Raw genomic sequence first — 112,481 nt, 5'->3', positions numbered from 1 at the left:
AGCGACTGGTGGCCAGAGCATCTCGATATCGGCGTGCTCCATACCAAGGCGCCCGCCGCCGATCCGATGGGTGAAGCGTTCGACTATGCCAAGGAATTCGAGAGCCTCGATATCGACGCCGTGATCAAGGACCTGCGTGCCTTGATGACCGACTCGCAACAGTGGTGGCCGGCCGACTTCGGTCACTATGGCGGATTGTTCATCCGCTTGGCGTGGCACAGCGCCGGTACCTACCGCATCAGCGACGGTCGCGGCGGCGCCGGCGCCGGTCAGCAGCGCTTCGCGCCGCTCAACAGCTGGCCGGATAACGCGAACCTCGACAAGGCGCGCCGCCTGCTGTGGCCGATCAAGCAGAAATATGGCCGCAAGATTTCCTGGGCCGACCTCATGGTTCTCACCGGCAACGTCGCCCTCGAATCGATGGGCTTCAAGACGTTCGGCTTTGCCGGCGGCCGCGCCGATGTGTGGGAGCCTGAAGAGTTGTATTGGGGTCCCGAGAGCACGTGGCTGGGCGACGAACGCTACAGCGGCGAACGTCAGCTGGCGGAGCCGCTCGGCGCGGTGCAGATGGGCCTGATCTACGTCAATCCGGAAGGCCCGAACGGCAAGCCGGATCCGGTTGCCTCAGCAAAAGACATCCGCGAAACGTTCTTCCGCATGGCGATGAACGACGAAGAGACCGTGGCGCTGATCGCCGGCGGCCACACTTTCGGCAAGACCCACGGTGCCGGCGATCCATCGCTGATCGGCGCCGAGCCGGAAGGCGCGGCGATCGAGGATCAAGGCCTCGGCTGGAAGAGCACGTATGGCACCGGCTTGGGCGCCGACGCCATCACCGGTGGCCCGGAAGTGACCTGGTCGCAGACACCGACGAAATGGAGCAACCATTTCTTCGACAACCTGTTCAAGTACGAATGGGAGCTGACCAAGAGCCCGGCCGGCGCGCAGCAGTGGAAAGCGAAAGGCGCCGAGGCCACCGTCCCCGACGCATACGACAAGTCGAAGAAGCATGTTCCGACCATGCTGACCACGGACCTCGCGCTGCGCTTCGACCCGGCCTACGAGAAGATCTCGCGCCGCTTCTACGAGCATCCGGACCAGTTCGCGGACGCTTTTGCCCGCGCCTGGTTCAAGCTCACGCACCGCGACATGGGGCCGATCGTGCGCTATCGCGGCAAGCTCGTGCCGAAGGAAACGCTGATCTGGCAGGACCCGATCCCCGCCGTGGATCATCCGCTGATCGGGGAGACGGACATTGCGGCCCTGAAGGCTAAAATCCTCGCCTCCGGCCTGTCGGTTTCCCAGCTGGTCTCGACCGCCTGGGCGTCGGCCTCGACGTTCCGCGGCTCCGACAAGCGCGGCGGTGCCAACGGCGCGCGCATTCGCCTCGCGCCCCAGAAGGATTGGGACGCGAACAATCCGCCCGAACTGGCGAAGGTCCTGCAGAAGCTCGAAGCGATCCGGAAGGAGTTCGGCAAGAAAGTGTCGCTCGCCGACCTGATCGTGCTCGGCGGCGGCGCCGCCATCGAGAAGGCAGCGAAGGATGCCGGTCTGAGCGTGACGGTCCCGTTCGCGCCTGGCCGCATGGACGCATCACAGGAGCAGACCGACGTCGCCTCCTTCGCGCCGCTGGAGCCCCGCGCCGACGGCTTCCGCAACTATGTCAGCGGCAAGCGACAGTTCACGATGCCGGAGGAGGCTCTGGTGGATCGGGCGCAACTGCTGACGCTGACGGCACCCGAGATGACGGTGCTGGTCGGCGGCCTGCGCGTGCTCGGCGCCAATGCCGGCAACTCGAAGCACGGCGTCTTCACCAAGAAGCCGGAAACGCTGACCAACGACTTCTTCGTCAACCTCCTCGACATGAGCACGGAGTGGCAGCCGGCCGGCTCCGACGGCGCGTACGAAGGCCGCGACCGCAAGACCAAGGCGGTGAAGGGGACCGGCACCCGCGTCGACCTGATCTTCGGGTCGCATTCCCAGCTCCGCGCCATCGCGGAAGTCTATGGCAGCGCGGACGCCAAGGAGAAGTTTGCGAAGGACTTCGTCAAGGCGTGGACCAAGGTCATGAATGCGGATCGCTTCGATCTGGTCTGATCGCAGCAAGAAGGCCTTCGACCGCTCCTAGCGCAGCGGCGGAGTGAATTTCCGCTTTGGGTTGAAGTGGATGAAGCCCTCGCGATAATGTCGCGAGGGCTTTTTCTTTGTCCCGAGGGTTCCTCTTCATGCCGCCGCCCGCGATCCGTACCGCCCGAACAGACGAATATGACGAGATCGCCCGCGTCTGGATGAACAGCTGGGCTTCCACCGGGCTGGAGGATGCCAGCAACTTCCTGCTCGCCAAATTGCGCGCCCGCGTGCCGCTCGAGATGGAGAGGGGATGGACCCTCTACGTCGCCGATGACCGCGGCACGATCGCAGCGATGCTGGCGCTGCATCTGCCCAGGATGTATCTCGATCAGTTGTTCGTCGCCCCGGAATATCAGGGCCAAAACCTCGGGCGGAAGCTGCTCGCCTTCACCCGCGAGCTGCTGCCACGCGAAATCCACCTGCGCTGCGTGCGTGAAAATGAAAAGGCCTGGCGTTGGTACGAGCGCGAGGGTTTTGTCTTTGAACAGCAACAGGTCGAGCCGATGACCGGCTTTGTCATGAAATATTATCGGTGGAAGAAGGGGACGATGCCATGATGAAACTCTATTGGTCGCCGCGCTCGCGGTCGTTTTCCGCGCTTTGGCTGATGGAAGAGGCCGGGCAGCCGTATGAGCGCGTGCTGACCGACATCTCCAAGGGGGCGCAGAAGACGCCGGAATATCTCGCCATCAATCCAATGGGCAAGGTGCCGGCGCTAACGGACGGCGAGGCGGTCCTCGCCGAGTCCGCGGCGATCTGTGCCTATGTCGCCGAACGCTATCCGCAGGCGAAGCTGGCACCGCCGCTCGGCGATCCCTTGCGCGCGAAATATCTTTACTGGTTGTTCTTCGGACCCGGCTGCGTCGAGCCCGCGATGGTGCAGCTTGCCACCAAGATCGAAATGAATCCGGTGGCCGCGGGCTGGGGCGATGCCCAGCGCGTGTTCGACGTGCTCGACGCCGCGTTGACGAAAGGACCGTGGCTGCTCGGCGAAACGTTTTCCGCAGCCGACATCGTCATTGGCTCCGGGCTGAATTTCGCGGTCCGGCTTTTCAAGATGGTGCCGGCGCGCCCTTCATTCGACCGCTACATTGACGCTTGCGCGGCGCGGCCGGCATTCCAGCGCGCCACGGCGCTCGCGGCCGGCTAGATTTCTTTGTTTGAGCATGATCTTTTCGGAAAACCGGTTCCCACTTTTCCGGATCATGCTCTAGCCTCACTCCGCCATATCCTTCAGATTTTCCGGCCGCGGCATCGAAATGACATTGTAGCCGGAATCGACGAAATGGGTCTCGCCGGTGACGCCGCCCGACAGGTCGGACAGCAGGTACAGCGCCGAGCCGCCGAGTTCATCGAGCGTCACGCCCCGACCGAGCGGCGAGTGCTTCTGCTGGAAGGCGAACATCGCGCGCGCGTCGCCAATGCCGGAACCAGCGAGGGTGCGCACCGGACCGGCCGAAATCGCATTGACGCGAATGCCGCGCGGGCCGAAGTCGGCGGCGAGATAGCGCACCGAGGCTTCCAGCGCGGCCTTGGCAACGCCCATCACGTTGTAATTCGGCATGACCCGGGTCGAGCCGCCAAAGGTCAGCGTGATCATCGCGCCGCCGGACGCCGGCATCATTTCGGCTGCACGCTTCGCCAGTTCGGTGAACGAAAAGCAGGAGATCAACATGGTCCGCGAAAAATTCTCGCGGCTGGTGTCGGCGTAACGCCCCTTCAGCTCGCTCTTGTCGGAAAACGCGATGGCGTGGACCAGGAAATCGAGCTGCCCCCATTTGGCGCGCAGCGCCGCGAACACCGAATCGACGCTGGCGAGGTCCTCGACATCGCAGGGCAGCACCAGGGGAACGCCGAGCTGTTCGGCCAGCGGCCTGACCCGCTTGCCCAGCGCCTCGCCCTGATAGGTGAAGGCAAGCTCGGCGCCTTGCGCGGCGAGCGTTTTGGCAATGCCCCAGGCAATCGAGTGATCATTGGCGACGCCCATGATCAAACCGCGCTTGCCCTTCATCAGGTCGTTCATCGCTCCTCCACTGCACTCATCTTCCTGACGTCATCGCCCGGCTTGACCGGGCGATCCAGTAATACGAAGCGTTTGGGTAATTTACGAGAGCCGCGGCGTACTGGATGCCCCGCTTTCGCGGGGCATGACAAACCCTACGCATCCATCCGCTTGAACACCAGCGTGGCGTTGGTGCCGCCGAAGCCGAAGGAATTCGAAAGCACGGTTCCCAGTCTTGCGTTGTCGATGCGTTTGCGCACGATCGGCATGTCGGCGAAGATCGGATCGAGTTCACTGATATTGGCGCTTTCGCAGATGAAGCCGTTCTGCATCATCAGCAGCGAATAGATCGCCTCCTGCACGCCGGTGGCGCCGAGCGAATGGCCGGTCAGCGCCTTGGTCGCGGAAATCGGCGGGCACTTGTCACCGGTGCCGAACACCTTGCGGATCGCCTCGATTTCCGGCGGATCGCCGGCCGGGGTCGAGGTCGCGTGCGGATTGATGTAGTCGATCTTGGTATTCACCGTCGACATTGCCATTTTCATGCAGCGCTCGGCGCCCTCGCCCGAGGGGGCCACCATGTCATAGCCGTCGGAGGTGGCGCCGTAGCCGACGATTTCGCCGTAAATCTTCGCGCCGCGCGCCTTGGCATGCTCCAGCTCTTCCAGCACCACCACGCCGGCGCCGCCGGCAATGACAAATCCGTCGCGGCTGATGTCGTAGGGGCGGGAAGCGGTCGCGGGCGTATCGTTGTATTTCGACGACATCGCGCCCATGGCGTCGAACAGCACCGACAGCGTCCAGTCGAGTTCCTCGCAGCCGCCGGCGAAGATGATGTCCTGCTTGCCGATCTGGATGGTCTCGTAGGCGTTGCCGATGCAGTGATTCGAGGTGGCGCAGGCCGAGGAGATCGAATAGTTCACGCCCTTGATCTTGAACCAGGTGGCGAGCGTCGCCGAGGCCGTGGACGACATCGCCTTCGGCACCGCGAACGGCCCGACCCGCTTCGGCCCCTTGGTGCGGGTGATATCGGCGGCTTCCACGATGGTGCGCGCCGACGGTCCGCCGGAGCCCATGATGATGCCGGTGCGGATATTGGAAACTTCGGTTGGCTCGAGGCCGGAATCCTGGATCGCCTGCTCCATCGCGACATGATTCCAAGCCGCGCCTTCCCCGAGGAAGCGCATCGCGCGCCGATCGATGACGCCCGCCGGATCGAGGGTTGGCGCGCCCTGCACCTGGGAGCGGAAGCCGAGCTCGGCATATTTATCCGCGCGCGTGATTCCGGACTTCGCCTCGTGAAGGCTCGCCAGCACTTCCTGGGTGTTGTTTCCGATGGACGAGACGATGCCCATCCCCGTGATGACAACCCGCCTCATGATCGCCTCGCCCTGTCGTTGTATTCTTTTGTGATGCCCGTGATCAAACCGAAAGCCGCCACGCCGGCGGGAGCACGTATCTCATGTTCCCGGCTGCAATGCGGCACCCTGCTTGAACAGCCCGACCTTCAAATCCTTCGCGCGATAGATAATCTCGCCGTCCATGGAAAGCCAGCCGTCAGCGATGCCCAGTACCAGCTTTGATCGCATCACCCGCTTGATGTCGACATTGTACACAACCTTGCGGACGTTCGGCAGCACCTGCCCGGCCAGCTTCAACTCGCCAAGTCCAAGGGCCCGGCCGCGGCCTTCGCCCCCGGTCCAGCCCAGATAGAAGCCGACCATCTGCCACATCGCGTCGAGGCCGAGACAGCCGGGCATGACCGGGTCGTTCTTGAAATGGCAGCCGAAAAACCAGAGGTCCGGCTTCACGTCGAGCTCGGCCCGGACCACGCCTTTGCCGTATTCACCGCCGGTTTCGGAAATCTCGCTGATGCGGTCGAACATCAGCATCGGAGGCAGCGGCAATTGTGCGTTGCCAGGGCCGAACATCTCGCCGCGGCCGCAGGCCAGCAAATCCTCATATTCGTATCCGCCGCGCCGATCCAGCATGGTGCCAGCCTTTTCAAAATCCTGATGAAGCATTTTGCGAAACGGACCCGTTTTGGCCAGGAAGCGCGTCAATTATCGCAGATTGGGCGCTGATACCGCAGGTCAGGACCCCCTGCGGCAACTGACGCTCGCTTTTGCCAAACGCGCGTCAGACCAAGTCCGCGCGCTCTCTATCATAGGCTCTGCGGGCGGCAAAGCACCACGCCGGGGCAATTAGCCGCTTCCCCTTGCGGGGGCGCTTAACCCTGGGGGCACTCCAGTTGCGAAAAACTTGCATCTGAGAAGATTCCTTCTTATATTCCGATACCATAGTACTCAGATAGCGTGTGGTGCCGGACGTGGAATCGAGCGACAGCAGGCCATTTTTGAATGACGAAGCCGCCGGTTCGGGGCCCCGCGTTGCGGGACGCCAGCCGGCCCTGACCGGCTGTCCGTGGCACGACGTCAACGAGATGCTGCAGGCCGCGGGCCTGCGCCCGACCCGTCAGCGCATGGCGCTCGGCTGGCTTCTGTTCGGGAAGGGCGCCCGCCACCTCACCGCGGAAATGCTCTATGAGGAGGCGACGCTGGCGAAGGTCCCGGTGTCGCTCGCGACCGTATACAACACGCTCAACCAGCTCACGGATGCGGGCTTGCTGCGTCAGGTCAGCGTCGACGGCACCAAAACCTATTTCGACACCAACGTGACGGCGCATCACCACTTCTATCTCGAAAACAACCACGAACTGGTCGACATCCCGGACCCGCATCTGGTGTTGCAGAAGATGCCCGAGGTGCCCGAAGGCTATGAGATCGCCCGGGTCGACATGGTCGTGCGGCTGCGCAAGAAGCGCTGAGCTTTTCCACCACCTCCCAAAATAAGCCGTCATGCCCGCGCTGGTCGCGGGCATCCACGTGTTAGTTTCTGGGCGCCGAAGACGTAGATGGCCGGACATAGGCGAGCGGAAGCGAGGCCATCCTTCGGACGGCTATGCCCGGCCATAACGAAGTATGGAACATTCGTTGGGAAGAAGAACGACGAAAGTCAGTCCACCTTCTCGTCTGCGTAGACGCCCCACAGCCGCTGCTGTTCGATCCAGCCATCGAAACCGTTGCCCGAGACGCGGCACCAGCCGGCCGAGCAATGCTTGACCTGGGCCACGACGCCGGCCTGCAGGCGGGCGGCGACCGCGCTGGCAGGATCGGCGCGATCGTAGAGCGGCGCGAAATCGTCCTTGCTCTTCATGCTGATCACGGCGGTGCGCCGGCCCGACAGCAGCGAGTGATAGACCCACCCCTCCGCGCCTTCGGAATCGCGAACCCGGCGCCAGTTCTCGAACTCGGCGGTGATCTCAACCGGCAGGCCCGAGCGGGTGTAAACCCAGGCCACGTCGTTGTCCTTGGTCGGGCCGGCCCTGACGTTCACGTGATCGGATTTGAGACTGACGTAGCGCGGCACCGGCAGACCGCTGGTGGTGAGCGCCGAATCCTTTGCCGACAATGCCGTGCTGGCCGACGCGCCCAGCAAGCAACCTGCGAGCACCGCCACCGAACAAAAACGCCCCAACCCCATCAACTCGTCCCCTGCCGAGATACCAGCTCAAATCCTTCGAGCTGAAGCACGTGCAACCACCGGCCCCTGAAACCCCTGTACCCCCGCCCGATTGCCCTCGGCTTGTGAAACCCGGTTCCTCCCGGGGGTTCTTGTCTTGGCCCGGCCTTCTGCTAGAGAGGACGGAACACCAAGCCCCAAGACGAGCCCGAAAGTCCCCGCAGGAAATCCGACGGAGATATCGGGGGAACCCAAGAGAGCCCAGAGCAAACGCCCGGATCACGCGGCAGCGGCAGTGTCGAACAACCGGGTTAATGAGGTCTGAACAACCTCATGAGAGCAGGACATGTCCGTCAAGAAAAAGCCCCTCGTTGTCGTGACGCGCAAGCTGCCGGACTCGATCGAGACCCGGATGCGCGAATTGTTCGACGCGCGGCTCAATCTCGACGATACGCCGTTGACGCCCGAGCAAATCGCGGATGCCGTCCGCTCGGCCGACGTCCTGGTGCCGACCGTCACCGACGAGATCACCGAAGAGCTTCTCAAGCAGCCCGACTGTCGGCTGAAACTGATCGCCAATTTCGGCAATGGCGTCGACAATATCGATGTCATGTCAGCGCATGCGCGCGGCATCACCGTGACCAATACGCCGAAGGTTTTGACCGAAGATACCGCCGATATGACCATGGCGCTGATCCTCGCGGTGCCGCGCCGGCTGATCGAAGGCGCCTCGATCCTCACCGAGGGCAAGCACTGGCCGGGCTGGTCGCCGACCTGGATGCTCGGCCACCGCATCGGGGGAAAGCGGCTCGGCATCATCGGCATGGGCCGCATCGGCCAGGCGGTGGCGCGCCGCGCGCGCGCCTTCGGCCTGCAGATCCACTACCACAATCGCCGCCCGGTGGCGCCGCGCATCGCCGAGGAACTGGGTGCGACCTATTGGGAAAGCCTCGACCAGATGCTGGCGCGGATGGACATCATCTCGGTGAACTGTCCGCACACGCCGGCAACGTTCCATCTGTTGTCGGCGCGGCGGCTCAAGCTGATCCGCAAGGATGCCTATATCGTCAACACCGCGCGCGGCGAGGTGATCGACGAGGAGACCCTGACCAAGCTGATCGAAACCGGCGAGATCGCCGGCGCCGGCCTCGACGTGTTCGAGCATGAGCCGGCGGTCAGCCCGAAACTGGTCCGGCTGGCGAAGGCCGGCAAGGTGACGCTGCTGCCGCATATGGGCTCGGCCACCATCGAGGGCCGCGTCGAAATGGGCGAGAAGGTGATCATCAACATCCGGGCCTTCCTCGACAATCACAAGCCGCCGGACCGCGTATTGCCGAGCATGTTGTAAATGCCGTCATTCCGGGATGGTGCGCTAGCACCAGGCCCGGAATGACGCTTTCAGCGATGCCCGCTCAGATCGGTGATGACAAGCGCGTCGCCGTTGAGCGGATTCAAGGGATCGCGCTGATAGCGCAGGGTCTCGAACCGCATCGCGCGGGCGTCCACCATCAACAGCCGGCCGACCAGGCCTTCGCCAAATCCGACGATTTCGCGGATCGCCTCCAGCGCCATCATCGATCCCAGCACGCCGGCGAGTGCGCCCATCACGCCCGCCTCCGCGCAGGCCGGCACCGTTCCGGGTGGCGGCGGTTCGGGAAACAGGCACCGGTAGGTCGGGTTATACTCTCCGTCGGCGTTTTTCTCATGCGCGCGGATCGTGGTCAGCGAGCCGTCGAACATGCCCAGCGCGGCCGTGATCAGCGTTTTGCCGGCGAGAAAACACGCATCCGAAACCAGATAGCGGGTTTCGAAATTGTCGGAACCATCGAGCACCAGGTCGTAACTGCCGATCAGTTCCATCGCATTGTGGGCGTCGAGCCGCGTGGCATGGGCCGCAAACCTGACGTGCGGGTTCAGCGCGTAGATTTGCGTGGCGGCGCTGTCGACCTTGCGACGGCCGATATCCGGCGTGGCGTGAATGATCTGGCGCTGCAGATTGGACAGTGAAACGATATCGTCATCGACCACGCCGAGCGTGCCGACCCCGGCGGCGGCGAGATACATCAGCGCCGGCGCACCGAGGCCGCCCGCGCCGATCACCAGCACGGACGCTTCCTTCAATGCCGCCTGGCCCGGACCGCCGACCTCACGCAGCACGATATGGCGGGCGTAACGCTCGAGTTCGTCCGGACTCAGCATCTTGAAATCATGTCCCTGAATCCGGACACCGGATTGCCTGGCCGCTTCGCGTCCTTGCGCAAGCGCTTCGCGTTTGTCGCAGGCAATGACGGCTGTTTTGCCACCATTTGCTGAACCCTCCGCCTGTTGGTGCCGACCAACCAGATGTGCTTAATTGCGCTGGCGTCAATGGACCCGAGATTTGTCATGAGATCGATGCTGACGGCAACATTGATATTCGTGGCCACGGGCGCCACCGCCCAGGCCCAGCTGACGCCGCCGTCCACCGCGGGCACCAAGCCAAAGCAGGTCGCAACCGTCCCGATCCGCCCCGCGCTGCAAACTCCCGCCGACACCGCTAGCGCGATGGCGCAGGCCGAACGGCTGGCAATCCAGTCGGATCTCGCCTGGGTTGGCCAGTACAATGGCGCCATATCCGGCGAAGTCAGCGAGCGTATGGTGGAGGCGATCAAGGAATTTCAGAAAGCGGGGGGCGGCAAAGCGACCGGCGTGCTCAATCCGAAGGAGCGCAGCGTCCTGGCCGAGACCGCAAAGCGGCGCCAGGACAATGCCGGCTGGAAGATCGTGACCGACGCCGGTACCGGGGCGCGGCTTGGCATTCCCACCCGGCTGGTGCCGCAGCAAACCTCCGACGCCAACGGCGCGAAATGGAGTTCACCTACCGGCACGATCCAGATTCAACTCTCGCGGCGCAAGGAAGCCAGCCCGGCCGCGGCGAAGCTCGCCGAGCGGGAAAAGAAAGAACCGGCCGGGCGCACCGTCGATTACACCGTGGTGAAGCCGGATTTCTTCGTGCTGTCGGGGTTGCAGGGCCTGAAGAAGTTCTATGTGCGCGGCACCTTCAAGGGCGATGAAGTCCGCATCCTCACCATTCTCTACGATCAGGCCACTGAAAATACCGTTGAGCCGGTGGTGATCGCGATGTCGAGTGCGTTCAACCCGTTCCCGGCGAACGCCGGCCCGCCGCCGCGCAAGACCGTCGAATACGGCACCGGCGTGATCGTCAGCGACGACGGCGCGATCGTCGCCGACCGCCAGATCACCGACGGCTGCCTCGCGATCGCGATTGCGGGTTTCGGCAACGCCGATCGCGTCGCCGAGGACAAGGACCACGATCTGGCGCTGCTGCGTATTTATGGCGCGCGCGGATTGAAGCCGCTCGGCGTGAGCGAGGATACGGCCAGAACCAGTGTCGAACTGACCGGCATTTCCGATCCGCAAAACCAGGGCGGCGGTGCTGCCGTGAGCAGCGTCAAGGCGTCGGTCGCGCCAATCGGCGGCGGCGGCGACCTCGCGCTGTCACCGCCGCCGGCGCTCGGCTTTTCCGGTGCCGCGGCACTCGACGGCGACGGCAAGTTTGCCGGCGTGGCGCTGCTGAAGCCGGTCATTGTCGCAGGGCCGGCGGCTGCAACGCCCGCGGCGCAAGCCGTGCTGGTGCCGGCGGATTCGGTGCGCGAATTCCTGAAAGCCAATGGCGTCAATGCGGCCGGCGGATCGTCGGATGCGAGGGCATCCGTGGTTCGCGTGATCTGCGTGAGGAAGTGATCGAGACGCCGGCCACGTCCCGTATTCACCCGGAATAGCCATGCGCGCCACAACTTGTCACCGTGATGTGTTGCTGATTCGGATCGCCGCGATCCCCTGAGACCTGTGGATCGGGCCGGCACGTCCTGAGCGAGAATTGCTCGGCATCGTAGACGCGATGCACCTCAGTTGGCGTACCCGTAAACTCCCGCAAAAAGCAATCCAAAGGATTCACCATGCATACGATCGTATTGGCTACCCAGAAGGGCGGCAGCGGCAAAAGTACGCTTGCCGTCGGCCTCGCCCTTGCAGCCATCCAGGCCGGACACACTGTTCGCCTGATCGAGACCGACTCCCAGGGGACTCTCTCGAACTGGCAAAGCCGGCGCGTCTATGCCGAGCCCATCGTCGATCCGGTCTACGTCGCCGGCGAAATCGAACAGCGGCTGCAGTCCTTGAGCGCCAGCGGCGTGACGCTGGCGATCATCGATACCGCCGGCGACATCAGCGCCGTGACGACGGCGGCCATTCGCTGCGCCGATCTGTGCCTGATCCCGGCGCGACCGACCATTGCCGATATCGAAGCGACCGCATCGACGCTGCATTTGATCCGCTCCAACGACACGCCATTCGCCTTCGTCCTTAACCAGACGCCGATCCGTGGCCAGCGCATCAACAACGCGGCCTCGGCGCTTTGCGACGAGGGAACGCTCGATAGCGCCGGTGTTCTCGCCCAGCCTTTCATCGTGATGCGCAACGACCACCAGGATGCGCTGAGTGCGGGCCTCGCGGTGAGTGAATATGCGCCGGCGAGCAAATCGGCGGACGAGGTTCGCGGCCTCTGGCAATGGGTCGCGGCCAGACTGGACGCCGGCCTGACCGCCGATGAACAGCCGATCGTCGGCGATCTGCCGGCATCGCCGGATATTCTCTCAGCGATGTTCTTAAAGCCGCCTGCAGAAACGGCTGCGGCTGTTTCCTGAAGGGCGCCCATGTCCCGGACGTGGTGCAGCGCCTCTTCGCCGGTGCGCCGCAGAGCCGGGACCGTGCGAAACATCGTTGAGTAATAGGACCCCCGGATCAGCAGCGCACCGCTGGCGCGCTGCGCAGCATCCGGGGCACATCCGCCGCAGATAGCACCTCATTTCTGGCATTTCGGACACCAGAACGTGGAGCGCCCGTTCTGGGTGAACCGCCGCACGATCCCGCCGCATCCCGCGGTCTGGCATGGCTCGCCTTCGCGATCGTAGACCTGAAACGAATGCTGGAAATAGCCGAGCTCGCCCGAGGTCTGGCGATGATCCCGCAGCGACGAGCCGCCGGCCTTGATGGCTTGGTTAAGCACCGCGTGAATCGCCTCCACCAGCCGCCTGGCATGATCGGTCGGTTCGCCCTTTCTGGTGGCCAGAGTCGCGGCCAGTCTTCGCGGCGACAGATGCGCGCGAAATAGCGCCTCGCAGACATAGATATTGCCGAGGCCCGCGACCACGCGCTGGTCGAGCAGCGCCGCCTTCAGGCTGGTCTTTTTGTTGGCGCATGAGCGCGCCAGCATGTTGGCATCGAATTCATTGCCGAGCGGTTCAGGCCCGAGACCGCTGAGCAGCGGCTCGTCTTCGAGCCCCTTGCGGGCGATCACCTTCATGTAACCGAACCGGCGCGGATCGTTGAAGACGATGGCCGCGCCCGACGACATCCGGAACACGACATGGTCATGCGCGCGATCCTCGCCGCGCGGGCGGTGGAACTGGCCCGGCGCTTTCTGATCCCCATCCTTGAGGACGCGGAACGAACCGGACATCCCCAGATGCATCAGGAGCACGTCGCCGGAGCCAAGGTCCGCCATCAGGTATTTGGCGCGGCGGCCGAGGCCGGTCACGGTCTGGCCTTCGAGGCGCGCGACAAAGTCCTTCTGGAACGGAAACCGGAGGTCTTTGCGCCGGACTTCCGCCTGCACAATCCGCGCGCCCTCCATGGCCGGCTGCAGGCCGCGGCGGACAGTCTCGACTTCGGGCAATTCGGGCATGGGAGCATTCACACGGAGCGCGATCAGCAAAAGTGTATGCGGTTTTGCGTCCGATCGCGCTCCAATTGTTGTATTTTGCGCACAATCTCCTCGCCAAACCGCTTACACTTTGGCGGATTGTGCGCTGAGACCCTGACGTGATAGCGCCATTGCGGCGGGCACGCTATGGTCCGGCTGGCGCCCAATTTCCGAAGTTCGCAAGCCCTCGCTGCACCGTCGGACGAACTTCGGAAAGTGAAGGGCGCCATAAAATGTATGATTCTAGTGTCGCTCTTCGATTTGAAGTTCCTGATAGAACCTGCCGCTGGCTGTGCTGGAACTTCAAATCGGCGGCACTAGCGGAGACGACTTGATGGACCAACCGGACCAAACCACGCATTTCGGCTTCAGGGATGTGCCCCTGAGCGACAAGCAGACGCTGGTAAACGACGTGTTTCACAGCGTGGCGCAGCGCTATGACCTGATGAACGATTTGATGTCGGCGGGCCTGCATCGGGTCTGGAAAGACCTGATGATCAACGCGCTCAACCCGCCGCGCGGCGATACGCCATTTGCCCTGCTCGATGTCGCCGGCGGCACCGGCGACATCGCGTTCCGCGCCGCCGGGGCGGCTGGACCGGGCTTCAAAGCCACGGTCTGTGACATCAATTCCGATATGCTCGAGGTCGGCCGTCAGCGCGCGGCGGCGCGGCAGCTGGACGATCGCGTATCGTTCGTCGAAGGCAATGCCGAGGAGCTGGCTTTTCCCAACCGGGCGTTCGACGCCTACACCATCGCGTTCGGCATCCGCAACGTGCCGCGGATCGATCGCGCGTTAAGCGAGGCGTTTCGCGTGCTGAGGCCCGGCGGCCGGTTCCTGTGCCTGGAATTTTCCACCGTCGACGTGCCGGGGCTTGATCGGATTTACGATCTGTTTTCGTTCAAGGTGATTCCGCCGCTCGGCCGCGCGGTGACCGGCGATGCCGCGTCCTATCAATATCTAGTGGAGTCGATCCGCAAATTCCCGAAGCCCGGCGCTTTCGCCGAGATGATCGGCGCCGCCGGCTTTTCCCGCGTCGGCTGGCAAAGCTTCTCGGGCGGCATCGCGGCGTTGCATTCGGGCTGGCGTTTGTGATTTCCGCGATTACCCACATCGCGCGGCTTGCCCGCGCCGGTTTCGTGTTTGCGCGCGAGGGCGTGTTTGGCGTCGTCGATCCGAGCCTGGTGCCGCCACCCGGACAGCTCGCGCTGCGCCTCGCCCGAATCATCGAGCGCCCCGGCGCCAAGTCCGGTCCGCGGCTGTCGCGGGCGCTGACACGGCTAGGGCCGGCCTATCTCAAGCTCGGACAGTTTCTCGCGACCAGGCCCGACGTGGTCGGCGTCATGATGGCGCGCGATCTGGAAAGCCTGCAGGACCGGCTGCCGCCGTTCTCGCAAGCCGAAGCCGAAGCGGTCATCGCAGTCTCGCTGGAACGCCCCGTCGCAGAGGCGTTTGCGAGCCTGGGGCCGGCGGTGGCCGCCGCCTCGATCGCGCAGGTGCATCGCGGCGAAACCGAGCGGGATGGCGTGCGCTCGGCTGTGGCGGTGAAAGTGCTGCGGCCCAACGTGGCGGCGCGCTTCCGCCGCGACCTCGCCGATTTCTTCTTTGTCGCGCACCAGGCCGAGACCTATTCGGCGGAAGCGCGGCGGCTGCGGCTGATCGAGATCATCAACACCATGTCGCGCTCGGTCGCGATGGAGATGGACCTGCGGCTCGAGGCGGCCGCGCTGTCGGAAATGGCCGAGAACACCCGCGACGATCCGGACTTTCGCGTGCCCACGGTCGACTGGGATCGCACCTCGCACAATGTCCTGACCATGGAATGGATCGACGGCATTGCGCTCTCCGATCATGCGCGGCTCGAGCAATCGCAAGTCGATCTGCCCGAGCTCGGGCGCAAGGTGATCCAGAGTTTCCTGCGCCATGCGCTGCGCGACGGCTTCTTTCACGCCGATATGCACCCGGGCAACCTGTTCCTTGACGACGCCGGCCGGCTTGTCGCCGTCGATTTCGGCATCATGGGCCGGCTCGGCCTGAAGGAGCGGCGCTTTCTCGCCGAGATTCTGCTGGGCTTCATCACCCGCGACTATCGCCGCGTCGCCGAAGTGCATTTCGAGGCCGGTTATGTGCCGGCGCACCACTCGGTGGAGAATTTTGCGCAAGCCATCCGCGCCATCGGCGAGCCGATCCACAACCGCACCGCCGAAGAAATCTCGATGGCGAAGCTACTGACGCTGCTGCTGGAGGTCACCGGCCTGTTCGACATGCGGACCCGCCCCGAATTGATCCTGCTGCAGAAGACCATGGTGGTGGTCGAGGGCGTCGCGCGCGGCTTCGATCCCAAGCTCGACATCTGGAAGGTCGCCGATCCCGTGGTCCGCGAATGGATCGAGCGCAATCTCGGTCCGGTGGGACGCATCCAGGGGGCGATGGCCGGCGCCGGAGAACTCGGCCGCGTGTTCGCAGGCCTGCCGGACATCGCGGCGCGGGCAGTGGTCGTGCTCGAGCAGTTGGAGACCATGACGCGGGAAGGATTGACGCTCTCGCCGGAGACGGTCGCGGCGATGGGGCGGACCGAGGGCCGCAAGAGCCGCTGGCGCACGCTGGCGCTCTGGATCATCGCGGCGACCTTCATCGGAATCCTGTTCGCCATTCGGCAGCTATGATTGCAATGCAATCAATTTGGTGATAGCATTACAATCACCTTCCCCGCGGAATCGCCCATGGCCAGCCTGACGGTCCGAAAGCTTGACGACGCCATCCGCGACGCACTGCGGCTGCGTGCGGCCCGCAATGGCCGCTCGGTCGAGGACGAGGTCCGGGTGATCCTGCGCGACGCCTCGCAGAGCGGTCCCACATTCGCCGCCCCCGCTTCCCGGGCAACGGCTCAGGAAAGATCCGGGCCGCCACCGGCGCGCGCCGCAGCCCTTGGGCTTCCCCGCGTCACCCTGATCCTTGGCGGCGGCATTGCCGCCTACAAGGCGCTGGACCTGATCCGGCGGCTCAGGGATCGGCATATTCACGTCCGCTGCGTGCTGACCAGGGCCGCACAGCACTTCGTCACCCCGCTGACCGCCAGCGCGCTGTCGAACGAGCGCTGCTACACCGATCTGTTCGATCCCGAGAGCGAATTCGACGCCGGGCATATCCGGCTCGCCCGCGACTGCGACCTGATCGTGGTGGCGCCGGCGACCGCGGACCTGATGGCGAAGATGGCGCACGGCGCCGCCGACGATCTCGCGACCGCCATCCTGCTTGCGGCAAGCCGGCCGATCCTGCTGGCGCCGGCGATGAACCCGGTGATGTGGAACAATGCCGCGACGCGCCGCAATGTCGCGCTGCTCGAACGCGATGGCGTGGCCATGATCGGACCCAATGCCGGCGAGATGGCGGAGGCCGGCGAGGCCGGCATCGGCCGGATGGCGGAGCCCCTGGAAATAGCCGCCGCAGCCGAGCGCTTGCTGCGCCCGGCCCAACCGCGACCGCTGGCCGGCCAGCGCGTCCTGATTACCGCCGGGCCGACGCACGAGCCGATCGATCCAGTGCGCTACATCGCCAACCGTTCCTCGGGCAAACAGGGCTTTGCCATCGCCGCGGCGGCGCAGGCTGCCGGCGCCGAGGTCACCTTGATCTCGGGACCGGTCGAACTCGAGGATCCGCCCGGCGTCGCGGTGACGCATGTGGAATCGGCGCGCGACATGCTGCACCGGGTGGAAGCCGCCCTTCCCGTGGATATCGCGATCTTCGCCGCCGCTGTCGCCGACTGGCGCGTCGCCAATGAAGGCCAGCAGAAACTGAAAAAGACCCAGGCCGGCATGCCGCCGCTGCAGCTCGTGGAAAATCCGGATATTCTGGCCACGATCTCGAAACCAGGCGACAAGCGGCCGCCGCTGGTGATCGGCTTCGCCGCCGAGACCGAACATCTGATCGAGAACGCGAAGTCAAAACTCGCCCGCAAGGGCTGCGACTGGATCGTGGCCAATGATGTCTCGCCGGCGTCAGGGGTGATGGGCGGCGATCGCAACACCGTTCATCTCTTGACCCGGGACGGCCATGGAACCAATGCCGACATCAATGTCGATTCCTGGCCGGTGATGACCAAAGAGGAAGTCGCCGGTGCTCTGGTGTCGCGTATCGCCAAGGCCCTGGCGGAGAGGAACCGAACTTGAGCACCAGCATCAAAATCGACATCCAGCAATTGCCCCACGGCGAAGGCCTCGCTTTGCCCGCCTATCAGAGCGCTCATGCCGCCGGGCTCGACCTGCTCGCCGCGGTTCCCGAAGGGGCGCCGATCGTCCTTGCCCCCGGAAAACATGCGCTTGTTCCCACCGGGCTGACGATCGCACTGCCGCCGGGCTACGAGGCACAGGTCCGCCCGCGCTCCGGACTGGCGGCAAAGCATGGCGTCACCGTGCTGAACGCGCCCGGCACGGTGGACGCGGACTATCGCGGCGAGATCGGCGTGCTCTTGATCAATCACGGCGATGCCCCGTTTTCGATCCGGCGCGGCGAGCGCATCGCGCAGATGGTGATTGCATCCGTGGTCCGAGGGGAACTGGTTCCGGCGGCGTCGCTTTCCGCCACCGACCGCGGCGGCGGCGGGTTCGGTTCAACCGGGCGCTGATCCGGCGCAAATGAGCGGATTCATTTTCATAAAAATCGCCTGAAAAAATTTAATCCCGCATTTTCTTGCGCTGCGATTCACGTTCACGGTCTGGACTCTTACCGGCTGACTCCCGTTGGGGATATTGTCATTCGATTCGCGAACGGAAAGCGCGGCCAGCACAGGTCGCGCACCGGGCGTGGAGTTGTGCGGTTTGGGGCAAACCATGTCGGGCGTGATCGCGGCAATGCGTCGGAGCCTGCTGTCGTGCACATCACTGGCGCGCAACAGCCTGATTGCCTGTGGAACTTGCCTTGGCACCGCCGCGCTGGTCTCGGTCCGGCCGGCCCATGCCAGCGACCTGCCGCTGCTGCAGACCATCGCCACCTTCATCGATCTGAACCACCAGGAAATCGCAGCCCTGACCACGGCGCTGTCGCTGCTCGGCTTTTCGGTCGTGGCGGCGATCCTGCTCATGGGCACGCGGGTTCGCGCGGCAAGAAACGAGGCACGGCTGCGCGCCGATATCCAGAGCCTGCAGGCCGAGGCCGACCGCTTCCGCGCGCTGCTGTTCGCCGAGCCCCAAATCCTGATCTCCTGGGCCGCCGGCGACAATCGCCCGCAAATCAGCGGCGATACCGCGCTGCTGATGTCGCAGGACTCGCCGCAGCGCATCCTTGCGTTCGGAACCTGGCTGCCGCCGGAGCCGGCGCTGCAGATGGATCACGCGGTCGATGCCTTGCGCGAGGCCGGCGAGGGCTTCCTGCTCAATCTGACCACCTCGCATGGACACGCCGTCGAGGCCATGGGTCGCGCCATCGGCGGCCAGGCCATCGTGCGGATTCGCGAACTTTCCGGGTTGCGCCGGGAACTGGCCGAGACCAACCTCCGGCACAAGGCGCTGCTGGAAGAAAGCGAGATGCTGCGCGGTTTCGCGGCCGCGGCGCCATGGCCGATATGGACCAAACGCGCCAACGACGGCCTGCTCTATGCCAACGCCGCCTACGCGAGGGCGAGCGAAGCCGCCAGCGTCGCCGATGCGATCGATCGCAACCTCGAACTGCTCGACCGCGGCGACCGCGGCGACATGGACCGTGCCTTGCACGACAAGGCGGCGTTTACCGCCCGGCTGCCGATCGTGGTCGGCGGCGAGCGACGCTTCTACGACGTGCATGCGCTCAATGTCGGCGGCGGCAGCGTCGGCATCGCCATCGACGCCTCCGAGGCCACCGCCCTCAGCGCGGCGCTGGTGCGGATGGCGGAGGCACATCGCCGCACGCTCGATCAATTGTCGTCCGGCGTTGCCGTGTTCGACGGCCAGCGGCGGCTGGCGTTCTACAACGATTCCTATCGCCGCCTGTGGGACCTCGATCGTGCCTTTCTCGACAGCAACCCCGACGATTCGAGCGTGCTCGACCGGCTGCGCGCCGCCCGCAAGCTCCCCGAGCAGCCGGATTTCCGGGCCTGGAAGGCCAAGCTGCACGAGGCCTACCGCGCCGTCGAGCCGGAAAAGGATACCTGGTATCTGCCCGACGGCCGCGCCCTGAGCGTCGTCACCACGCCAAATCCGGAAGGCGGCGTTACCTATCTGTTCGACGATGTCACCGAAAGCCTGGAACTGGCGCGCAGGTTCGACGGCCTGATCCGGGTCCAGCGCGAGACGCTCGATAACTTGGCCGAAGCCGTCGCGGTGTTCGGCAGCAATGGCCGCGCGCAGCTGTTCAATCCGGCCTTCGCCAGAATGTGGAAGCTGTCGCCGGATGCGCTCCGCGAGCAACCGCATATCGAGACCGTGGAAGCCTGGTGCAGGCCGCTGTTCGACGAGGGAGCGACGTGGCGCACGCTTCGCGAAGCGATCACCCGAATCGACAACCGGGTCGAGGTGTCGCTGAAGCTGGAACGCAAGGACGGCAGCGTGCTGGACTGCATGACCATGCCGCTGCCCGACGGCGCCACCATGCTGACATTCCAGGACATCACCGATACCGAAAACGTCGAGCGTGCGCTGCGCGAGCGCAACGAGGCACTGGAGACGGCCGACCAGATGAAGGTCGATTTCGTCCACCACGTCTCCTATGAATTGCGCTCGCCGCTGACCACCATCATCGGCTTTGCGCATCTGCTGAACGATCCCACCACCGGTCCGCTGGTACCCAAGCAGGCGGAATATCTCAACTACATCACCACCTCGACCAACTCGCTGTTCGCCCTCATCAACAACATCCTGGATCTCGCCACCATCGACGCCGGCGCGATGACGCTTGAACTCGGCCCGGTAGATATTCGCAAGACCATCGACAATGCCGCGGAGGGAATCCAGGACCGGCTTGCCCGCGATCGCATCGAACTCAAGGTCGACGTCGATCCCAACATTGGGAGCTTCGTTGCCGACGGCAGCCGCGTGGTGCAGGTGCTGTATAATCTTCTGGCCAATGCCGTCGGATTTTCACCCCAGGATGCCACGATCACGCTGAGCGCCCACCGCACCGAGCACAACGTGGTGTTCGCGGTGACCGATCTCGGGCCCGGCATTCCGCCCGACGTCAAGGACAAGGTTTTCGACTGGTTCGAGAGTCATTCCAACGGATCGCGGCATCGCGGCGCCGGGCTTGGCCTGCCGCTGGTGAAATCATTCGTCGAACTGCATGGGGGCAGGGTGCGCGTCGATTCGATCGTCGGCAGGGGAACCACCGTCACCTGCGACTTTCCGATCGATCAGGCGGCGCATCGCAACGCCGCGGAATGACCGACCTCACGACATTCTCGCTGGCACTTGCGAACGAGACGGCGACCGCGAGCCTGATGGCCGATCTTGCCACGCTGATCGGCCCCGGCGACGTCATCACCCTGTCGGGCGATCTCGGCGCCGGCAAGACCGCCGCGGCGCGCGCCTTGATCCGTTATCTCGCCGGCGACGATTCGGTTGAGGTTCCAAGCCCGACCTTCACCCTCGCCCAAAGCTACGATCTGCCGGCGTTTCCGCTGGTTCACGCGGACCTTTACCGCATCAACGATGCCGCGGAACTCGAGGAGATCGGTCTGTCGCCATTGCCGGAGGGCACGGTCGCGCTGATCGAGTGGCCCGAGCGCGCGCCGTCAGCGATGCCGCAAGACCGAATCGAGATTGCGCTGAACCACCGCCCGGCGCTGGGATCAACAGCCCGCGCCGCTGAAATCACCGGCTACGGAAAAGCCGCCGCACAAGTCGCCCGGCTCAAGGCACTGCGGCAGTTTATCGCCGATGCCGGCTTCGCCGACGCCAAGCGCCAGCGCATGGCCGGCGATGCGTCGACGCGTTCGTATGCGCGGCTGATCCGCGACGATGGCGTCGTCATTCTGATGAACTCGCCGCGGCGGCCCGACGGGCCGGCGATCTATGACGGTAAATCCTACAGCGCGGCGGTGCATCTGGCCGAGGACGTCAAGCCGTTCGTCGCTATCGCCAATGCCTTGAGCGGGCGCGGCCTGTCGGCGCCGGCCATCCATCACGCCGACCTCGACGCCGGGTTCCTGATCACCGAGGATTTCGGCAGCGAAGGCTTCACCGAAGGCGATCCACCCCGCCCGATCGCGGAACGCTATGAAACCGCGGTCGACATGCTGGCGGCGTTGCACCGTGAAGCGCTGCCCGAGGTTTTGCCGCTGGCGCCGCAGATCACCTATGCCATTCCCACGTTCGACATCGACGCCATGCTGGTCGAGATCGGATTGATGCTCGAATGGTATCTGCCGGACCGCGGCGCCGAGCCGACCAACAATTTGCGCGCCGAATTCGTCATGATGTGGCGCGATTTGCTGGGCAAGGTAGCCGCTGTCGCCAAAACCTGGGACAAGACCTGGGTGTTGCGGGACTTCCATTCGCCCAACCTGATCTGGCTCGGCGAACGGTCGGGGATTTCCAAAGTCGGCATCATCGACTTTCAGGATGCCGTGCTGGGGCCGGCCGCCTATGACCTGGTCTCACTATTGCAGGATGCGCGGGTCGACGTGCCGGAGCAGCTCGAACTTGCCCTGCTGACGCGCTACATCAAGGCGAGGCACACGGCGGATAACACGTTCGATCCGGCGGGTTTCGCCGAGATTTATGCGATCATGTCGGCGCAGCGCAACACGCGGCTGCTCGGCACCTTCGCACGGCTCAACCGGCGCGACGGCAAGCCACAATATCTGCGCCATCAGCCACGAATCTGGACCTATCTGACGCGTTCGCTGGCGCACCCTGTCCTCTCCAGCCTTCGGGAGTGGTATTCCGCCAACGTCCCACCACCGGGCCCGTAGTTTACCGGATGTTAGCCACCTTCCCCCTAATCTGAGGGGGGACCGCCGCCATGAAGCGCGGGGGCGGTTGCTTGAGGGTGGAGCGAGAGATGGTGGCAGAACGGCGCAAGGGCGAGCGCGTCACATTCGAGCGCGGGATCGCCGCGCACATGATGGGCATCGACGGTACCTGGCGGCGCGATTGCACGATGGAGGATATTTCGGAGACCGGCGCCAAGCTGACCGTCGAGGGCTCCGTCGAGGGGTTGCATCTCAAGGAATTCTTCCTGCTGCTGTCGTCGACCGGCCTGGCCTACCGCCGCTGCGAGCTGTCCTGGGTCAATGGCGACCAGATCGGGGTCAACTTCCTTAAGACGGGTGAGAAGAAGAAGAAGGCGTCACGGCGCACAGCTGCCGAGACCTGAACCCGGTTCGGTTCCGCCGTCTTACCACCGTCACGTCCGACGACTATGGCGATCAACCAATGATGCGCCACCGGAATCGCCATGGTATGATTTGCGGTGGTTTTGACAATTCGTGCGTAATTTGATCGCAGAGCCAGCCGCCGCTGTTGTGGAATAGGCTGGGAACAACGGTTCGAGAAATTTCCGGAATGTCCGTCACCCCCACCAAAGCCATGGTCCTCGCCGCCGGTCTCGGCCTGCGCATGCGGCCCTTGACGGAGCGGATGCCAAAGCCGCTGGTGCCGGTGGCGGGCCGCGCGTTGCTCGATCATGTGCTCGACAAGCTCGGCGATGCCGGCGTCAACGAGGCAATCGTCAATGTCCACTATTTGCCCGACCAGATCATCGATCACGTCGCGGCGCGCGCGAAACCCCATGTGACCATCTCCGATGAGCGTAACCAGGTGCTGGGTACCGGCGGCGGCGTCGTCAAGGCGCTGCCGTTGCTCGGCCAGGCGCCGTTCTTCCTTGTCAATGCGGACACCATGTGGATCGATGGCGTGCGGCCCAATCTGGCGCGGTTGGCCGAAGCGTTCGATCCCGCGTGCATGGATATTCTGCTGCTGATGGCGCCGACGACCAGCAGCATCGGTTACGACGGCAGCGGCGATTATGCGATGCTGGCCGACGGCGCGCTGCGCAAGCGACGGGAACACCAGGTGGTCCCCTTCGTCTATGCCGGGGCGGCGATCATGTCGCCGGCGCTGTTCACGAAAGCCCCAAAGGGCGAATTCTCGCTGACCCGGATGTTCGATTCCGCCAACGAGCAGGAACGGCTGTTCGGCCTGCGGCTGGACGGCGTATGGATGCATGTCGGAACACCCGACGCGGTTCAGGCCGCCGAAGAGGCCTTTCTCGAGAGCGTGGCGTAGACGAAGGTTTCACCGTTCCGTCATCCCGGCCAAGCCAACGGGTCGCGCGAACGCGCGCCCGATGACAGGCTCCGCGCCAGCCGGGACCCATAACCACCGATGTCCCTTGTTGTGCCTGGCCGGGGCCACAATCCCATCCCTAGCTCATATTGATGGTTATGGGTCCCCGTTTTCGCCGGGACGACGAATCGTTTGTCAGATGCGCCTGCGACGGCAAACCTTGTCGCTGCCCGCGTTTGACCAATTAGAAATCGCACCCAAAATTCGCCCATGCCATGATGCAGCCTGATCCCGAATCAGGAAGCCCATGCGCGTTTTCAGCGTTCCAGCATCAGCGCCGTTCTTGCGCACCGTCATTGCCGCGCTGGTCGAGGGCAGGCTGGTTGATGGTTTCGAGGCCCGCGCGCATCCGGAAAGACTGGCGCAGGCAACCCTCTATCTCCCGACCCGGCGCTCGGGGCGCATGGTACGGGAAATCTTTCTCGACGAGCTCGGCACGCAAGCCGTGCTGCTGCCCCGTATCGTCGCGCTCGGCGACATCGACGAGGACGAACTGGCGTTTGCCGAGGACGGTGAGCCGTTCGACGGCACGGCGCCGCTCGATATCCCGCCGAGGCTCGGCGAGCTCGACCGCCGGCTGACGCTGGCCAATCTCGTCGCGGCGTGGGCGAAACGCCCGGTGTTGGCGCCGCAGGTGGTCGGCGGGCCGGCCTCGACGCTGGCGCTGGCGGGCGACCTCGCGCGCCTGATGGACGACATGGTCACCCGCGGCGTCGGCTGGGACGCGCTGAACGGGCTGGTGCCGGATCAACTCGACGAATATTGGCAGTACTCGCTGCAATTCCTGCAGATCGCGCGACAGGCGTGGCCCGCACATCTGCAGGAAATCCAGAAAATCGAACCGGCGGCGCGGCGCGATCTCCTGATCGATGCGGAAGCCAGGCGCCTGACCGCGAATCACGACGGCCCGGTGATCGCGGCCGGCTCGACCGGATCGATGCCGGCGACCGCGAAATTCCTACACGCCATAGCGGCGCTTCCGCAAGGCGCGGTCGTGCTGCCCGGACTGGATACCGATCTCGACGATGACGCCTGGCAGATCATCGGCGGCCTCCGGGACCCACACGGCAGATTCACGATGCCTCCGGCGTCGAACCATCCGCAATATGCGATGCACGCACTGCTGCATCGGTTTGGCATCAAACGCCGCGACGTGGAGATTTTGGGCAAACCAGCGCCGCAAGGGCGCGACGTCCTCGTCTCCGAGGCGATGCGGCCCTCCAACGCGACCGCGCAATGGCAGCGACGGCTGGCCGAGCCCGACATCGCCGAGAAGATTTCATGCGGCATGACAAATCTCGCCGTGATCGAGGCTGACAATTCCGAGATGGAAGCGCTTGCAATCGCGGTGGCAATGCGCGAGGCGCGGCATCTCGACAAGTCGGCGGCGCTGGTGACACCGGACCGCGCGCTGGCGCGGCGCGTGATCGCCGCACTTGGCCGCTGGAATCTCGCTTTCGACGATTCCGGTGGCGAAGCGCTGATGGAAACGCCGGCAGGAATCTTCGCGCGGCTTGCCGCCGAAGCAGCGGCCAAACAGCTTGAGCCGCCGACGCTGCTGGCGCTGCTGAAGCATCCGCTGTGCCGGTTGGGCGGCGCGCCATGCGTATTTCAGAACGCCACGCAAGTGCTTGAACTGGCGCTGTTGCGAGGCACGCGGCCACAAGCTGGAAGCGATGGGCTGGCGCAGGATCTCATCCGCTTCCGCGGCGAGCTCAAAAAATTGCGCAAGGGCGAGCCATCCTCGCTGCACGGTTCCGAGCCGCGCGCCCGGCTGACCGATGACGAACTCGATGGCGCGGATCGGCTGATCGTCCAGCTGCGGCGCGCGCTGGCGCCGCTCGAAAGCCTCAATCGCTCGAAGGCCCAAGATTTTGCCGAACTCGCGCAACGCCATCGCGACGTCCTGATCGAGCTGTCGCGCGATCAGCCTGGCGTCGCCGCGGTCTTCGAGGGTCGTCAGGGATCGGCGCTGGCCTCGGCGTTCGATGACCTGCTCGGCGAACGCCCGCAAAGCGGCCTGATGGTCGAGCTGGCAGACTATCCGGACGTGTTCCAGACCGCGTTCGCCGATCGCATGGTGCGGCGACCGGAAGGGAGCAATGTTCATCTCAAAATATACGGACCCCTGGAGGCGCGACTGACGCAATCCGACCGCGTCATTATTGGCGGTCTGGTCGAAGGGGTCTGGCCGCCGGCGCCCCGGATCGATCCGTGGCTGAGCCGGCCGATGCGGCACGAGCTGGGTCTCGATTTGCCGGAGCGGCGCATCGGCCTGTCCGCGCACGACTTCGCCCAATTGCTCGGCACCGAGGAGGTCATCCTCAGTCATGCCGCAAAGGTCGGCGGCGCGCCCGCCGTGGCGTCGCGCTTCCTGCACCGGCTGGAAGCGGTCGCGGGTGAGCAGCGCTGGAACGCCGCGAAGTCGGCAGGGCAGAGATATGTCCGCTTCGCCGGCCAACTCGACAGTCCCGAGAAAGTCGAACCGATTGCGCAGCCCGCGCCGAAACCGCCGCGCGCGGTGCGACCGCTGAAATTGTCGGTGACCGCGATCGAGGACTGGCTGCGCGATCCCTACACGATCTACGCCAAATACATTCTGAAGCTGGCGCCGCTCGATCCGGTCGACATGCCGCTGTCGGCCGCCGACCGCGGTTCGGCGATCCACGATGCGCTCGGCGAATTTACCCAAACCTTCGCCACCACGCTTCCCGAAGATCCCGTGGCCGCCTTGCGTGGCATCGGCAACAAGTACTTCGCACCGCTGATGGAACGCCCGGAGGCCCGCGCGCTGTGGTGGCCGCGCTTCCTGCGCATCGCCACTTGGTTTTCCGATTGGGAAATTGCGCGGCGCGGCAATGTCAGCGCCATCGAGGCCGAGATCAAAGGCGAAATTCCGATTCCGCTCGACGACGGGCGCACGTTCGTGTTGTCGGCGCGCGCCGACCGGATCGAGCGGCGCCGCGACGGCACGTTTGCGATCCTCGACTACAAGACCGGGCAGCCCCCGACCGCCAAACAGGTGCGGATGGGGCTGTCGCCGCAGCTTACGCTGGAAGCCGCGATCCTGCGGGAGGGCGGCTTTGCCGACATTGCAGCGGGCGCCTCGGTCAGCGATCTGATCTATGTTCGCCTGAGCGGCAACAATCCGCCCGGCGAGCAAAATTCGCTGGAGCTGAAGATCAACAGGGGCGACACGCCACAATCGCCCGATGCCGCCGCCGCCGAGGCGCGAGCCAAGCTGGAGGCGTTGATCCGCGCCTTCGAGAACGAAAGCCAGGCCTACACCTCCCTCAATCTCCCGATGTGGACCAATCGCTACGGTAGCTACGACGATCTCGCCCGCATCAAGGAATGGTCGGCGGCCGGCGGACTGGGGCTGGAAGAATGGTAACCGCGCCGCGCCCGATTCCTCCCGCGGTCCGCGCCACCCAGGCGCGCGCCTCGGATCCTGCTTCGTCGGCGTTTGTCTCGGCCAATGCCGGCTCGGGCAAGACCCATGTGCTGGTGCAGCGGGTGATTCGCCTGCTGCTCGAAGATGTGCCGCCGGAAAAAATCCTCTGCGTCACCTTCACCAAGGCGGCCGCGGCCAACATGGCGGAGCGGGTGTTTTCCACCCTCGGCCATTGGGTCACGCTCGATGACGCGGCTCTCGACGACGCCATCGCTGAAACGGGCATAGCCCACCCAAGTGCCAGGCTGCGAACGACCGCCCGCAAGCTGTTTGCCTGCGCGCTGGAGACACCGGGCGGCCTGAAGGTGCAGACCATCCACGCGCTGTGCACCAGGCTGCTGCAGCAATTCCCGTTCGAGGCCAATGTGCCGGCACGCTTTGCCGTGCTCGACGAGCGCGACCAGAACGAGATGATGGAGCGCGCCAATCTCAAGGTGCTGCTCGATGCCTCGCGCGATCCGGATAGCGCCACGGGCCGCGCGCTCAACATGGCGATGGCCAGCGCCGCCGATGTCACCTTCAAGGAAGTGGTGCGCGAGGCCTGTCTCAGCCGCGATCACTTCATGGCGTGGACCGACGCTGCCGGCGGCGCCGACGCCGCGACGGCGCAGATGTCGGCTGCACTTGGCGTTGCCGCAGGCGACCGCATCGAAGACGTCGAACGCGATATTGTCGATGGGCCGTATGTTCCGCGATCGCGGTGGGAGGAGATCGCTCTTGTCCTCGATACCGGCAACAAATCCGATTCTGACCAGGCCGGCCGGCTTCGCGAGGCGCTTGTTTTTGCCGGCGCCGCGCAAGTGGACGAATATCTCGGCGTGTTCCTTACCGATGACCGCACACCGCGCAAAACCGTGCTGACGAAGAAATTCTGCGACAACAACCGGGCGATCGCGCACCTGTTCGAACAGGAGGGCCTGCGTCTCGGCCCCCTGATCGAGCGGCGCCGCGCGGTGACGGTCCGGGATCGCACCCAGGCACTGCTGCACATCGCTACCTCAGCGGCCGCCAATTACCGGCGCGAGAAGCGGGAGCGCGGCCTGCTCGACTACGACGATCTGATCGACAAGACCCTGGAAATGCTGGACCGCGTATCTTCCGGCTGGGTGCATTACAAGCTCGACCGCGGCGTCGACCATGTGCTGATCGACGAGGCCCAGGACACCAGCCCGCGGCAATGGGACATCATCGCGCACATCATTTCCGAATTCACCTCGGGCGAAGGCGCGCGTGACGGCGTGATGCGCACGGTGTTTGCGGTCGGCGACGAGAAACAGTCGATCTTTTCGTTCCAGGGCGCGGCCCCGCGCGAGTTCGACGCCCGCCGCCGGGGGCTGGAACGGAAGTTCCTCGATGCGGGGCTGAAATTCGATCCGGTATCCTTCACCTACTCGTTCCGATCGGGACCAGCGATTCTGCAATCGGTCGACTTCGTGTTTCGCGACGAGGCGATCTACCGCAGCATCCACGCCGAAAATGCCTATCCGGTTCACGAGACATTGGCTGACGCCGGGCCGAGCCTGATCGACCTCTGGGAATTGCAGCTGCCGGACAGGAAAGACGACATCGAAGGCTGGCGTGCGCCGTTCGACGGCGTGACGGTGACAAGCCCGGAAGTGAAACTCGCCAAACGCATTCAGGCCGAGATCAAGCGGCTGGTCGAAGGCGGCGCCATGACCGGTCACGCCGGCGATCGCCGCCGGCTTCGTTACGGTGACGTGCTGGTGCTGGTGCGGCGGCGCGGCAATGCCTTCGACGCCGTGATCCAGGCGCTGAAGCATGCCGACATTCCCGTCGCCGGCGCCGACCGGCTGAAATTGACCGAGCATATCGCGATCATCGACCTGATGAACCTCGCCGACGCGCTGCTGTTGCCGCAGGACGATCTGGCGCTGGCGGTGGCGTTGAAGAGCCCCCTGTTCGGCCTTGACGACGACGACCTGTTCAAACTGGCGTGGCAGCGCCGGGGGTCGCTGCGCGACGCCTTGCGCCTGCACGCCGCCGGCGACGAAAAAATCAGAACCGCGCTGCAGCGGCTGGAAGCCTGCGCGCGCCAGGCTGTCAGTGAAACGCCGTTCGCCTTCTATGCCTGGCTGCTGGGCGGCGACGGCGGCAGGAATCGCATTCTGCGGCGGCTCGGACACGAGGCCAATGACGCGCTCGATGAATTTCTCGAACTCGCTCTGGGCTACGAGCGGAAATCGCCGGCCTCGCTGCAGGGCTTTGTGGCATGGCTGCGAACCGCTGACCTCGAGGTCAAGCGCGACATGGAAATTTCCCGCGATGAAGTCCGCGTGATGACCGTGCACGGCGCCAAGGGGCTGGAAGCGCCGGTGGTGTTTCTGGTGGATACCACCTCATCGCCATCCGATACGCAGCGGCTGAGGCTTATCCATCTGCCGCGCGACAATGCGGCGCCGCATTTGCCCGGCGTCGTGGTCTGGGCCGGCAGGAAGGCCGATGATCCGCTTGCCGCCGCGGCGGCCCGTGTTTCGATGCTTGGCGAAACCGAGGATGAATACCGCCGCCTGCTGTATGTGGCGATGACGCGCGCGGCCGATCGCCTGATCGTCGGCGGCTGCATGCCCGGCAACATGAATACGCTGCGCAAATTTTGCTGGTACGATCTGATCGTCAAGGGTCTCGAAAACTCCGGACTGCAGGTGCAGATGATCGAGATGTCGGACGGCATGGTGAAGCGCTACGCGCGGCCCGAGGATGCCGCGACGGCCCCAGGGGCCGCCACCGCGACAATGACGGCGACGCCGGTCGAGCTGCCGTCGTGGCTGCATGCACCGGCGCCGCCGGAGGCCGCCACCGATGCCCGGCTGCGCCCCTCGGATCCTGCCGCGGAGGAGGGCCGCCCCTTGCGAACCGGCGAGTCGCTGCAAACGCGCGCCCGTGCGTTGCGCCGGGGCACGCTGGTGCACCGGCTGCTGCAATCCCTGCCTGATCTCGCAACCGAACGTCGCCGTGACGCGGCCCTGAACTTCCTCGCCCGCAACGCCGGCGATTGGGACAGCGACGAGCGGGTGGCACTCACCGAACGGGTGCTGGCCTTGATCGGGGATGCGCGCTTCGCACCGGTGTTCGGCGCCGGCAGTCGCGCCGAGGTCTCGCTGGTGGGCCGGCTGGAGTGGCCGGAACGGAGACCTGCACTGGTTGCGGGGCAAATCGACCGGCTGGTGGTGACCGGAAGCGAGGTCCTGATCGTGGATTTCAAGACCAACCAGGCCCCGCCGGGCTCTGCGGCCGAGGCGCCTTCGGGCTATATCCGTCAGCTCGCGCTCTATCGCGCGGTGCTGCAGAAGCTTTATCCCCAACGGCCCGTCCGGGCAGCGTTACTCTGGACTGAAATACCTGAAATGATGGAGATTTCTGCTCCCGCGCTGGACGCCGGACTGGCATCCATTCTCAGAGGGGATGTCCGAGCTTGACCCGGCAACGGTGCGTTCATAGGTTGATTGCATGATCCAGGCGGCGATTCCCTGAAAGCCGCGTCCCTCCCGAACTGAACGAGGTATTGCAATGGCCGTTGGCAAGGTGTCTGACGCCGATTTCGAGGCCGAAGTGCTCAAGGCGACCGGCCCGGTGGTGGTTGATTTCTGGGCAGAATGGTGCGGCCCGTGCCGCATGATCGCGCCCGCGCTCGACGAGATTTCCGGCGCCATGGGCGACAAGGTCAAGATCGTCAAGCTGAACGTCGACGAGAGCCCGAAGACGGCCTCGAAATACGGCGTGATGTCGATCCCGACCTTGATGATCTTCAAGGGCGGCGAGATGGCATCGCGCCAGGTCGGCGCCGCGCCGAAGCAGAAACTGCAGCAGTGGATTACGGCTGCGGTCTGATCGCGTCGCGCAGATAAATTTGCGGATCAGTGTAAAATCGATCCCCGCACTTGCTACCCCTCCAAAAGAAAAGGCCCGCCTCCAACCGCGGAAGCGGGCCTGATACTTTGGAGACAGCTATCAGCCTACAGCGACGCGACGCTCTGCAACAGACTCGAGGGCCTCTTTCACCGCGTCCGGCGAATGAGAAATCACAGTTAGGAGAACGCGGGCAGAACCGTCAGGGTAACGGCGTCCATGCTCCCATTGCCGAAGGGTACCCAAGCTAAACCCAAACTTGAGCGCAAACTCCGGCTGACTCATTCCTAATCCTTCCCGCAACTTTTTTACATCGATGTTGTCCGGTATTTGGTACCGGGTCACTCTTGCCTGTGCGGGCGCACCCTTGGCATAGGAAATCGCCTCCCGCAGACCGGCAACGATTTTATGCCTTTTTGCCATAGTCACTCTCCTTCATCCTCTCTACGCAAGATCACTGCCACCCCGCTGCTGTCGAATAACAAGCGCCCAACGCTCACTGTGTTGGGCAACAAGTTCATCGACCAAGCCCTTGATTTCATCTCTCCAGTCGAAATCCAGCGGAATACGCTCGCCCTTTTTGTAGAGTGCGAGCATGTACAAGGGCATATTCAGGTCTCGAAAGAAGTATACGATCTTAGCTTGCCGCCCAGGCTGCTTCTTGATCGGCCACTGTTGAACGCGGACACCGCCAGTTCCGGGCAGTATATCTCCGCTTTCGGGGTGAAGCGCGAGAAAGGTCTTCAACCTTTCATGCTCTTCAAAGTCTAGATACTGATCAGCCTCCCTCGTGTAGTTCAGCATTTCAGCAATGGTGATCGGATAGATACCGGTCCCCAACATGCGCAAATCTCCTGTACCTTGAGCTGTTGACTGGACCTCCCTGTTGATGTGCCGGTTCTTTGCCAGCTTGCTACTCTTCTACCACTGAGTCGGGGGGTGCGTCAATGACGCACTAGCCCCAAAGCCGCCAAAATTAATGCGCTTCAGATGGCCGATGGCAATGGCTCTGCCAAATCCGCTGTGGCTTCGCCCGCCGCAAAGGAGGTGATCCGGACCATGAAACTCCAAACACATGTCGACCCAATTGACCTGCTGGTCAAAGCGATGATGGTCGCCAGCTTCTAAGGAGGCGCGCCGCTCCAAATTGGAGCGGCTTTCCTTACGGGTGTTACCTTGAGCAGCAAAGGCGGAGGGCTATCCCAGTGGCGTGCCGTTGGCCGACAATACGTCGCCGGCGAGGTACAGCGAGCCCGTGATCAGAATACGCGGCGGCACCTCATAGGCGAGCCGTGCCAGCGCACGCAAGCCCGCTTCGACGCCGGCCGGGGTTTCCACCCGCATGCCAAGCTGCCGCGCGGCATCGGCCAGCCGGTCCGGCGGCATCGCGCCTTCGCGATCGGGGATCTGCACCGCCATGACGTGGCGGGTCAGGCCGGCGAAATTGGCGAGAAAGGCGTGCGCATCCTTGTTGGCCATCATGCCGACGATGATCACCAGCGGCCGCGAGACCCGCTCTTCGAGATCGCCGAGCGCCGCGGCGGCGACGCGCCCGCCTTCGGCATTGTGCCCGCCGTCGAGCCATATCTCGCATCCCGGCGGCCCCATATCCACCAGCGGGCCCGACGAAAGACGCTGCATCCGCGCCGGCCATTCGGCGTTGATGATTCCGGCCTCGAACGCCGATGGCTCGATCCTGAATGCGTCAAGCGCGCGCAGCGTCGCAATGGCAAGGCCGGCATTGTCGAATTGATGACGGCCGAACAGCTTTGGCGCCGCCAGATCCATCAAGCCGCGATCGTCCTGATAGACCAGGCGTCCGCGCTCGACGCCGACGTGCCACTCCTGCCCGGCCCGGTGCAGCGGCGCATGCAGGCGCCGGGCGCACGCTTCGATCACGGCGATCGCCTCCGGCGCCTGCTCGGCGCAAATCACCGGGGCCTCGCGCCTGATGATGCCGGCCTTTTCGCCGGCAATCGCCGTCAGGGTCGGCCCGAGAAACTCGGTGTGATCCATGCTGAGCGGCGCGATCACGCTCGCCAGCGGCTGATCGATCACATTGGTGGCGTCCAGCCGGCCGCCGAGACCGACTTCCAGCAGAACCACATCGGCGGGATGCTGCGCGAACAGACAAAACGCCGCCGCGGTTTCGATTTCAAAAATGGTGATCGGCTCTCCCGCATTGGCGCGCTCGCACTGCTCGAGGGTCGCGCGCAATTCGTCATCGCCGACCAAGACTCCGCCGCCGACATGCCCGAGCCGATAGCATTCATTGATCCGCACCAGATAGGGCGAGGTATAGACGTGAACGCGCAAGGACGCGGCTTCCAGAATTGCCCGCAAATAGGCGACCGTGGAACCCTTGCCATTGGTGCCGGCGACATGAATCACCGGCGGCAGCTTGCGTTCGGGGTGATCCAGCCGTTCGAGCAGCCGATGCATCCGTTTGAGATCGAGATCGATGCGTTGCGGATGCAGGCCAGACAGCCGCGCAATCAATTCGCCGAGCGGCGGGGTTGGTTGGGCCGCAGACGCGTTCACGCGTGGGGCGCTGCCGGCGCCATCTCCGCGCCGGTTGCGAGCGCCGCCGGAATCGCGGCCTGCGGCGCCGGCCTCGACGCGGTTTCCATGGCGGGCGATTTGGTCAGCAACCGGCAGAGCCGCGCCAGCGTCGGGCGCAGATCGTGGCGATGCACCACCATGTCGACCATGCCATGGTCTTTCAGGTATTCCGCGCGCTGAAATCCGTCCGGCAATTTCTCGCGAATGGTCTGTTCGATCACGCGCGCGCCGGCAAAGCCGATCAGCGCGCCGGGCTCGGCGATCTGCACGTCGCCCAGCATGGCATAGGAGGCGGTGACGCCGCCGGTGGTCGGATTGGTCAACACGACGATGTAGGGCAGCTTCGCCTCGCGCAGCATCTGCACGCCGACCGTCGTCCGCGGCATCTGCATCAGCGACAAAATGCCTTCCTGCATGCGGGCACCGCCGGAAGCCGCGAAAACGATGAACGGCGATTTCTTTTCGACCGCGAGTTCAAGCCCGCGCACGATGGCTTCGCCCGCCGCCATGCCGAGCGAACCGCCCATGAAATCGAAATCCTGCACCGCGACCACCACGGCGGCGCCCTCAAGCTTGCCGTAGCCGACCTTGATGGCGTCGTTCAGCCCGGTCCTGGCCCGCGCATCCTTGATGCGATCGGAATATTTGCGTTCGTCGCGGAATTTCAGCGGATCGGCGGTGACCTCGGGCAGCGCCACGTCGAACCAGGTCTCGTTATCGAAGATCGACTTGAGCCGCGCCACCGCGCCCATGCGCATGTGGTAATTCGAGCCGGGAATGACGAACTGATTGGCCTCGACGTCCTTGTAGAACACGAGCTGCCCCGAATCGGGGCATTTGATCCACAGATTCTCCGGCGTCTCGCGGCGCAGGATGTTGCGTATTTTCGGCCGGACGACGTTGGTGAGCCAATTCATTCTTCGCTCCGAATGGCGATCAAATCGCCTGAAATATATGGCGGCTCGGGGAGTGCTCGGCAAGCGGCCACCTGGAGGCTATCTCGCCGGCAATTGTGGCTTATTCCGCGGCCTGCTTGGCTCCCCGCACACCCTGCGCCAGCGCGGCGGCAAGACCCGCCACCGCATCGACGGTTCCACCGGTCGCCCGGCCGTCCGAATCGAGGCTGCCGCGCAAGGCATCGACCAGCGCGGTGCCGACCACCGCGCCGTCGGCATGCTCGGCGATGGCGCGCGCGGCTTCGGGGGTCCGGATGCCGAAGCCGACACAGACCGGCAGTTTCGTGTGCCGCTTGATGCGGGCGACGGCCTCGCCGACCGCGGTTGAATCGGCGCTGGCGCTGCCGGTGATGCCGGTGATGGAGACGTAATAAACGAAGCCGGACGTGTTGGAGAGCACCGCGGGCAGCCGCTTGTCATCGGTGGTCGGCGTCGCCAGCCGGATGAAATTCAGCCCGGCCTTCATCGCCGGCAGGCACAATTCCGTGTCTTCCTCCGGCGGCAGGTCGACAATGATCAAGCCGTCGACGCCAGCGGATTTCGCATCGATCAGAAATTTGTCGACGCCATAGATGTAGATCGGATTGTAGTAGCCCATCAGCACCAGCGGCGTGGCGTTATCGTCCTTGCGAAACCCGCGCACCATGGCCAGCGTCTTCTTCAGCGTCATGCCGGCCTTCAGCGCACGCAATCCCGCCGCCTGGATCGCGGGACCATCGGCCATCGGATCGGTGAAGGGCATGCCGATCTCGATGATATCGGCGCCCGCCTTCGGCAACGCTTTCAGAATATCGAGCGAGGTCGCGGGATCGGGATCGCCGGCCATCACGAAGGTGATGAAGCCGGAGCGGCGTTGCTTTTTCAGCGCGGCAAAGCGCGTGTCGATGCGGGTGGTCACTTCTTCTTCCCCCGCAAAATCTCCGCCACTTGCGGAATGTCCTTGTCGCCGCGACCGGAGAGGTTGACCACCATCAGATGCTCCTTCGGCCGTTTTGGCGCGAGCTCCATCACCTTGGCGATGGCGTGGGCCGGCTCCAGCGCGGGAATGATGCCTTCCAGCCTTGAGAGCAATTGAAACGCCGCCAGCGCTTCGTCATCGGTGGCGGACAGGTAGGTCACCCGGCCGGTTTCGTGCAGCCAGGAATGTTCCGGCCCGATGCCGGGATAATCCAGCCCCGCCGAAATCGAATGCGCGTCCTGGATCTGGCCGTCATCATCCATCAGCAGATAGGTGCGGTTGCCATGCAGCACGCCCGGCCGGCCGCCGGCGATCGAGGCGGCGTGCAATTGCGTCAGCCCATGACCGGCGGCCTCGACGCCAAAGATCTCTACCGAGGGATCGTCGAGGAACGGATGAAACAGGCCCATCGCATTGGAGCCGCCGCCGATGCAGGCGATCAGCGAGTCCGGCAGGCGGCCTTCTTCCTCCTGCATCTGCGCCCGGGTCTCGACGCCGATCACCGACTGGAAGTCGCGCACCATCATCGGATAGGGATGCGGGCCCGCCACCGTGCCGATGCAGTAAAACGTGTTGTGCACGTTGGTGACCCAGTCGCGCAGTGCGTCATTCATGGCGTCCTTCAGCGTTCGCGAGCCCGACTGAACCGGGATCACCTTGGCGCCCAGCATTTCCATGCGGATGACGTTGGGCTGCTGCCGCTCGACGTCGACCGCCCCCATATAGACGATGCATTCGAGCCCGAATCGCGCGCACAGCGTCGCGGTGGCGACGCCATGCTGGCCGGCGCCGGTTTCGGCGATGATGCGCTTCTTGCCCATGCGCCTCGCCACCATGATCTGGCCGAGCACGTTGTTGACCTTGTGCGAGCCGGTGTGATTGAGCTCCTCGCGCTTGAAATAGATTTTGGCGCCGCCAAGATGCTCGGTCAGGCGCTCGGCGAAATACAGCGGGGACGGTCGGCCGACATAGTGCTTGAGGTAGCCGTTCATTTCAGACTGGAACGCCGGATCGGCCTTGGCGTCGGCATAGGCCTTCTCCAGATCGAGGATCAGCGGCATCAGCGTTTCCGCGACGAAGCGGCCGCCAAAAATGCCGAAATGCCCGCGCTCGTCGGGGCCGCTCCGGAAGGAATTGGGTTTAGCGAGACTCATCGTTGCCTTTCGTCATGGCCGGTAGCTGCCGCGATCATCGAACACCTGCGGCCGTGAGGGCCGCATCATTTTCGACAGCGCGCGCCGCGCGAATAAAGGCGCGGATCATCTCGGGGTCCTTGTGACCCGGCGAGCTTTCCACGCCGGAAGAAACATCGACGCCGCCCGCGCACGTCACGCGGACGGCGTCCGCGACGTTGCCGGCATGAAGACCGCCCGAGACCATGAACGGCAGCTTTGAATCGAGATTTTCAAGCACATGCCAGTCGAACACCGCGCCGAGACCGCCGGGACGGGTGGCCTCCTTGGGCGCGCGGGCATCGAACAGGATGCGATCGGCGACGGCGGCATAGCCGGGCAGGCTTGCGAGATCGGCCGGGGTCGCGACCGCGATCGCCTTCATCACCGGCAGGCCGAATTTCTGCTTGATGTCGCGCAGCCGCGCCACGGACTCGCTGCCATGCAGCTGCAGGATATCGGGCTGCAACGCTTCGACGATGTTGGCGAGCGTTGCATCGTCGGCATCGACCGTCAGCGCCACCTTTGACGCGCGGCGGTTGGTGAGCTTGCCGAGATCGCGCGCGGTCTCGAGACTGAGATGGCGCGGCGACGGCGGGAAGAACACGAACCCCACCATGTCCGCGCCGGCGTCCAGCGCGACGTCGAGCGTCTCGCGCGTGGACAGGCCGCAAATTTTGACGATCAGGGACATGTTTTAAGGGCACGCCTTGGAGGAACCGCGACAGGGCCGAAAAGGCGTCTGCCGCTTGCGGGTGCGCGTTCTACAACGTCGCGCCCTGCTTGTCTCGCCCGGCGGCCCCATAACCGCCGCCCTGCGACGGCGCGGACAGGCGCTGCGGGCCCGGCCGCGAGGGCATTGAGGCGCCGGCCCGCAGATCGGCCAGTTGCGCCCGCGCAGCCCGCGCATCGGCCTCGTGCCGGCGCGCGGCGCGGCGCCAGTGGCGCTGCCGGAACCAGGTCGCGGAGCCGCCCGCCACCACGCCTGCGATCGCGACCGCGATGATGACGACGAACAGCGGCAAGGTGAAGCCGACCGTGGGATCGCTGGAATTGAACGGATCGAACGACACCGTCACCAGATGACGATTGGCGACCGCGAAGACGACAAAGAGCAAGCCCAGCGGGATCAGTACCAAAGCCGTGAAAAACTTGCGCATGACCGTCTCTCGCGGTGATGGAGATCGGGATCAGCTTCAGCTGCCGGCGTCCGGTCCCCCGCTTTCGCGGTTCAGCCGTTCGCGCATTTCCTTGCCGGTCTTGAAAAACGGCACGCTCTTCTGATCCACCGGCACATGGGCGCCGGTGCGCGGATTGCGCCCGGCACGCGCCGGGCGATGCTTCACCGAAAATGCACCGAAACCACGCAGCTCGACCCGATCGCCCCGCGCCAAGGCCGCGACGATCTCATCGAGGATCGCGTTGACGATGTTCTCGACATCCCGCTGATAGAGATGCGGGTTGTGCTCGGCGATACGCTGAACGAGTTCGGATTTGATCATCGAGGCGGGGACCCGGGAAGGTGCGATCACGCATTTCCGTGAAAATGCCTTGGACTGTCAAGACGCTAAATGAAATTTGGCGGACGCGAAAACACGTGACAAACGGCCGGATTAGGTATTGCGACAGCATTCCGCAACGCGGGAGGGGCGGGCGGAAACCGGACTTGCGGTTCAATCGGCCCCCGCCGGATGCCATAACGCCAACATGCCGTCGAGACCCAGACGATCGACGGCCTGCGCCATGCCGGTCTGCTCGACTTGTCGGGCGATCGCACCCAGGCCGAACGCGTCGAGCGTCACCGCGGCGGCCGCGCGCAGGAAGGTCAGGTCGCCGAAGCGCGGCGACAATTTGTAATCGCGCACCGGCAGATCGGCCTTGACGCCTTTTTGCGCCACCAGCCACGCGATCGCGATCTTCTCATCGCCGAGCTGATCAATCAGCTTGAGATCGACCGCCTGACGGCCGGTGAACACCCGTCCGTCGGCGACTTTTTCGAGCAATCCGTCGTCCATGCCGCGCCGCTCCTTCACGAGGCCGCGAAACCAGGCGTAGGAATCCTTCACCAGCGCGTCGAGCGCGGCGCGCGCCTCCGGACTGGTCGGCTCGAAGCCATTTGGCGCGGCTTTTAGCGGCGATGACTTCACTTCCTCGACCTTGACGCCGACGGTCTTCAGCAATTCGGTGAAATTCGGAAACTGGAACAGCACGCCGATCGAACCCACCAGCGAGCTCTGCTGGGCGACGATATGGTCGGCGGCGATGGCGGTGATATAGCCACCCGAAGCCGCCAGTCCCTCGACCACCACGACCAGCGGCTTCTTCGCCTTCAGGCGCACCAGCGCGTCATAAAGCTGCTCGGAGCCGGCGGTGGTGCCGCCGGGCGAATTGATGTGCACGACCACCGCCGCGGCACGTGAATTTTCCAGCCGCTCCAGCGCCTCGACGCGGTTCTGATCACTGCGGATCAGGCCTTCGATGTTGATGCGGGCAATCGAGCCCGCCGCCGTGAGCGCACCACGTCCGCCGGGCGCCGCGACCATGGCAACGGTGACGATCGCGGCGATCGCAATCAATGCAGCGACCACGCGCCAGAACGTCAGCTTGCGCCGTATCCTGCGACGATCGACGATGACATCCGAATCAAGCGACATCGAAAATTCTCCCGGAGGTGGCCTTTCAGGGGATCGCACGGTGATCTTCCGTATACCCCTAATATCTCGTGCCCTGATTACATCAATTGCGGTGCAATATGAAGAAAACAAGGCCCCTAACACCCTCTCCCCCTGGGGGAGAAGGGAGATGACCGCGCGGTACACCGAGAATAAAAAAGGCCCCGGTCGAAACCGGGGCCCGTTTGATGAGGCAGAGAGCCGAAAGACTTACTTGTCGGTGCGCTGCTTGAGCGCGGTGCCGAGAATGTCGCCGAGCGTCGCGCCCGAATCGGAGGAGCCGTACTGCGCGATGGCCTCCTTCTCTTCGGCGACTTCCAGCGCCTTGATCGAGACCTGCACCTTGCGGGCCTTCTTGTCGAACTGGATCACCCGCGCATCGACCTTTTCGCCGACGGCGAAACGCTCGGCGCGCTGATCGTTGCGGTCACGGGCGAGTTCGGACCGCTTGATGAAGGTGGTGAAGTCGGTACCGGCGATCTTCACCTCGATGCCGCTTTCCTTCACTTCGAGTACTTCGCAGGTCACGACCGCGCCCTTCTTGACGTCGCCGGGTTCGGCGAACGGATCGCCTTCGAGCTGCTTGACGCCGAGCGAGATGCGCTCCTTCTCGACATCGACATCGAGCACCACGGCCTTGACCATGTCGCCCTTCTTGAAGTTGTCGATCACCTGCTCGCCCGGAACCTTCCAGTCGAGGTCGGACAGATGGACCATGCCGTCGACATCGCCCTCGAGCCCGAGGAACAGACCGAACTCGGTCTTGTTCTTGACCTCGCCTTCGACCGTGGAGCCGACCGGGAATTTCTCGACGAACACTTCCCAGGGGTTGCGCATGGTCTGCTTGAGGCCAAGTGAAATCCGGCGCTTGACCGAATCGACTTCGAGAACCTGCACTTCGACTTCCTGCGAGGTCGAGACGATCTTGCCGGGATGCATGTTCTTCTTGGTCCACGACATCTCCGAAACGTGGATCAGGCCTTCGATGCCCGGCTCCAGTTCGACGAACGCGCCGTAGTCGGTGATGTTGGTGACGCGGCCGGTGAAGCGGGCATTGAGCGGATACTTCGCCTCGATGCCCTGCCACGGATCGTCCAGCAACTGCTTCATGCCGAGCGAGATGCGGTGGGTCTCGTGGTTGATCTTGATGATCTTGACCTTCACGGTCTGGCCGATGGTCAAAACCTCGGTCGGGTGATTGACCCGGCGCCAGGCGATATCGGTGACGTGCAACAGGCCGTCGATGCCGCCGAGATCGACGAACGCGCCGTAATCGGTGATGTTCTTGACGACCCCGTCGATGACCTGCCCCTCTTCGAGGTTCTGCACCAGTTCCTGGCGCTGTTCGGCGCGGGTCTCTTCCAGAACCGTGCGGCGCGACACCACGATGTTGCCGCGGCGGCGATCCATCTTGAGAATCTGGAACGGCTGCGAATTGTTCATCAGCGGCGCGACGTCGCGAATCGGGCGGATGTCGACCTGCGAACGCGGCAGGAAGGCGACCGCGCCGTCGAGATCGACGGTGAAGCCGCCCTTGACCTGATTGAAGATGACGCCGTGAACCTTCTCGTTGTTGTTGAAGGCCTTCTCGAGCTTGCCCCAGCTTTCCTCGCGGCGCGCCTTGTCGCGCGACAGCACGGCCTCGCCGAGCGCATTCTCGATGCGGTCGAGAAACACCTCGACCTCGTCGCCGACCTTGAGTTCGCTTTCGCGGCCGGGTCCTGCGAATTCACGCAGCGCCACACGGCCTTCGGTCTTCAGGCCGACGTCGATGACGGCCATGTCCTTCTCGATCGCAACAACGATGCCCTTGATGACGGAGCTTTCCTGCAGGTTGCCGCCGGCGAAGGACTCGTCGAGCATGGCGGCAAAATCGTCGCGGGAAGGATTATAGGAGGTAGCAGTCGAAGCCATTTGTTCTCCAGATGCGGGTATTGCCGGCCATTCGGGTTAAGGGGCGTATCGGGCGTGAAGGGTTAGAGGTCCGCAAACCCTAACGACCGCCTCGCAAAAAATCGCGAGAGCGGGCCGGCAGCTTGCCTGCACGTTCGATACGTTGATTTGTTTTGTCCGGAACCTTGAGCGTGTCGATCTCGAAGCCTGGAGCGGGCTTTCCTCCAATGACGGCAGCGGTTTCGTCTGAAAGCGCTCAGACCCGCTGCCGGCCCGCTCGGACGGCCTCGACAATGTCGATGGCGGCCCGGACGCCGCCTTCTATATCCAAATGGGAGTTGTCGAGCAAGTAAGCATCTGCGGCCGGTTTTAAAGGCGCCACGGCCCGGTTCTGGTCGCGCTCGTCGCGCCTGAGGATATCGGCCAGCACGGCGGCCTCGTCGGCGTCCTCGCCCCGCGCCCGCGCTTCCAGGGTCCGGCGGCGGGCGCGGACCCTGGGGTCGGCTAACACGAAGATTTTCACGTCGGCGTCCGGACAGATCACGGTTCCGATGTCGCGGCCATCGAGCACGGCGCCCGGCGGATCGGCGGCGAACTGCCGCTGGAAGTTCAACAGCACCTCCCGCACCTTCGGAATCGCCGACACCACCGAGGCAGCGTCGCCCACCGCCTGGGTCTTGAGCGCCGGATTTCCGAACTTCTCGGGATCAAGCTCGAGGGCCGCGGAGACGGCGAGTACCTCGTCGGTCAGGTCGGCCCCGGCGTCCAACATCGCCTTGGCGACCGCCCGGTAGATCACGCCGGTATCGAGATGACGATAGCCGTAATGCCTGGCGAGCCGCTTGCCCAGCGTGCCCTTGCCCGACGCGGCCGGTCCGTCGATGGCGATGATCATGAGAACTCCGCCCCAATCGCGCGCATCATCGGGATGAAATCGGGAAAGCTGGTGGCGATGAAGCCGGTGTCATCGACCCTGACCGGCTTGTCGGCGGCAAGACCCATCACCAGCGCCGACATCGCGATGCGATGATCCATATGGGTGGCGACCAGGCCATCGCCGGGGACATGGCCCTTGCCTTCGACGATCAAATCATCCCCCGAGATCTCGACCTTGACGCCGTTGACGCGCAGCATCGCGGCGGTCGCTTCCAGCCGGTCGGATTCCTTGACGCGCAATTCCTTCAGGCCGCGCATGATCGTGGTGCCCTCGGCGAAGCCCGCCGCCACCGCCAGCACCAGATACTCGTCGATCATCGAGGGCGCGCGTTCGGGGGGCACCTCGACGCCGCGCAGTTTCGAGGCGCGCACCCGAAGCTGCGCCATCGGTTCGCCGGCATCGTCGCGAACCAGGCTTTGCTCGATCGAGCCGCCCATCTCGCGCAGCGTCGTGAATAGCCCGGTGCGCAGCGGATTGGTCATGACATCAGACAGAACCAGGTCCGAGCCTTCCACGATCAAGGCGGCCACGATCGGGAATGCCGCCGACGACGGATCGGCCGGCACCACGACCTCGGCGCCATGCAGTTCGGGCTGGCCTGTCAGCGCGATTCTGCGGCCGTGGCGGCCTTCCGGCAGGGAGGTGATCTGCGCCCCGAAATGCCTGAGCATCAGTTCGGTGTGGTCGCGGCTGGCCTCGGTTTCTATCACGGTGGTGATCCCTGGAGCCGCCAGCCCAGCCAGCAGCACCGCGGATTTGATCTGGGCCGAGGCCACCGGCGTGCGGTAGAGGATCGGCAACGGGTCGCGTGCGCCGCTCAGCGTCAGCGGCAGGCGGCCGCCAGGCCCGCTGGAGCCGACCCGCGCGCCCATCAATTCCAGGGGATCAAGCACCCTTCGCATTGGCCTTGAGCGCAACGATGCGTCGCCATCGAAAACCGCCGTGATCGGGCAGCCGGCGACCGCGCCCATCACCAACCGGCAGCCGGTGCCGGAATTGCCGAAATCGAGCGGAGCGTCCGGCTGGGCCAACCCCGCCACCCCCACGCCCCGCACCGACCAGGCAAAATCTCCGGTCCGCACCACTTTTGCGCCCAAAGCCCGCATGGCTTTGGCGGTATTCAGCACGTCTTCGCCCTCAAGCAGGCCCGATATGCGGGTTTCGCCAACCGCCAGCGCGCCCAAAATCAGGGCCCGGTGCGAAATCGACTTGTCGCCGGGAACCCGGACCTTCCCGGTCAGGGATCCGCTCGAACGGGCTTCCAGCGGCGTCTTATGATCGGCAAGGCGATCCGAATGGGTCAAGATTGTGTCCTCTGCGAGGGCGGCAGGTATCACATGGGACGCACCGCGTCACGCCGACCGTCCATCTTCCATAAAGCGCTATTGACAGCGGCGCACCAACTAGCCAAGTGAAGCACCGTTTTTCAGAAAATTCCCAGGATTCCACACGTGGCCAAATCCGATCTCGGAACCAAACGCATTTGCCCGACGACGGGTAAGAAGTTTTACGACCTCAACAAGAGCCCGGTGATCTCACCCTATACCGGCGAGGTGGTGCCGATCGCGCCGATTCCCCCGCCCCGGACAAGGGCCGACGCCGCCGCGCGCGCCAGCGCCGCTGCGGCGGCTTCCGCCGCCGAAGCCACGCCGGAGCCGGTAGAGGCCGAGGAGTTGGTGCCGCTCGAGGAAGCCGACGCCGAGGAGAACACCGGCAAGGTCAAGGCCGTCGTTCCCGAATCGGAAGACGATATCGAGATCGACGAGACCATCGAAGGCGACGATGACGATGATTCGACCTTCATCGCCGACGAGGAAGAAGGCGACGAGGACGTCACCGATATCATCGGCGACGTCGGCGGCGACGAGGAGACTTGAGATCGGCCCTGAACTGTGTTCAGGGTTTTGCGCAACGCGCCGCCCAAAGGCGCGTGGGCTGGGCATGATCCGGAAAAGTGCGTACCGGTTTTCCGAATTGATTGTGCTCTAGCGAGAGTTAAGGGGCCATAGCTCAGCTGGGAGAGCGCTTGCATGGCATGCAAGAGGTCGGCGGTTCGATCCCGCCTGGCTCCACCAGCCTTCGCTTGCTTCGCAAGCTACGGCTCGGCAAGCCACGTGCCTGCCCATCGTAGCGAAGCAAACGAAGGCTGCCGCGTCGTAGCCCGCAGGGCGAAGACGGGCCTCGGCATATCCTGTCGCCGCGAACCCGAAGCTTATGAAATACGTCTATATCCTCGAAAGTCACGATTCCGACCATTTCTACGCTGGTCTTACCGATGACGTGCCGGCGCGATTAGCGAAACACAACGCCGGCGAGGTATCGCATACTTCGAAGTACAGGCCTTGGCTATTGAAGACTTACGTCGCTTTCAGTGACGAAAAGCGGGCGATTGCTTTCGAGAAGGACCTTGAGTCGGGGTCCGGCCGGGCATTTGCGAAGACGCGGCTGTGATGATTTAAACTCACAACGACACCCTTCTCCGCAACTTCGCAAGAAACCACTGATGACAACCGAAAATGCTCCCGGCGCGATGACCGGATTGCGCGTGATCGACCTCACGCGGGTTCTCGGCGGGCCCTACTGCACGCAAATCCTCGCCGATCACGGCGCCGACGTGATCAAGGTCGAGCCGCCGGCCGGCGACGAAGTGCGCGACTGGGGACCGCCGTTCCATGGCGAGGACGCGGCCTACTATGTCGGCATCAACCGCAACAAGCGTTCGATCGGGCTCGATCTGGCTTCAGAAGGCGGCCGCGCCGTGCTGATGAAGATGCTCGAGGGCGCCGACGTCCTGATCGAGAATTTCAAGCCCGGCACGCTCGACAAATGGGGCATCGGCAACGACGTGTTGCGCGCAAGATTTCCGAAACTGGTTCACTGCCGCATCTCGGGTTTCGGCGCCGACGGTCCGCGCGGCGGCAATCCCGGCTACGACGCCATCATTCAGGCCATGACCGGAATGATCGCCGCGACCGGCTCGCCGCAATCCGGCCCGATGCGGATCGGCGTTCCGCTGGTGGATATCTCCACCGGGCTGTACGCGGCGATCGGCATCCTGATGGCGCTGTCGGAACGGCAGCGATCAGGCCTCGGACAGTTTCTCGAAACCACGCTGTATGAAACCGGCCTTTCGATCATGCATCCGCATGCCGCGAATTATTTCATGCACGGCAAGCCGCCGCAGCTCACCGGCAACGAGCATCCCAATCTCGTGCCCTATGCGATCTTCCCGACCCGCACCGCCAATATCTTCATCGGCGTCGGCAATGACGCGACCTTCCGCAAGCTCTGTAAGGAGATCGGCAAACCCGAACTCGGCACCGATCCACGCTTTGCGCGCAACAAGGATCGCATCGCCAACCGCGACGCATTGCGCACCGAACTCGCCGCCGTGTTCAGCCAGCACGACGCCGAGCCGCTGTGCGATCGCCTGCTCGCCGCGGGCCTGCCAGCCGGGCCGGTGCAGTCGATCGACCAGGCCCTGACCAGCGCCCACACCATCCATCGCGGCGACGTCATCGAAAAGGATTGGTACAAGGGGGTGGCCTCGCCCATCCGTCTTGAACGCAGCAAGCCAAGCCTGCGCAGCGTTCCGCCCAAATTCAGCCAACACACCAGCGAGGTGCTGACGGAGTTCGGGTATTCCGAAGGCGAGATCGACGCGCTGATCGCCAAGGGGGTTGTCTGCGGCAGCGAACGCAGGCGCTAAACCCCTCGACCCGCCGCGTCGACGCGCCGCAGCATCTTCCGGCGCGCTCGCCCGCAAGGGTGGCGTTGGGGGTGCTTGAACACCCCTAAAATATGCCCATATTGGTGATTGATCGGCGGGCCAATTCGCCATCCGATCACGTTGGGGCGCCGCAAGGGCCCTGAAACTTCAAAGTCGCTTCGAGAGGGCTTTGCGAAAATATGTCTCGTGTTCCTTCGTTATCCAGTCCGTTCTTGCTGGGATTCGACGAAATTGAGCGTGTGCTCGATCGCGTCGTCAAAGGCGCCGACGGTTATCCTCCCTACAACATCGAGCGCTGCGACCGCGCCAACGGTCAGCCTGAACGCTTGTGCATCACGCTCGCGGTGGCGGGATTTACCCGTGACCAACTCGATGTAACCATTGAGGAAAACCAGCTCGTGATCCGGGGCCGCCAGCAGGACGACAAGGCCCGGCAATACATCCATCGCGGCATCGCCGCGCGCCACTTCCAGCGCACCTTCGTGCTGGCAGAGGGGATGCAGGTGCTGGGCGCGGACCTGAAAAACGGGCTGTTGTCGATCGAGCTGGCCCGGCCGGAGCCGGAAAAGGTCGTTAAGACAATCGCTATCAATGAGCACGAATAATGGGAACGAGTAGCGGACTCGACCGCTTAAGCTAATAGAGGAGTCGAGACCATGACTGAAGTTGAAGTGGTGTTTGAATCGGCAGGGGTTTCCCCGGAGGCGCTGGCGAGCCTGGGCGAGGGCCATATCGCCTATGTGAAGCAGATCCGTTCCGAGGACGTTCCGGGGCTGTTTCCGCAGGCGCCCAAGATCGCGCCGGGCCTGAAACTGTTTGCGCTGCACGCCGCCGACGGCACGCCGATCATGCTGACCGACAGCCGGGAAGCCGCGATCGCGAATGCCTGGAGCAACGAACTGCAGGCCGTCAGCGTCCACTGACGCGGCGGGATCCGGAGATGTGTCATACGCGGGCGTGATCCCGCGTATCCGCTGTCTCCGTCAGATCTGTTTTTCAAAAAACATGGAATGCCGTTAGCGCAGACGAGCCCACGCCATCTGCGCGAGGCACATTGCTGTTTCCGGCGATAATGGCGGCGCTTGCTAGGCCGCTGTCGCCGGCGGCAGCGCCAGCACCGAATAGATCGCCGGGCCATCGCGCGAGGCCCGCAGCTTCTTGGCGACGTCCTGATCGCGCAACAGCCGCGCGATCCGCGCCAGCGCTTTCAGGTGATCGGCGCCCGCACCTTCCGGCGCCAGCAGCAGGAATACCAGATCGACCGGCTGGCCATCCATCGCCTCGAAATCGATCGGGCGTTCGAGGCGGGCAAACAGGCCGAACAGCTTTTCCAGTTTGGGGAGCTTGCCGTGCGGGATGGCGACGCCGTAGCCGACCGCGGTGGTTCCCAGCTTTTCCCGCTGCAGCAGCACCTCAAAGATCGAACGCTCGTTCTGGCCGGTCAGGCTGGCTGCCCGCGCCGCCAGTTCCTGGAGCGCCTGCTTCTTGCTGTTGACCTTCAACGCCGGGAGAATCGCCTCGGGTGCGACCAGATCGGTAATCGTCATGGGGCGTTCCGAGGTAAATTGACCGTCAGGTTGCGAAACAGGGTTCAGCGGGCGGCATCAACAAGATAGGGCGGGAACGGCGGCCTACCGCCCGGTCCTAATTGGGGGGCTTCTACTCCAACGCAAGAGCAGTGCCAACACCCGTGGCGTTATTCCCGGCCCCTATCGTTAAGGGCGCGGACCATAGGGAGGGGTCCGGTGGGCGTCAATGCCGATCGGCCGCTACCCCCCGGAGTTAACCACAGGGGGATCGATCCAGCCGACATTGCCGTCGGGACGGCGGTAAATGATATTCACCCGGCCGCTCGATCCGTGCTGGAACACCAGGCAGGCCGCGCCGGTCAAGTCCAGTTCCATCACCGCCTGGCTTACCGACATCCGCTTCAGGGACGTCGTCGCCTCGGCGATGATCACCGGGCTGTAACCGGTCTCGTCGTGCTCCTCGTCTCCCGCGGGCGCCTCAATCACATAGCTCGGGGCATCCAGGGTGGGGGCCGTCAACTCAACCATCGCCACCGCTTCCGCGTGCGACTTTCGGGCCGAGCGATCCTTCAGCCGGCTCTTGTAGCGCCGCAGCCGCTTTTCGATCATCAGCAACGCCTGGTCGGCGCTGGCATAGGCATCCGCAGCATTGGAATCGGCCTCGAGCGTGATTCCGGAATCCAGATGCAGCGCGCAATCGGTGCGAAATCCGAAGCCGTCCTTGCTCAGCGTGATGTGGCCGGAATAGTTGCCATCGAAATATTTGCGCAGCACCTCATCGGTGCGCTCGCTGACCCGCCCGCGCAGCGCGTCGCCGACACTGATGCTTTTTCCCGAAATCCGGAGAGTCATGGTTGCTGCCTCGATTCTTTGAGCGGAGTTGACACTATTCCGATTTCGCCGGGACGCAATCAGGCGGGCTGCGTATCCCGGGACCGGTCCGAGGATGCGGCGGGCGCCGACAGCGCGTTACCAAGCATGCTTTGCTTGTCGCGTCGGCGCTGCACCGACGAGGGAATTCGCATCGCTTCGCGGTATTTCGCGACGGTGCGACGGGCGATATCAATGCCCGATTCGCGCAATCGTTCCACGATGGTGTCGTCCGAAAGGATCGTCGCGGGTTCTTCCGCATCGATCAATTGCTTGATGTGGTGACGAACCGCCTCCGCCGAATGGGCTTCGCCGCCGTCGGCCGACGCAATCGAAGCGGTGAAGAAGTATTTCAGCTCGAAGCTGCCGCGATTGGTCGCCATGTATTTGTTGGCGGTGACCCGCGACACCGTCGATTCATGCATCTGGATCGCGTCCGCGACGGCCTTGAGGTTGAGCGGCCTCAAATGCGCGACGCCGTGGGTAAAGAAGCCATCCTGCTGGCGCACGATCTCGGTTGCGACCTTGAGGATGGTGCGGGCGCGCTGATCGAGCGCGCGCACCAGCCAGGTCGCGTTCTGCAGGCAATCGCTGAAATAGGATTTGTCGCCGTCCTTGCGGATCGTCTTCGACAGTTCGGTGTAATAGATCTGGTTGACCAGCACACGCGGCAACGTGTCGCTGTTGAGTTCGACATGCCAGCCGCCATCGGGCCCGGGCCGAACGTAGACGTCCGGCACCATGGTCTGCGTCCGCGCCGATCCGAATTTCAATCCCGGTTTCGGATTGAGACGGCGAATTTCGCCGATCATATCGGTGATGTCTTCGTCATCGACCCCGCACAATTTTCGCAACGCGGCGATATCGCGCTTTGCCAGGAGATCGAGGTGTTCGACGAGCGCCTGCATCGCAGGGTCGTAACGATTGAGTTCGCGCAGCTGGATCGCCAGGCACTCGCTCAAGCTTCGTGCGCAGACGCCGGGCGGATCGAATTTCTGCAGCACCGCCAGCACCGCCTCGACGTCTTTCTGCGACGCGCCGAGCCGCTCGGCGGCCTGGCCGAGATCCGGCGGCAGATAACCCGCTTCATCGACGAGGTCGATCAGGTACTGGCCGATCATGCGCTGCGCCGGGTCGGCGAAAGCCACCGCCAGTTGCTCGGCAAGATGGCCGCCGAGCGTCACCTCGGCGGCGACGAAGGCTTCGAGGTTATAGCTGTCATCGTTGGAGGCGCCGCCGCCCCATTCGGTATACGCGGTCGGCGCCGCATCCTGCGCGGTGCGCGCCGCGGCCTCCGCGGGTTCCTCGGAAAACACGTTGTCGAGCGGGGTGTCGAGGGTCTGCTCGATCTCGGCACGGCTGCCGAGTTCGCGGTTCATCCACTCTTCCTGGGCCGGCTCGAAGGTTTCACCGGCGGAGCCGCTGGGCTCGCCGCCTGCGTCGTCGCCACCGGCGCCAAATTCGTCGGAATCGGAGAATTCAGCCCGCTCCGGCGCCGGCTCGCCCGCCACCGGCGCCTCGGAACCGTCGCTGGCGCGTTCCAGCAGCGGATTCCGCTCCAGTTCCTCCTCGACAAAGGCCGACAGATCGAGATTCGACAGCTGCAGCAGCTTGATTGCCTGCATCAGCTGCGGCGTCATCACCAGCGACTGCGACTGGCGGAACTCTAATCTCTGCGTCAGCGCCATGGAGACAAGAACCGATCCCAAAAGTTGGTCCGATTCTTGCTTAAACTAGTCGAAAGCCGATGTACACGGCTTGACGTATTGGAAAAAAAGACTAGAGGGCAGGTTTTCCGCCAAGGCTAAAGCCGGAATTCCTCGCCAAGGTAAAGGCGGCGCACGTCCGGGTCGTTGACGATCTCATCCGGCGACCCCTCGGTCAGGATCTCCCCCGCATAGACGATATAGGCACGATCCGTCAGTCCCAGCGTTTCCCGCACATTGTGGTCGGTGATCAACACGCCGATGCCGCGATTGGTGAGATGGCGGACGAGATCCTGAATGTCGCCGACCGCGATCGGATCGATGCCGGCGAACGGTTCGTCGAGCAGCATGTAGTTGGGACGGGTTGCCAGCGCGCGCGCGATCTCGACGCGGCGCCGCTCGCCGCCCGACAGGGCAATTGACGGCGTTTTTCGCAACCGCGTGATGTTGAATTCGTCGAGCAGGGAATTGAGTTCGGCTTCGCGCTTTTTCTTCGAGGGCTCGACGACCTCCAGCACGGCGCGGATATTCTGCTCCACCGTGAGGCCGCGGAAGATCGACGCTTCCTGCGGCAGGTAACCGATGCCGAGCCGGGCGCGCTGATACATCGGCAGCTTGGTGACGTCGTGGCCGTCGAGCTCGATGCTGCCGCGATCGGCCTTGATCAGGCCGGTAATCATATAGAAGACCGTGGTCTTGCCGGCACCGTTGGGGCCCAGCAAACCCACCGCCTCGCCGCGACGGACGTAGATGCTGACACCGCGCACGACCTGACGGGTGCCGAAGCTCTTTTCCACGCTATGCACAGCCAGATAGCCCGCCCGTGGCACGGGCCGCGGCGCCGTTGCACCGTTGGTCTTGGCTGGCGAGGGCCGCGGCTTTTCGGCCCGGGGCAGGTCCAGTTTTTGTACCGGTGCGGCGCGGGCCAAGGGCGGCGCGTCGCGCACCGGGCTTGTCAGCATCTCGCCCATGGTATCGCCGAGCGCGGTGATATCCGCGCGCGTGCGAGCAAATCCCGGCGAACTGCGCTTCGCCGGGCGGCGACGGAACATGCCGAGTAAATCCACCATTCCCGCTTCGCTCAGCCTTTCACGGTGTTCCGCGACCCGCCGCGGCGATTCGCGCGCGCCCCGCGCAACATGCAACATGACGGAATGGATGTTCCTTGCCCAGCGAAACACCCTCGATTTGAGGGGTGGATCACCGCGCCAGTGCATGACCCGCCAAAGTGTCAGCGGTTTGGCGATAGGGAACCATGCACTTCCCTGTGTCAGTAAGCAGATACAGGCTCAGGCTGCGGGCTTCAACCTCGTCCACGGCGACAAGTTTGCAAGCTACTGATATTATTTGGGTTTACTTGAGGGGCCGAGGGTGCGTAGAGGTGATCCCGAACCTGGCGAGGCGGACCTGCAGTCTTTTCCCGACTGGATGAACAGGCCTTGGACCTTTCCGCTGTCGGATTCCACCCGCGAAACGCCCGTAGTCATGTCCACGAACAGGCGATCACCACGCAGCACATTCTTGCATTGGGTCAGCACCACCCCTCCGAGCATGGTGATCAGATTGGTCGTGGTGTCGAAGACGGCGGTGTTGCCGGTCACAACCTGATCCTTCTGGGTCACGACCACATTGCCTCTCGCCTCCAACCGCTTGATCGACGAGCTGCCGCCGGGGCCAGGGGTCGCGGACTGGATCGGGGCCGATTTGGCCGCGGACTTCGAACCCGGCGCCGGCGCCGAATTGGGCGCCGGCGCTGCTGTGGCCGAGCTCGATTCGTAAAACACCACCAGCGTCTTCGACGTCATGGTGGTGTCGCCCTGCACTACTTTCACGTTGCCGGCGAAGGTCGCTTCCTTTTTCTTGTCGCGCATCTCAAGCGTGGCGGCTTCGATCTGGATCGGCTGGTCGCGGTTCTGCGAAAAGCCCTGCATCGCATTGGGCACGCCGGTCACCGCGCTCTGTGCGTGGGCTTCACCCGAGCTCATCGCAAGAACAATGACGGCCGCGCGGGCCCGCCCCGAAACCCGACCAAATCCACGGATGCTTGGACGAACCATCATGACGAAAATCATTTCGGATTGGCGGACTTCGAGACAAAGACGCCATGAGCGATTGATATTATTTTGGTTTATTTGCGCCCGCGGACCCCGTCGGGGTCGGCGATGGCGAAGCACCGGGGAGCGGCGAGCCGCCCTGGCCCGACGACTGAAACAGGCCCTGCACGCGGCCGGAGTCGGATTCCACCCGCGATACGCCCGTGGTCATGTCGACCAGCAGCCGATCGCCGCGGAGCACATTCTTGCCCTGGGTCAACACCACCCCTCCGAGCATGGTAACGAGGTTGGTCTTGGTGTCGAAGACCGCGGTCTCGCCGGTCACCACCTGATCCTTCTGGGTCACAACCACGTTGCCCTTCGCCTCCAGCCGCTTGATCGACGAGCTGCCGCCGGGGCCAGGGGTCGCGGACTGGATCGGGGCCGATTTTGCCGCCGACTTCGAACCCGGCGCCGGCCCCGAATTGGGCGCCGGCGCTGGCGTAGCCGAGTTCGATTCGTAGAACACCACCAGCGTCTTCGACGTCATGGTGGTGTCGCCCTGCACCACCTTCACATTGCCGGCGAAGGTCGCTTCCTTTTTCTTGTCGCGCATTTCCAGCGTGGCGGCTTCGATCTGGATCGGCTGGTCGCGGTTCTGCGAAAAGCCCTGCATCGCATTGGGCACGCCGGTCACCGCGCTCTGTGCGGCCGCTTCAACGGCAGCGACCGTGGCCAGCGCAAGGGCGGCACAACAGCCGCCAAGCGCGATCCGCCGTATCAGGTTGCTGGACGGAAAAATTCTCATCAAGATCATTTGGGGTTGGCGGGCTTGCTGGAAACCGAGTGCGTCCGGGCGGGACGCGTCGGTTCGGGCGCCGGCGCGGCGGGCGGCTCCGGCGCGCTCTCGGCGGGCGGCAGCTTGTCGATGTTCATCACGACGTGGCCGTCGAACCTCACCACTTCCCCGCCGCCGGTGATCTTCATCTTGTCGGCGGACAGCGTTCCGTCCGCCCATTTCACATCGACATGTTCGTCCGACGTCACCGTACCCTTGCCCATGTCGACGAAGGCCTGGCTCAGCCATGCCTCATAGCCCGTACTGGTCTGCAAGTAGATATCCTTATGCAAATCGAGCAATTGCTGCTTGGTATCCATCAGCCCGTTGAGCGCGTCCAGCGTCACGGTCGATTGATCCTCCATCAGGACCTTCGCCCGCAACGTCTTGAGATCAACGTGATCCGGATCGGTCACATCCTGGGTCGCGGTTTTTGCCCAGACTTCGTAGGGCCGCCGGTCCGGCGTGTAGCCCGCCAGATGCGGCGACTCCATCGTGATCTTGGTGCCGGAGACCACGAGGTTTCCCATATCGAGCGGCAGCTTGGGCAACAGCATCCGGAACGGATTGAAGATCGACACCATCACGATCGCCGCCATCGACACGATCACTGCCGCGGGCACCGCAACGCGCAGTACCCGCACGATCCGGCTGTGGCGTGCGGCGATGGCAAAGCGCGCTTCCATTCCGGCTTGATAGGCAGGATTCTGAACCGAATTCACCACTGCTCCAGGCGAAGCGAGACCTGATCATTCTACCCGGGATCGCCGGGTCGCGCAGCCGGAACCTCGTGCTAGGAGTGTGTCCGAAACGGGGCGCAAGTGACTGGCAAGCGGCTGATACGACGCCTGAAAGGCCGTCTCGGCTCACGAATGCGCGAAAATGTCCTCGGTGTCCCAGCCCTGCAGATCGAGCTTTGCCCGGGTCGGCAGGAATTCGAAGCAGGCTTGCGCCAACCCGAGGCGGCCCTCGCGCGCGAGCATGGCGTCGAGCCGTTCGCGCAAACCATGCAGATGCAACACGTCGGAAGCCGCATAGGCCAGCTGGGCCTCGCTCAGCATCTGCGCGCCCCAATCGCTCGATTGCTGCTGCTTCGACAGATCGATGTTGAGGACTTCGCGCACCAGGTCCTTCAGGCCGTGGCGATCGGTGTAGGTGCGGGTCAGACGCGAAGCGATCTTGGTGCAATAGACCGGCTGTGGCATCACGCCGAAGGCGTTGTAGAGCGCGGCAAGATCAAACCGCGCGAAATGAAAAATCTTGGTGATTTTCGGGTTGGCGAGCAGCGCCTTCAGGTTCGGCGCGTCGGCTGGGCCCTTGCCATGATCCTTGGGGATCTGGACGACATCGGCACTGCCGTCGCCGCTCGACAGCTGCACCACGCAGAGCCTATCGCGATGCGGATGCAGCCCCATGGTCTCGGTATCGATCGCCACCGAGTCGGTGTAGCGGGTGAGATCGGGCAGATCGCCGCGGTGCAGGCGTACGGTCATGGTGTTTTCGGACCTTTTCGAATCGTTGCGGCCCAAACTACCGCCCAAATTCGAAAGAGGCGAGCGCGTGGTGCGCCCGGATCGACAGCAGGGTGGGCATCCAAGCACAAATGGTGCCCAGGAAAGGACTCGAACCTTCACGGCCGTTAAGCCACTGGCACCTGAAGCCAGCGCGTCTACCAATTCCGCCACCTGGGCCCGGGCCGGTTAGTACGGATCGGTCGCACGCTTGTCAAATTGGCGCGACGCGGCTTATTTCTGGCGCATTATCTTGCGGGCAAACGCCTCGCGTTTGTCCTGAGGGAAAACCGCTACCCACTTTGCGCTAACGCGGCCCTCCGGGTCCGGATCATACTCAAATAGGCTGTACAGCGCCGATATGATGGCGTATCGCGAAACGGCTAAATATCCCGGCGATCGACCGAATTTGACCCGCAGGAAATGACCTCCATGGCTTCGAATCTGGTGGCATCTAATCTGGACACCCTGGTCACGGTTTTCGGAGGATCAGGCTTTGTGGGGCGAAGCGTGGTCCGCGCGCTCTGCAAGCGCGATTATCGGATCCGGGTAGCGGTGCGGCGGCCGGAACTGGCCGGGCACCTGCAGCCGCTCGGCAAGGTCGGCCAGATCCACGCCGTGCAGGCCAATCTGCGCTACCCGGCCTCGATCGAGGCGGCGATGCGCGATTCCCACATCGCCATCAATCTGGTCGGCATCCTGGCCGAGGGCGGCGCGCAGACCTTCGACGCGGTACAGGCAAAGGGCGCCGCCGCCGTGGCCGAGGCGGCAGCCGCGGTCGGGGCGCGGATGGTGCATGTCTCCGCGATCGGCGCCGACGAGAATTCGCCGTCGCGCTACGCCCGGGCCAAGGCCGCCGGCGAACAGGCGGTGCTGTCGGCCATTCCCTCCGCCACGATCCTGCGGCCTTCGGTCGTGTTCGGACCGGAGGACCAGTTCACCAACCGATTCGCGGCATTGGCCCAGATATCGCCTGTGCTGCCGCTGATCGGCGGCGGCGTGACCAGGCTGCAGCCGGTCTATGTCGGCGATGTCGCGACCGCGGTCGCCGAGGCCGTCGACGGCAAGACCAGGCCCGGCGCGACCTACGAGCTCGGCGGTCCGGAAGTGCTGACGATGCGCGAGATCATGGAAATCATTCTTGCGACCATCGAACGTCACCGCATGCTGGCCTCGCTGCCGTTCGGCCTGGCCAAATTGCAGGCGCTGTTGCTGCAGTTCGCACCCGGAGCGTTGAAACTGACGCCCGATCAGGTTGCGCTGTTGCGCAGCGACAATGTGGTGTCGGAGGCGGCGAAAGCCGCCGGGCTCACGCTGGAGGGGCTCGGAATTGCACCGGATTCGCTGGAAGCGATCGCCCCGCAATATCTCTGGCGCTTCCGCAAGGCGGGACAGTTCGCGCACAAGGGCGCGTGATTTGAATGCGTCATCCTGAGGTGCGAGCCGTCTTCGGCGAGCCTCGAAGGATGGCAAGGCGGTACATGCGGCTCATCCTTCGAGGCGCGCAAGAGCGCGCACCTCAGGATGACGACGAATTCTCGCCTACCGCCCCATCGCCAGCGCAATCAGGCCCAGCGTGCCGACGACGACGCGCCACCATGCGAACAGCGTAAAGCCGTGGCGGGTGACGTAACTCAGGAATGTCTTCACCACGATGATCGCGGTGACGAACGACACCACGAATCCGATCGCAACGATCCCCAGATGGTCGGCGGTCATTTCGCCCCGGTTCTTGTAGAAATCGTAGGCGAACGCGCCGATCATGGTCGGGATCGCCAGGAAGAACGAGAACTCCGCCGCCGCGCGCTTGTCGGCGCCCAGCAGCATCGCCGCGACGATGCTGGCGCCGGAACGTGACACCCCGGGGATCATCGCCAGGCACTGCGCGAAGCCGATCGCCAGATACATCGGCAGCGGGAATGTCGTGGCGTCGTGCTCGTGCGGATCGTGATCGAGCTGATCGACCCACAGCAGGATCGCGCCGCCGACGATCAGCGAAAAGCACACCACCCAGGGATTGAACAAATAGGACTTGATGTAGCTGCCTGCCGCGGCGCCGATCACGGCCGCGGGCAGAAACGCCACCAGCACGCCAATGACGAAGCGACGGTCGTCGGGATTGGAGAACATGCCGAGCGCGATTCGCCACAATTTGACAAAGTAGATGGCAAGAATCGCCAGGATGGCCCCGAGCTGAATCAGCACCGTGAAGCTGTTCCAGAAACTGCCCTCGCCGAGATCGAAGAATCGTTCCGCCAGCAGCAGATGGCCGGTCGATGACACCGGCAGAAATTCCGTGACGCCCTCGATGATACCGAGAATCACCGCCCTCAACGAATCAGACATCATGACCTAGTGCCTCGTTTTGCAAGCTCGTGATCCATTGCCGCCGTTATCGTCGGTATCGGCCGAAAAAAGCCGGGTTCTTCTCGCTTATTCGCTTCCATGCCGCAACGTCAAAAACGCTAAAACACGGGTTGCCTCGGTCACAAGCTTCTGTAGTTTGGCGCACTTCTGCCGCCGGCCTGCCTCGAAGAGGAAGTTTTCTTAAGACTGCAAATCTATCAAGGGCTTCATGTTCACGCTGTTTCATCACCCATTCTGCCCGCATTCGCGCTTTATTCGCCTGGCGCTCGGCGAATACGGTCTGGATCTGCGGCTGGTGGAAGAGCGGGTCTGGGAGCGGCGCGAAGCGTTTCTCGCATTGAACCCCGCGGGCACGACGCCGGTATTGATCGCCGAAGGCCGGCCCCCCATTCCGGGCGCCGGCATCATCGCCGAGTATCTCGATGAGACCCATGGCGCCGCGCTCGCCGAGCGCCGGCTGATGCCGTCAGGGATCGGCGAGCGCATCGAAGTGCGCCGGCTGATGGCGTGGTTCAATGACAAGTTTTTCGAGGAGGCTTCCAATCCTCTGGTCACCGAGCGCATCTACAAGCGCTTCATGAGCGAGGACGACGGCGGCGGTCCGCCGGCGGCGGACGTGATCCGCGCAGCAAAGGCCAATGTGCGCTATCATCTGGCCTATATCGGCTGGCTGGCGCGGACGCGGAATTTTCTGGCCGGCGAACGACTGACCTATGCGGACCTCGCCGCCGCGGCGCATCTTTCGGCGATCGATTATCTGGGCGACGTGCCATGGATCGAGGACGACGCGGCAAAGGCCTGGTACGCGCGGGTGAAATCCCGCCCCTCGTTCCGTCCGCTGCTGAGCGAATGGCTGGCGGGCGTGCCGGCGTCGCAGACCTATGTGGACCTCGACTTCTGAACAACATCCGTCTCGTTCCCCGGATGCTGCGCCGCGCCGAGGGCTGCGCCTTCCGCGGCCCTCAGCGCTACGCTGCTGATCCGGGGCCCATCCTTCCATGCGGCGATCGTGTGGGTCCCGGCTTTGCGGAGCAGCGTGAAGAACGCTGCACCGCATCCGGGACACCACGAAACATTTGCGCTCCGAGGAGCGTTCGGTGAGCGCCCTTCTAAAGGCGTCCCTAACGCACGAGGCGCGCACGCTCGGCTTCGACTGCGTGGGCGTGACCGGCCCGGATGGGATCGCCGATGCCGGAAAACATTTCCGCGAATTTCTCGATGCCGGCGCGCATGGCGACATGGACTGGCTGGCCGCAAATCCGGAGCGCCGCATCGATCCGCGCGTGTTGTGGCCGGGCGTCCGTTCGGTGATCATGCTCGGCGTCAATTACGGGCCCGATGAAAATCCGCTGGCGATCTTGGCCCGGCGCACGCGCGGCGCGATCTCGGTCTATGCGCAAGGCGATGACTATCACGACCTGATCAAGAAGCGGCTGAAGGCGCTGGCGCGATGGCTGGTCGCGGCATCCGGTTGCGAGGTCAAGGTGTTCGTCGACACCGCCGCGGTCATGGAAAAGCCCTTGGCGCAGGCGGCCGGCCTCGGCTGGCAGGGCAAACATACCAACCTCGTCTCGCGCCAGTTCGGTTCATGGCTGTTTCTCGGCGCGATCTTCACATCATTGGACCTGCCGCACGATGAGGCTGACGCCGATCATTGCGGCTCGTGCCGGGCCTGCCTCGACATCTGCCCCACCTCGGCGTTTCCCGCGCCTTACAGACTCGATGCGCGGCGCTGCATTTCCTATCTCACAATCGAAAGCAGGGGGCCGATCCCGCGCGAATTTCGCCAGGCCATCGGCAACCGCATCTATGGCTGCGACGATTGCCTCGCCGTTTGCCCGTGGAACAAATTCGCGCAGGCCGGGCATGAGGCAAAGCTCGCGGCGCGCCAAGACTTGCGCGCGCCTGAACTGGCCGACCTTGCAAGGCTCGACGACGCGGCGTTCCGCGCAAGATTTACAAAATCGCCGGTCAAGCGCATCGGCCGCGACCGCTTCATCCGCAATGTGCTGATCGCGATCGGCAATTCGAACGACCGCGCGCTGGCGGTCGAGGCCGAACGCCTGCTGGCCGATCCAAGCCCCCTGGTTCGCGGCGCGGCGGTGTGGGCGTTGTCGCAATTGATGGCGCCGGAGGCGTTTGCGGTGCGCGCGGCAAATGCAATCGGCACCGAGAGCGATGACACCGTGGCCGCGGAGTGGCAGCGCGGATAATTTTCCACCGTCGTCCCGGGGCGGCGCGAAAGCGTCGAACCTCAGATGTGCAATTGCACATCGGGGAACCTCGAGATTCCGGGTTCGCTTCGCGCCCCGGAATGACAGAAAAATCTCACCCCATCTCCGCCACCGCCGCCAGGATCCGCGCGATATCCTGCGGCCGCGACAGCCGATGATCGCCGTCCTGGATCATGGTCAGCACCACGTCGTCAGCCGGCAACCGGTGCGCCAGCGCGAAAGCGTGCCGCCATGGCACGTCGGGATCCTGCGCGCCCTGCAGGATTCGAACTGGACATCCGACCTCGATGGCGCTGCCGAGCAGGAGATGCCTGCGGCCCTCTTCGATCAGGTTGCGGGTGATCGGATAGGGTTCGCCATATTCGGAAGGCCGCAGCCACACGCCCCTGGTCTCGATCTCCTGCCGGGCCTGCGGCGAAAAACCCTTCCACATCAGCTCTTCGGTGAAATCGGGCGCCGGGGCGATCAGCACGAGACCGGCCAGCGAGGCGGCGGTCGCCGGCCGCCGCGCCATTTCACGCGCCAGCAACAGCGCCATCCAGCCGCCCATCGAGGAGCCGATCACCACCTGGGGCCCGGCGCAGAATTGCTCGAACACCGCGACGCTCTCGTCCAGCCAGCGCCCGATGGTACCGTCGGTGAAATTGCCGCCGGATTCGCCATGGCCGGAATAGTCGAACCTGACGCAGGCGCGGTGCCGCTCGGCGGCCCAGGCGTCCAGCGCGACGGCCTTGGTGCCCATCATGTCCGACTTGAAGCCGCCGAGCCAGAACAGCCCGGGCAGGCCGCCGGCGCGGGCACGGACCGCGATGCGGCGCGCCGCACCGCCCTGGCCGACCTCGATGAAAGTGGGCGGCTGCCCGGTTGCCGCGGAATTGGTCATGGATGGTTACTCCGGTTTGCTCTGTTTGGGTGAGCCAAACCGATCCGTCAACGGACGCGCTTTGGGGCCCGCGCGGCGCTTGCGGAACGAATCCCCGACCTCTATGTGGCTGATCTGAACATTCCGTCCCGGCGGGAGTTGTTCGGCGTGACCAAAATGCCTCGCATTTGATGCTTTTCGCCCGCTGCGGCGCGAGTTCGCTTGCCCGCGCAGCCTTATTCCTTCAAACTGCAAGCTTCGTCCACAACCTTGGAGAACTACCCATTCGCCGTCCCAACAGAGCCCCGCCCGCTGCCACCAAAGACGGGCCGCGCACCAATGATGAAATCCGCAACGCCCAGGTTCAGCTGATCGATCAGAACGGCACCAACCACGGCACCGTCGAGACAGTCGCCGCCATCAAGATGGCGCTCGAAGCCGGCATGGACCTTGTGGAGATTTCGCCGAACACCAGTCCTCCCGTTTGTAAGATCATGGACTACGGGAAGTTCAAATATTCGGCGCAGAAGAAAGCCGCGGAGGCCCGCAAGAAGCAGAAGATCGTCGAGATCAAGGAGATCAAGCTCCGGCCGATGATCGACGATCATGATTACGATGTGAAGATGCGCGCGATGCAGCGGTTCTTCGAGGAGGGCGATAAGGTCAAGGTCACTCTTCGCTATCGCGGCCGCGAAATGGCGCATCAGGAAATCGGCACCAAACTCCTGGACAAGGTCAAGAGCGACGTCGCCGAATTTGCCAAGGTCGAGCAGGACGCCCGTTTCGAAGGCCGCCAGGTGGTGATGGTTCTGGCGCCGCGCTGATTGTACATCGTCGCCCCCGCGAAAGCGGGGGCCCATACGCCGCGGCCTTTCGGTTAGGGCGATCTGACAGACGGCTTTCTGCAACAATCCGTTGTGGTGGTTATGGGTCCCGGCTCAAGGCCGGGACGACAACGATTGGAGCGATTAGCCGCGCGTGGCCTGCCAGCTGCCGCTGCACCGGTCGCCGGAGATGATTCCGCTCCAGCGGCCCGCGCCTGAATTGCCGGCCAGCCGGCCACTGCCGCTGGCCGCCGACAGACCAAGCGATATTCTGACCGACACAACACCGGCCGGGCTGATGCCGCCCGTGACCTTGCCTCCTCCGGCGGACGAAACCCGACCGGCGGACACGGCGAACGGGAAGCTGTTGGTCGAGCTGCAGTTACCCGCCCGGGTCGCGAACACCACGTTCCAGGTGCCGTCATAGGCCCTCACCGCGGCAACGCTTCTGGCGGCGGCAGGACCAGCCGCCCCAGTCATGGCGGCGAGAACGGCCGCGGCGAAAATCCATCGCAGGGCACCGACGCGCCCGAAACCGGCGAACAAGGCCATCCATGGGGCTGAAATTGTCATTTTGTCCTGCTTTTTGACCGAGCCGCTTGCCGGCGTCGAATGATACGTCGGGCCATCCGGTTCCACGGTTCATCGTTGCCAATCCGGCCTGGTTCTGCCATAAGCGCCAACTTCATCGCCCGGCTGATCAAGGGCTGCCGTGGCGATGCCCATGCTGGTTATCTCACTTCAGAAATAACCGAGCATCTTCAACGCTCTAACGAGCATTTCAGCCGCGAAAGCGCCCTTCCGGGCGCGTTTTTTCTGCGGCAACAGGAGAGCCAAATGCCCAAGCTGAAGACCAAGTCGGGCGCTAAAAAGCGCTTCAAGGTGACTGCCACCGGCAAAGTGATGGCCGCCCAGCGCGGCAAGCGTCACGGCATGATCAAGCGGACGAAGAAGCAGATCCGTCAGCTCCGCGGCACCCGCGTGCTGTTCAAGACCGACGGCGACAACATCAAAAAATATTTCTTGCCGAACGCCTGATCGCGCTCTTAGCCGAGCCGCGTCCGCGCGGCGATCCGTCACCCATTTTCAGATAAAGGAGATCCGTCATGTCTCGCGTCAAACGCGGTGTGACCTCTCACGCCAAGCACAAGAAAGTCTACAAGGCCGCCAAAGGCTTCTACGGCCGCCGCAAGAACACCATCCGCGCCGCCAAGGCAGCGGTCGAAAAGGCCGGGCAATACGCCTTCCGCGACCGCAAGCGCAAGAAGCGCACGTTCCGCGCGCTCTGGATCCAGCGCCTCAATGCCGCCGTACGGCCGTTCGGCATGACCTACAGCGTCTTCATCAACGGCCTTTCCAAGTCAGGCATCATGGTCGACCGCAAGGTGCTGTCGGACCTCGCGATCCATGAGCCGGCGGCGTTCCAGGCGATTGCCGAGAAGGCCAAGGCTGCGCTGGCGGCGTAAGGCAAAGGCGTCAGCGGGCCCGCGAGGGCTGAGCCGCTGTCAGCGCCCGGCGTGAGTAACGCTGGGCGACCTCGGCGCGGCAGAAGGCCGTGAACGACCGGTACATCGTGCCTTGCTCGTTCCGGTACTTGCGGTCGCAGACCCGCATTTCGCGCTGATAAAGGTGCCTTTGGGTCTCGCTCAATCCAACAAGAAAATCGCCCTCGCATTTCTTCTCGACGACGGCGCCCGGACCAATGTCGCCGCTGGCGCCGAACGCGCAGGCCCCGAATAGCTTCACCGCGCGGTCGCAGCTCGGAGCCTCATGCAGCGCCGCAACGATGTCATCGAATTGCGTCGACTTGGCCGAGCACTGTTCCGGCGGCGATTTGGCGGCCTCGGCATCGCAGGTTTTCTTGACGATAGCGTTCAATTCGTCGATGCGGCTGGCAACGTATTTGCAGGCATCCAATACAGGACCGGTTGCGCCCCGGCACAGCTCCTGGTCGATGGTCAGACCGCTGCTGTCCTCGTACCGGCAGGCCTCGAATTTTTGCTGGGCTTTTTCACAACCCGGGGCCTTGTTCAGCGCAACCACGATGTCCTCGAAGCGGGTCGATTTGGCGGGGCAGCCTGCCGCTTGCGCCGGTTGGGCCGCCAGCGAGATGGCGGCAGCCAGGCCAGCCAGCCAGGAGGGTTTAAGGCGCATCTTGCTCGAACAGGTTCTTGGTCGCAGCGACGCTTAAAAGGGGTTCAAACGCCAGAGCATGATCCGGAAAAGTGGGCAGCGGTTTTCCGAAAAGATCATGCTCAAACAAAAAGATAGAGCGAGATGACGATTCAGCGAAAAGTCATCTCGCTCTAGGAATCATCCATCCCCTCATTCTTGGGCTTTTTGCTTGACCTTTCGGCCCCGGCGCGGCCACAACCAGCGGCCTTTTGGAAGAAGAGAGTTGATCCGTGTCCGACCTCGCAACCCTTGAACAAACTATCCTTGGCCAGATCGCCGAAGCGCCCGACGAAGCCGCCCTCGAGGCCGTGCGCGTCGCCGCACTCGGAAAGAAGGGCTCGATCTCCGCGCTGCTGGCGACCCTCGGCAAGATGTCGCCGGACGAGCGCAAGACGCAGGGTGCGGCGATCAACCTCGCCAGGGACAACGTCACGCAGGCGCTGACCGCGCGCCGCGATATCCTGAAATCGAAGGCGCTCGACGCAAGGCTTGCCTCCGAGACCATCGACGTCACGCTGCCGCCGCGCGAGGCCCTTACCGAACAGGGCCGGATCCATCCGCTCAGCCAGGTCATGGATGAACTCACGGCGATCTTCGCCGACATGGGATTTTCGATCGCCGAAGGTCCTGATATCGAAACCGACGACTACAATTTCACCAGACTGAATTTTCCCGAAGGCCATCCGGCGCGGGAGATGCACGACACGTTCTTCTTCAATCCGAAAGAAGACGGCTCGCGGATGCTGTTGCGAACCCACACCTCGCCGGTGCAGGTCCGCACCATGCTCACCCAGAAGCCGCCGATCCGCGTGATCTGCCCGGGGCGGACCTACCGCATCGATTCGGACGCGACCCATACGCCGCAGTTCCATCAGGTCGAAGGCCTTGTGATCGACAAGGGCTCGCATCTCGGCCACCTCAAATGGATCCTGCATGAATTCTGCAAGGCGTTCTTCGAGGTCGATCACATCAACATGCGCTTCCGCCCGTCGTTCTTTCCGTTCACCGAGCCCTCGCTTGAGGTCGACATCCAGTGCCGGCGCGACAAGGGCGAGATCCGCTTCGGTGAAGGCGAAGACTGGTTGGAGATTCTCGGCTGCGGCATGGTGCACCCCAACGTGCTGCGCGCCTGCGGCATCGACCCCGAGGTCTATCAGGGCTTTGCCTGGGGCATGGGCATCGATCGCATCGCGATGCTGAAATACGGCATGTCCGACCTGCGGCAGCTGTTCGAGAGCGACGTGCGCTGGCTGAGCCATTACGGCTTCAAGCCGCTCGACATCCCGACGCTGGCGGGAGGATTGAGCTCGTGAAATTCACCCTCTCCTGGCTGAAAGACCATCTCGAGACCGACGAGCCTTTGGAAAAGCTCGCCGACAAGCTCACCATGATCGGGCTCGAGGTCGAGAACATCGAGGACAAGGCGAAGCTGCTTTCGCCGTTCACCATCGCGCGCGTGATCTCCGCCGAGCAGCACCCCAATGCGGATCGCCTGCGGGTCTGCATGGTGGAGACCGGCCAAAAAAATGAACAGGGGCTCGCCGCGCCGGTGCAGGTCGTGTGTGGCGCGCCGAATGCCCGCGCCGGTCTCGTCAGCGTGTTCTCGGCTCCCGGCACCTTCATTCCCGGCAAGAACATCACCCTTGGAATCGGCACCATCCGCGGGGTCGAGAGCCGCGGCATGCTGTGCTCGGCGGCCGAACTGCAGATTTCCGAGGATCATGACGGCATCATGGAACTGCCGGCCGATGCGCCGATCGGCGCTGCCTACGCGCAGTGGGCCGGGCTCGGCGATCCCGTGCTTGAAATCAATCTGACGCCGAACCGGCAGGACTGCACCGGCGTGCACGGCATCGCGCGCGATCTTTCCGCCGCCGACATGGGCCGGTTCAAGGACCCCGCTATCCGCGCCATCAAGGGCGAATTCCCCTGCCCGGTGAAAGTGACGGTCGAGGACGCGACGCTGTGTCCGGGTTTTGCGCTGCGGCTGGTGCGCGGCGTCAAGAACGGCCCGTCGCCGGAGTGGCTGCAAAAGCGCCTGACCTCGATCGGGCTGCGGCCGATCAACGCGCTGGTCGATATCACCAACTTCATGACCTATGACCGCGCCCGGCCTCTGCATGTGTTCGACGCCGCCAAGGTGAAGGGCGATCTCATCGTGCGCCGCGCACGTGACGGCGAGACGCTGCTGGCGCTCGACGGCCGCACTTACGCGCTCGACAGCGGTACTTGCGTGATCGCCGACGATCACGGCGTCGAATCGCTGGCGGGCATCATGGGCGGCGAAGCCTCCGGCTGCTCGGAAGCGACCACCGACGTGCTGATCGAATCGGCGCTGTGGAACGAGATCAACATCGCCCAGACCGGCCGCAAGCTCGGCATCAATTCGGACGCGCGCTATCGTTTCGAGCGCGGCGTCGATCCGGCCTTCATGGTGCCGGGGCTCGAGATGGCCACCCGGCTGGTGATGGAGATCTGCGGCGGCACGCCGTCTGAAAACGTCGTCGTCGGCAAGGTGTTCGGCGACGACCGCGTGATCGATTTCCCGGTAACCGAGGTCAAACGCCTCGCCGGCATCGACGTGCCGGTCGCGGAGATGAAACGCATCCTCGGCCATCTCGGCTTCATGATGGTCGGCAGCGGCGCGGTGGTGAAAATCGCGGTGCCGTCGTGGCGGTCCGACGTCCACGGCAAGGCCGACATCGTCGAGGAAATCGTGCGCATTTTCGGCATCGACAAGGTGCCGATGACGCCGTTCGAACGTGGCGACGCGCCGCGCAAGCCGATCCTCAAGCCGATCCAGCTGCGTACCCGCCGCGCCAAGCGCGCACTCGCCGCGCGCGGCATGGTCGAGGCGGTGACATGGTCGTTCATCTCCAGACCGCATGCCGAATTGTTCGGCGGCGGCAAGAGCGAACTCGCGCTCGCCAATCCCATTGCCTCTGACCTGTCCGACATGCGGCCGGGCCTGCTGCCGGGTCTGGTTGCGGCAGCGCAGGCCAATTCCGATCGCGGCTTTGCCGATGTCGCGCTGTTCGAAGTGGGCCAGGTGTTCAGGGGCGACAGGCCGGAAGATCAACTGATCGCCGCATCAGGCCTGCGCCACGGCTTTGCGTCCTCGCAAGGCCTCGGCCGGCACTGGTCCGGCTCGGCGGTGGCCGACGCGCTCGACGCCAAGGCCGATGCGTTTGCAGTGCTGTCGGCCGCCGGCGCGCCGACGCAGGCGCTGCAGGTCGTGCCCGGCGGGCCGGACTGGCTGCATCCCGGTCGTTCCGGCACTATCCAGATCGGCCCGCAAAACGTGCTCGGCTATTTCGGCGAGCTGCATCCGCGCGCGCTGGAGGCGCTCGGCGCCGACGGCCCGCTGGTCGCCTTCGAGGTGATTCTGGATCGCATTCCCGACGCCAAGCAGAAGCCGACCCGCGCCAAGCCGGCGCTCGAACTCTCGGCCTTCCAGCCGGTGTCGCGGGATTTTGCCTTCATCGTCGATCGCGCCGTAAAGGCTGGTGACATCGTGCGCGCGGCGCAAGGCGTCGACAAAAAGCTGATCACTTCAGTCGGGGTGTTCGACGTTTACGAAGGCAACGGCATCGACGACGGCAAGAAGTCGGTCGCGATTGCGGTCACGATGCAGCCGCGCGAGAGGACCATGACCGATCAGGAGATCGACGCGGTGGCCGCAAAGATTATTGCCGAGGTCAACAAGAAGACCGGCGGCGTGCTGCGCTAGATTCCGATTCCATCGGACTCTGTTCCTCATTGTCGTCCCGGCGAACGCCGGGACCCATAACCACCGATGTCAATTGCTTGAAAGATTGCCGCCCCAGCCGTCACAACAATAATAATTTTGTGGTTATGGGTCCCGGCTCGCGCGGAGCCTGTCATCGGGCGCGCATTCGCGCCACCCGTTGGCTTGGCCGGGACGACGGCGTCTATCCCAGCACCAGATCGCAATAAGCGTAGCCGTCGCGCTCGACGCGCTCGCCGGTGGTGACCGGAAGCGGGCGCGCAAACATCGGCCCGGCCACCACGCAAGTGTGAAACTCGCCGTTCTCGCCGCAGGCGTCGACACCGCCGGGCAAATCGGCCAGCAGCTGCAGGTCGAATTTGCGTCCCGCGAATGCGGCCGGCAATTTCTTCAGATCGACGGTCGCGAGATAGGCTTCCATGCCGCTGGCGATCATCGCCTGCGCCAGCGGCAGGGTCGGCCGTTCCCAGAGCGGAAACACCGGCGTGACGCCGGTGCCGGCGAGCCTCGCTTCGCGATAGGCCCTGATATCGGCGAGGTAGAGATCGCCGAAGATGATATGGGTGATGCCTTGCCGCACGGCGCTGGCGACAGCCTCCCCCATCCGCGCTTCGTAAATCTCGTTCGGACAGGGATAGGGGATCGGCACGATGCGCGGCGGCAATCCCGCCGCCTCCAGCTGCGCGTGTAAAATCTCCTGCCGGACGCCGTGGATCGACACGCGGCCGAAGGTCTCGGTCACCGTGGTCAGTGCGCCGACGACGTCGTATCCCGCCGCGCGCCTGACTTCATGAACCGCGAAAGCGCTGTCCTTGCCGCTTGACCACGAGATCAACGCTTTCGGCTGCGATGATTTCAAGTGACCGTGGCTCCCGGGAGCGGCCTCGACATGGCTGATGGAATTCAATTGACCGGCGCTCCCGCGCCGCGGCCGCGCTGTTTCGGCGCGCGCGCGGGCGCCGTCCCCGGTTCGTTGAGCGCGCCGATTTTCCGCAGCGCCGCCTCGGCCGCGCGCTCGCCGCTTTCCCAGGCGCCGTCAACCGTGCCCCACAGGGTCTCGTGGGTTGCCTCGCCCGCGAGGAACATGCAGCCGATCGGTTCGGTGAGGATTTTTCGCGATGGTTGCCCACCGGGCGGCGCCACCGACATCGCACCGAGCGTGAACGGCGACGCGTTCCAGCGCGTCGCGCTCGATTTCCTGACCGCGGCCGCGAGCTCGCTGCCGAACAGCCTGGTCAGCCATTCCACCGCGAACGCGACCATCACCTTTTCGCCCTGGCCGGAAAGATCGCGGCCGAACGAGCCTGCGACATCGATCGCGCACAGCGACGATCCTCCGATATTTGCAAACAGCATCGCCGTGCGGGTGGAGTTGCTCTGCTCGATGACCGCGTCGTCGCGCCCCAGCCCCAGCGGGTTGCCCGGCAGTTGCAGGGCGATGCGATCGTAGCTGCCGAGACTCAATTTCGCCGCGGCGTCGAGCTGACGCTTGGGGATCTCGGGCGTGAATTTGATATTCCCAGCCGCGAGCACGTTGCTCGACACCGTGATGATGGCGGCGCGCGCGGCGATCCTGCCGGCTGGCGTCTCCACGGCGACGTCGCGGCCGCTCCAGCTGATCTGGCTTGCCGGCGTCGACAGCACCAGCGGGACCTGCTCACCGAGCCTGGCGATCAAGGTGCCCAAGCCCTGGCGGCAGCCGATCGTGGCATTGCGCTCCTGCGCCCGGATCTTGTCCATGACCGAGACATCTCTGAGATCCTTGCCGGTGGCGCTGGCGCCGAGCACGAATTCCGCCGTCCCCGCCCAGTCGCCCAGATCCTTCGGCAGTACCGAGGCGCAGGACACATCGGCCTTGCCGCGGGAGGCCTCGTCGATGGCACGGTTGGCGCGCACGAGGGCTGCCAGAAGTTCCTCGGTTTCGCCGGCCCGGGCGTTCCGTTGGCCGATGCGGATCCTCTGGCCGAGCGGCGTGGCGGCAACATCGAGCCCGGCATTGCGCGCGAGCCTGATCATCGGATTGGTGTCGGGATTGTGCAGCCAGCGCGCGCCGCGATCGAACGGCATCTCGAATGTCGCCGCATCGGTCAGGCAGCGCCCGCCGATCTGACCCGCCGCCTCCACCACGATAACCCTGCGGTTGGCGGCCTGGATACGCCGCGCCGCGGCGATGCCGGCGGCGCCCGCGCCGATCACGACAATGTCGGCCTCGCGCGGCAAGGGCGCGCCCCATGCGCGCCCGCCAAGGGCCGGCGCCACCGCGATCGCCGCGGATGCCGACAGGAGATCGCGCCGCGTCATTGCCATGTCATGGTTTCCGGAATTTTGAAAACAGGGGGAACATCTAGCGAACTTGCCGCATCCGGACGCCAGCGGCAACCATCATGGTGAATCAATCATGATTGATCGGCGCGCTGCATGAACTAAATTGCAACGGCTTTCGACCATGATAAAGGAACGAGAAAAGGCGGTCAGCAAAGCCGCTGGGGGGAAGATACCGTGGGCTTCGTGCTCGATACCGTCGGCAAGCTGATCGCTTCCTACCTTCAGAAGGAAGTGCCGGGCTATGAGCCGTTCACGCCGAGCGATCCCGAGCATCTGCGCGGTGTTATCGAACCCGGCGATGTCCTGCTGGTCGAGGGCAACAACCGCGTTTCCGGCATCATCAAATATCTCACGCAGTCGACCTGGTCGCATTCCGCGCTGTTCGTCGGCCCGATCGACGGCGCGACCGAACCCGACGGCGAACCGCATGTCCTGATCGAAGCCAATATCGGCGAGGGCGTGACGTCGGCGCCGCTATCGAAATATTTCCCCTATCACACCCGGCTATGCCGGCCGGTCGGCCTGATGTATGAGGACCGCAACACGGTCTGCCGCTACGCCATCAACCGGATCGGTTTCGGCTACGACACCAAGAATATTCTCGACCTGATGCGCTATCTGATTCCGCTGCCGATCCCGCAGCGCTGGCGCCGGCGCATGATCGCGTTCGGTTCGGGCGACCCCACCAAGATCATCTGCTCGGCCCTGATCGCGCAAGCATTCGACGCCGTGCGCTACCCGATCCTGCCCAAGATCACCCGCGCCGGCTCCAGGCAGGCGCGGCGCGAGATCCTTCATATCCGCGATTCATCGCTCTACATGCCACGCGATTTCGACATCTCGCCCTATTTCGAAATCGTCAAACCCACCATCGTGCACGGCTTCGACTACACCGCCCTGCACTGGGCCGACAAACAAAAGCCGCTCCAGGAGGTAGCGGGCCAATTCGGCATCTTTCCAGAAACGGTCAAATCGCCGCCGCTTGTTCCTGAAGAGATTGACGAAGAAGCGCCGCTTCCGGCTGTCGAAGTAGCGTTTGGAGTTGAAGAGGTGATGCTGGCCGAGTGCATCACCGTGACCGAACATTTAATCGCCGTCGAATGTGTTACGGCGTCTCCGCCGGAGCCCCGCGCCCTGCGGGCGGAAGAGCCGGTCGCCTAACAAGCGAGCCCAAGTCTCAGGCGGCCTTGGAAGTTCCGCGAGCATTCCGGCACGCCAGATTCCTCCTGAGACGCCTCACGTCAGCCATTGCCGTATTTCTTTTCTGCGGGCCAGCCGAGCAGGCGCGAGACGAGCGTGGGGGCTATTTGCTTCCCGCGCCGGGCATTTGCATCTGACCGGGTTGCATCCTCCCTGGCCCCATCTGCGATCCCATCATCGCCATCATGCCCATCCCCATATGGGGAGCGAGCAGATCGTTAGCGGTTTTCTTTTGGTCATCCGACAATGTCTCGTTCAGCTTGGCGAAAGCAGACTTCATCGTCCGGACGCCGTCGAGCCGCGCCAGAAGCCATTGCTCCTGCTGGTCAAGACGGTCTGCCATTGTCGCAGGCTTTGCTTGCGCATCAGCCGGCTTGGCCATCATCGATGCGCGAACTTCGGCGAGCTTCTTTGCATTTGTACGCAACGCGTCGGCAAAACCGTTCCAGGCGCTCGCCTGGGCATCGGTGATCTTGAGTTCGGTTCGCAGAAATGCGATGCGGCCTTCAATGCGATCGATGGTTGCCATGCCGCCCATGCCGGGGCCCATCATTCCCATCATCCCCATGTTGTGCATCATGGACATGCCGCTCATCATGTCCTTCATGTCGTTCATCATGCCCATCATGGGCATGTTACCCATACCGCCCGGCGCGGCCATGCCGGGCGAGTTGGGCGCCGGATTTGCTGGAGCGGGCGCGGATTGTGCGCTGTCCGCCGGGTGATGCGAATCGTGTTCGGCTGGGGATTGTGCCCATGTCGGGGTGATAAGTGCCGCGACCGAGAGTGCGGTCGCCATCATCAATCGCTTCATGGCTCTTCTCCCGTCGGCGAAGGCGGACCTTCCCGGCCCTAAATTTCTTTAAATTGAATATAACTGAGAGCAGCACCCGGACACTTGACGCATATCAACATCGCCCTGTGAGGATCGCGATGCGCACGATTTCGAACGTCCGGTCAGATGCCACCTTGGACGGGAAAGAACTGACCGAATGAGCAACGCCGAAACCTTGGCGCCCTCCATTCGCAGGAGTTCTTCACTCCGCCCGAGGCGACGGGAGCAGCTTGATTTGGGTCAAAAGTTAAAGCCGGCGACGTGATTGACTGTGTTTGCATTGGCCGGAGAAACAGACATGATCACTAATAGAATTATTGCTGCCGCGATTGCGGCCTCGTTCGCAGCTTTTCCCGCGATGGCACAGACCAGTTCCGACAGCGAAAACAACGGTCACCATTACTCAGGCGGACCGAAGACCGAAGTTCCCCATCACATGGGGAAGAAGGAGACGGTAGGCATGTCCACCACGCCTAAGCACACTGGAGGTCACCACTATCGCGGCGGCCCCGGTACATCGGTGCCGCACCACATGGGCGACAAGCAATAGGCGCTTCGATCTGGTCCCCTTGGCGCGCCTGCGCAGAGCAGGCGTTGCTTTGCTTCGCGCTTTAGGTCTTTGTCACCAAAATCTTTGCGTCGACGCTGGCGTGTCGCGCAACCTCATTTTTGTTTCTGAAGTTTCGTAACTACGTATCCGCCGTCCGCGATCTCGGCCTCGAACTTGACCCGGTCTCCGACCTTGACCTGCTTGAGCATGGCGGGGTCCTTCACGCGATAAACCATCGTCATGCCCTCCTCCATGCCGAGGCTCTTGGCCGGACCGTGCTTTAACGTGACCTTTCCCGCATTTTCGTCAATCTTCCTGATCTCACCGCTGATCGCCGTTTCCTGCGCGGCCACTGCCGTAACGAGCAAAGCCGCGGCGAGAGCCGCTCCTGCCGCGTGCATTAATTTATTCATCATCTGCTCCGTTCCGCTGGAATTGCGTGTCTCATTTTACGACGACGCGACCCGTCATGCCGTATTCTCTATGATCCGGAATCAGGCAAGAATATTCGAATGTTCCGGCCTTGGTGAATTTCCAGAGTATCTCGGCCGATTTTTTCGGGCCGACGCGCACGCCGTTGGGATCGTCGTGCTCCATGTGTGGAAACTTCTTCATCAACTCAGCGTGCTTGAGGTTTTCCCCGGTAGTGGCCAGCAGGAATTCGTGGTCCTCAGTGCCGACGTTGCGGAGCACGAAGCGTATCTGCTCGCCGCGTTTGACCTCAATTCTGTAGGGATCGAATTCCATCTCGCTCATTGCGATCTCAATGGTGCGAGAGGGCTTCTTCGGATCACCGGGCTCTCCCGCCGAATAGGTCGAATGGTGCTCGTGAGCGGACGCCATCGTGGACCAGCCAGCAAGGAACAGCTGTATCGTCAATATCGTGAGTGGCCCCGTCTTGGTCAATCTCATCATGGCTCCGTTCTCTCGTATGTGCTTTTCGGTCGGGTGCGGCTCGCAGCTTTGCGGACGGAATTGGTAACCCATATCGCCTAAAGGGTGACGGGTTGAGCCTGTTTCAATACAGTCGGTTTGTCAGGACTCAGGCCACTTTGCTTCACTAATCCATAGATCGCAGGTATCACGATCAGCGTCAGCAGGGTCGATGAAACCATGCCGCCGATCATCGGCACCGCGATCCGCTGCATGATCTCTGAGCCGGTGCCGGTGCTCCACATGATCGGCAGCAGACCCGCCATGATCGCGACCACGGTCATCATCTTCGGACGCACGCGCTCCACGGCGCCGACCATGATGGCATCATAGAGGTCGTGTCGGGTCAGTCCGCGGCCTTCAGCCTGGCGCCGAGCCCGGACTTCCTCCAGCGCATGATTGAGATAGATCAGCATCACGACGCCGGTTTCGGCGGCGACGCCGGCGAGCGCGATGAAGCCGACGACGACCGCCACCGAGAGATTGAAGCCGAGCCACCACATCAGCCAAATCCCTCCGACCAGGGCAAAGGGCAGCGACAACATCACGATCATCGTATCGGCGATGGAACGGAAATTGAGATAGAGCAGCAGAAAGATGATCAGCAGCGTCACCGGCACGACGACCTTCAGGCGCGCCGTCGCGCGTTCGAGGTACTCATACTGGCCACTCCACATCACGTAGTAGCCGGGCGGGAAGTGGATGCTGGCCTGTACCGCCCGCTTGGCGTCGGCGACGTAGCCGCCGAGATCGCGGTCGCGGATGTCGACGTAGATATAGCTGGCCAACTGCCCGTTCTCGGTCCGGATCGACGTTGGTCCCCGCGCGGGCTCGACCTTCGCGACCTCCCCAAGCGGCACCGTGCCGCCCGCCGGCATCGGGATCTGGATATCGTTGGCGATGGCCTGCGGATTGTCCCTCAGGTCCCGCGGATAACGCATGTTGACGCTGAAACGCTCGCGGCCTTCCACGGTCGTGGTCACCGTCTGGCCCCCGAGCGCGGTGGCGATAACGTCCTGGACGTCCTGGATCATGATGCCGTAGCGCGCCAGCGCGGCGCGGTCCGGCGTCACATCGAGATAGTAGCCGCCGATCCCGCGTTCCGCATAAGCCGATGACGTGCCCGGAACGGTCTTCAGGACCTGCTCGATCTGTTTGGCCAGCCTGTCGATCTCGACCAGATCGGTGCCCATTACCTTGACCCCGATCGGCGTCCGGATCCCGGTCGACAACATGTCGATACGGGCCTTGATCGGCATGGTCCAGGCGTTGGACACCCCGGGAAACTGCAGCGCCTTGTCCATTTCCGCGATCAGGCCGTCGACCGTCAAGCCAGGACGCCATTGTTCTTTCGGCTTGAGGTTGACGATCGTCTCGAACATTTCGGAGGGAGCCGGATCGGTCGCCGTCGCTGCGCGGCCTGCCTTGCCAGAGACGGACGACACCTCAGGGAACGAGCGGATGATGCGATCCTGCATCTGCAAGAGCTCCGCGGCCTTGGTGACGGAAATGCCCGGCAGCGTCGTCGGCATGTAGAGCAGCGTGCCTTCATTCAGGCTGGGCATGAATTCGGTGCCCAGTTGCCGCGCCGGCCAGATCGTAACGGCGAGAATGGCCAGTGAAGCGAGGATCACCGGCACCTTGGCGTGCATCACTGTTGCGATGGCAGGCCGATAGATCCAGATCAGAAAGCGATTGATCGGATTCTTGTGCTCCGGAACGATCCGGCCGCGGATGCAGACGACCATCAGCGCAGGCACCAGCGTGACCGACAGCAAAGCTGCCGCCGCCATCGAGAAGGTCTTGGTGAAGGCAAGCGGGTTGAACAGCCGCCCCTCCTGCGATTCCAGCGTGAAGATGGGCATGAACGAGACGGTGATGATCAGGAGGCTGAAGAACAGCGCCGGTCCGACCTCGGCGGCGGCCTCGATCAGGACGTCGATCCGCGAGCGTCCCGGCTCGGCCCGCTCAAGGTGCTTGTGGGCATTCTCGATCATGACGATGGCCGCATCGATCATGGCGCCGATGGCAATGGCGATGCCGCCCAGGCTCATGATATTCGCCCCAAGGCCGAGCGGCTTCATCGCACCGAATGCCATCAGGATGCCCACCGGCAACATGATGATCGCCACCAGCGCGCTGCGGAAATGCAGCAGAAACACGATACAGACCAGCGCGACGACAATGCTCTCCTCGAAAAGAGTGTGCTTGAGCGTTTCGATGGCCGCTTTGATGAGGTTCGAGCGATCGTAGACCGCAACGATTTCGACCGATTTGGGCAGACTTGCGGCGATCTCCTTGAAGCGTTTCTTGACATTCTCGATCACATCGAGCGCGTTGACGCCGAAGCGCTGCAGCACGATGCCGCTGGCGACTTCGCCTTCCCCGTTGAGTTCGGTGACCCCACGTCGCTCGTCGGGGCCGATCTCGACCCGGGCGACGTCGCGCAACAGGACGGGCGTGCCGTTGCTGGTTTTCAGCACGATGTTGCCGAGGTCGTTGATACCCTTCAGATATCCCTTGCCGCGGATGACATATTCGAACTCGGAGAGTTCGACGGTGCGGCCTCCGACGTCGGCGTTGCTGGCGCGGATCGCGTCACGCATCTTCTGCATGGTGATGCCGAGGTCGCGCATCCGCTGCGGATCCAGGATGACGTTGTATTGCTTGACGAAGCCGCCGATGCTGGCGATCTCGGCGACGCCTTCGGCCTTCGCCAACGCGAATTTCAGATTCCAGTCCTGGATGGTGCGCGTCTCCGAAAGATTCAGCTCTTTCGAGATCACCGCGTATTGATAGACCCAACCTACCCCCGTGGCGTCCGGACCGATCGTGGGCGCTACGCCCGGGGGCAACCGCGACGCCGCACTGTTCAGGAACTCGAGAACCCGCGAGCGGGCCCAGTAGATATCAGTGCCGTCCTCGAAGATGACGTAGACGAACGACACCCCGAAGAACGAGAAGCCGCGCACGGCCTTCGAGCGCGGCACGGTCAGCATCGCGGTCGTCAGCGGATAGGTGACCTGATCCTCGATTACCTGCGGCGCCTGACCCGGATATTCCGTGTAGACGATGACCTGGACGTCGGAGAGATCCGGTATGGCGTCGAGCGGCAGATGCGTAAGCGCGTAAAGCCCGGCAGCGGCCGCAAACCCTGCGCCGAAGAATACCAGCAGGAGGTTGTGTGCCGACCAGGCGATGAGACGCGCGATCATGGGCGTGCTCCGCCGTCCGAGAAGCCCTTGAGAGCGGCTTTCAGATTGCTTTCGGCATCGATCAGGAAGTTGGCCGAGACAACGACGGGCTCTCCTTCGGCGAGACCATCGCGGATTTCGACATAGCCGCCGCCCCGATGCCCAAGCTTCACGTCGCGCGGCTCGAAGCGTCCTTGGCCTTTTTCGACAAATACGGCCTGCCGGCTGCCGGTATCGAGAACCGCGCTGTCCGCAACGGACAGGACCGGCTGCCGGCTGCCGGTTTCGATCTCCGCGTCCACATACATATCGGGAAGCAATGCCGCGTCAGGGTTCGCGAGTTCGACCCTCACGCGGGCGGTCCTCGTCTCCCGGTTCACTTGCGGATAGATCACGCTGATCTTCCCGCCAAACTCTCGGCCCGGATAGCTCCGGGCCCGCACAATGACCGGCAGACCAGTGTTCAGCGCACCGAGATCGCGCTCTGCGACGTCAATCATCGCCCACACGACGGACGTATCGGCAACGCGAAATAGCACGTCGCCCGGCTGTGCCCGCATTCCCTCGATGGCGTTGCGTTCGAGAACGACGCCATCGCGCGGCGCCGACCACTCGATCGCGATCGGAACCGAACCGCTCTTTTCCATCGCCACGATCACCTCGTCCGGTACATCGAGGTTCATCAGTCGCTGCCGCGAGCCGCGGCCATACCCTGCCGTAACGCCTGATGTCTTTGAGTTGATCGTGGCCACGTACTCCGCCGCGGCCGACGAAATGGATGGGCTATAGATCTCCATCAGCGGCTGGCCTTTCACGACCCTCGTGCCGGTCGTGACGTTTGCAACCTTCTGAACCCAGCTTTCCGATCTCATCGAGATGACCGATATGCGGCGTTCGTCGAGTTGAATGGTGCCGAGGGCCCGGATCGCCGTCCGGATCACTCGCAGAGCGGCGGGCTCCGATTTCACGCCGGTTCGTTGGATCTTTCCGGGCGACAGCTTGATCGCTCCGTCGTCGGTGTCTTCGCCCTCGTAGACGGGGATGTAGTCCATCCCCATCGGATCTTTCTTGGGAACAGGCGACGTGTCGGCGAGTCCCATTGGATTGCGGTAGTATTTTATCTTGCGGTCTGCCGTGGTTGCCGGCGCAGGCGCCGCGACAGGTTCGTCATCGAAGCTCAGGTCGGCGCCGGCCGGCACCGCCCGGTAATCCCGCGCGTCCGGCGTCTTCCTGGGCGTCAGCGAGTAGAACGGGCGTCCGTCCGGATCCTGATAATAGATCGGCTCGCTGCTTCCCTGCGCCGCCGCCGGTGAAACGAGCGCAACGTTCGATGTACCCGTTAAATGAAGGTCCCCGCGGACGGCAATGAATCCGCCACCCGCCGTCGCTATCGCGACGGCAATGATGGCACCCGCGATGATGGCGCGCTTCATTTCTGGGCGCTGATGACGAGCTTGCTTTCGAGCGTGCCGGTCTCGCCCTGCACTTTCGCGCCGAGCGAGAGCTGCCACTTTCCTTCCATGCCGAAGGCCGCCTTGAACCGATAGCTGCCAGGTTCTCCGTCCGGTTCGCGCGCGATTTTGGTAGCCATTTCCGGCATGCCTTCGGGCGCCATGTCGAGACGGGTAGCGAAGATAACCGCGTCAGGCACCGGCTTGCCGGTTGTCTTGTTGACAAGCCGCAACGTGACGATCTTGTCCTTGCCGACGGTAACGGTCGGCTCGACGAGCCTGAACTCGTAGTCCTTGATTTCGGCACGGGCGATTCCGGTTGAGCCGATCATGGCAATGCCGATGAGCGCGGCCGTTGCGGCGCGCGAGATGTCTAACGTCCTCATTTGAGAAAATCCTCCGATGTCATGGTCGTGCCGCGAGGCGGCATGCGTCGATCCCACGCGATCAAGTCGCGCGGCAGCAAACGGCGCCGTGACGCCGTTCAGACCTGAGTTCGAGGCGGATGTTCGGGAGGCGGGTAGCCGAGGCGATCGGGCCCGGAATCGTTCTTCGGGAGAGCCATATCATCCGAAGCGGTAATCAGGGGACTAAAAACGGCCGCCAGTATGCCTGTGAAGCATTTCGAGGCGCAGGCCGCCATAAACAAGCACTTGTCACAACCGACCGGCGCTGGGGCCTCGGGCGGACAGCAGGGCATGTCGTTTGCCATCTCATCCGTCGTCGCCGACGATGACAGTTCATCCGCCATGGCCTGCATCGAGGCATCGGAGGACGTCGCCGCCATGACAGGCCGGGAAACTGGAGCCAATGCCAAGCCGGCGATCACGAGGACCGCGAGCAGCCGGCGTATGGCAAGGCTTCGTTTCACAGAGCTGATTTCTCACAAACTTGGGCCGATAGAAAGCTCTAATTGAATATCAGGTGAATCCCGTCCGCATTGATCCGTATCAAATTCCTGCCAGCGGTTTGGTTCACCTATCTATCAGAGCGGCCAATCACCGCCATCAATTCGGATATCTTCTGCCGCTGATCGGCCTTGTTGCCGCTTGTGATCGCGTGTTCGACGCAATGCGACACATGATCTTGCAGCACTTCTTCCTCAACGCGCCGGAGCGCGGCGCGCACCGCGGAAATCTGCGTGACGATATCGATGCAGTAGCGATCCTCATCCACCATCTTGGACAGGCCGCGGACCTGGCCTTCGATCCGGCTGAGACGTTTTTGACAGGAAGTCTTGATGTCATTTCGCATAGCGCCTATATACCCCTACCGGGTATAGGTTGCAAGCGGCACGATGGAGAATTCAATGACCACGACCGAAAACGGAAATCCAGGCGGCGCTTCCAAGGGTTCCGGCTGCGGCTGCTCGTCCCAGGCCACGGCCACTCAACCCGAGGAAACGGCGAAGGCGGGATGCTGCGGCGGCGGCCATGATCATTCTGCCCATGGCCATGATGGCCAGCAGTCCGGCAGCAAGGCCGCCGTACGTGACCCCGTCTGCGGAATGACTGTCGATCCCGCGACCAGCCAACACCGGTTCGACTTCGGCGGCGAAACCTTTCATTTCTGCTCGGCCGGCTGCCGAACCAAATTCGCCGCCGATCCGAAGGCATATCTCGACAACAGCGAGCCGACAGCCGCCGCGCCGGAGGGCACGGTCTACACCTGCCCGATGCATCCGCAGATCCGTCAGGTCGGTCCCGGAAGCTGTCCGATCTGCGGCATGGCACTGGAGCCCGAGGTGGCCAGCCTGGATGCGCCGCCCAATCCCGAATTGGCCGACATGACGCGGCGCTTCTGGATCGGCCTCGTACTTTCGCTGCCTGCGGTTGTCCTGGAAATGGGCGGTCATCTCGTTGGCGGTCACGGCTGGGTCGATCCGACCCTGTCGAACTGGATTCAGCTGGTGTTCGCGACACCCGTTGTGATCTGGGCGGGCTGGCCGTTCTTCGTCCGTGGCTGGCAATCGCTGCTGACCCGCAATCTCAACATGTTCACCCTGATCGCCATGGGCACAGGTGTGGCCTATGGATACAGCCTGATTGGGACGATCGCGCCCGACATCTTTCCGGCGACCTTCCGCGGCCATGGCGGCGCGGTTGCCGTTTACTTTGAAGCTGCCGCTGTCATCACGGTTCTGGTTCTGCTGGGCCAGGTTCTCGAACTGCGCGCCCGCGAGGCGACCTCCGGGGCGATCAAGGCGCTTCTGCAACTGGCGCCCAAAACCGCCCGCCGCATCGGCGAGGATGGCGCCGACCATGAAGTCCAGATCGAGAGCCTGAAGGTGGGTGATCGATTGCGCGTCCGGCCGGGAGAAAAAGTGCCGGTGGACGGCGTCATCCTTGAAGGCCGCTCCTCGCTCGACGAGTCCCTGGTGACCGGCGAATCCATGCCCGTCACCAAGGAAGTGGACGGCAAGGTGATCGCGGGGACGCTCAACCAATCCGGCGGCTTTGTGATGCGCGCCGACAAGGTCGGGCGCGATACCCTGCTTTCGCAGATCGTCAAGATGGTGGCGGAGGCGCAGCGCTCGCGCGCGCCGATCCAGCGGCTGGCCGACCAGGTTTCCGGCTGGTTCGTGCCCGTCGTGATCGTCGCGGCGCTGATCGCCTTTGGCGCCTGGGCCTGGTTCGGACCGGAACCCCGATTGGCATTCGGCCTGGTCGCCGCCGTCAGCGTGCTGATCATCGCCTGCCCCTGCGCGCTCGGCCTCGCCACGCCGATGTCGATCATGGTTGGCGTCGGGCGCGGGGCGCAAGCCGGCGTGCTGATCAAGAACGCCGAGGCGCTGGAGCGCATGGAAAAGATCGACACCCTGGTGGTCGACAAGACGGGAACGCTGACCGAGGGCAAACCGAAGGTCGTTTCTATCGTTCCGGCGGCGGGATTTGACGAGAACGAGATCCTGCGGCTGGCCGCCAGCGTCGAGCGCGCCAGCGAGCATCCTCTCGCCGATGCGATCGTGCGAAGCGCGAAGGAGCGCAATCTGGATTTCGGCAAGGTCGAAGAATTCGATTCGCCGACCGGCATGGGCGCGACCGGCAAGGTCGACGGCAAGACTATCCTGCTCGGCAACTCGAACTTCCTGAGCTCGCTCGGGATCGAAACCCAATCGCTGAACGAGCGAGGCGAGCGCCTGCGCGGCGATGGCGCCACCGTCATCAATATCGCAATCGACGGCAAGCTGGCGGGGCTGTTCACCATCGCCGATCCCGTTAAGGCGTCGACGCCGGACGCGCTGAAGGCGCTGGCAGCCGAAGGCATCAAGGTCATCATGCTGACCGGCGACAACCGGACCACGGCAAATGCGATCGCACGACAACTCGGAATCGACGATGTCGAGGCCGAGGTCCTGCCCGATCAGAAGAGCGCCGTTGTCGCCAGGCTGCAGAAAGCCGGGCGGATCGTCGCCATGGCCGGAGATGGCGTCAACGACGCCCCGGCGCTGGCCGCCGCGGAAGTCGGCATCGCCATGGGCACCGGCACCGACGTCGCCATGGAGAGCGCCGGCATTACCCTGCTCGGAGGCGACCTGGGCGGCATCGTTCGCGCACGCCGGCTGTCGCAGGCCACCATGAGCAACATCCGGCAGAATCTGTTCTTCGCGTTCATCTACAACGCCGCCGGGATTCCTATCGCCGCGGGCATCCTCTATCCCAGCTTCGGTATCCTGCTCTCACCGATCATTGCCGCGGCGGCGATGGCGCTGTCGTCGGTGAGCGTCGTCGGCAATGCCTTGCGCCTGCGCGTGACGCGGCTGTGATTGGGCCCACCGCGCGCTCTTGCCGAACCCACCGGCCGTGTCTAGCTCTCGTGAGAGGCTACGCTTTAGGATAAAACCATCATGCTGGATGCCGCCATCAAGGCGCTGTCGCAAATCCTGTCGCCGCCGATGCGCTCGATTCTGTGGCGATCGGTCGGGCTTGCCTTGGTATTGATCGTGGTGCTGGCGATCGGCCTGCAACGGCTGTTGAGCTGGTTTGCGACCTCCGGGGAAGGCTGGGCCGAGGCGATGCTGGGCCCCGGCTTCCAGACGCCGCTCAACATCCTTTCCTGGATCGTCTCGATCGCCGCCGGTCTCGGCGTCGTGTTCGGCGCCGTCATGCTGATGCCCGCGATCACCTCGCTGGTGGCGAGCGTGTTCGTCGACGAGGTCGCCGACCATGTCGAGCGCGAGCATTATCCGGCCGAGCGTCCCGGCACGGCATTGCCGTTCGGCCTCGCCATGACCGAGGGCGTCAAGACCGCGCTGCTGACCATCCTGGTCTATCTGATCGCTTTGCCGTTCGTATTCATCGCCGGCGCCGGCTTCCTGGCGTTCTTCATCGCCACCGCGTGGCTGTTGGGGCGGGAATATTTCGAGCTCGCGGCGATGCGGTTTCGACCCCCCGAGGAAGCCAAGGCGATGCGCAAGGACAACGCCGCCACGATTTTCACCGCCGGCCTGATCATCGCGGCCTTTGTCTCGATCCCGATCGTCAATCTGGCGACGCCATTGTTCGGCATGGCGTTTATGGTCCACATGCACAAGCGCCTGAGCGGGCCACGGCCGGAACTGATCGAGCCTTCGCGCAAGACCGGATTGCCGGTGGCGTGACCTCTCTCACAGTGAGAAACACGTTACGAAGCGACGAGCGGTGCGGGCGGCATTTTCGAGATTGGCCCCTTAACGGACATGACGCGAATGCACCTAAATCGGCGCGAATGACCCGAAAAGGTCATGGTGGTCATCCCGCTCGACCTCGGCATTTGGCGATACGGCATCATGTCTAGTTCATTTTGTTCCTGCTATATGTTGCATAAGTTGGCCAAGAGTATTATACATCTTCTTCGGAGAAGTAATTGAAGGAGATGTGCCAATGCTCGATAAGCCCAAACCGGAACACGCACCCTCTAGTGCGGCAGAATCTGCTGATCTTCTTACTAGAATTGTCGATTTTGGCAGGGAAGTCCTGGCCCCATCGCCGCACACTCCGCGCACTAACCTCGCGCACTGGGGCGAGGGATGCAAACCATACGTGGTGGCCTCAGACTTACCCGGCGTCCTTTCCAACATTGCCCGCTTCGGCGAGGAAGTTGAAAAGAGCCGTGCGCTGCAGAAGCGACTGGCCTATGCGCGATCTTGGTATGCGTATCAGGATGACGAAGGACAGTGGCGGTTCGGACCATCGAAGTTTGTAGGCTATGACAGAATGACCGCTGAGGGATATATCGACACAGCGGAGGATCGCGATGGACGTCGGACCGAAGCGCAGCTTCAGCAGTGGTTCACAGCGGTTGACCCGGAGTCCGAACTTGGCACCCAACTGAGTTCAGCCCTTTACGGATTCCTAGCTAGCTACGGTAAGGCTCCCAGCACAAAGATGCGGATCAACGTTCCTAACGACGTGCACGAAAAGCATTCCGGTGCGACCGCGTCAGACCCACATGACATATTGGTGGCTACACTCATCGCCGCCGCTAAAACGCTTCCGCCATCACATTTAGAAAAACTCCGGGCGAACCTTTTCGGACGCTGATAACCACCGGACCCAACGTCCTGCGCTGGTGCCGTTTGTTCGCGGTGTTGTTTTCGCTTGAAGATACCTCAGTTTCTTGGCCGCTTCGACGCGGAGATGTCGCCTATTGGGCACTTTTCGGACCTCACGCAATGTCCGGAATGCGCACGAAGGCGGACGTCCGCCGACCACTCTGAATTTATCGGTTCAAGCCCCGGTCAATGCGCCACCAGCGGGCAGCCGCCCTCCGCCAATGGGCGAAACGCCTGATCGCCCGGGATGGTGGCGAGGATCTTGTAATAATCCCAGGGTCCTTTGGATTCCGACGGCGTTTTCACCTGCGCAAAATACATGTCGTGAACCAGACGGCCGTCCTCGCGCAGATGTCCGTTCCTGACGTAGAAGTCGTTGACCGGCCGCTCGCGCATCTTCGCCATCACCGCCTTGGCCTCGTCGGTGCCGGCGGCGGCAATGGCAGCGAGATAATGGCGGATCGCCGAATAGACGGCGGCCTGAGGCATGGTCGGCATCCGGCCCTGCCGCTCAAAGAAACGCTTCGACCATGCGCGGGTTTCCTCGTCGCGATCCCAGTAGAACGCGGTGACGAATTTCAAACCCTGCGCCGCCTGAAGCTCCATGCTGTGCACATCGGAAATGAAAACCAGCAGCGAGACGATGGTCTGGTTTTTCGTCAGGCCGAACTCGTTGGCCTGCTTGGTGGCGTTGACCATGTCGCCGCCGCCATTGGCGAAGGCCACCACCTTAGCGCCGGAGGCCTGCGCCTGCAGCAGATAGGAACTGAAATCCGCGGTGTTGAGGGGATGACGGACGCTGCCGAGCACCTTGCCGCCGGCGGCCTTGACCGCGGCGGTCGCATCGGCCTCCAGCGAATGGCCGAAGGCGTAATCGACGGTGATGAAGAACCAGGTATCGCGCCCTTCGGCCACGATCGCCTTCGCAAGGCTCGTGGTGAGCGCGTAGCTGTCGTAGATCCAGGATGCCTCGGTCGGCGTGCAGGACTTGCCGGTAAAGGCGGTGCTGCCCACGGCGCCGGCAATCGCGATCCGGTTTTTATCGGCGGCGAGCTGCTCGACCGCAAGGGCTACGGCCGAATGGTCAAATCCGATCGCCATGTCGACCTTGCCGACCTCGAACCATTCCCGCGCGACGGCGGCGCCGACGTCGGACTTGTTCTGATGATCGGCGACCACGATCTCGACCGGCTTGCCGAGTACGGTGCCCCCGGCATCCTCCACCGCCATCCGCGCGGCCACGACGGAGCCCGGGCCTCCGAGATCGGCATAGAGGCCCGATTGATCGTTGAGCACGCCGATTTTGACGACATTGTCGGAGATCTGCGCGCGCGCACCCGTCATCCCAAGGCTCACGGCGGCCAAAGCCGAACCAAGCACAATTTCAAGCACAAGCCGAAATCGCATGGTGTCCTCCCCCTTATACGCGGCCCTTGATTGAGGCCTTGGCGCGCATGCGGAGCGTAAGCTCGGCCTTATCCGGGCACAAGGTGGCGAGCGACGGGAGCGTGCCGATCAGCGCTTCACGGGAGCCGCGTCTTCGCGCGCGCTTTGAGGGACGTTGCCCATCCTTCGGGATGCCTCGCCAGCGCGGCGCTTGAGGATGGGATTTCACACCGTCTTCTCCGGCCAGCGGCAGAGATCGTTGATCAGGCAGACTTCGCAGCGTGGCTTGCGGGCGAGGCAGGTGTAGCGGCCGTGCAGGATCAGCCAGTGGTGGGCGTGCAGCATGAATTCGGCCGGGATCACCCGCTCAAGGCCGAGTTCGACCTCGAGCGGCGTATTCCCTGGCGCCAGCCCGGTGCGATTGGCGACGCGAAACACGTGGGTATCCACCGCCATGGTGTGCTCGCCGAACGCCATGTTGAGCACGACATTGGCGGTCTTGCGCCCGGCGCCCGGCAACGATTCGAGCTCGGCGCGGGTGCGCGGCACTTCGCCGCCGAACTCAGCGATCAATTTTTCCGACAGCGCGATGACGTTCCTCGCCTTGTTGCGGTAAAGCCCGATGGTCCTGATGTAGTCGCGCACTTTCTCCTCGCCGAGCGCCAGCATCTTTTGCGGCGTGTCGGCGACCTCAAACAAAGCGCGCGTCGCCTTGTTGACGCCGGCATCGGTCGCCTGTGCCGACAGCACCACCGCAACCAGCAGCGTGAAGGGATTGAGGTGTTCGAGCTCGCCCTTCGGCTCGGGATTGGCTTTGCGAAAGCGGCTGAAGGCCTCGCGGACTTCAGTCGAAGTCCATGGCTTTGGTTTGTTTGCCGCCGCGCGCGATGGCCCCGATTTGGTCGTGGCCTTTGCGGCTGCTTTACCGCGCTTCGGCATAGCCGCCGCGCGCGGCTTGGAGTTCCCGGCGCGCTTGGCCACGCCTGACTTCGATTTGGGCAGAGGTCTGCGGGTGATTTTCGACATCTTCCGGGTATACTGACCCGCAATGACCGCAGGCAATGATTTTGATCCGGAAGAGGCGCCGGAAATATTCTCCGCGCTGCTGACGCCGCACCGCTCGCTCAATCGCACCGGCTTTCTGGTGGTGATGGCGTTTGTCAGCGTGATCAGTTTCGCGGCGGGCCTCGCCTTCCTGCTGATGGGCGCCTGGCCGGTGCTCGGCTTTTTCGGCCTCGATCTTTTGGCTATCTACTGGGCGTTCCGGGTCAATTTCCGCCGCGCCAAAGCGAGCGAGGAAATCCTGGTGACGCCGTCCGAACTTCGCGTTCGCCGGGTCAGCCACCGCGGCCATGTGGTCGAATTCGTGCTCAATCCGCTGTGGGTGCAGCTCGATCGCGAAATCCACGCCGAATTCGGCATCGAGAAGCTTTATCTGGTTTCAAAAGGCCGCCGCTTCGCCGTCGCAAGCTTCCTGGGTCCGGACGAAAAAGCAAGCTTTGCCAAGGCTTTATCGGAAGCCCTGCGGGCCGCCCGGCGTGGCCCGAGCTATAATCCTGTGGTGTGAGTCGTTTTCTGACGCGTTTTCTTTGCGCGAACCGGTACCCACTTCGCTTGAAAACGCTACGTGAATGGAAGTCGGGAATCGGGTGGTTTGAACCCAGCCGCCGGCCTACATCCATGGCATGATGAACCTTGCCATGAATGACGACATGAACCTCGCAATCCACGATCGGCACCTGACCGGCCCGGGATCCCAGAACGCCGCGCTTCGCGACTATGATTCGGTGCGGCGCGCCATCGCCTTCATCTCGGAGCACTGGCGCGCGCAACCGACCATCGAATCGATGGCGGATGCGGCCGGCGTCACGCCCGACGAGCTGCACCATTTGTTTCGCCGCTGGGCCGGGCTGACGCCAAAAGCCTTCATGCAGGCGCTGACGCTCGACCATGCCAAGGGCCTGTTGCGCGATTCCGCCAGCGTGCTCGACGCCGCGCTCGACTCCGGACTTTCAGGCCCGGGGCGGCTGCACGATCTGTTCGTCACCCATGAGGCGATGTCGCCGGGCGAATGGAAGAACGGCGGCGCCGGCATGACGCTGCGGTTTGGATTTCATCCGTCCCCGTTCGGCACGGCGATCGTGATCGCCAGCGGGCGCGGGTTGGCCGGTCTGGCGTTTGCCGATCCCGGCGAGGAGCCGGCGGCGCTCGCCGACATGCAGCGGCGCTGGCCGCGCGCGACCTATATCGAGGACCGTGCCGCGACCGCCGGCCTGGCGCTGCGCATCTTCGATACAAAGCTCTGGCGGGCGGACCAGCCGCTGCGCGTCGTCCTGATCGGCACCGATTTCGAGGTCCGGGTGTGGGAGACGCTGCTGAAAATCCCGATGGGCCGCGCGGTCTGCTATTCCGACATCGCGGCCAGGATCAAAAGCCCCAAGGCGTCACGCGCGGTCGGGGCTGCGGTCGGCAAGAATCCGATCTCCTTCGTGGTTCCCTGCCACCGCGCGCTCGGCAAGAGCGGCGCGCTGACCGGCTATCACTGGGGCATCACCCGCAAGCAGGCGATGATCGGCTGGGAAGCCGGCCAGGTTGGGGTGCATTAGGACTATTCGTCATTCCGGGATGGTCCGAAGGACCAGACCCGGAATCTCGAGATTCCGGGTTCGATGCTTCGCATCGCCCCGGGATGACGGCAAGCATCACCGATCCAGCCTTTTCCACATGAAGGCGGTGTCGCAAGGCCGGCCATCGGGAAACAGCGCATAATCCGGAACGATCCCGCTCTGCGTCCAGCCGGCGCGGAGGTAGAGCCGGTGGCCATTTTCGCCGGGAACGGTATCGAGCACGAGAAGCCAGCGGCCGCACCGCCGCGCTTCCTCCTCCACCTCTGCCATCAACGCCGCGCCGATGCCGCGGCCGCGCGCGGAGCGATGCACCAGCATTTTCTGGATGTCGGCGCGGTGCGGCTGGTTAGGCGGCGTATCGAGGCCGAGCTGCACGGTGCCTACGATGGTGCCGTCGAGCCTGGCCGCCAGCAACACGGTGTCGCCTGCGGCGACCGAGCGCTCGACCTTGCGGAAAAAGCCCAGCGCGGAATCGCGCGAGAACGGCGACATGAAGCTGACGCTGGCGCCGCCCTCGACACAGTCGACCAGCACATCGGCCAGCTGCTCCAGCGCCGGCTGCGCGACCGGCGCCGAAAGCGAAATGATCTCCGCGCCGGCGCTCACGCCGCCAGATCGAGCTTCGAGGCGACCGTGGAATCCGCGTTCAGCCGGTAGATGATGGGAACGCCGGTCGCCAATTCGCGCGCCAGAATGCCTTCCGGCGAAAGCTTTTCCAGCACCATGATCAGCGCGCGCAGCGAATTGCCATGGGCCGCGACCAGGGTGCGCTCGCCGCGCAGCACGCACGGCAGGATCTCCTGCACGTAATAAGGCAGCGTCCGCGCCAGCGTGTCCTTCAGGCTTTCGCCGCCGGGCGGCGGCACGTCATAGGAACGGCGCCAGACGTGCACCTGTTCCTCGCCCCATTTCTTGCGGGCTTCGTCCTTGTTGAGGCCGGACAGATCGCCGTAGTCGCGCTCGTTGAGCGCCAGGTGCCTGCGAACCGGAATGCCGCTCTGGCCAAGCTCGGCGAGCGTCAGGTCCAGCGTGTGCTGCGCGCGCAGAAGCGCCGAGGTGAAGGCGATGTCGAACGACAACCCCTGCGCCTTCAGCTTGCGGCCGGCATCCTTGGCTTCGGTAATCCCCTTCTCCGTCAGGTCGGGATCCTTCCAGCCGGTGAAGAGATTTTTCAGATTCCATTCGCTCTGGCCGTGACGCACCAGCACAAGAAGTCGATCGCTCATTTCCAGGTTTCCGTTCGAATCGAGATATTCAGACTCTTTGTTTGAGCATGATCTTTTCGGAAAACCGGTTCCCACTTTTCCGGATCATGCTCTAGAAATCGCCGAGCCCGAGCACATCGGCCATCGCGTACAGTCCGGCCTTCTTGCCGCGTGCCCACAGCGCGGCCTTGATGGCGCCCTGCGCGAACATCGTGCGGTCCTCGGCCCGGTGCGTCAGTTCGATGCGCTCCATGGGGCCCGCGAAGATCACGCTGTGATCGCCGGTGACGGTGCCGCCGCGCAGGGATGCAAAACCGATGTCGCCGATCCGGCGCGCGCCGGTGACGCCGTCGCGTCCGCGCGCCGAATGCGCCTCGAGCGCAATCTTGCGGCCGGCGGCGGCGGCCTCGCCCAGCATCAAGGCGGTGCCCGACGGCGCATCGATCTTGGCGCGGTGATGCATTTCCAGGATCTCGATGTCGAAGCCCTCGTCCAGCGATTGCGCCACCCGCTTCACCAGCGCCGCCAGCAGATTGACGCCGAGGCTCATATTGCCCGACTTGACGACGATGGCGCGCGAGGTGACGCTCTTGATCACGGCGTCGTCCGATCCCGAGAGCCCGGTGGTGCCGATGATGTGCACGATGCCGCGCTCGGCGGCGATGGCGACGTTGGCGATAGTCGCGGCCGGCACGGTGAAGTCGAGGATGCCATCCGCATTGGCCGACATGGTCCACAGGTCCGCCGACAGCTGGACGCCATTGGCGGGCAGGCCCGCCAGCACGCCGGCATCCTTGCCCAGCAGTTCAGAACCGGGTGCCTCCAGCGCGCCGGCCAGCACCGCGCCTTTGGTCTCGGAGATGACGCGTGTCAGCGCGCGGCCCATCCGGCCGCCGGCTCCCGCAACGATCAAGCGCATGTCGGACATTTTTCAGACCTCACCCAAGCCGTATAACCGGGGCGGGCAGTTCCGGCAACCGATCGGGCGTTACCCACCGTCATGGCGGGCGTCGTCCCGAAAGGGCAGACGGCACTTTACGGCTGCGGCCCGTCATAGCCCTCGATGATCACGAGATCGCTCTCGGCATGGGGACTGCGCAGCGCGACCAGGCGGACATATTCGGGTGAATTATAGCAGGCGATCGCGGTCTCGTAGTCCTTGAACTCCAGCACCACGTTGCGCGCGCGCGACGAGCCTTCCTTGGGCACATGCTTGCCGCCGCGGACCAGAAATTTGGCGCCGAATTTTGCAAATACCGCGCCGTTCTGCGCGACATAGTCCTTGTAGCCGTCCATGTTGTGAACATCGATACGCGCAATCCAGTAGCCTTTCGCCATCTTGCGCTTCTCCTTTTTGTTCAGCCCAGCGCCTGTGCGATCTCGGCCTGGATGGCCTCGGCCGCCGCCTTGGGATCGGCGGCTTCCACCACCGGCCGCCCGACCACCAGATAATCCGCGCCGGCCGCAATGGCGCGCTGCGGCGTCATGATCCGCTTCTGGTCGCCGCTCGGGGTGCCCGCCGGCCGGATGCCGGGGGTCACGAGACTCATGCTGCGACCCACGATCTGGCGCAAGGCGACCGCCTCTTCGGGCGAGCACACCAGCCCATCGACGCCGAGCGCCTGTGCCTGCCGGGCGCGGGCCTCGACCAGATCGGAGACCGAAAGGCGATAGCCCGCGGCTTGCAGATCGGCATCGTCATAGGAGGTCAGCACGGTGACGGCGAGGATTTTCAGGTCCGACCCCGCGCGCGCTTCCACCGCCGCCTTCATGGTCTGCGGATAGGCGTGCACGGTCAGGAATGTCGCGCCGAGGGCAGCGAGGCTCTCGACGCCGCGCGCCACCGTGTTGCTGATGTCGTGCAGCTTGAGATCGACGAACACTTTCTTGCCGTTCTCGGTCAGCTGACGGACCAGCGAAAGTCCGCCCGCGTAAGCGAGCTGATAGCCGATCTTGTAGAACGTGACACTGTCGCCGAGCCGGGCAATCATCGCTTCCGCGGGCGCCGTGCCGGGCAGATCGAGCGCCACGATCAGGCGGTCGCGGGGAGCGATGGTCGATGGCTGCATGTCACCTCACATCAGGCGCTGGGAAAATTCGATCAACTGCCGCACCAGCGCGCCGAGCGCCTCGATATCGGCCGGATGTTTCAACCTGTCCATATCATCATAGGCTTCCGACGCGAATGACAGCGCGAGCTGGTTCGGAATCACCATGGCATGGCAGGCGGACAGGATCAGGCGCAGCGCCGCCAGCGACCGCGTTCCGCCGAGCCGGTTGTCCGAAGCCGCCGCGATCGCAAACGCACGCTCGCGAAACACCTGGCCGCGGGTTTCGTGCGGGTCCTGCACGCGGCTTACCCAGTCGATGGCATTCTTGACCAGCGGCGGCACCGATGCGTTGTATTCCGGCGTCACGATCAGGACGCCATGATGGACGCCGATCATGCGCTTGAGATTGACCGCGTTCTTCGGCACGCCGGATCTGGTCTGCAAGTCACCGTCATAAATCGGCAGCGGAAAATCGGCGAGCGATATGCGTGAGACCTCGACGCCGGCCTGCGCGAATTGGTCCGCGGCGGCCGCCGCCAGCCTCGCATTGAGCGAGCCGGTGCGGAGCGAACCTGGGATCACGAGGATTTTCAGCGCGGACATGGTCTAAATCGGTTCAGGACGAACCCTCCGCACGGCGAAGGGTCAGTGCTTCCGATACACCCAGACGCGGGCCGGCGGAAGGTTCATCCAGATGCGCTCGGAAGCTTCCGTGGAGACGCCCGGCAGCGACTTCGGGATCGGCGGCGCGACCGAATAGGTGAACTGCACGAACGGCGCACCCGGCGCCAGCGCCAGGAAGGCATCGCGAATCAATTTCAGGCGCGTCAGCATCGGCTTGGTGACGAGCGGCAGGCCGGACACGACCGCCGATGCCGGCGTGTTCAGCACGTTCCACAGCGAGTCGCGCAACGCATAGGCGTCGCCCTGCACCACCTTGGCGAGCGGATAGCGATCGCGCAGCAGCGCGCAGAAGCCTGGATTATATTCGACCAGTACCAGACGCTTCTGATCGACGCCGCGCTCGATCAGCGCGTTGGTGATCGCGCCGGTGCCGGGCCCAAGCTCGACGACCGGGCCGGTGGAATCGATGTCGACATACTGGGCCATGGTGCGCGCCAGCACCCGTCCCGAAGGCATCACGGCGCCCATGTGCAGCGGCTTCTCGATCCATGAACGAAGAAAACGCACCTCATCGTCGAGACGAGGAGGCTTTTTCAACGCACGCACGGACGATTGCAGAGGCATGTCGCTACCAGGCGGGACCGCGCTCAGGCGGCAGTGTCAGAAAATAGTCATAAAGACGTATAGGTAGCAGGCGATACGGTCAAGCAAAACGCGCTTCAGCTATTGGCGCGGGTGCCGAAGAAGTCCTTGACCTTGGTGAAGAAACCCGCAGCCTCGGGCTGGGTTGCACCGGAGGATAATTTTTCGAACTCGGCCAGCAATTCCTGCTGCTTCTTGGTCAGATTCTGCGGCGTTTCGACCGCGACCTGGACGTACATGTCGCCGGTCTGTCGCGAGCGGAGCACCGGCATCCCCTTTGATGCAATGCGAAAGCGCCGGCCGGACTGGGTTCCCGAAGGTATCTTCACCTTGGTCTTGCCTTTGTCGATGGTCGGCACCTCGAACTCACCCCCGAGCGCCGCCGTCACCATCGAGATCGGCACACGGCAATGCAGATCGGCGCCGTCGCGCTGGAAGAACTCGTGGCTGGCGAGCGACAGGAAGATATAGAGGTCGCCGGGCGGCCCGCCGCGGACACCCGCCTCGCCTTCGCCGGCCAGCCGGATCCGCGTCCCGTCTTCGACACCTTGGGGGATATTGACCGACAGGTTCCGCTCGCGCGTCACCCGCCCGGAGCCCACACATGAAGGGCACGGGTCTTCGATCATCTGGCCGCGGCCCTGGCAGCCCGGGCAGGTTCGCTCCAGCGTGAAAAATCCCTGGGCCTGCCGCACCCGTCCCGCCCCGCCGCACATCGCGCAGGTCTTCGGCTTGGTGCCGGCCTTGGCGCCGGTGCCCGAACAGGATTCGCAGGTGACCGAAACCGGAATCTCGATCTGGGCGGTCTTGCCGAGGTAGGCTTCCTCCAGCGTGATTTCCATGTTGTAACGCAAGTCGGCGCCGCGCTCGCGCCCGCCGCCGCGTCCGCGCTGCCCGGCCATGCCGAACAGGTCTTCGAAAATATCCGAAAATGACGAGGCAAAGCCGGCGCCGAAGCCGGGACCCCCGCCGCCGCCCTGCTCGAACGCCGCATGGCCGAACCGGTCATAGGCGGCGCGCTTGTCGCCGTCTTTCAGGACTTCGTAGGCTTCGTTGATTTCCTTGAAGCGGATTTCACTGCTGGCATCGCCCGGATTCTTGTCCGGATGCCATTTCATAGCGAGCTTGCGGAAGGCCGCCTTGAGTTTGGATTCGTCCGCGTTCCGCTCGACTTCAAGGGTTTCGTAATAGCAGCGCTTGGTGGACATCCGTCAAACCCGCCCGAAGTTCATCCTGATCCCGAAGCAATGCGGCTCACACAATGCCGCCTCCGGCTTAACGAAAAATGACCCCCATCCTTCGAGACGCGACCTGCGTGCCCGCCGGAATGAGGGTCATGATGTCAGCCTTTAAGCAGACTTCTTGTTGTTCTTGTCGTCGTCGACCTCGGTAAACTCCGCGTCGACCACGTCGTCCTTTGCCGCATCCTTGGCCGCGTCGCTCTCGGCCTGCTGCTTGTACATCGCCTCGCCGAGCTTCATCGAAGCCTGGGCCAGCGTGTTGGTCTTGGTCTTGATCGCCTCGGCATCCTCGCCCTTCAGCGCTTCCTTCAAGTCGCTCACCGCGTCCTCGATGGCGCGGCGCTCGCCTTCCGCGATCTTCGCGCCATGCTCGGCCAGCGCCTTCTCGGTGGAATGCACCAGCGCGTCGGCGTGGTTCTTGGCGTCGACCGCCTCACGGCGCTTCTTGTCCTCGGCGGCGTTGGCCTCGGCGTCCTTGACCATCTTCTGGATGTCGGCCTCAGACAGACCGCCGGATGCCTGGATCCGGATCTGCTGTTCCTTGCCGGTCGCCTTGTCCTTCGCCGACACGTTGACGATGCCGTTGGCGTCGATATCGAAGGTCACCTCGATTTGCGGCATGCCGCGCGGCGAGGGTGGAATACCCATCAGATCGAACTGGCCAAGCACCTTGTTGTCGGCCGCCATTTCACGCTCGCCCTGGAAGACGCGGATGGTGACGGCGTTCTGGTTGTCCTCGGCGGTCGAGAACACCTGGCTCTTCTTGGTCGGGATCGTGGTGTTGCGATCAATGATGCGGGTGAACACGCCGCCCAGCGTCTCGATGCCGAGCGACAGCGGCGTCACGTCGAGCAGCAGCACGTCCTTGACGTCGCCCTGCAGCACGCCGGCCTGGATCGCGGCACCAATGGCCACGACTTCGTCGGGGTTGACGCCCTTGTGCGGCTCCTTGCCGAACAGCTGCTTCACCACTTCCTGGACCTTCGGCATGCGGGTCATGCCGCCGACCAGCACCACTTCGCCGATCTCGCCGGCGGTGAGGCCGGCATCCTTCAGCGCCTTGCGGCAGGGCTCGATGGTCTTCTGGACGAGATCGTCGACCAGCGCTTCGAACTTGGCGCGCGTCAGCTTCATCGTCAGATGCTTCGGCCCGGTCTGATCGGCGGTGATGAACGGCAGATTGATTTCGGTCTGGGTGGTCGAGGACAACTCGATCTTGGCCTTTTCGGCGGCCTCTTTCAGCCGCTGCAAGGCAAGCTTGTCGTTGCGCAGGTTGATGCCCTGCTCCTTCTGGAATTCATCGGCCAGATAGCTGACCAGCCGCATGTCGAAGTCTTCGCCGCCCAAAAACGTATCGCCATTGGTCGACTTCACCTCGAACACGCCGTCGCCGATCTCGAGGATCGAGACGTCGAAGGTACCGCCGCCGAGGTCGTACACCGCGATGGTGCCGGATTTCGACTTGTCGAGACCGTAGGCTAGGGCGGCCGCGGTCGGCTCGTTGATGATGCGCAGCACTTCAAGGCCGGCGATCTTGCCGGCGTCCTTGGTGGCCTGACGTTGCGCGTCGTTGAAATAGGCGGGAACGGTGATGACGGCCTGATCGACCTTCTGGCCGAGATGGGCTTCCGCGGTTTCCTTCATCTTCTGCAGAATGAAAGCGGAGACCTGCGAGGGCGAATAGGTTTTGCCGTCGGCTTCGACCCAGGCATCGCCATTGGACGCCTTGACGATCTTGTAGGGGACGAGCTTCTTGTCCTTTTCGACCATCGGATCGTCGTAGCGGCGGCCGACAAGGCGCTTGACCGCAAAGAAGGTCCGCTCGGGATTGGTCACTGCCTGACGCTTGGCGGGCTGGCCGACCAGGCGCTCACCATCGTCGCTAAAGGCGACGATCGAGGGGGTCGTTCGCATACCCTCGGCGTTTTCGATGACTTTCGCTGTCTTGCCATCCATTACGGCGACGCACGAATTCGTGGTGCCGAGATCGATCCCAATGACCTTTCCCATGGTCCTCATATCCTTCTTTTTGCGGCAGGTTGGCTGGGCCCTGACGGCGCACCAATCCAAACCCCCAACGATCAAATACTCGCGATATTGCGACGGTGAGCCTCATATAGGAGGGGGGGCAGGGCCTGCAAGGAGGCCGACGCAACCTTGGGCCGCGAAAACCCTAAACCTTGAAAGATAGTGTCGGCTTCAGGCCTCAAGACCGGCCCCGCCGGGCAAGACCCGGTGGCCGAAACGCCATCACGGCGCCGCTGTTGCCGGGGCGGCAAAACCGTTAAAAGCAAGCCGACCGATCAAGGGTCCCACAAGGGACGGGCGACCCGCCCACCACCGAACCGCCGCAATGCGAACCCAGTAGATTGCCGATGAAGCACATTCGACTCCTTGCCGCGCTGGCTCTGCTCGTCACCCTTGTTAGCCCCGCCCTCGCCGCGGAGGCGGTTTTTCCGCCTGGCGTCCGGGTCGGGATGGTCCCCCTGGTGGGCCTCTCCCGCGCAAAGACATTCATCGGATTTGAAACCGAGGATGAAAGCGTCAAGGTCCTGGTCGCGGAGCTGCCGCCCGAGGCCTATGGCGAGGTCATGAATGCCTTCAAGGCCAATCCGGCGGGCACCGGCGGCATCAAGCCCGAGAGCATCGAGACCGCGGCGGGGACCGCCTACTACACCGCCGAAAACGCCAAGAACGGCGCCAGCATCGTGCGGCGTTATTCGATGATCCTGTCGGGCGGCACCTTCTCCGGCTATGTCGCCGTGCAAGTCCCCGAAAACGCCAGCAAGATTTACACCGATGACGCCGTTCGGCAGATGTTCGCGTCGGCGGTGATCCGCAAGGAGGTTCCGGTCGAGGAGCAATTGGGGTTGATGCCCTTCAAGGTCAGCGATCTCAGCGACTTCAAGCATGTCCGCACCCTGGCGCCGAACGCCGGTATTCTTCTCGCCGACGGCGATGAAAAGACCGGCTTCGAGGCCGCGCCCTTCATGGTGATTGGCCTGATGGGATCCGCGCCGACGCAGCCGGAGGATCGCGGCCGCTACGCCGAGCAGGCTGCAAGGTCGATTCCCGGCGTGCGCAACTGGCGCATTACGATGTCCGAACCGGTCCGTATCGACGGCATGGCCGGATATGAAACACGTCTCGATGCGACCAGCGGCAAGGACAATACGCCGGTCACCGTGGTGCAGTGGCTGCGGTTCGGTGGCGGCCAGAACTCCTTGCGCATCATTGGCAGCGCCCCGCGCGACGAATGGACGAAAGCATTTCCGCGCTTTCGCGCCGTGCGCGATGGAATTCAGCCGCAGTGAGCCGGTAATCTGGTCACCTGTTGCCGAAGATTCGATCAGGGGGAATCGGCTGGGCTCCTTTACGATCGCTCGCCGACCTGATTTGCTGGCGCAGTTCTGACAGGGGAGATCCGACATGCTGGACCGTAGGCAGGTACTTGCAAGCCTGGGCACGATGGCGCTCACGGCGATTGCTTCTAGAGCGCTATGGGCGGCAGCCCCGCTCAAGATTGACGATAGCTCGGCGCTTCTGGTCATCGATGTTCAAAACTGTTTCCTGCCCGGCGGCAGCCTCGCCGTGAAGGACGGCGATCAGGTCGTCCCTGTCATCAACCGGCTCGCAAAAGGTTTCGCCAATGTCGTGATGACGCAGGACTGGCACACCGCGGGCCATGTCTCGTTCGCCTCATCCCATGCCGGCAAGAAGCCGTTCGAAACCATCGATCTTTCCTATGGCAAGCAGGTGTTGTGGCCCGATCACTGCGTGCAGGGAACCGACGGCGCCTCGCTCTCGAAGGACCTGTCGATACCGCAGGCGGAGCTCGTCATTCGCAAGGGATACCACAAGGACGTCGACAGCTATTCGGCCTTCACCGAAGCCGACGGCAAGACCACGACCGGGCTTGCCGCCTATCTCAAGGCGCGCAAGCTGCAGCGCCTCTTCATCGCCGGGCTGGCGACCGATTTCTGCGTCGCATGGACGGCGATGGATGCACGCAAGGCCGGCTTCGAGGCCTATGTCGTCGAAGATGGCTGCCGCGGCATCGACACCCAGGGCTCGCTGGCCAAGGCCTGGGCGGATATGGCGAAGGCCGGCGTCAAGCGCATCCAGTCGAGCGACATCGCGGTTTAGAGCCGATGTCTTTTTGATTGAATCGGTCTGTCAGCGGGCTCAATTCACCTCTCGCATCATCATCCAGCACCGCGCTTCGCCGCGATGACGCCTCAGGTCTACCCGGGCGCGCCGGCTTTCGCGCCGCCCTTGGACACCGCCACAAGCGCCGGCCGCAGCACGCGCTCGCCGATCATGTAGCCGGCCTGCACGACCTGCACGACCGTGCCCGGGGCAACCGAAGCGTCGGGGACTTCGTACATCGCCTGCTGAAAATTCGGATCAAATTTTTCGCCTGCGGGATCGAATTTCTTGACGCCGTTTTTCTCCAGCGCGTTGAGCAACGACCGCTCGGTCAACTCGACGCCTTCGATCAGCGCCTTCAGAATCGGGTCGGCCGATTCCCGGGTCTCGGCCGGAACCGCATCGAGCGCCCGCTGCAGATTGTCGGCGATGTCGAGCACGTCGCGGGCGAATCCGGTGATGCCATAGATTCGCGCATCGGCGACCTCTTTCGCGGTCCGCTTGCGCAGGTTTTCCATTTCCGCCAGCGTCCGCAGCATCTTGTCACGGGATTCCGCGGCTTCCTTGGCCAGCGCTTCGACCGATCCCTCTTCGGGATCGTCGGGCATGATGTAGGGTTTTGAGACCACGGGCTCGCCGGTCTGTGCGGCGTTCCCCGCGTCATCATTCGGCCGGTTCGGATCGGTCATGGGTTGCCTTCTCGAAAAATCGCCTTGCATGGGGTCAATTTGGGATTTGCTGGCCCGGATATCGTGCTTTGGGCGCCGAAAATCAAGCGCTCATAGCCCGGCCCAGCTGGGATTACCCACCCAGCATTCGGCTGACGATGCGCGCCGCATAATCGACCGTCGGTATCACCCTTGCATAGTTGAGCCGGGTCGGCCCGATGACGCCGAGAACGCCGACGATATGACCGGCGGCGTCGCTATAGGGCGCGATGATCGTGGAAGAGCCGGACAGCGAAAACAGCTTGTTCTCCGATCCGATGAAAATCCGCACGCCTTCGGCGCGCTCGGCGCGGCCGAGAAGATCGATCACGCCGCGCTTGGTCTCGAGGTCGTCGAACAGCAGCCTGACGCGCTCGAGGTCTTCGAGCGCGTGCAGGTCTTCCAGCAGATTGGCATGACCGCGCACGATCAGCTGCCGGTCGTCGGTTTCGCCGCCGGACCAACTCGCGATCCCCGCGGCGATCACCTTCTGCGTCAGCTGATCGAGCTCGGCGCGGTTTTGCGTCAACGCGGTTTCAAGCTCAAGGCGCGCTTCTGCCAGCGTCCGCCCCCTGATTCGCGCATTGAGAAAATTGGTGGCTTCCGTCAGCGCCGACGAGGGAACGCCCGGCGGCAGCGTCAGCACCCGGTTTTCGACCTGACCGTCCTCGCCAACCAGCACCACCAGCGCGCGCTCCGGCTCCAGCCGCACGAATTCGATATGCTTCAGCCGCGAATTGGATTTCGCCGTCAGCACCACGGCCGCGGCCCGGGTGAGACCGGAAAGCCGCGTCAGCGCTTCGCCGAGGGCGGCCTCGACCGATTGCGCCTTGCCGACCGAGGCAAGCTGGGTCTGGATCGACTGCCGCTCCGGTTCGGTGAGATCGCCGACCTGCATCAGGGCGTCGACGAAAAACCGCAAGCCGAATTCGGTCGGCAGCCGCCCCGCCGATGTATGCGGCGCGTAAATCAGGCCGAGCGCCTCGAGATCGGCCATCACATTGCGCACCGACGCCGGCGACAGCGGCACGGCGATCAGGCGCGAAATGTTGCGCGAACCGACGGGTTCGCCGGTCGCGAGGTAACTCTCGACGATTTGACGAAATATGTCGCGCGAACGCTCGTTGAGCTGGGCGAGCCCGGCATGCGACGCGATCAGGCCAATCGGTTCGTGGTGGGCCAAAGGGAACCTCCTGACAACCGACCCTAATCTGTCCATCTTGGAGGCCGGTGACAAGGCGGCAGTGGCCGTAAAAGGAGGCCCTCAGGCTGGGCCGGGGATCGACCAAGGGCCTTGCCGCTGCCCGTTCCCGCACCTACAAGCACCGCCAGCCCTATCCCTTGCTGAATTTTGGAGGATTGCCATGCGGCCAAGTCGCCGTGCGCCGGATGAGTTGCGCGCCGTGTCGCTGGAACGCGGCGTGGTCAAATATGCCGAGGGTTCCTGCATGGTGAAATTCGGCGACACCCATGTGCTGGTGACGGCGACGCTGGAGGAGCGTTTGCCGCCATGGCTCAAGGGCCAGGGCCGGGGCTGGGTGACGGCCGAATACGGCATGCTGCCGCGGGCCACGCTCGAGCGCACCCGCCGCGAGGCCTCCGCGGGCAAGCAGAACGGCCGCACCGTCGAGATCCAGCGCCTGATCGGCCGCAGCTTGCGCGCCACCGTCGACCTGCAAGCGCTGGGTGAGCGCCAGATTACCGTGGATTGCGACGTGCTGCAGGCCGATGGCGGCACCCGGACCGCCTCGATCACCGGCGCCTGGGTTGCGCTCGCCGACTGCATCTCTTGGATGAAGGCCCGCAACATGCTCAAGGCCAACGTGCTGCGCGATAATGTGGCCGCGATCTCCTGCGGCATCTACAACGGCACGCCGGTGCTCGATCTCGATTACGCCGAGGATTCGGAGGCCGACACCGACGCCAATTTCGTCATGACCGGCGACGGGCGCATCATCGAGGTGCAGGGCACGGCGGAGAAAACGCCGTTCTCGCAGGACGAATTTCTCAGCTTGATGGCGCTGGCGCGCAAGGGCGTGGCCCGCCTGGTGGATCTGCAGAAAATGGCCGTGGCGTGATGTCGAATCCCGCCGGCACTGGCATAGACTGAAAGCATGCATCGTCGAATCACCGGCCAGCTCGTGATCGCGACCCATAATCCCGGCAAGCTCGCCGAGATGCGCGAACTGCTGGCGCCCCACGGGGTCGAGGCGATATCGGCCGGCGAGCTCGGCCTTGGCGAGCCCGACGAGACCGGCGACAGCTTCGCCGCCAACGCCCGCATCAAGGCCATCGCCGCGGCAAAGGCGGCGCAGCTTCCGGCCTTCGCCGACGATTCCGGACTGGTGGTCGATGCCCTCGACGGCGCGCCCGGGATTCTTTCCGCGCGGTGGGCCGGAGCCAACAAGGATTTTGCCGCCGCGATGGCGCAGATCGAACGGCTGCTGCAGGAGCGCGGCGCCACCCAACCCGCCCGGCGAAAAGCCCATTTCGTGTCCGCGCTCTGCGTCGCCTGGCCCGACGATCACGTCGAGCAAGTCGAAGCGCGCGTCGACGGGACCCTGGTGTGGCCGCCGCGCGGCACCGCCGGCTTCGGTTACGATCCGGCGTTTCTGCCGGATGGACATAGCCGCACCTTCGGTGAAATGACCTCGATCGAGAAGCACGGCCTGCCGCCGCTCGGCATGGGGCTGTCACACCGCGCCAAAGCCTTCGTCAAACTGGCGGAGATCTGCCTTGATTAGCGCGAGCAAGCAGCAAGCATTCGGCGTTTACGTGCACTGGCCGTTTTGCCTGTCGAAATGCCCGTATTGCGATTTCAACAGCCATGTCCGCCACGCCCCCATTGACGAGGATCGATTCGCCAGCGCGTTCGCGCGCGAGATCGAAGCCACCGCGGCGCGCGCGCCTTCCCGTGAAGTGTCTTCGATCTTCCTCGGCGGCGGCACGCCGTCGCTGATGAAGCCGCGTACCGTCGGCGCCATCCTGGACGCGATCGGCAAGCACTGGCGGGTGGCTCCCGATGTCGAGGTGACGCTGGAGGCCAATCCCACCAGCGTCGAGGCGACGCGCTTTGCCGGCTATCGCGCAGCCGGCGTCAACCGCGTGTCGCTCGGCGTGCAGGCGCTGGACGATGCCTCGCTGAAGGCGCTCGGACGTCTGCACACCGCGCGCGAGGCGCTCGATGCGGTCGCGATCGCGCGCGCCGCGTTCGATCGCTATTCGTTCGACCTGATCTATGCCCGTCCCGACCAGACGCCGCAGATGTGGGCCGATGAGCTGAAGCTCGCGATCGCCGAAGCGGCCGAGCATCTGTCGCTCTATCAGCTGACGATCGAGGAAGGCACGCCGTTTTTCGGCCTGCACGCCGCCGGCAAACTGAAGACGCCGGACGAGGCGCTGGCGCGCGCGCTGTATGACGTGACGCAGGAAGTCTGCGGCAGCCATGGCCTGCCGGCCTACGAGATTTCCAATCACGCGCGATCCGGCGCCGAATGCCGGCACAACATGGTTTACTGGCGCGGCGAGGAATATGCCGGCATCGGTCCCGGCGCGCATGGCCGGCTCGATATCGATGGTATCAGGCACGCGATCTCGACCGAAAAACGCCCCGAGGCGTGGCTGATGCGCGTCGAGGCCAGCGGCCATGGCGTCGTCACCGACGACCGCCTCAACAGCGAGGAGCGCGCCGACGAATTCCTGCTGATGGGCCTGCGGCTGGCCGAGGGCATCGACCCCAAACGGTATGCCGCCTTGTCGGGCCGCACGCTCGATCCCCGCCGCATCGCGATCCTGCGCGAGGAAGGCGCCATATCGGTCGATGACAACGGCCGGCTGCGGGTCACGCAATCCGGATTCCCGGTGCTCGATGCGGTGGTGGCGGATCTGGCGGCGTAATCATCAACGAGTCGTCCCGGACAAGTCAGCGAAGCGAACGCGAACCGGGACCCATACGCCGCGGCTTCTCGATCGGGCAAACAAGCAGTTGCCTACCTATCGCAACAACAAAATCCTGTGGTTATGGGTCCCGGCTCGCGCTTCGCTTGGCCGGGACGACAGCGGAGAAGCCTTACGCCCCGAAACTCTTCGGCGAGCCGGCGACCGGCTCGGCGCCGCTCGGGCCGACCCGCATCACCGCCAGGCCGCGCTCGTTGGTGCCATCGGCGCGGAAGCGAAACAGGCCGTCGATGCCGGCAAAGCCCGACGAGTTGAGCAGAACGTCGGACTGGAAACGCTGCCCGCCCTGCGTTCTCGCCAAGGCGGCGACCAGCGCCACCGCATCATAGGCCAATGTAGCGGTTCGCACCGGCTCGGCGCCGAATTTTCTGCGGTAGCGACCTGAGAAGCTGCGAAAGCCCGATGGATCCGGCGCGGCGTAGAGGCCGCCCTGCAGTTTCGGGCTCGCGAATACGCGCGGATTATCCCACAAACCGGTGCCGAGCAGTTGCACGTTCCTCAAATTGGCCCCCGCCGCGGTCAGCGCGTCGGCCACGCTCACCACCGAATCGCCGTCGTCGGCCAGCAGCAGCGCATCGGCCTGGGTGAGTGCCTGCGCCACCCGCGCCGCCGGTGTGTTCCGGTCGGCACCGTATTTCTCGAACGCAACGACACGGCCGCCGCGTTTGCCCACCGCCTGCTTGAAGCTCGCTTCCACGACATTGCCATAGGCGTTTTCGGGCAGCATCGCCGCGAACGATCGTTTGCCGATCGAGGCGGCGTATTCGACGATCCGGTTGACGTCGGACTCCGGCAGGAAGCTCAAGAGATAGACGCCACGGCCGGCCACGCTTGAATCGGTCGAGAACGCGATCACGTTGATGCCGCGGGCGCGCGTCACCTGCGCGGTGGCCGGAACCGACAACGCAAACAGCGGGCCCAGGATGATTTCCGCGCCTTCGTCGACCGCCTGCTGGGTTGCCTGCTGCGCGCCCTGCGGGCTGCCGCCGTCATCCTTGATCAGAAGCTGGATATTGGGGTTGAGGAATTCCGAAAGCGCCATTTCGGCGGAATTCTTCATCGACTGGGCCGCCACGCCGGCATTGCCCGATGCCGACAGCGGCAGGATCAGACCGACCTTGACCTGCCCGTTACCGACCGCCACGGGTTGAACCGGCGCGCCCGCGGGGCCCGCAGGCTGCGAGGAGCTGAACGGATTGGAAAACTGGCTGAGGCTCTGCTGCACGCCCGCGCAGGCACCAAGCATCGGCGCGCCCAGAATGAGGCCAAGCGCGGTCCGCCGGCTGGTCCGGGAACCCGACAGCCGAGACTTGCCAGACAAAGATTTGGGATCGAACGGGCCCACCATCACATCTCTTCTCTTGACCGACCCCGATCGGCCAGGACGTCACCCTCAACCCCAAGGATCTGCCCAAGGATCTGTCCAAGGATCAGGAAGGGTGGATTCAGGCATATTGTCGGCGAATAGTTAACCAAAACAAAAGGATTTTGACGTTCCGGCACCGGCGCCGGTTGCAGGTTAGCCGCATCATCGCGCGCCAGGAGGCCCGCCTGTTTCGGCCCACGCATGCCGGTGGCATAAGCTCCGCGTCCCCTCTTATTTGTTTGACGCGTCTTCTTGACGCGAACCGGTATCCACTTCGCTCGAAAACGCTCAGATCTCTTTGGTTGAGCATGATCTTTTCGGAAAACCGGTTCCCACTTTTCCGGATCATGCTCTAGATTGCCATTATGCGCGCAAAAGCTGCCCCCACAAACCCCTCCGGTGGCCTGCCGGAACGTGCGATCCGGACATTTTCGATCCATGGCCAGATCCTGACCGCGCCGAAGCCGGTTCCGGGTCTCTATCTGGTGGCAACGCCGATCGGCAATCTCGGCGATATCACGCTGCGCGCGCTGGAAACGCTGGCCGGCGTCGACATCATCGCCTGCGAGGATACCCGCATCACCCGCCGGCTGACCGAGCGTTACGCGATCTCGGGCCTGCTGAAACCCTATCACGAGCACAACGCCGCGCTGGCGCGGCCGAAAATCCTGGAAAAGCTGGCGCAGGGCGCCGCCATCGCGCTGGTCTCCGACGCCGGAACGCCGCTGATCTCCGATCCCGGCTTCAAGCTGGTGCGCGAGGTCTGCGCGGCGGGTCATCCGGTGATCGCGCTGCCGGGGCCCTCCTCGGTGCTGGCGGCGCTGTCGGTGGCGGCCTTGCCGACCGACCGTTTCTTCTTCGAGGGATTCCTGCCGCCAAAGGAAACCGCGCGCCGCGCGCGCCTGAGCGAGCTGGCGCGGATCGACGCCACGCTGGTGATGTTCGAATCCGGCAACCGGGTGCAGAACACCCTGGCCGACCTCGCCGATATCATGGGCGCGCGCGACGCCGCGATCTGCCGCGAGATGACCAAGATGCATGAGGAGATCAGGCGCGCGCCGGTCCTTGAACTGGCGCGATCCGCCGCCACGCTGGAGACCCGCGGCGAATTCGTGCTGGTGATCGGGCCGCCGGCGGCGGACGTGCAGGCCATGACGGAAGAGGCGCTTGACGATCTCTTGCGCAACCGGCTCAAGCGCGACAGCGTCAAGGATGCGGTCGCCCACGCCGTGGAGCTGTCGGGCAGGCCGCGCCGCGAAATCTATGCCCGCGCGCTTGAGCTTGCCAGGGAAGGCGAAAGGGGCGGCCATGGCCAAGATTAGCACAAAGACTAGCGCGACGACGGATGGCGCCGCACCATCGGACCAGCCGACCAAAACCGTCTCGCCCGCACGCGTGGCGGCGTTTCGCACCGGCATTTCGGCGGAAGGGCGCGCCGCCGCTTTTCTGATGGCCAAGGGCTATCGCGTCCTGATGAAGCGGTTTCGCACGCCCTATGGCGAGATCGACATCGTGGCGCGGCGGCGCAATCTGCTGGTGTTCGTCGAGGTCAAGGCCCGCGCCAGCCTCGATGAGGCCGCCTATGCGGTGACGCCGCGCCAGCAGGCGCGGATCATCGCGGCCGCCCAGGCCTGGCTGATGGCGCATCCCGAACATGCCGAATTTGATCTCCGTTTCGACGCCATGCTGATTGCGCCGAGGCGCTTGCCGCGCCATCTGTTGGCGGCATTCGACGCCAGCACCTGAACCCCGATTCCTTTAGAGCCAGTCAGCGGACCCGCCCATGAAATTGAACGTCGCCGTCCAGATGGACCCCATCGCGCGCATCAACGTCCGCGGCGATTCGACCTTCGCGCTGCTATTGGAAGCGCAGAAGCGCGGCCACGGGCTGTCCTACTACACGCCGGACAAACTCTCGCTGAAAAGCGAGGAGGTGGTGGCGCCGGTACAGACGCTGTCCGTGCGCGACGACGTGGAAGACCATTTCACCCTCGGCGAGCCGAGGCGCGAATCGCTCGCCGCCTTCGACGTCATCCTGCTGCGGCAGGACCCGCCGTTCGATCTCGCCTACATCACCTCGACGCATCTGCTGGAGCGGCTGCATCCGAAGACGCTGGTCGTCAACAACCCGGCCAGCGTGCGCAACGCGCCGGAAAAGATCTTCGTGATGGATTTCCCGCATTTGATGCCGCCGACGCTGATCTCGCGCGACCTCGAGGAGATCAACGCGTTCCGCGACGAGCATGGCGCGGTGGTGATGAAGCCGCTGCACGGCCACGGCGGCGCGGCGGTGTTTCGCATCATGCCGCAGGACATGAATTTCGGCTCGCTGTTCGACATGTTTTCCGTGACCTTCAGGGAGCAATGGGTGATCCAGCGCTTTCTCCCCGAGGTCAAGCATGGCGACAAGCGCATCATCCTAGTCGACGGCGAATTCTCGGGCGCCGTCAACCGCGTGCCGGCGCCGGACGATCTGCGCTCCAACATGGTGCGCGGCGGTGCGGCGCAAGCCACCGACCTCACCGAGCGCGAGCGCGAGATCTGCGCCGCCCTGGGCCCGGCGTTGCGCCAGCGCGGCCTGCTGTTCGTCGGCATCGACGTCATCGACGGCAATCTCACCGAGATCAACGTCACCTCACCCACGGGAATTCGCGCCATCGCCCGGCTCGGCGGGCCGGATGTGGCGGCGAAGATCTGGGACACCATCGAGGCCAAGCGCGGCGCAAAATGATGTTCTTCGCTTCGTCATGCGGCTGACACGTTTCAGCTGCGCGTTTTTCAAACCCTAAATCCCTCTTGCCAGCCCGCGAAAGCGGGAGCAGCCTGTTGCCGCCCGTAGCATCGAGTGGAGGATCAATCCGCCTGGGCGCAAAAATGCACAATTCTATAAAAACAGTGGAGGAAGACGCATGACATCAGATGTTTCGCGACGGTCCCTGCTCGCCCTTGGTGCTGGCCTGGGCGCATCAACCATGCTGGGCGGCAGCGCTCTGGCGCGCGCCCCGAAGCTCGGGACCCAATCGGCCTATTTCTACCGTTTCAATCTGGGTGGCGCCGAAGTCACCGTCGTCTCCGACGGTCCGTTGCCGCTCGGCCCTCCCAAGGGCACCTTTATCGGCGTGCCGGATGAAGAGGTGCGGAAGATGCTGAGCGACAATTTTCTGTCGCCCGACAACGTCGTGCTCGAGCAGAACTCGCCGATCGTCAACATGGGCGACAAGCTGGTGCTGTTCGACACCGGCATGGGCACGTCCAAATTGTTCGGGCCGACCACCGGCCGTCAGCAGAAGAGCATGGCGGAAGCCGGCATCAAGCCCGGCGACATCGATGCGGTCGTGCTGTCGCACGCCCATATCGATCATATCGGCGGCATCGTCGACGGCGACAACCAGCCCTTGTTCCCCAACGCGCAGTACTACATCGCCCAGAGCGATTTCGATTTCTGGACCGATGAAGGCAAGCTCGGCAGCCCGCTGAAGGAATTCGTGATTCACGCGCGCAAGAACCTGATGCCGGTGCGCGATCGGCTGGTGTACTTCAAGGACGGCCAGGAATTCCTGCCCGGCATCCAGGCGATGTCCGCGCCCGGCCATACCGTGGGTCACACCATGTTCATGGTGACGTCGAACGGCAAATCCTTCGCCTTCCTCGGCGATCTCACCCACCACGCGGTGTTGCTGCTGGAAAAACCGCGGATGGAATTCTCCTACGACACCGATCCGAAGCAGGCCGCCAATACGCGGGTGAAAATGCTGGACATGCTGGCGACCAACAAGATCCCGGTAATGTCGTATCACTTCGCCTGGCCGGGCTATGGCCACGTCGCCAAGACCAGCGAGGGTTTCCATTATTACCCCGAAGCGATGACGATGCTGCTTTAGAGGGGATCGCCAATACGGGGCGGCTCTTTAGCTGCCCCGTTTTTTATGTTTCAATTTTGGGAGCAGCGATCATGAAAGCGAAGATGTTTGCCGCGATCCTGTTCGCCGGCGGGATCCTGCTCGGCGCCGGCACATCCGAAATCATCCACGCCCAGGCCCCGAAGCTTGCGACCAAACAAATTTTCCAGACCGACCTCAACAACCTGCCCGGGCAGGAGGTGCTGCTGTTCGCCTCGACCTGGCAGCCCGGCTTCGCCTTGCCGTTGCACATGCACCCCGAAGGGCACGAGATCACTTACGTGGTCGAGGGCGAACAGACCTTCGAGATCGAGGGCGTCGGCACCAAAATCGTCAAGGCTGGCGAGGCGATCTACACCGCGCCGAACACCCCGCATTTCGGCCGCAACGCCACCGACAAGGACTCCAAAACCATCGTGATCCGCATCAAGGCCAAGGGTCAGCCGGTGGCGGTCGAGGTGAAGCGGTAGATCGGTCGCGGCCGCCCCTTCCAAATGTCAAAAAGCGGTCGCAGCTTTTCGATACTTGGGAGCTAGCGGCGAGGGGGACGATCCATGTTGATGCTCTTCAGAACGATCTCGATCAGTGCGTTGCTGCTTGGCCTGGCCCATGCCCAGCAAACGCCGCCGCTTGCGGCACCCACGTTCGACTCCATGCCCGTGATGATTCCGCTGCCGGCCAACGGGTGCGTCTGGGCCGGCCGATCTTTCAGCGACGGGGCAGGCTTCTGTGTCGCCGACAAGGTGCTGCAGACCTGCACGATCGGAAAGTGGTCGCGCGAAATCTCCGAAGGCTGCCGCGGGGCTATGGCCGATACGCGGTGAAGCCGGGCGCGGTCGCTGGCCGGCCGCCGCCAACTGCTCCCTTAGAGAATAACGCGGTAGTGCGCAAAGCACCGGCTCTGGAGGCCACGAAACTAAATTATCGGCGATTGGTCGTGCCGGGGTGGAATCGCGGCATGGCTTCCAACCCAGAAACAATAGGGGTCACTCCCCAGATGGCACGGGCTGGGCGGGTTGTTCTTCGCGATCTTCTGGATGCTGATGTGGGCTTACAATATGCGGCCTCGGAGGTTTTTCGGGTAATGAGAGCGTTGGAGTGCCGGCAAACACTTTCCGACCACCAGCAAGCTGGTCCCGGCTTGCGCGGTAGCGCCAAATAGAAAGAACGTAGTCGACACCTTGCATCACATCGTCGGCTATCCAAGGGCACCTATGTGTACCTTGTGTGCTCCCGGGCGAACATGAGAGCGGCAGGCTGCAAGTATCTCGCGGTGCCCTACAGAGACGTCGAGAAGGCGCTCCGCGATAACGCTGGTTGGTTGATCGAAGAGGCCCCAAGAGGGAGGAACACGGCTGCTCTGGATCGGGAAATCGCGGGCCTCGTCACCATGGAGCTTCATTACAGCGGGGAAGCATCGGACCTCGCGGACCTTGCTGCCCAAGAGAAGAGCCCCGCTGCCCGAAAGAGGTTACGCGAGAAGGACGCGGAGTTGCGAGAGACCCAAGTGCGCCTGAGGACCATTACGGCTCAGCGGGATACGCTCACCACCGCCAGTGTGCGCGATAGGCTCAAGGCTGTGAAGAAGACGCTAGAGGCGGACACCGTGGATGTTGTGGTGACCAATCAAGCGCTCAGGCAGGCCGTATCTCGCATCGTTCTAGACCCTGAGAAGGCGCGGATGGAGCTGTACTGGCACCACGCACCTGAGAACGTACAAGTCATCCATTTTCACACGAGACACGCGCGGTGGGATGCTGGGGGATATGGCCTCAGTGACCACGGGCCTGCACCAGACACGAAAGCATCCTGAGATGTCCAAGAAGACCAAGGCCAGAGGGAAACCTAAGGGGGCGCGGCGATTGCTCCGAAAGGACATCTGCACTCTGGAGGATACGGGCCACACGGTGGCGGATATTGCGGCGATGCTCGCGAAGGCGAAGGGGCCTCTGGAGAACCCGAAGGCCCTCCGCAGTCTGCCGAGGGAAAGCGTCGTTATCGCGGAGAAGGTGTTCCAATGGCGGTTTGAAGACGTAGGGGCACGAGATGATCATATCTTGGACTTGGCGAACCTCATTGCAGCCTCCGGGAACACCCCGCGCTCGTTTGACGGCCTCTGCCGCCAATTCCTTGCGGACGGCGGCGGCGCCGTTGCCGACCTTGTCCACCGCCTTCTGAAGTTGCTCGCTGGAGACCTTGAGGTGCTTGATCCAGTATTGAAGCTCATGCGGTTCTTGCATGTTGATCTTGGAGCGGTCCTGCTGGCATTTGATTTTCAGGTTGCCCATTTTGTTCCCCTCAGAGTGTCAGCACCGCCGCGCCGTGCGCTTCTGAAGCGCTTGTAGGCGTCGATCGCCTTGTTCGAGAGCATGAGCGGACGATGTTCCCCCTGACGCATCATTTGCTGGACTGTGTCCAACAGGAATCGCGCCGCCATTTCCGGTTCACCGAGATCACCGGTCCGATCAAGGTAATCCCAGGCAATCTCGGTGGAACGTTCGATCAGGTGTGCTGCTGGCTCACTCATGGGAAGCCAACACGACTGCCGATGTTTCGTTCCTGTGTACGATTCAGCACACAGCCGATGGAGGTTTCTTCAATCCGGCCGGGATCGTGCGGGCTTCAGGCGAGGCCAAAATCAAATCGCGCTAACGGCGCCGCGCCACGGCGACACCCAACAGGAAAGCGATCAGCAGCGATCCGAGCGGCGCTTCGCGCGCGATGTTGCTCAGGATGCTCAGCGGCCTGCCGGGCTTCTTGCCCGCATCGATCGCGTCGCCGAGACGATGGACGGCTTCTTTCAATGCTCCCGCGACCTCGGCGAGGGCGGACCTCGGCTCTGGAACGGGATCCAGGCCATCGTAAACGAAAGGCGGCGCCGGGTTTTCATCGCTCATGGCTAAATCTCCTGGCCAACCGCAGCCCAATCGACCAGCCCGGAAATCGTTCCGTGGCCGCCGCGCGCCATCCCCACGGCGCGTCGCACTGCCGCAGATCCGCGCCGATGCAAAAGCGTTGTCGGATCGCGCGCCGGCGATCTCAGGCATGCGGCAAAACGAAAAAAACACCAGCACGATCAACGTGATTCCACCTGTCCAGTCCTACTGCGAAAAATTCTTCGCTTTCGCCGTCGGGCAAATCATCTTTACAAACTCGCCCCGTCCCGCTCCTCAGAGGGGCGTTGCGCAACGTCACGGACGCGGAGCGGGATGCGGTGGACGCGACGGCGCGCTTGACGGGCGATGCTGCATGCGGACGGCGAAGTCGTGTGGTCCTGATGCCCCGACGCTGGCATCAAGTTGGCGGAAGCGATTCCGCTGGCGACGGTGGCAAACAAGCCCGGTCACCGGGGAGAGCGCGAAGGAAACCGTTAAAACCATTGCGCGGGGAATGCCGGGTGATTCCGGTGTGACCGTGGTGACTAACGCGCGTGTTTACTACCACTACACGCGCGGCTGCGGGCGCATCGGGCGCCCGGCATTCCCTGCGCCCTCTGATGGGAGAGGGCGGAAGGTTCCAGCAAAACTCGCGCGAAACGCGCGGCGAGATCGCGAAGTCGTGTTTGGCCGTCATTGCGAGCGAAGCGAAGCAATCCAGCTTTGGCGCCGCAATGAAGATGGATTGCTTCGTCGCTTGCGCTCCTCGCAATGACGGTTTGAAACCTGGCTGTTTGAAATCTGAATCCGGAACCGGTAACCCCGCGTCAACTCGCCGGTAACGAGTTTTGTTTACACTCTGCCAACCATAAGCCCCCTGCGTATCCGAGGGCGTGGGAAAGCGAGCGGCGTGTCATGTTGCGTTTCAAGATTCTGGCCTCGGTGGTTCCACTGATCTTCGCCGGCGTGTTCGCGCGCGGCGGGCTATTGCCGGGCGCCCATCCCTGCATCGCGATATCGAACGTTTCGGTGCAGATCTCGGACCTGCCCTGGCATGCCGATCTCCACGTCGCGTTCACCGACGATCCGGCAGCCGCGACGGTGCGGGTCCAGATCTCGGACAGCGCCGAGGCCGCCGATTTCGTCATGGTCGACGATGCCGACGGCGCGGAGCAGGGGGCCTGCGAGGCCAATGCAGCGACGCGTTTCGTGGCGGTTTCGGTCAATCCCGAGAGCGGCTCTCCTGTCATCTATCTCTCGCATGACGGTCCCGCCGACTACCGGATCTTTGTCCGGTCGAAGACCTTCAGCCTGCGCGATGCGGCGGCGCTGATCGTCGGCGCCAGCCGCGGGCACCGCCCGCTGGAAGCCGCATCGCTCTGAATCGGCCACGTTAACGCTTTATCAACCCTGTTCTCACCGGGCGGCGCGACATCGCCCCTCCTCAAGCACTTTGCAAGGTGGCCGAGGCATCGTCGTCACCAACTAAATGACGCGCGACGGGGCAGCCTCCCGTGGAGGTCGCGCGGAAACAATCGCGATGCAAACCCAGGGTAATCGGCGATGAGGCGGGTTCTCCGGATCAAGCTAGGCCTGCGCCGCTTCGCGCGGCGTCATCCGTGGATGGTTTTAGCGGTCCGCTCGTTCATGGTCTTTTCCGCCGCCTTCGGCGGCGCCTATGGCTTTATCGCCGGCAGCCGGTCCGAGAATTCCGGCTATGACCCCAACGCCTTTGCGATCGGCGCCAGCTTCCTGTTCGCGCTCGCCTGCGTCGGGCTCGCCACGCTGAGCATGCGGCTGCGCTTCATGCACAAACGATTGCGCAAGATCGCGCTGCATAACGAAGCGCTGGCCGATCGCAATTGGGAATTGAAGGAGGCCGAGGAACGCGCCCGCAGCCTGTTCGAATCGCAAGGCGACCTGATCGTGCTGCGCGACGCGCAAGGCGCCATCACCTTCGTCAACGACGCCTATTGCGAGCTTGCCGAGCAACCCCGCAACGCGCTGATCGGCAGCAGCTTTCAGCTCACCGTGCTCGAGCAGGGCGATACCGCGCTCGAGGCGAACGGCACGCGGATTCACGACCAGCGAATCGCAACCGCGCTCGGCCCGCGCTGGATCGCCTGGCGCGAGGGGCTGGTTCGCTTCGATGCCGGCAGGCCTGCCGAGATGCAATGCGTCGGCCGCGACGTCACCGACCGCACCGAGACCGAACGCGCGCTCGCCGAGGCGCGCGATCAGGCCAATGCCGCCAACCGCGCCAAGTCGCGCTTTCTCGCGATGGCCAGCCACGAAATCCGCACCCCGCTGAACGGCATCATCGGCATGAGCGGCTTGCTGATGGATACGCCGCTGACGCCGGAGCAGATGACCTATGCCAAGGCGGTGAAGACCTCGGGCGACGCGCTGCTGGCGCTGATCGAGGAACTGCTGGATTACTCCAAGATCGAGGCCGGCAAGATCGATCTCGAACACCGCCCGTTCGCGCTGGCCGGGCTGATCGAGGACATCGCCGAATTGCTGGCGCCGCGGGCGCAGGCGCGAAAGCTCGAGATCGCCGCCTATGTCGACGAGCGTCTGCCGCAGCAGGTGGTCGGCGATTCCGCCCGGCTGCGCCAGGTGCTGCTCAATCTGGCCGGCAATGCCATCAAATTCACCTCGACCGGCGGCGTGGCGCTGATCGTCGAACCCGGCATCTGGCCCAATGAAATCAGCTTCCTGGTGCGCGACACCGGCATCGGCATCGCGCCCGAAGCCCAACAGCGGATTTTCCGCGAGTTCGAACAAGCCGACGAACGGATCGCCCGGAGCTATGGCGGCACCGGATTGGGCCTGAGCATCTCCGAGCGCATCGTCCGGCGAATGGGTGGCCGCATCACGCTGGAGAGCCAGCCCGGAATCGGCTCGACCTTCGAGGTGTCGATTCCGCTTGCCGCCGCCGACAATGGAGGACTTGAGGCGTTCGCCGCGCCCGAACTCGAGGGCCAGTCGATCATGCTGGTCGCGCCGCAGAGCATCGAGGCTTCCCTGATCGCGCGGCGGCTGCAGCGCTGGGGCGGCCAGACCTGCGTGGTTTCGGACCTCGCGGCGGCGCGAGCCTTGCTGCCCGAACGTAGCTGGCACGCGGTTTTGCTCGATCACGCCTTCGGTTTCGAAC

General features: G+C 63.7%; 110 protein-coding genes, 2 tRNA genes and 1 pseudogene (2 of these 113 cut by a window edge). 55 read left to right on the top strand and 58 right to left on the bottom strand.

The genetic code is table 11. From position 1 onward, the window contains the following. The 3 genes from katG to E8A46_RS26650 all read left to right on the top strand — a co-directional run. Positions 1-2,097, top strand: partial view of a catalase/peroxidase HPI gene (katG, locus tag E8A46_RS26660; protein ID WP_291567563.1) — the 3' portion only. It extends 69 nt beyond the left edge of the window; 2,097 of the gene's 2,166 nt are visible here — the last part of the coding sequence; the start codon falls outside the window, past its left edge; its stop codon occupies positions 2,095-2,097. A 128-nt stretch (positions 2,098-2,225) separates the two neighbouring features. Continuing rightward, positions 2,226-2,687 carry a GNAT family N-acetyltransferase gene (locus E8A46_RS26655; protein WP_291567561.1) on the top strand — a complete coding sequence of 154 codons (462 nt, stop codon included), beginning with the start codon at positions 2,226-2,228 and terminating at the stop codon, positions 2,685-2,687. Next, complete coding sequence (locus E8A46_RS26650) at positions 2,684-3,280, top strand: glutathione S-transferase family protein (RefSeq protein WP_291567559.1); 597 nt, start codon at positions 2,684-2,686, stop codon at positions 3,278-3,280. Before E8A46_RS26655 ends, E8A46_RS26650 begins: the two co-directional genes overlap by 4 nt. 66 nt (positions 3,281-3,346) lie before the next feature. Here E8A46_RS26650 and fabI read toward each other — a convergent pair whose 3' ends face one another. The 3 genes from fabI to fabA all read right to left on the bottom strand — a co-directional run bounded on the left by fabI (position 3,347) and on the right by fabA (position 6,123). After that, positions 3,347-4,153, bottom strand: a complete 807-nt coding sequence (gene fabI / locus E8A46_RS26645) for an enoyl-ACP reductase FabI (RefSeq protein ID WP_291567557.1) — start codon at positions 4,151-4,153, stop codon at positions 3,347-3,349. A gap of 134 nt (positions 4,154-4,287) precedes the next feature. After that, positions 4,288-5,511: a beta-ketoacyl-ACP synthase I gene (gene fabB, locus E8A46_RS26640; protein ID WP_291567554.1), complete on the bottom strand. Its 1,224-nt coding sequence runs from the start codon at positions 5,509-5,511 to the stop codon at positions 4,288-4,290. 81 nt (positions 5,512-5,592) lie between these two features. Further along, a complete protein-coding gene (gene fabA / locus E8A46_RS26635; protein WP_291567553.1) occupies positions 5,593-6,123 on the bottom strand; it encodes a 3-hydroxyacyl-[acyl-carrier-protein] dehydratase FabA in 531 nt (176 codons plus the stop codon). A 365-nt stretch (positions 6,124-6,488) separates the two neighbouring features. Here fabA and irrA point away from each other — a divergent pair, with 365 nt between their 5' ends. Beyond that, complete coding sequence (gene irrA, locus E8A46_RS26630; RefSeq protein ID WP_291567621.1) at positions 6,489-6,959, top strand: iron response transcriptional regulator IrrA; 471 nt, start codon at positions 6,489-6,491, stop codon at positions 6,957-6,959. A gap of 188 nt (positions 6,960-7,147) precedes the next feature. Here irrA and E8A46_RS26625 read toward each other — a convergent pair whose 3' ends face one another. Then, the gene (locus tag E8A46_RS26625) at positions 7,148-7,675 is read right to left on the bottom strand and encodes an SH3 domain-containing protein (RefSeq protein ID WP_291567551.1); all 528 of its coding nucleotides are present in this window, start codon (positions 7,673-7,675) and stop codon (positions 7,148-7,150) included. A gap of 325 nt (positions 7,676-8,000) precedes the next feature. On the opposite strand from E8A46_RS26625, the gene E8A46_RS26620 reads away from it, so the two are divergent. Further along, positions 8,001-9,002 (top strand): D-glycerate dehydrogenase, encoded by a 1,002-nt coding sequence (locus E8A46_RS26620; protein ID WP_291567549.1) that lies wholly within the window; start codon positions 8,001-8,003, stop codon positions 9,000-9,002. A 50-nt stretch (positions 9,003-9,052) separates the two neighbouring features. On the opposite strand, the gene moeB is transcribed toward E8A46_RS26620, so the two are convergent. Continuing rightward, the gene (gene moeB / locus E8A46_RS26615; RefSeq protein ID WP_291567548.1) at positions 9,053-9,853 is read right to left on the bottom strand and encodes a molybdopterin-synthase adenylyltransferase MoeB; all 801 of its coding nucleotides are present in this window, start codon (positions 9,851-9,853) and stop codon (positions 9,053-9,055) included. Positions 9,854-10,039: 186 nt separating this feature from the next. Here moeB and E8A46_RS26610 point away from each other — a divergent pair, with 186 nt between their 5' ends. Then, complete coding sequence (locus E8A46_RS26610) at positions 10,040-11,398, top strand: serine protease (protein WP_291567547.1); 1,359 nt, start codon at positions 10,040-10,042, stop codon at positions 11,396-11,398. A gap of 215 nt (positions 11,399-11,613) precedes the next feature. Further along, a complete protein-coding gene (locus E8A46_RS26605) occupies positions 11,614-12,360 on the top strand; it encodes a ParA family protein (protein WP_291567545.1) in 747 nt (248 codons plus the stop codon). Between the two features lie 158 nt (positions 12,361-12,518). Here E8A46_RS26605 and mutM read toward each other — a convergent pair whose 3' ends face one another. Further along, positions 12,519-13,400, bottom strand: coding sequence for a bifunctional DNA-formamidopyrimidine glycosylase/DNA-(apurinic or apyrimidinic site) lyase (mutM, locus tag E8A46_RS26600; protein WP_291567543.1), 882 nt, complete (start codon positions 13,398-13,400; stop codon positions 12,519-12,521). A 352-nt stretch (positions 13,401-13,752) separates the two neighbouring features. Here mutM and ubiE point away from each other — a divergent pair, with 352 nt between their 5' ends. The 11 genes and pseudogenes from ubiE (at position 13,753) to trxA (ending at position 30,978) form a co-directional block, all read left to right on the top strand. Continuing rightward, positions 13,753-14,514, top strand: coding sequence for a bifunctional demethylmenaquinone methyltransferase/2-methoxy-6-polyprenyl-1,4-benzoquinol methylase UbiE (gene ubiE, locus E8A46_RS26595; protein WP_291567541.1), 762 nt, complete (start codon positions 13,753-13,755; stop codon positions 14,512-14,514). Continuing rightward, positions 14,511-16,085, top strand: a complete 1,575-nt coding sequence (gene ubiB / locus E8A46_RS26590; protein ID WP_291567539.1) for a 2-polyprenylphenol 6-hydroxylase — start codon at positions 14,511-14,513, stop codon at positions 16,083-16,085. The genes ubiE and ubiB overlap by 4 nt, the downstream gene beginning before the upstream one ends. 57 nt (positions 16,086-16,142) lie before the next feature. Then, entirely contained in the window at positions 16,143-17,588 is a 1,446-nt protein-coding gene (coaBC, locus tag E8A46_RS26585) for a bifunctional phosphopantothenoylcysteine decarboxylase/phosphopantothenate--cysteine ligase CoaBC (protein WP_291567537.1), read from the top strand. Then, positions 17,585-18,043, top strand: a complete 459-nt coding sequence (dut, locus tag E8A46_RS26580; RefSeq protein WP_291567535.1) for a dUTP diphosphatase — start codon at positions 17,585-17,587, stop codon at positions 18,041-18,043. The genes coaBC and dut overlap by 4 nt, the downstream gene beginning before the upstream one ends. 205 nt (positions 18,044-18,248) lie before the next feature. Continuing rightward, positions 18,249-20,768: a PAS domain-containing sensor histidine kinase gene (locus E8A46_RS26575; protein WP_291567533.1), complete on the top strand. Its 2,520-nt coding sequence runs from the start codon at positions 18,249-18,251 to the stop codon at positions 20,766-20,768. Beyond that, the gene (gene tsaE / locus E8A46_RS26570; protein ID WP_291567531.1) at positions 20,765-22,300 is read left to right on the top strand and encodes a tRNA (adenosine(37)-N6)-threonylcarbamoyltransferase complex ATPase subunit type 1 TsaE; all 1,536 of its coding nucleotides are present in this window, start codon (positions 20,765-20,767) and stop codon (positions 22,298-22,300) included. Before E8A46_RS26575 ends, tsaE begins: the two co-directional genes overlap by 4 nt. Before the next feature lie 92 nt (positions 22,301-22,392). After that, positions 22,393-22,704: a PilZ domain-containing protein gene (locus E8A46_RS26565; RefSeq protein ID WP_291567619.1), complete on the top strand. Its 312-nt coding sequence runs from the start codon at positions 22,393-22,395 to the stop codon at positions 22,702-22,704. A gap of 188 nt (positions 22,705-22,892) precedes the next feature. Then, positions 22,893-23,615: a nucleotidyltransferase family protein gene (locus E8A46_RS26560; RefSeq protein ID WP_291567528.1), complete on the top strand. Its 723-nt coding sequence runs from the start codon at positions 22,893-22,895 to the stop codon at positions 23,613-23,615. A gap of 307 nt (positions 23,616-23,922) precedes the next feature. Further along, entirely contained in the window at positions 23,923-27,069 is a 3,147-nt protein-coding gene (gene addB / locus E8A46_RS26555; RefSeq protein ID WP_291567526.1) for a double-strand break repair protein AddB, read from the top strand. Next, positions 27,063-30,588 (top strand): annotated as a pseudogene (addA, locus tag E8A46_RS26550) (double-strand break repair helicase AddA). The gene addB and the pseudogene addA overlap by 7 nt, the downstream one beginning before the upstream one ends. Before the next feature lie 69 nt (positions 30,589-30,657). Next, positions 30,658-30,978, top strand: coding sequence for a thioredoxin (trxA, locus tag E8A46_RS26545; protein ID WP_291567524.1), 321 nt, complete (start codon positions 30,658-30,660; stop codon positions 30,976-30,978). A 120-nt stretch (positions 30,979-31,098) separates the two neighbouring features. Here the strand turns inward: trxA and E8A46_RS26540 are convergent, their stop codons facing one another. Continuing rightward, positions 31,099-31,419, bottom strand: a complete 321-nt coding sequence (locus E8A46_RS26540) for a helix-turn-helix domain-containing protein (RefSeq protein WP_291567522.1) — start codon at positions 31,417-31,419, stop codon at positions 31,099-31,101. Positions 31,420-31,440: 21 nt separating this feature from the next. After that, on the bottom strand, positions 31,441-31,839 hold the full coding sequence (locus tag E8A46_RS26535) for an addiction module toxin RelE (protein WP_291567520.1): 399 nt from the start codon (positions 31,837-31,839) through the stop codon (positions 31,441-31,443). A 147-nt stretch (positions 31,840-31,986) separates the two neighbouring features. Here E8A46_RS26535 and E8A46_RS26530 point away from each other — a divergent pair, with 147 nt between their 5' ends. Beyond that, positions 31,987-32,124 (top strand): hypothetical protein, encoded by a 138-nt coding sequence (locus tag E8A46_RS26530; protein WP_291567518.1) that lies wholly within the window; start codon positions 31,987-31,989, stop codon positions 32,122-32,124. A 69-nt stretch (positions 32,125-32,193) separates the two neighbouring features. Here E8A46_RS26530 and E8A46_RS26525 read toward each other — a convergent pair whose 3' ends face one another. The 11 genes from E8A46_RS26525 to aroA all read right to left on the bottom strand — a co-directional run bounded on the left by E8A46_RS26525 (position 32,194) and on the right by aroA (position 43,450). Beyond that, entirely contained in the window at positions 32,194-33,537 is a 1,344-nt protein-coding gene (locus E8A46_RS26525; RefSeq protein WP_291567516.1) for a folylpolyglutamate synthase/dihydrofolate synthase family protein, read from the bottom strand. Further along, on the bottom strand, positions 33,534-34,475 hold the full coding sequence (accD, locus tag E8A46_RS26520; protein ID WP_291567514.1) for an acetyl-CoA carboxylase, carboxyltransferase subunit beta: 942 nt from the start codon (positions 34,473-34,475) through the stop codon (positions 33,534-33,536). The genes E8A46_RS26525 and accD overlap by 4 nt, the downstream gene beginning before the upstream one ends. A gap of 100 nt (positions 34,476-34,575) precedes the next feature. Beyond that, positions 34,576-35,412 (bottom strand): tryptophan synthase subunit alpha, encoded by an 837-nt coding sequence (trpA, locus tag E8A46_RS26515; RefSeq protein ID WP_291567512.1) that lies wholly within the window; start codon positions 35,410-35,412, stop codon positions 34,576-34,578. After that, positions 35,409-36,626: a tryptophan synthase subunit beta gene (gene trpB / locus E8A46_RS26510; RefSeq protein WP_291567510.1), complete on the bottom strand. Its 1,218-nt coding sequence runs from the start codon at positions 36,624-36,626 to the stop codon at positions 35,409-35,411. The genes trpA and trpB overlap by 4 nt, the downstream gene beginning before the upstream one ends. 34 nt (positions 36,627-36,660) lie before the next feature. Further along, positions 36,661-37,338: a phosphoribosylanthranilate isomerase gene (locus E8A46_RS26505; protein WP_291567508.1), complete on the bottom strand. Its 678-nt coding sequence runs from the start codon at positions 37,336-37,338 to the stop codon at positions 36,661-36,663. A 70-nt stretch (positions 37,339-37,408) separates the two neighbouring features. Further along, the gene (locus E8A46_RS26500) at positions 37,409-37,804 is read right to left on the bottom strand and encodes a lipopolysaccharide assembly protein LapA domain-containing protein (protein ID WP_291567506.1); all 396 of its coding nucleotides are present in this window, start codon (positions 37,802-37,804) and stop codon (positions 37,409-37,411) included. Positions 37,805-37,840: 36 nt separating this feature from the next. After that, the gene (locus tag E8A46_RS26495) at positions 37,841-38,146 is read right to left on the bottom strand and encodes an integration host factor subunit beta (protein WP_291567617.1); all 306 of its coding nucleotides are present in this window, start codon (positions 38,144-38,146) and stop codon (positions 37,841-37,843) included. 171 nt (positions 38,147-38,317) lie between these two features. Continuing rightward, entirely contained in the window at positions 38,318-39,298 is a 981-nt protein-coding gene (gene sppA, locus E8A46_RS26490; protein ID WP_291567505.1) for a signal peptide peptidase SppA, read from the bottom strand. A 228-nt stretch (positions 39,299-39,526) separates the two neighbouring features. Next, positions 39,527-41,230 carry a 30S ribosomal protein S1 gene (gene rpsA / locus E8A46_RS26485; protein ID WP_291567503.1) on the bottom strand — a complete coding sequence of 568 codons (1,704 nt, stop codon included), beginning with the start codon at positions 41,228-41,230 and terminating at the stop codon, positions 39,527-39,529. A 235-nt stretch (positions 41,231-41,465) separates the two neighbouring features. Further along, the gene (cmk, locus tag E8A46_RS26480) at positions 41,466-42,104 is read right to left on the bottom strand and encodes a (d)CMP kinase (RefSeq protein WP_291567502.1); all 639 of its coding nucleotides are present in this window, start codon (positions 42,102-42,104) and stop codon (positions 41,466-41,468) included. Then, positions 42,101-43,450, bottom strand: coding sequence for a 3-phosphoshikimate 1-carboxyvinyltransferase (gene aroA, locus E8A46_RS26475; RefSeq protein WP_291567500.1), 1,350 nt, complete (start codon positions 43,448-43,450; stop codon positions 42,101-42,103). Before aroA ends, cmk begins: the two co-directional genes overlap by 4 nt. Positions 43,451-43,597: 147 nt before the next feature. On the opposite strand from aroA, the gene E8A46_RS26470 reads away from it, so the two are divergent. The 6 genes from E8A46_RS26470 to E8A46_RS26445 all read left to right on the top strand — a co-directional run bounded on the left by E8A46_RS26470 (position 43,598) and on the right by E8A46_RS26445 (position 46,799). Next, positions 43,598-44,023 (top strand): TIGR02300 family protein, encoded by a 426-nt coding sequence (locus E8A46_RS26470; protein WP_291567498.1) that lies wholly within the window; start codon positions 43,598-43,600, stop codon positions 44,021-44,023. 122 nt (positions 44,024-44,145) lie between these two features. After that, positions 44,146-44,221: transfer RNA gene (locus E8A46_RS26465), tRNA-Ala, on the top strand. Between the two features lie 139 nt (positions 44,222-44,360). Continuing rightward, a complete protein-coding gene (locus E8A46_RS26460) occupies positions 44,361-44,597 on the top strand; it encodes a GIY-YIG nuclease family protein (protein WP_291567496.1) in 237 nt (78 codons plus the stop codon). A 52-nt stretch (positions 44,598-44,649) separates the two neighbouring features. Further along, positions 44,650-45,855, top strand: a complete 1,206-nt coding sequence (locus E8A46_RS26455; RefSeq protein ID WP_291567494.1) for a CaiB/BaiF CoA-transferase family protein — start codon at positions 44,650-44,652, stop codon at positions 45,853-45,855. Between the two features lie 200 nt (positions 45,856-46,055). Continuing rightward, positions 46,056-46,481: an Hsp20 family protein gene (locus E8A46_RS26450; RefSeq protein ID WP_291567492.1), complete on the top strand. Its 426-nt coding sequence runs from the start codon at positions 46,056-46,058 to the stop codon at positions 46,479-46,481. Positions 46,482-46,532: 51 nt separating this feature from the next. Beyond that, positions 46,533-46,799: a DUF1150 domain-containing protein gene (locus tag E8A46_RS26445; protein WP_291567490.1), complete on the top strand. Its 267-nt coding sequence runs from the start codon at positions 46,533-46,535 to the stop codon at positions 46,797-46,799. A 162-nt stretch (positions 46,800-46,961) separates the two neighbouring features. On the opposite strand, the gene ptsN is transcribed toward E8A46_RS26445, so the two are convergent. The 9 genes from ptsN to E8A46_RS26400 all read right to left on the bottom strand — a co-directional run bounded on the left by ptsN (position 46,962) and on the right by E8A46_RS26400 (position 54,543). Continuing rightward, positions 46,962-47,423 carry a PTS IIA-like nitrogen regulatory protein PtsN gene (ptsN, locus tag E8A46_RS26440; protein ID WP_291567488.1) on the bottom strand — a complete coding sequence of 154 codons (462 nt, stop codon included), beginning with the start codon at positions 47,421-47,423 and terminating at the stop codon, positions 46,962-46,964. A gap of 222 nt (positions 47,424-47,645) precedes the next feature. Beyond that, entirely contained in the window at positions 47,646-48,257 is a 612-nt protein-coding gene (raiA, locus tag E8A46_RS26435; protein ID WP_291567486.1) for a ribosome-associated translation inhibitor RaiA, read from the bottom strand. A 59-nt stretch (positions 48,258-48,316) separates the two neighbouring features. Further along, positions 48,317-49,963 (bottom strand): RNA polymerase factor sigma-54, encoded by a 1,647-nt coding sequence (gene rpoN / locus E8A46_RS26430; RefSeq protein ID WP_291567484.1) that lies wholly within the window; start codon positions 49,961-49,963, stop codon positions 48,317-48,319. Between the two features lie 116 nt (positions 49,964-50,079). Further along, positions 50,080-51,051 carry an LPS export ABC transporter ATP-binding protein gene (gene lptB / locus E8A46_RS26425; RefSeq protein ID WP_291567482.1) on the bottom strand — a complete coding sequence of 324 codons (972 nt, stop codon included), beginning with the start codon at positions 51,049-51,051 and terminating at the stop codon, positions 50,080-50,082. A gap of 273 nt (positions 51,052-51,324) precedes the next feature. After that, positions 51,325-51,966: an LptA/OstA family protein gene (locus tag E8A46_RS26420; RefSeq protein WP_291567615.1), complete on the bottom strand. Its 642-nt coding sequence runs from the start codon at positions 51,964-51,966 to the stop codon at positions 51,325-51,327. Positions 51,967-52,099: 133 nt separating this feature from the next. Further along, entirely contained in the window at positions 52,100-52,822 is a 723-nt protein-coding gene (locus E8A46_RS26415) for an LptA/OstA family protein (RefSeq protein WP_291567481.1), read from the bottom strand. Between the two features lie 5 nt (positions 52,823-52,827). Next, positions 52,828-53,574: an LPS export ABC transporter periplasmic protein LptC gene (lptC, locus tag E8A46_RS26410; protein ID WP_291567479.1), complete on the bottom strand. Its 747-nt coding sequence runs from the start codon at positions 53,572-53,574 to the stop codon at positions 52,828-52,830. A gap of 144 nt (positions 53,575-53,718) precedes the next feature. After that, complete coding sequence (locus E8A46_RS26405; protein WP_291567477.1) at positions 53,719-54,345, bottom strand: ribonuclease D; 627 nt, start codon at positions 54,343-54,345, stop codon at positions 53,719-53,721. 111 nt (positions 54,346-54,456) lie between these two features. After that, a tRNA-Leu gene (locus E8A46_RS26400) sits at positions 54,457-54,543 on the bottom strand. A 267-nt stretch (positions 54,544-54,810) separates the two neighbouring features. Between E8A46_RS26400 and E8A46_RS26395 the strand changes: the two genes are divergently transcribed. Beyond that, entirely contained in the window at positions 54,811-55,779 is a 969-nt protein-coding gene (locus tag E8A46_RS26395) for a complex I NDUFA9 subunit family protein (RefSeq protein ID WP_291567613.1), read from the top strand. Between the two features lie 126 nt (positions 55,780-55,905). Here the strand turns inward: E8A46_RS26395 and E8A46_RS26390 are convergent, their stop codons facing one another. Further along, entirely contained in the window at positions 55,906-56,712 is an 807-nt protein-coding gene (locus E8A46_RS26390; RefSeq protein ID WP_291567475.1) for an undecaprenyl-diphosphate phosphatase, read from the bottom strand. A gap of 226 nt (positions 56,713-56,938) precedes the next feature. Between E8A46_RS26390 and E8A46_RS26385 the strand changes: the two genes are divergently transcribed. Beyond that, positions 56,939-57,631: a glutathione S-transferase family protein gene (locus tag E8A46_RS26385; protein WP_291567473.1), complete on the top strand. Its 693-nt coding sequence runs from the start codon at positions 56,939-56,941 to the stop codon at positions 57,629-57,631. 196 nt (positions 57,632-57,827) lie between these two features. After that, positions 57,828-58,943, top strand: a complete 1,116-nt coding sequence (queG, locus tag E8A46_RS26380) for a tRNA epoxyqueuosine(34) reductase QueG (protein ID WP_291567472.1) — start codon at positions 57,828-57,830, stop codon at positions 58,941-58,943. Between the two features lie 115 nt (positions 58,944-59,058). Here the strand turns inward: queG and E8A46_RS26375 are convergent, their stop codons facing one another. Further along, positions 59,059-59,847, bottom strand: coding sequence for an alpha/beta hydrolase (locus E8A46_RS26375; protein ID WP_291567470.1), 789 nt, complete (start codon positions 59,845-59,847; stop codon positions 59,059-59,061). A 263-nt stretch (positions 59,848-60,110) separates the two neighbouring features. Here E8A46_RS26375 and infC point away from each other — a divergent pair, with 263 nt between their 5' ends. Next, positions 60,111-60,650: a translation initiation factor IF-3 gene (gene infC, locus E8A46_RS26370; protein WP_291567611.1), complete on the top strand. Its 540-nt coding sequence runs from the start codon at positions 60,111-60,113 to the stop codon at positions 60,648-60,650. 144 nt (positions 60,651-60,794) lie between these two features. Here infC and E8A46_RS26365 read toward each other — a convergent pair whose 3' ends face one another. Further along, complete coding sequence (locus E8A46_RS26365; protein ID WP_291567609.1) at positions 60,795-61,130, bottom strand: hypothetical protein; 336 nt, start codon at positions 61,128-61,130, stop codon at positions 60,795-60,797. Positions 61,131-61,487: 357 nt separating this feature from the next. On the opposite strand from E8A46_RS26365, the gene rpmI reads away from it, so the two are divergent. Both rpmI and rplT read left to right on the top strand, forming a co-directional pair. Then, a complete protein-coding gene (gene rpmI, locus E8A46_RS26360) occupies positions 61,488-61,688 on the top strand; it encodes a 50S ribosomal protein L35 (RefSeq protein WP_100415670.1) in 201 nt (66 codons plus the stop codon). 68 nt (positions 61,689-61,756) lie between these two features. Further along, positions 61,757-62,116, top strand: a complete 360-nt coding sequence (gene rplT / locus E8A46_RS26355) for a 50S ribosomal protein L20 (RefSeq protein ID WP_291567468.1) — start codon at positions 61,757-61,759, stop codon at positions 62,114-62,116. A 10-nt stretch (positions 62,117-62,126) separates the two neighbouring features. On the opposite strand, the gene E8A46_RS30510 is transcribed toward rplT, so the two are convergent. After that, positions 62,127-62,804, bottom strand: a complete 678-nt coding sequence (locus tag E8A46_RS30510; RefSeq protein ID WP_363252611.1) for a hypothetical protein — start codon at positions 62,802-62,804, stop codon at positions 62,127-62,129. A 251-nt stretch (positions 62,805-63,055) separates the two neighbouring features. Between E8A46_RS30510 and pheS the strand changes: the two genes are divergently transcribed. Continuing rightward, positions 63,056-64,138 (top strand): phenylalanine--tRNA ligase subunit alpha, encoded by a 1,083-nt coding sequence (gene pheS, locus E8A46_RS26345; RefSeq protein WP_291567466.1) that lies wholly within the window; start codon positions 63,056-63,058, stop codon positions 64,136-64,138. Beyond that, on the top strand, positions 64,135-66,555 hold the full coding sequence (pheT, locus tag E8A46_RS26340; RefSeq protein ID WP_291567464.1) for a phenylalanine--tRNA ligase subunit beta: 2,421 nt from the start codon (positions 64,135-64,137) through the stop codon (positions 66,553-66,555). The genes pheS and pheT overlap by 4 nt, the downstream gene beginning before the upstream one ends. Before the next feature lie 202 nt (positions 66,556-66,757). On the opposite strand, the gene E8A46_RS26335 is transcribed toward pheT, so the two are convergent. Together E8A46_RS26335 and E8A46_RS26330 are read right to left on the bottom strand one after the other, a co-directional pair. Continuing rightward, the gene (locus tag E8A46_RS26335; RefSeq protein WP_291567462.1) at positions 66,758-67,432 is read right to left on the bottom strand and encodes an adenine nucleotide alpha hydrolase; all 675 of its coding nucleotides are present in this window, start codon (positions 67,430-67,432) and stop codon (positions 66,758-66,760) included. A 44-nt stretch (positions 67,433-67,476) separates the two neighbouring features. Next, positions 67,477-68,880 (bottom strand): FAD-dependent oxidoreductase, encoded by a 1,404-nt coding sequence (locus tag E8A46_RS26330; RefSeq protein WP_291567460.1) that lies wholly within the window; start codon positions 68,878-68,880, stop codon positions 67,477-67,479. 192 nt (positions 68,881-69,072) lie between these two features. Between E8A46_RS26330 and E8A46_RS26325 the strand changes: the two genes are divergently transcribed. Then, a complete protein-coding gene (locus tag E8A46_RS26325) occupies positions 69,073-70,059 on the top strand; it encodes a YiiX/YebB-like N1pC/P60 family cysteine hydrolase (protein ID WP_291567457.1) in 987 nt (328 codons plus the stop codon). Positions 70,060-70,201: 142 nt separating this feature from the next. On the opposite strand, the gene E8A46_RS26320 is transcribed toward E8A46_RS26325, so the two are convergent. Continuing rightward, positions 70,202-70,912 (bottom strand): Spy/CpxP family protein refolding chaperone, encoded by a 711-nt coding sequence (locus E8A46_RS26320; protein WP_291567455.1) that lies wholly within the window; start codon positions 70,910-70,912, stop codon positions 70,202-70,204. A gap of 319 nt (positions 70,913-71,231) precedes the next feature. Here E8A46_RS26320 and E8A46_RS26315 point away from each other — a divergent pair, with 319 nt between their 5' ends. After that, a complete protein-coding gene (locus E8A46_RS26315; RefSeq protein ID WP_291567453.1) occupies positions 71,232-71,483 on the top strand; it encodes a hypothetical protein in 252 nt (83 codons plus the stop codon). A 113-nt stretch (positions 71,484-71,596) separates the two neighbouring features. Here the strand turns inward: E8A46_RS26315 and E8A46_RS26310 are convergent, their stop codons facing one another. The 5 genes from E8A46_RS26310 to E8A46_RS26290 all read right to left on the bottom strand — a co-directional run bounded on the left by E8A46_RS26310 (position 71,597) and on the right by E8A46_RS26290 (position 77,447). Then, positions 71,597-71,896 carry a copper-binding protein gene (locus tag E8A46_RS26310; RefSeq protein ID WP_291567451.1) on the bottom strand — a complete coding sequence of 100 codons (300 nt, stop codon included), beginning with the start codon at positions 71,894-71,896 and terminating at the stop codon, positions 71,597-71,599. A gap of 31 nt (positions 71,897-71,927) precedes the next feature. Beyond that, positions 71,928-72,398, bottom strand: coding sequence for a cupredoxin family protein (locus E8A46_RS26305; RefSeq protein ID WP_363252599.1), 471 nt, complete (start codon positions 72,396-72,398; stop codon positions 71,928-71,930). A 77-nt stretch (positions 72,399-72,475) separates the two neighbouring features. Then, on the bottom strand, positions 72,476-75,631 hold the full coding sequence (locus tag E8A46_RS26300) for a CusA/CzcA family heavy metal efflux RND transporter (RefSeq protein WP_291567449.1): 3,156 nt from the start codon (positions 75,629-75,631) through the stop codon (positions 72,476-72,478). Further along, the gene (locus E8A46_RS26295) at positions 75,628-77,043 is read right to left on the bottom strand and encodes an efflux RND transporter periplasmic adaptor subunit (RefSeq protein WP_291567447.1); all 1,416 of its coding nucleotides are present in this window, start codon (positions 77,041-77,043) and stop codon (positions 75,628-75,630) included. Before E8A46_RS26295 ends, E8A46_RS26300 begins: the two co-directional genes overlap by 4 nt. Next, positions 77,040-77,447: a FixH family protein gene (locus E8A46_RS26290; protein WP_291567445.1), complete on the bottom strand. Its 408-nt coding sequence runs from the start codon at positions 77,445-77,447 to the stop codon at positions 77,040-77,042. The genes E8A46_RS26295 and E8A46_RS26290 overlap by 4 nt, the downstream gene beginning before the upstream one ends. 222 nt (positions 77,448-77,669) lie before the next feature. On the opposite strand from E8A46_RS26290, the gene E8A46_RS26285 reads away from it, so the two are divergent. Continuing rightward, positions 77,670-77,978: a hypothetical protein gene (locus E8A46_RS26285; RefSeq protein ID WP_291567443.1), complete on the top strand. Its 309-nt coding sequence runs from the start codon at positions 77,670-77,672 to the stop codon at positions 77,976-77,978. Positions 77,979-78,039: 61 nt separating this feature from the next. On the opposite strand, the gene E8A46_RS26280 is transcribed toward E8A46_RS26285, so the two are convergent. Next, positions 78,040-78,315 (bottom strand): metal-sensitive transcriptional regulator, encoded by a 276-nt coding sequence (locus E8A46_RS26280; RefSeq protein WP_291567440.1) that lies wholly within the window; start codon positions 78,313-78,315, stop codon positions 78,040-78,042. A gap of 55 nt (positions 78,316-78,370) precedes the next feature. Here E8A46_RS26280 and E8A46_RS26275 point away from each other — a divergent pair, with 55 nt between their 5' ends. The 3 genes from E8A46_RS26275 (at position 78,371) to E8A46_RS26265 (ending at position 82,583) form a co-directional block, all read left to right on the top strand. Then, positions 78,371-80,827, top strand: a complete 2,457-nt coding sequence (locus E8A46_RS26275) for a heavy metal translocating P-type ATPase (protein ID WP_291567437.1) — start codon at positions 78,371-78,373, stop codon at positions 80,825-80,827. Between the two features lie 81 nt (positions 80,828-80,908). Continuing rightward, the gene (locus tag E8A46_RS26270; RefSeq protein ID WP_291567435.1) at positions 80,909-81,661 is read left to right on the top strand and encodes a sulfate transporter family protein; all 753 of its coding nucleotides are present in this window, start codon (positions 80,909-80,911) and stop codon (positions 81,659-81,661) included. A gap of 262 nt (positions 81,662-81,923) precedes the next feature. After that, complete coding sequence (locus E8A46_RS26265; protein ID WP_291567433.1) at positions 81,924-82,583, top strand: hypothetical protein; 660 nt, start codon at positions 81,924-81,926, stop codon at positions 82,581-82,583. 197 nt (positions 82,584-82,780) lie between these two features. On the opposite strand, the gene E8A46_RS26260 is transcribed toward E8A46_RS26265, so the two are convergent. Both E8A46_RS26260 and nth read right to left on the bottom strand, forming a co-directional pair. Further along, entirely contained in the window at positions 82,781-84,001 is a 1,221-nt protein-coding gene (locus E8A46_RS26260) for an ABC transporter substrate-binding protein (RefSeq protein ID WP_291567431.1), read from the bottom strand. Between the two features lie 204 nt (positions 84,002-84,205). Beyond that, positions 84,206-85,006 carry an endonuclease III gene (gene nth / locus E8A46_RS26255; RefSeq protein WP_291567429.1) on the bottom strand — a complete coding sequence of 267 codons (801 nt, stop codon included), beginning with the start codon at positions 85,004-85,006 and terminating at the stop codon, positions 84,206-84,208. 22 nt (positions 85,007-85,028) lie between these two features. Here nth and E8A46_RS26250 point away from each other — a divergent pair, with 22 nt between their 5' ends. Both E8A46_RS26250 and E8A46_RS26245 read left to right on the top strand, forming a co-directional pair. Beyond that, positions 85,029-85,547: a DUF2244 domain-containing protein gene (locus E8A46_RS26250; RefSeq protein ID WP_291567426.1), complete on the top strand. Its 519-nt coding sequence runs from the start codon at positions 85,029-85,031 to the stop codon at positions 85,545-85,547. A 145-nt stretch (positions 85,548-85,692) separates the two neighbouring features. Further along, positions 85,693-86,586, top strand: coding sequence for a bifunctional helix-turn-helix domain-containing protein/methylated-DNA--[protein]-cysteine S-methyltransferase (locus tag E8A46_RS26245; protein ID WP_291567599.1), 894 nt, complete (start codon positions 85,693-85,695; stop codon positions 86,584-86,586). A gap of 96 nt (positions 86,587-86,682) precedes the next feature. On the opposite strand, the gene E8A46_RS26240 is transcribed toward E8A46_RS26245, so the two are convergent. The 9 genes from E8A46_RS26240 to dnaK all read right to left on the bottom strand — a co-directional run bounded on the left by E8A46_RS26240 (position 86,683) and on the right by dnaK (position 94,380). Beyond that, positions 86,683-87,213, bottom strand: coding sequence for a GNAT family N-acetyltransferase (locus tag E8A46_RS26240; protein WP_291567424.1), 531 nt, complete (start codon positions 87,211-87,213; stop codon positions 86,683-86,685). Beyond that, a complete protein-coding gene (locus E8A46_RS26235) occupies positions 87,210-87,833 on the bottom strand; it encodes a 2,3-bisphosphoglycerate-dependent phosphoglycerate mutase (RefSeq protein ID WP_291567421.1) in 624 nt (207 codons plus the stop codon). Before E8A46_RS26235 ends, E8A46_RS26240 begins: the two co-directional genes overlap by 4 nt. Positions 87,834-87,924: 91 nt before the next feature. Beyond that, on the bottom strand, positions 87,925-88,740 hold the full coding sequence (gene dapB, locus E8A46_RS26230) for a 4-hydroxy-tetrahydrodipicolinate reductase (RefSeq protein ID WP_291567419.1): 816 nt from the start codon (positions 88,738-88,740) through the stop codon (positions 87,925-87,927). 107 nt (positions 88,741-88,847) lie between these two features. Then, complete coding sequence (locus E8A46_RS26225) at positions 88,848-89,150, bottom strand: DUF1330 domain-containing protein (protein WP_291567417.1); 303 nt, start codon at positions 89,148-89,150, stop codon at positions 88,848-88,850. 20 nt (positions 89,151-89,170) lie between these two features. Next, entirely contained in the window at positions 89,171-89,881 is a 711-nt protein-coding gene (gene pyrF, locus E8A46_RS26220; RefSeq protein WP_291567415.1) for an orotidine-5'-phosphate decarboxylase, read from the bottom strand. 6 nt (positions 89,882-89,887) lie between these two features. Further along, entirely contained in the window at positions 89,888-90,466 is a 579-nt protein-coding gene (locus tag E8A46_RS26215; protein WP_291567413.1) for an NAD(P)H-dependent oxidoreductase, read from the bottom strand. Positions 90,467-90,508: 42 nt separating this feature from the next. Continuing rightward, on the bottom strand, positions 90,509-91,111 hold the full coding sequence (locus E8A46_RS26210) for an rRNA adenine N-6-methyltransferase family protein (RefSeq protein WP_291567411.1): 603 nt from the start codon (positions 91,109-91,111) through the stop codon (positions 90,509-90,511). 95 nt (positions 91,112-91,206) lie between these two features. Then, positions 91,207-92,337, bottom strand: coding sequence for a molecular chaperone DnaJ (gene dnaJ, locus E8A46_RS26205; protein ID WP_291567410.1), 1,131 nt, complete (start codon positions 92,335-92,337; stop codon positions 91,207-91,209). 141 nt (positions 92,338-92,478) lie between these two features. Next, positions 92,479-94,380 (bottom strand): molecular chaperone DnaK, encoded by a 1,902-nt coding sequence (gene dnaK, locus E8A46_RS26200; RefSeq protein ID WP_291567408.1) that lies wholly within the window; start codon positions 94,378-94,380, stop codon positions 92,479-92,481. A 365-nt stretch (positions 94,381-94,745) separates the two neighbouring features. Between dnaK and E8A46_RS26195 the strand changes: the two genes are divergently transcribed. After that, complete coding sequence (locus tag E8A46_RS26195) at positions 94,746-95,684, top strand: hypothetical protein (RefSeq protein WP_291567406.1); 939 nt, start codon at positions 94,746-94,748, stop codon at positions 95,682-95,684. Positions 95,685-95,799: 115 nt separating this feature from the next. Next, positions 95,800-96,516, top strand: a complete 717-nt coding sequence (gene pncA / locus E8A46_RS26190) for a bifunctional nicotinamidase/pyrazinamidase (RefSeq protein WP_291567404.1) — start codon at positions 95,800-95,802, stop codon at positions 96,514-96,516. 98 nt (positions 96,517-96,614) lie between these two features. Here the strand turns inward: pncA and grpE are convergent, their stop codons facing one another. Both grpE and hrcA read right to left on the bottom strand, forming a co-directional pair. Beyond that, positions 96,615-97,208, bottom strand: a complete 594-nt coding sequence (gene grpE / locus E8A46_RS26185; RefSeq protein WP_291567403.1) for a nucleotide exchange factor GrpE — start codon at positions 97,206-97,208, stop codon at positions 96,615-96,617. 112 nt (positions 97,209-97,320) lie between these two features. After that, positions 97,321-98,409: a heat-inducible transcriptional repressor HrcA gene (hrcA, locus tag E8A46_RS26180; protein ID WP_291567402.1), complete on the bottom strand. Its 1,089-nt coding sequence runs from the start codon at positions 98,407-98,409 to the stop codon at positions 97,321-97,323. 181 nt (positions 98,410-98,590) lie between these two features. Between hrcA and rph the strand changes: the two genes are divergently transcribed. The 3 genes from rph to hemW are packed head-to-tail and all read left to right on the top strand — an operon-like array spanning position 98,591 to position 101,123. Further along, positions 98,591-99,304, top strand: coding sequence for a ribonuclease PH (gene rph, locus E8A46_RS26175; protein ID WP_291567400.1), 714 nt, complete (start codon positions 98,591-98,593; stop codon positions 99,302-99,304). Between the two features lie 36 nt (positions 99,305-99,340). Further along, on the top strand, positions 99,341-99,970 hold the full coding sequence (gene rdgB, locus E8A46_RS26170; protein WP_291567398.1) for an RdgB/HAM1 family non-canonical purine NTP pyrophosphatase: 630 nt from the start codon (positions 99,341-99,343) through the stop codon (positions 99,968-99,970). After that, positions 99,966-101,123 (top strand): radical SAM family heme chaperone HemW, encoded by a 1,158-nt coding sequence (hemW, locus tag E8A46_RS26165; protein ID WP_291567597.1) that lies wholly within the window; start codon positions 99,966-99,968, stop codon positions 101,121-101,123. Before rdgB ends, hemW begins: the two co-directional genes overlap by 5 nt. 172 nt (positions 101,124-101,295) lie before the next feature. On the opposite strand, the gene E8A46_RS26160 is transcribed toward hemW, so the two are convergent. Then, the gene (locus E8A46_RS26160) at positions 101,296-102,531 is read right to left on the bottom strand and encodes a penicillin-binding protein activator (protein ID WP_291567396.1); all 1,236 of its coding nucleotides are present in this window, start codon (positions 102,529-102,531) and stop codon (positions 101,296-101,298) included. A 383-nt stretch (positions 102,532-102,914) separates the two neighbouring features. Between E8A46_RS26160 and rsmI the strand changes: the two genes are divergently transcribed. The 7 genes from rsmI (at position 102,915) to E8A46_RS26125 (ending at position 108,261) form a co-directional block, all read left to right on the top strand. Beyond that, complete coding sequence (gene rsmI / locus E8A46_RS26155) at positions 102,915-103,871, top strand: 16S rRNA (cytidine(1402)-2'-O)-methyltransferase (protein WP_291567394.1); 957 nt, start codon at positions 102,915-102,917, stop codon at positions 103,869-103,871. Beyond that, on the top strand, positions 103,858-104,295 hold the full coding sequence (locus E8A46_RS26150; protein ID WP_291567391.1) for a YraN family protein: 438 nt from the start codon (positions 103,858-103,860) through the stop codon (positions 104,293-104,295). The genes rsmI and E8A46_RS26150 overlap by 14 nt, the downstream gene beginning before the upstream one ends. Positions 104,296-104,332: 37 nt before the next feature. Then, on the top strand, positions 104,333-105,280 hold the full coding sequence (gene gshB / locus E8A46_RS26145; protein ID WP_291567389.1) for a glutathione synthase: 948 nt from the start codon (positions 104,333-104,335) through the stop codon (positions 105,278-105,280). A 178-nt stretch (positions 105,281-105,458) separates the two neighbouring features. Continuing rightward, on the top strand, positions 105,459-106,430 hold the full coding sequence (locus E8A46_RS26140) for an MBL fold metallo-hydrolase (RefSeq protein ID WP_291567387.1): 972 nt from the start codon (positions 105,459-105,461) through the stop codon (positions 106,428-106,430). Between the two features lie 71 nt (positions 106,431-106,501). Further along, positions 106,502-106,918, top strand: coding sequence for a cupin domain-containing protein (locus E8A46_RS26135; protein ID WP_291567385.1), 417 nt, complete (start codon positions 106,502-106,504; stop codon positions 106,916-106,918). A gap of 84 nt (positions 106,919-107,002) precedes the next feature. Further along, entirely contained in the window at positions 107,003-107,272 is a 270-nt protein-coding gene (locus E8A46_RS26130; protein ID WP_291567382.1) for a hypothetical protein, read from the top strand. A gap of 449 nt (positions 107,273-107,721) precedes the next feature. Beyond that, complete coding sequence (locus E8A46_RS26125) at positions 107,722-108,261, top strand: hypothetical protein (protein WP_291567380.1); 540 nt, start codon at positions 107,722-107,724, stop codon at positions 108,259-108,261. Here E8A46_RS26125 and E8A46_RS30505 read toward each other — a convergent pair. The 3 genes from E8A46_RS30505 to E8A46_RS26110 form a co-directional block, all read right to left on the bottom strand. Further along, a complete protein-coding gene (locus E8A46_RS30505) occupies positions 108,221-108,688 on the bottom strand; it encodes a DUF3606 domain-containing protein (RefSeq protein ID WP_363252638.1) in 468 nt (155 codons plus the stop codon). The two genes, E8A46_RS26125 and E8A46_RS30505, sit on opposite strands and share 41 nt — an antisense overlap. Positions 108,689-108,723: 35 nt before the next feature. Then, complete coding sequence (locus E8A46_RS26115; protein ID WP_291567377.1) at positions 108,724-108,975, bottom strand: hypothetical protein; 252 nt, start codon at positions 108,973-108,975, stop codon at positions 108,724-108,726. A gap of 121 nt (positions 108,976-109,096) precedes the next feature. Further along, positions 109,097-109,345 carry a hypothetical protein gene (locus E8A46_RS26110; protein WP_291567595.1) on the bottom strand — a complete coding sequence of 83 codons (249 nt, stop codon included), beginning with the start codon at positions 109,343-109,345 and terminating at the stop codon, positions 109,097-109,099. 894 nt (positions 109,346-110,239) lie between these two features. Here E8A46_RS26110 and E8A46_RS26105 point away from each other — a divergent pair. After that, positions 110,240-110,707 (top strand): hypothetical protein, encoded by a 468-nt coding sequence (locus tag E8A46_RS26105; protein WP_291567374.1) that lies wholly within the window; start codon positions 110,240-110,242, stop codon positions 110,705-110,707. Positions 110,708-110,887: 180 nt separating this feature from the next. Continuing rightward, positions 110,888-112,481, top strand: partial view of an ATP-binding protein gene (locus E8A46_RS26100; protein ID WP_291567373.1) — the 5' portion only. The gene runs 662 nt beyond the window's last position; 1,594 of the gene's 2,256 nt are visible here — the first part of the coding sequence; it begins with the start codon at positions 110,888-110,890; its stop codon lies beyond the right edge, outside the window.

The organism is Bradyrhizobium sp. (assembly GCF_004799445.1).
Taxonomy (GTDB): domain Bacteria; phylum Pseudomonadota; class Alphaproteobacteria; order Rhizobiales; family Xanthobacteraceae; genus Bradyrhizobium.
This window is presented reverse-complemented; position numbering and strand designations above follow the sequence as displayed.

What these genes read in the sequence shown, in the direction of transcription:
- E8A46_RS26415 (WP_291567481.1), bottom strand. Translation starts at nt 52,822, where the DNA reads ATGAGAATTTTTCCGTCCAGCAACCTGATACGGCGGATCGCGCTTGGC.
- rdgB (WP_291567398.1), top strand. Translation starts at nt 99,341, where the DNA reads ATGCATCGTCGAATCACCGGCCAGCTCGTGATCGCGACCCATAATCCC.
- E8A46_RS26390 (WP_291567475.1), bottom strand. Translation starts at nt 56,712, where the DNA reads ATGATGTCTGATTCGTTGAGGGCGGTGATTCTCGGTATCATCGAGGGC.
- E8A46_RS26620 (WP_291567549.1), top strand. Translation starts at nt 8,001, where the DNA reads ATGTCCGTCAAGAAAAAGCCCCTCGTTGTCGTGACGCGCAAGCTGCCG.
- E8A46_RS26130 (WP_291567382.1), top strand. Translation starts at nt 107,003, where the DNA reads ATGTTGATGCTCTTCAGAACGATCTCGATCAGTGCGTTGCTGCTTGGC.
- gshB (WP_291567389.1), top strand. Translation starts at nt 104,333, where the DNA reads ATGAAATTGAACGTCGCCGTCCAGATGGACCCCATCGCGCGCATCAAC.
- dapB (WP_291567419.1), bottom strand. Translation starts at nt 88,740, where the DNA reads ATGTCCGACATGCGCTTGATCGTTGCGGGAGCCGGCGGCCGGATGGGC.
- rpoN (WP_291567484.1), bottom strand. Translation starts at nt 49,963, where the DNA reads ATGGCGCTGACGCAGAGATTAGAGTTCCGCCAGTCGCAGTCGCTGGTG.
- E8A46_RS26575 (WP_291567533.1), top strand. Translation starts at nt 18,249, where the DNA reads ATGTCGGGCGTGATCGCGGCAATGCGTCGGAGCCTGCTGTCGTGCACA.
- ptsN (WP_291567488.1), bottom strand. Translation starts at nt 47,423, where the DNA reads ATGACGATTACCGATCTGGTCGCACCCGAGGCGATTCTCCCGGCGTTG.
- fabI (WP_291567557.1), bottom strand. Translation starts at nt 4,153, where the DNA reads ATGAACGACCTGATGAAGGGCAAGCGCGGTTTGATCATGGGCGTCGCC.
- rplT (WP_291567468.1), top strand. Translation starts at nt 61,757, where the DNA reads ATGTCTCGCGTCAAACGCGGTGTGACCTCTCACGCCAAGCACAAGAAA.
- E8A46_RS26290 (WP_291567445.1), bottom strand. Translation starts at nt 77,447, where the DNA reads ATGAGGACGTTAGACATCTCGCGCGCCGCAACGGCCGCGCTCATCGGC.
- E8A46_RS26330 (WP_291567460.1), bottom strand. Translation starts at nt 68,880, where the DNA reads ATGGCAATGACGCGGCGCGATCTCCTGTCGGCATCCGCGGCGATCGCG.
- rpmI (WP_100415670.1), top strand. Translation starts at nt 61,488, where the DNA reads ATGCCCAAGCTGAAGACCAAGTCGGGCGCTAAAAAGCGCTTCAAGGTG.
- pyrF (WP_291567415.1), bottom strand. Translation starts at nt 89,881, where the DNA reads ATGCAGCCATCGACCATCGCTCCCCGCGACCGCCTGATCGTGGCGCTC.
- accD (WP_291567514.1), bottom strand. Translation starts at nt 34,475, where the DNA reads ATGAATTGGCTCACCAACGTCGTCCGGCCGAAAATACGCAACATCCTG.
- lptB (WP_291567482.1), bottom strand. Translation starts at nt 51,051, where the DNA reads ATGGTGGATTTACTCGGCATGTTCCGTCGCCGCCCGGCGAAGCGCAGT.
- E8A46_RS26455 (WP_291567494.1), top strand. Translation starts at nt 44,650, where the DNA reads ATGACAACCGAAAATGCTCCCGGCGCGATGACCGGATTGCGCGTGATC.
- E8A46_RS26655 (WP_291567561.1), top strand. Translation starts at nt 2,226, where the DNA reads ATGCCGCCGCCCGCGATCCGTACCGCCCGAACAGACGAATATGACGAG.
- E8A46_RS26530 (WP_291567518.1), top strand. Translation starts at nt 31,987, where the DNA reads ATGGCCGATGGCAATGGCTCTGCCAAATCCGCTGTGGCTTCGCCCGCC.
- E8A46_RS26450 (WP_291567492.1), top strand. Translation starts at nt 46,056, where the DNA reads ATGTCTCGTGTTCCTTCGTTATCCAGTCCGTTCTTGCTGGGATTCGAC.
- moeB (WP_291567548.1), bottom strand. Translation starts at nt 9,853, where the DNA reads ATGCTGAGTCCGGACGAACTCGAGCGTTACGCCCGCCATATCGTGCTG.
- E8A46_RS26500 (WP_291567506.1), bottom strand. Translation starts at nt 37,804, where the DNA reads ATGCGCAAGTTTTTCACGGCTTTGGTACTGATCCCGCTGGGCTTGCTC.
- E8A46_RS26245 (WP_291567599.1), top strand. Translation starts at nt 85,693, where the DNA reads ATGAACCTCGCAATCCACGATCGGCACCTGACCGGCCCGGGATCCCAG.
- rpsA (WP_291567503.1), bottom strand. Translation starts at nt 41,230, where the DNA reads ATGGCTTCGACTGCTACCTCCTATAATCCTTCCCGCGACGATTTTGCC.
- E8A46_RS26280 (WP_291567440.1), bottom strand. Translation starts at nt 78,315, where the DNA reads ATGCGAAATGACATCAAGACTTCCTGTCAAAAACGTCTCAGCCGGATC.
- E8A46_RS26210 (WP_291567411.1), bottom strand. Translation starts at nt 91,111, where the DNA reads ATGCCTCTGCAATCGTCCGTGCGTGCGTTGAAAAAGCCTCCTCGTCTC.
- E8A46_RS26505 (WP_291567508.1), bottom strand. Translation starts at nt 37,338, where the DNA reads ATGTCCCTGATCGTCAAAATTTGCGGCCTGTCCACGCGCGAGACGCTC.
- E8A46_RS26535 (WP_291567520.1), bottom strand. Translation starts at nt 31,839, where the DNA reads ATGTTGGGGACCGGTATCTATCCGATCACCATTGCTGAAATGCTGAAC.
- E8A46_RS26365 (WP_291567609.1), bottom strand. Translation starts at nt 61,130, where the DNA reads ATGACTGGGGCGGCTGGTCCTGCCGCCGCCAGAAGCGTTGCCGCGGTG.
- E8A46_RS26215 (WP_291567413.1), bottom strand. Translation starts at nt 90,466, where the DNA reads ATGTCCGCGCTGAAAATCCTCGTGATCCCAGGTTCGCTCCGCACCGGC.
- fabA (WP_291567553.1), bottom strand. Translation starts at nt 6,123, where the DNA reads ATGCTGGATCGGCGCGGCGGATACGAATATGAGGATTTGCTGGCCTGC.
- E8A46_RS26150 (WP_291567391.1), top strand. Translation starts at nt 103,858, where the DNA reads ATGGCCAAGATTAGCACAAAGACTAGCGCGACGACGGATGGCGCCGCA.
- E8A46_RS26605 (WP_291567545.1), top strand. Translation starts at nt 11,614, where the DNA reads ATGCATACGATCGTATTGGCTACCCAGAAGGGCGGCAGCGGCAAAAGT.
- E8A46_RS26270 (WP_291567435.1), top strand. Translation starts at nt 80,909, where the DNA reads ATGCTGGATGCCGCCATCAAGGCGCTGTCGCAAATCCTGTCGCCGCCG.
- tsaE (WP_291567531.1), top strand. Translation starts at nt 20,765, where the DNA reads ATGACCGACCTCACGACATTCTCGCTGGCACTTGCGAACGAGACGGCG.
- E8A46_RS26405 (WP_291567477.1), bottom strand. Translation starts at nt 54,345, where the DNA reads ATGACCGTACGCCTGCACCGCGGCGATCTGCCCGATCTCACCCGCTAC.
- E8A46_RS26235 (WP_291567421.1), bottom strand. Translation starts at nt 87,833, where the DNA reads ATGAGCGATCGACTTCTTGTGCTGGTGCGTCACGGCCAGAGCGAATGG.
- E8A46_RS30510 (WP_363252611.1), bottom strand. Translation starts at nt 62,804, where the DNA reads ATGCGCCTTAAACCCTCCTGGCTGGCTGGCCTGGCTGCCGCCATCTCG.
- E8A46_RS26300 (WP_291567449.1), bottom strand. Translation starts at nt 75,631, where the DNA reads ATGATCGCGCGTCTCATCGCCTGGTCGGCACACAACCTCCTGCTGGTA.
- E8A46_RS26140 (WP_291567387.1), top strand. Translation starts at nt 105,459, where the DNA reads ATGACATCAGATGTTTCGCGACGGTCCCTGCTCGCCCTTGGTGCTGGC.
- rsmI (WP_291567394.1), top strand. Translation starts at nt 102,915, where the DNA reads ATGCGCGCAAAAGCTGCCCCCACAAACCCCTCCGGTGGCCTGCCGGAA.
- E8A46_RS26420 (WP_291567615.1), bottom strand. Translation starts at nt 51,966, where the DNA reads ATGAGCTCGGGTGAAGCCCACGCACAGAGCGCGGTGACCGGCGTGCCC.
- pncA (WP_291567404.1), top strand. Translation starts at nt 95,800, where the DNA reads ATGCTGGACCGTAGGCAGGTACTTGCAAGCCTGGGCACGATGGCGCTC.
- E8A46_RS26105 (WP_291567374.1), top strand. Translation starts at nt 110,240, where the DNA reads ATGTTGCGTTTCAAGATTCTGGCCTCGGTGGTTCCACTGATCTTCGCC.
- E8A46_RS26625 (WP_291567551.1), bottom strand. Translation starts at nt 7,675, where the DNA reads ATGGGGTTGGGGCGTTTTTGTTCGGTGGCGGTGCTCGCAGGTTGCTTG.
- trxA (WP_291567524.1), top strand. Translation starts at nt 30,658, where the DNA reads ATGGCCGTTGGCAAGGTGTCTGACGCCGATTTCGAGGCCGAAGTGCTC.
- grpE (WP_291567403.1), bottom strand. Translation starts at nt 97,208, where the DNA reads ATGACCGATCCGAACCGGCCGAATGATGACGCGGGGAACGCCGCACAG.
- E8A46_RS26275 (WP_291567437.1), top strand. Translation starts at nt 78,371, where the DNA reads ATGACCACGACCGAAAACGGAAATCCAGGCGGCGCTTCCAAGGGTTCC.
- fabB (WP_291567554.1), bottom strand. Translation starts at nt 5,511, where the DNA reads ATGAGGCGGGTTGTCATCACGGGGATGGGCATCGTCTCGTCCATCGGA.
- E8A46_RS26285 (WP_291567443.1), top strand. Translation starts at nt 77,670, where the DNA reads ATGCCTGTGAAGCATTTCGAGGCGCAGGCCGCCATAAACAAGCACTTG.
- E8A46_RS26135 (WP_291567385.1), top strand. Translation starts at nt 106,502, where the DNA reads ATGAAAGCGAAGATGTTTGCCGCGATCCTGTTCGCCGGCGGGATCCTG.
- E8A46_RS26610 (WP_291567547.1), top strand. Translation starts at nt 10,040, where the DNA reads ATGAGATCGATGCTGACGGCAACATTGATATTCGTGGCCACGGGCGCC.
- E8A46_RS30505 (WP_363252638.1), bottom strand. Translation starts at nt 108,688, where the DNA reads ATGCAAGAACCGCATGAGCTTCAATACTGGATCAAGCACCTCAAGGTC.
- E8A46_RS26495 (WP_291567617.1), bottom strand. Translation starts at nt 38,146, where the DNA reads ATGATCAAATCCGAACTCGTTCAGCGTATCGCCGAGCACAACCCGCAT.
- E8A46_RS26315 (WP_291567453.1), top strand. Translation starts at nt 71,232, where the DNA reads ATGATCACTAATAGAATTATTGCTGCCGCGATTGCGGCCTCGTTCGCA.
- sppA (WP_291567505.1), bottom strand. Translation starts at nt 39,298, where the DNA reads ATGTCGCTTGATTCGGATGTCATCGTCGATCGTCGCAGGATACGGCGC.
- dnaJ (WP_291567410.1), bottom strand. Translation starts at nt 92,337, where the DNA reads ATGTCCACCAAGCGCTGCTATTACGAAACCCTTGAAGTCGAGCGGAAC.
- E8A46_RS26110 (WP_291567595.1), bottom strand. Translation starts at nt 109,345, where the DNA reads ATGAGCGATGAAAACCCGGCGCCGCCTTTCGTTTACGATGGCCTGGAT.
- E8A46_RS26305 (WP_363252599.1), bottom strand. Translation starts at nt 72,398, where the DNA reads ATGATGAGATTGACCAAGACGGGGCCACTCACGATATTGACGATACAG.
- E8A46_RS26260 (WP_291567431.1), bottom strand. Translation starts at nt 84,001, where the DNA reads ATGCGATTTCGGCTTGTGCTTGAAATTGTGCTTGGTTCGGCTTTGGCC.
- E8A46_RS26295 (WP_291567447.1), bottom strand. Translation starts at nt 77,043, where the DNA reads ATGAAGCGCGCCATCATCGCGGGTGCCATCATTGCCGTCGCGATAGCG.
- E8A46_RS26320 (WP_291567455.1), bottom strand. Translation starts at nt 70,912, where the DNA reads ATGAAGCGATTGATGATGGCGACCGCACTCTCGGTCGCGGCACTTATC.
- E8A46_RS26540 (WP_291567522.1), bottom strand. Translation starts at nt 31,419, where the DNA reads ATGGCAAAAAGGCATAAAATCGTTGCCGGTCTGCGGGAGGCGATTTCC.
- ubiE (WP_291567541.1), top strand. Translation starts at nt 13,753, where the DNA reads ATGGACCAACCGGACCAAACCACGCATTTCGGCTTCAGGGATGTGCCC.
- E8A46_RS26445 (WP_291567490.1), top strand. Translation starts at nt 46,533, where the DNA reads ATGACTGAAGTTGAAGTGGTGTTTGAATCGGCAGGGGTTTCCCCGGAG.
- E8A46_RS26265 (WP_291567433.1), top strand. Translation starts at nt 81,924, where the DNA reads ATGCTCGATAAGCCCAAACCGGAACACGCACCCTCTAGTGCGGCAGAA.
- E8A46_RS26160 (WP_291567396.1), bottom strand. Translation starts at nt 102,531, where the DNA reads ATGGTGGGCCCGTTCGATCCCAAATCTTTGTCTGGCAAGTCTCGGCTG.
- E8A46_RS26195 (WP_291567406.1), top strand. Translation starts at nt 94,746, where the DNA reads ATGAAGCACATTCGACTCCTTGCCGCGCTGGCTCTGCTCGTCACCCTT.
- E8A46_RS26650 (WP_291567559.1), top strand. Translation starts at nt 2,684, where the DNA reads ATGATGAAACTCTATTGGTCGCCGCGCTCGCGGTCGTTTTCCGCGCTT.
- addB (WP_291567526.1), top strand. Translation starts at nt 23,923, where the DNA reads ATGCGCGTTTTCAGCGTTCCAGCATCAGCGCCGTTCTTGCGCACCGTC.
- E8A46_RS26115 (WP_291567377.1), bottom strand. Translation starts at nt 108,975, where the DNA reads ATGAGTGAGCCAGCAGCACACCTGATCGAACGTTCCACCGAGATTGCC.
- coaBC (WP_291567537.1), top strand. Translation starts at nt 16,143, where the DNA reads ATGGCCAGCCTGACGGTCCGAAAGCTTGACGACGCCATCCGCGACGCA.
- cmk (WP_291567502.1), bottom strand. Translation starts at nt 42,104, where the DNA reads ATGATCATCGCCATCGACGGACCGGCCGCGTCGGGCAAGGGCACGCTG.
- E8A46_RS26560 (WP_291567528.1), top strand. Translation starts at nt 22,893, where the DNA reads ATGTCCGTCACCCCCACCAAAGCCATGGTCCTCGCCGCCGGTCTCGGC.
- trpB (WP_291567510.1), bottom strand. Translation starts at nt 36,626, where the DNA reads ATGAGTCTCGCTAAACCCAATTCCTTCCGGAGCGGCCCCGACGAGCGC.
- nth (WP_291567429.1), bottom strand. Translation starts at nt 85,006, where the DNA reads ATGTCGAAAATCACCCGCAGACCTCTGCCCAAATCGAAGTCAGGCGTG.
- raiA (WP_291567486.1), bottom strand. Translation starts at nt 48,257, where the DNA reads ATGACTCTCCGGATTTCGGGAAAAAGCATCAGTGTCGGCGACGCGCTG.
- mutM (WP_291567543.1), bottom strand. Translation starts at nt 13,400, where the DNA reads ATGCCCGAATTGCCCGAAGTCGAGACTGTCCGCCGCGGCCTGCAGCCG.
- E8A46_RS26460 (WP_291567496.1), top strand. Translation starts at nt 44,361, where the DNA reads ATGAAATACGTCTATATCCTCGAAAGTCACGATTCCGACCATTTCTAC.
- E8A46_RS26375 (WP_291567470.1), bottom strand. Translation starts at nt 59,847, where the DNA reads ATGACCAATTCCGCGGCAACCGGGCAGCCGCCCACTTTCATCGAGGTC.
- rph (WP_291567400.1), top strand. Translation starts at nt 98,591, where the DNA reads ATGCGGCCAAGTCGCCGTGCGCCGGATGAGTTGCGCGCCGTGTCGCTG.
- E8A46_RS26250 (WP_291567426.1), top strand. Translation starts at nt 85,029, where the DNA reads ATGACCGCAGGCAATGATTTTGATCCGGAAGAGGCGCCGGAAATATTC.
- E8A46_RS26225 (WP_291567417.1), bottom strand. Translation starts at nt 89,150, where the DNA reads ATGGCGAAAGGCTACTGGATTGCGCGTATCGATGTTCACAACATGGAC.
- dnaK (WP_291567408.1), bottom strand. Translation starts at nt 94,380, where the DNA reads ATGGGAAAGGTCATTGGGATCGATCTCGGCACCACGAATTCGTGCGTC.
- E8A46_RS26310 (WP_291567451.1), bottom strand. Translation starts at nt 71,896, where the DNA reads ATGAATAAATTAATGCACGCGGCAGGAGCGGCTCTCGCCGCGGCTTTG.
- E8A46_RS26385 (WP_291567473.1), top strand. Translation starts at nt 56,939, where the DNA reads ATGTTCACGCTGTTTCATCACCCATTCTGCCCGCATTCGCGCTTTATT.